We start from the raw sequence: 115,343 nt of genomic DNA, 5'->3' as shown, positions 1-115,343 counted from the left end.
GATACATGGCGCGAGCCCCTTGGTTGGTCATTCGGCGAAGCGCAAAGTGTAGCGCCCGCCGCCGCACGGATTCGCGCGCGCCGGACAATACTGAATTTCGCTTTCGGGAAACGCGCCGGCCGCGCTTCCCGGCGTCGTCAAATGGTCGTCAAACGTCCGTAATACAATGGCCGGCTTACCCATTACCAGTCGCCTCGGGCGCACACGCGATGCTGGCGGAACAACGTCATCAATACATCCTGTCGGAGCTCGGACGGTCGGGCGCGCTGTCGGTCGCGGAACTCGTGCGTTCGCTCGACGTGTCGCGAGAAACCGTGCGGCGCGACCTGAACGCGCTGGCCGCGCGCGGGCTGCTCGTGATGACGCACGGCGGCGCGCTGGCCGCGGATCGCCGCGAGCCGAGCCTGTCCGAGCGCGAGGCCGCGAACGCCGACGCGAAGCGCACGATCGGGCGGCGCGCGGCCGAATTCGTGCCCGACGATGCATCGGTGCTGATCGATTCGGGCAGCACGCCGCATGCGGTCGCGCTGGCGCTGGCCGACCGGCACCGGCTGTCGATCTACACGAACGACTGGCGTACCGCGTTCGTGCTCGCGCGGCGCAACGGCAACCGCGTGACGCTGCTCGGCGGCGAGCTGTCCGACGACGAGGACGCCACCTTCGGGCTCGACACGATCCACCAGCTCGCGCAATACCACGTCGATTTCGCGTTCGTCGGCGCCGGCGGCATCACGCCCGACGGCGAATGCACCGATTACTCGCGGCTCGCGGCCGAAGTGCGCAGCCGGATGATCGCGGCGGCGGGCACGGCGATCATCGTCGCCGACCATTCGAAATTCGGCCGCGTCACGCCGGTGCGGATCAACGGCGCGGCCGCCGCCCGCTATCTGGTGACCGAGCGCGCGCCCGACAAGGCCGTGCGCCGCGCGTTGACGGCGCGCGGGATCGAGCTGCTCGTGTGCGACTGACGCGCGTCCGACATACAAGGTTCATCGAACGGTCATCGCGCGGGAAGAACCGCCATCGAGACTGACTCATTCACCTCGACCGGCCGTCAGGCCAGGGAGCAACGAATGACCGTCAGCGTGCGCAGCTATCTTTCCCCCACCCTGGTCCTGCTGGCTTTCGACTGGCCCGATGCGGCGTCGCGGTCCGATTTCCTCGGCTTCGCGATCCGGCGCACGCCGGGCTTCTGGTCGGTCGACGGCAAGACGCGTGCGCCGGACAGCTGGCTGCCCAACCGCCTGACGTTCGACGGCCCGGCCGCCGACACGCAGGGCGATGCGCCGACCGATCAGGCGCCGATCCAGAAATTCATGTGGTGGGATGCACGCATCGATCCGCAGGACCGCGACGCGTCGTTCCGCTACGACGTCTATCCGGTCGTCGGCACGCCGGCGAACCTGCAGGTGCTCGACGCGCAAGCCGGCGTGTGCGACGTCGTGCTGCCCGCGCATATCGAGGACGGCATCGGCACGTGGTTCAACCGCGCGGTGGTCAGCTCGCAGGCGTTCGCGAAGCAGGTTGCTGCGCTGGGGCTCGCGCCGAACGAGGCGCCGAGCGCCGCGCAGGCGCTGAAACTGCGCACGTGGCTCGCGAACGACATGGAGCAGGTGTTCGCGCAGATGCTCGATCCGGCGTCGCGCGCGGTGTCGGCCGTCTATCACCTGACCGACTCGCTGTGGGCGCTGCCCGCGTTCGACGCGTTCGGCCGCCGGCACGGCGCAGCGTCGCTCGCGATCGTCTACGACGCGCACACGACGGCGCGCAAGGGCAAGCCGCCGCTGCCGTCGCCGAACCAGCCGGCCGTCGATGCGCTGCAGGGCCTCGCGACGCTCGCGCCGCGCGACCGGACGCACATCATGCACGACAAGTTCATCGTGACCGATGCACCGTCGAACCCGGCGCCCGCGCGCGTGCTGACCGGTTCCGCGAACTTCACGACCGAAGGGCTGACCGAGCAGGCCAACGTGCTGCACGCGTTCGACTCGCCTGCGCTCGCCGCGCTGTACAACGAGCGCGCCCACGCGCTGGCCGGGAATCCGTCGATCGCGGAGACCGCGCGACTGTCGCCGGGCTGGTCGGCGCCGATGACGATCGGCAGCGCGCAGGTGCGCGTCGCATACTCGCCGGAGCCGGCGGGGCAGCGTACCGAGATCGATACGATCGTCGCCGCGATCGCGGCCGCGAAGCATTCGGTGTCGTTCTGCCTGTTCATGCCGACCGACGCGGCGCTGCGCGATGCGTGCTTCGCGGCCGGCGATCGCGGACTGATGATGTTCGGCCTCGTGAACCGGATCAACGCGGCCAGCGCAACGAAGGCCGACGCTGCGCAGCAGGCCGGCCAGTCGCTCGATGCGGCCACGCTCGCGAACCTCGAGCTGTACCACCGCAGCCGCGACAACCACGACGTGATCGATGCGTCGTATTTCTCGCCGGCTACCGTGCCGCAAGGTTTCGAGCCGGAGTTGCGGCTTTTCCCGGGCGAACCGGCGCCGGCCTTTCCGCCCGTGGTGATCCATCACAAGTTCATCGTGATCGATGCGGAAGGCGCGAATCCGGTCGTCTATACGGGCTCGGCGAACATGAGCCGCAATTCCGAGCAGTACAACGACGAGAACCTGCTCGAGATCCGCGACAAGCGGATCGCGGCGATCTATCTCGCGGAATTCCTGCGGCTTTACGAGCACTACCGCGCCCGCGCGCTGGCGATCCACGCGAAGCAGCAGCACGGTACGGGCGCGGGTACGCATGCGCGGCTCGCGCTTGCGCCCGATTCGAGCTGGGCGAAGAAGTATTACGTGGCGGGCAGCCCGGAACAGAAGGCGCGGATCGCGCTGGCGTCGACCGCGCCGACGGACTGATGGGCTGATGCGCCGAAATGCAAAGGGCGCGAACGAGTCGCGCCCCGGCCGGCTGCTGGCGCCGCTTACGCGGCGACGTAGCGGAGCACCGCGTCGGCGATCGTGTCGCGATGGCGCGCGCGCAGGCGCGGCGCCGACGGATCGCGGCCGAACGCGGCGCCGAACGTGTAGCGGTTCGACACGCGATGGAAGCAGAACGAGCTGATCAGCAGGTGCAGGTCGAACGCGTCGATGTCCTTGCGGAACGCGCCGCTGGCCGCGCCGCGCTCGACCAGTTCCTCGAGCGTCTTGATGATGCTGACGTTGCGGTTCTTGAACGACTTGAGCTGTTCGAGATATTTCGCGCCGTGGATGTTCTCGATCGACACGAGGCGCACGAAATCGCGATGCTTGTCGTGGTAGTCGAACGTGAATTCGACGAGACGGCGCATGCCTTCGCGCGGCTCCATGTCGCCGACGTGCAGTTCCTGCTCGAGCGCGCGGATGTCGCCGTACACCTTCTCCAGCACGGCCTCGTACAGGCCTTCCTTGCTGTCGAAGTAGTAATAGAGCATCCGCTTCGTCGTGTTGGTGCGCTCGGCGATCGCGTCGACGCGCGCGCCGGCGAGGCCCATCGCAGAGAATTCCTGCGTGGCGACATCGAGGATGTTGCGCTTGGTTTGCTCGGGATCGTATTTACGCCGCGCATCGGACGCAAGCGCGCGGGTGTCGGACGTGGCGGCCTTGCTTCCTGCTTTCATGTGACTTTATTGTGGTTCGCGGCGGCTTGGAAAAGGCATTCTAGCATGCGGGAAATGGCCGCCCGGCCGACCTTCCGCTCTAATCGGCAAGGCCGCCGGCGCGGTGGTTCCGGCCGTCGCGGGCGCTCAGCGGCGGCAGGACGCGAGCGCGTCGCGGGCCTGGTACGCCGTATACGCGAGCTGCGCGGCGGCGAGTCCGGCCAGCCCGAACGTGCGCGTGAGCCCGAACGCGGCGAAGCCGTCCGGCACCGGCCGGCCTTCGGCCAGCGCGGCGGCGAGCGTCTCGCCGGCCACCGTGGTCGGCGCCATCCCGTGGCCGCCGAAAGCGATCGCGTGCCACACGCCGTCCGCGTCGCGGCCAATCTGCGGCATCTTGTGCCGCGCGTAGCTCATCAGCCCGCCCCACGCGTAGTCGACCTTCACGCCTTCCAGTTGCGGATACACGCGCAGCAGGTCGCGCCGCAGCAGGCGCGCGATCGCGTCGGGGCCGCGGTCGAGCACCGAGATCCGGCCGCCCCACAGGATCCGCGTGTCCTTCAGCGGACGGTAGTAGTCGAACGCGAAGCGCGTGTCGTAGATTGCGTACGGCGCGTCGATCGCGTCCGGCAGGCGCGCGCCGAGCGGTTCGGTCGCGATCACGTAGGTCGCGATCGGCAGCACCGCGCGCTCGATGCGCGGCGACACGCCGCGCGCGTAGCCGCCGCCGGCGAACACGACGTCCTTCGCGCGCACCGCGCCCTGCGCCGTGCGCACGACGTACCCGGCGCCGTCGCGGGCGATGTTCAGCGCGGCCGAGCGCTCGTACACGCGTGCGCCGCCGCGCGAGGCGGCCGCCGCGACGCCGAGCACGTACTTGAGCGGATGGAAGTGGAACGCGTTCGGCTCGAACAGGCCGCCGTAATAGCGCTGCGTCTTCAGCCGCTCGCGCAGCGCGCCGGTCGCGACGGGCTCCCATTCGACGCCGAGTTCGTTCTTCATCAGCGTGCGCACACCGTCGAGCCGCGACGGATCGTCGAACCAGTTCGCGAGCATCACGCCCTCGTCGACGATGTCGCAGTCGATCCCGTAGCGGGCGATCCGCGCGCGGATCAGGTCGACCGCGTCGACGGTGAGCCGGTACAGCCGGCGCCCTTCGTCGCGGCCGAGCGTGCGCAGCAGGTCGGCGTTGTCGAGGCTGTAGCCGCCGAACACGAAGCCGCCGTTGCGGCCCGACGCGCCGAAGCCGACCCGTTCGCTGTCGAGCACGACGACGTCGTGCACGCCGCGTTCGACGAGGCCGAGCGCCGTGCACAGGCCGGCGAGGCCGCCGCCGACGATGCAGACCTGCGTATCGATCGTGCCGGTCAGTTGCGGATAGGGCTGGCGGGTAACGGTGGCTTCGTAGAAGTTCTGCATGCGTTTTCGGTGATTCGTGACGGCGGAAAAGCGGACGGCGCGCGTCGATCTTGCCTGAACGCGCGCGCCGCGTCGAATGGGGTTTTCAGCGCAGCGGCCGCCGCGTAGGAGCGGCGGCCGGCGCGTGACCGGGCGTCAGGCGCCCGGCGTCGGGTTGGCCGGACGGGTGACGTAGGCCGGATAGCCGGTATCGGCCTTTTCGGTCGCTTCACGTGTCGTGTTGCGTTCGATCCACGGCGCGATTTCCATGTCCTCGTAGCGCACCAGCCGGCATTTGCGCACGAGCGCGTAGCCGAGCCAGATCGCGAGGAAGAACGGCAGGCCGATGTAGGTCGCGGCGACGCCGGTCCAGTCGATCTGGTCGGCGAGGAACGCCTGGTAGTCCTGGCCGAGCGCGATCACGAGGCACAGCACGAACGCGAACAGCGGGCCGAACGGGAACCACTTCGACTGGTACGGCAACTGGTCGAGCGCATACCCCTGCTTCACGTAGCCCTTGCGGAACCGGTAGTGGCTGATCGCGATGCCGAGCCACGTGATGAAGCCGGCCATGCCCGACGTGTTCAGCAGCCACAGGTAGACGGTCTTGTCGCCGTACAGCGACGTGAGGAAACACAGCGCGCCGACGGCGGTGGTCGCATAGAGCGCGTTGCGCGGCACGCCGCCGGGCGACAGCTTCGCGAACAGCTTCGGCGCGCGGCCTTCGACCGCGAGGTTGTAGAGCATGCGCGTCGATGCGTACATGCCCGAGTTGCCGGCCGACAGCACGGCCGTCAGGATCACCGCGTTCATCACGCCGGCCGCGAACGCGAGGCCCGCGTGGCGGAACACCAGCGTGAACGGGCTCACGCCGATGTCGGTCACGTCGCTCTTCAGCAGGCTCGGATCGGTGTACGGAATCAGCACGCCGATCACGACGATCGCGAACACGTAGAACAGCAGGATGCGCCAGAAGATCTGGCTCACCGCGCGCGGAATCGTCGTACGCGGATTTTCCGATTCGCCGGCCGCGACGCCGATCATTTCGGTGCCCTGGAACGAGAAGCCCGCGATCATCGCGACGCCGAGCATCGTCGCCCAGCCGCCGACGAACGGCGCGTCGCCGATCGTGAAGTTGCCCCAGCCGGCGCTCGGGCCGCCCTGCATGATCCCGAAGATCATCAGCAGGCCGACGCCGACGAACGCGAGCACGGTCAGCACCTTGATCAGCGCGAACCAGTATTCGGCTTCGCCGAAGCCGCGCACCGACAGTGCGTTGAGCGCGAAGATCAGCGTGAGGAACAGTGCGCTCCACCACACGCCCGGCACGTGCGGAAACCAGTAGTGCATCACGAGCTGCGCGGCGACGAGCTCCACCGCCAGCGTCACGGCCCAGCTGTACCAGTAGTTCCAGCCGAGCGCGAAGCCGAAGCCTTCGTCGACGAACTTCGCGCCATAGGTCGCGAACGAGCCCGATACCGGCATGAACGCGGCCATTTCGCCGAGGCTCGTCATCAGGAAATAGACCATCAGGCCGATCACCATGTACGCAACCATTGCGCCGCCGGGGCCGGCCTGCGAGATCGATGCGCCGGATGCGACGAACAGGCCCGTGCCGATCGAGCCGCCGATCGCGATCATCCGTAGATGGCGGGCCTGCAACGCGCGGTGAAGGGACGGCTTCGCGGGCGGCGAGCCGGACGGGCGGGACGAATCGGGGCGGGCATCTGAATGCATGGCGGGCGCTGGGCGCTGTCTCCGGGATTGTTTTTTCGGTGACGAAGCGCGACGCGTCGCCGGCTCGCGGGCCGGGCAGCGGTGATGCGATGCGAAACCGGCCCGCTGAGCCGGGCCGTGGTGCGTGTCGCCTTCGTCGGTCGTCCGGCTGCCGTGGTGGCGGCCGGCGGCGCGCCGGGTGCGTTGCACCTCGACGTCGCACCGATTGTGTGGGCCCGGTGCACCGGCGGCAAACGATATTTCCGAACAGGGTGATGCGGGATGGTCATCAACTTGGGCCGCGCAGCGATGCGTCCGGGCGGCCTGTTACGGGCTTGGGAAACGTCCCATATCGGCATCGAAACAGCCGCGGCTGGCCAGCGCACTTCTTGCGTTTTGGGAATGAAGTCGTGAGTTAATATCAATAGCGGCCCGACTTGTGGCCATCGACAATGTGTTCATGGATCGTGCCTCGCGAGGCTGGGGCGCGCCGTCCGGCCGGGCTTCCGGCGGCGGCGCAGCGCGATGCGCCGGATGGCGCACCGGCCCGCCGCGCGGCGCATCCGCTTGCACGAGGCGCTCGAACGCGCTCCAATCGAATCACGCGGGCGGCGCTGCCGCCGCATCGATCAATCTGTCCCTGAAGAGGAAGTGATGCAATTCAACGACATTCTTGCCGCGCTCGACATCGATCTCGCCCAGTGGAAAGGCAACGCGCTGACCGCGCGTTCGCCGCTCGACGGCGCGACGCTCGCGACGCTGGCCGTCGACACGCCCGCCGACGCCGAGCGCAAGATCGACGCCGCGCACGACGCGTTCCTCAAGTGGCGCACGGTGCCGGCGCCGGTGCGCGGCGAACTCGTGCGCGTGTTCGGCAACGTGCTGCGCGAGCACAAGGCCGAGCTGGGCCGCCTCGTCACGCTCGAAGCCGGCAAGATCACGTCGGAAGGCCTCGGCGAAGTGCAGGAAATGATCGACATCTGCGATTTCGCGGTCGGCCTGTCGCGCCAGCTTTACGGCCTCACGATCGCGTCCGAGCGCCCGGGCCACCGGATGATGGAAACGTGGCACCCGATCGGCGTGTGCGGCGTGATTTCGGCGTTCAACTTCCCGGTCGCGGTGTGGGCGTGGAATGCGGCGCTCGCGTTCGTGTGCGGCGATTCGGTCGTGTGGAAGCCGTCCGAGAAGACGCCGCTCACCGCGATCGCGTGCCACGTGCTGCTCCAGAAGGCGCTGCGCGAGTTCGACAAGACGCATCCGGGCGTCGCGCCGGCGGAACTGAGCCAGCTGGTGCTCGGCATGCGCGACGTCGGCGAGGTGCTGACGGCGTCGAAGAAGGTGCCGGTCGTCAGCGCGACGGGCAGCGTGCGGATGGGCCAGGAAGTCGCGAAGGTGCTGAGCCAGCGCCTCGCGCGCGGCATCCTCGAACTCGGCGGCAACAACGGGATGATCGTCGCGCCGAGCGCGGATCTCGACCTCGTCGTGCGCGCGGTCACGTTCGCGGCGGTCGGCACGGCCGGCCAGCGCTGCACGACGCTGCGCCGCCTGATCGTGCATCGCAGCCTCGTCGAGCAACTGCTGCCGCGCATCGAGAAGGCCTATGCGTCGGTGAAGGTCGGCAATCCGCTCGAGGAAGGCACGCTGGTCGGCCCGCTGGTCGATCGTGCGTCGTTCGACGCGATGCAGAAGGCGCTGGCCGATGCGCGCGAGCAGGGCGGCGAAGTGAAGGGCGGCGAGCGCGTCGACGTCGGCCACGCGGATGCGTACTACGTGCGTCCGGCCATCGTGCGGATGCCGAAGCAATCGGCGGTGGTCGAGCGCGAGACGTTCGCGCCGATCCTGTACGTGATGGTCTACGACAACTTCGACGACGCGATCGACGTGCACAACGCGGTCCCGCAAGGCCTGTCGTCGGCGATCTTCACGAACGACATGCGTGAAGCCGAGCAGTTCATGTCGGCGGCCGGCAGCGATTGCGGGATCGTCAACGTGAACATCGGCACGAGCGGCGCGGAAATCGGCGGCGCGTTCGGCGGCGAGAAGGAAACGGGCGGCGGCCGCGAGTCGGGTTCGGATGCATGGAAGGCGTATATGCGCCGGGCGACGAACACGATCAACTACAGCCGCCAGCTGCCGCTGGCGCAGGGGGTGAAGTTCGACGTATAAGTGCGGGCGCCCGGCTTGGGCGCTTCGACGTCGAATGAACAGGGCCGGTTGCCGTGGAAGCGGTAACCGGCCCTGGTCGTTTATTGCGATGCGTGCGCCGCGCCGATCGATCGTGAGCGGACCCGCTCGATGGCTCGCCTACGATTCGTGCCGCGTGGTGCCATCGTTCGCCGGCATGTTCTGCACGACCAGCATCTGCGGGCTCGACAGCGTGATCCCCGCCGCGCGCAACTGCTTGAGGATCTCGAACAGCAGATCGCTCTTCGTCGAACTCGCGATCCGCGGGCTCGACACGTAGCCCGTCACGCTCAGCGTGATCCCGTCCGGCGCGAGCTGGCTGAACGTCACCGACGGCGCCGGTTTCTCGAGAATCGCCTGATGCGCGCGATACGCATCGAGCAGCAGGTCGCGCACCTGCTCGGGATCGGTGTTCAGCGGGAACGTCAGCACCAGCGTCGCGACGCCCTGCGTGCTGTTGCCCATCGTCACGTTGCGCACGTTCTGCGAGATCAGTTGCGAGTTCGGCACGATCACGGTCGAGCGGTCGCTCAGCTGGATTTCGGTCGCGCGCACGTTGATGCGGCGGATGTCGCCTTCGACGCCCGCGATGCTGACCATGTCGCCCACCTTCACCGGGCGCTCGGTCAGCAGGATCAGCCCCGACACGAAGTTCTTCACGATTTCCTGCAGGCCGAAGCCGATACCGACCGACAACGCGCTGACGATCCACGCGAGATTGTTCCATCTGACGCCGAGCAGCCCGAGCGTCATCAGGACGAGCAGCACGTAGCCGACATTGGTGAACAGCGTGATCAGCGACACGCGCATGCCCGTGTCCATGCCGAGCGCGGGCATGAACTCGCCGTCGAGCCAGCGGCGCAGCGAGCGCAGCAGGTAGAAGCCGATCGCGAAGCCGATCACGGCATTCATGATCCGGTCGGGCATGATGTTCAGACTCTGCAGCCGCTGGCTGCCGATCATCGCGACCGCGCTGTCGAGCAGGTCGCCCGGCGTCGTGCCGAAGCCGCCGGTCACCAGCGCGATCGCCGCGATCAGCATCAGCAGGCTCGTGCCGAAGCCGGACAGGACCGTGCGCGCCTGGTCGAGGTGGCGGTCTTCGAGCGCGAACAGGTGCTTGATCTGCTGGCCCGTCGACAGGCTCGACGAGAACAGGCTTTCGCTCGCGTCGCGCGTCAACTGGATCAGGATGTAGGTCGCGCACAGCACGATCTCGAACCATACGAGCTCGTACGTGATGAAGCGCGCGACCGTGATGTAACCGATCAGGAGGGCGATCAACGACGCGACGATCGCGAGCGTGACGCCGGCGTGGATCAGGCCCGCGAGCGTCGAGCGCTGCTCGGGTGCCTCGCCTGCCGCCGCGAGCGCGGCGCGCGCACGGTTCGCGCGCAACAGCGACGCGCCGACCGTCAGCGCGACGACGAGCGACACGATGCCGCGACCGAACAGCGTGACCGACAGGCTGGTGTCGACGATCCGGTTGATCGATTCGAGCGTGCCCGACACCAGCAGCAGCGCAGCCAGGATCGCGGGGAACGGCTTCATCGCGAGCGCGACCGGATCGGCGAGCGCGGGCAGTCGCCACGACGGATGTTTCGTGCAGAGCAGTGCGCGCCCGAGCCCGGCGATCAGTGCGCAGGTTGCGGCGAGCTTCGCGAACTGGTCCCACAGATCGGTCAGCGACGGCGTGAGCTCGTAATGACGCGCGACGGCGAGGTAGAGGATCTGGATCGCAATGGCCGTCGCGAGGAAGGTCGACAGCGCGGTCGACAGCGCCAGTGCACTGCGGCGCAAGCGGGTGGGCGGCAGGCGGTTCAGCGCGATCCAGGCGAGCCCGCGCTCGATGAGGCGGCGCCCGCCGAGCCATGCCGCGAACGCGGCGATCAGCAGCACCGCGGTGATGGCCCGCTGCCCCGGCACCCACGACGAGCGCAGCATGTCGAACAGTTCGTCGTCGAAATCCTGGAGCCGCTGGCGATCGTCCGGCGACAGGTGGAACAGCGGCAGCCAGAACTGCGCGCTGAAGATGCTGCCCGAACGGAACGCGAGCTGGTTCTTCAGCAGGCTGCGGTGCAGCTTCGCGAACTGCTCGGTCAGGTTCGCGAGGCTCGTCTTCTGGTCGGCGGCCTGCTTCAGCGCGGCGTCGATCTGCGTCTTGCGCGCGTCCAGCGAGGCCCGCTGCTTCGCGACGGCTGGCGTTTCCGGCGCGGCGCCCTCGGCCGGCGGCGGGCCGAGCACGTCGAGTTGCGCCTGGACCTGCGCGCGTTGCGGCGTGAGATCGCTCTGCAGTTTCGCGACATCGGTGCTCAGTTCCTGCGCCGAATCGTCGAGCGCATCCAGCTCCTTGCTGTTGGATGCGGTGGAGGTCTGCTGCTTGATGCGGTCCAGCTCGGCCTGCATCTGCTTGAGCTGCGCGACGGCGTCGGGCAGCGAGATGGCCGGCGCGGTGGCGCCGACGCCGCTCGCGACGGGCGCGGAAGCGGCCGCCGGAAACGCCGACGCGGTCGCGATCGCCGCGAACTGCAGCAGCGCGATCAGCGCGATCCGGCGGGCGTACGTGGAGAGTCGTTGTATGGACATGGAATGCTTACGATTTGCCGACAATGCCGATTGCCGAAAGGCAGCCGGAAGCCGGTAGTTGGCCCGCTAGCATGTTACCGGGGCGCGGAACGCGTGGTTGTCCCGATTGCGTGTTGCGATTCGCGGCGATTCCGGCGGCGCGTGCGTGGGTGAAGCAGCGCGGGAGGCCCGTCATCACCCGCCTGCGCGGCCTGCGCGCGAGGCCGGTGGTAGCGGAACGCCACGCGAACGCGCAGTCGGTGCCGACACACGGTTACGCAAGTTACACATTTTCAGGCGCGAAAACGGGGCATCGAATGGCTTCGGTGCCCGCACTGCGTCCGGCCTGCCGGCTTGCCCGTGCGTCGAACGGGGCTGCCGGTACAATGCAGCGATTCGCCCGGCGGCGGTTCGGCGGTCCGCCGGACGACAACGCACAACACGACACGATCAGGAGACGCGCCCAAGATGGCCTCAACGGACAGCCTTTCCCAGGCACCTGCCCAATCCCCTTCCATCGACCCCGGCGCCATCTCGGCCCGCCTCGACCGCCTGCCGCCGACGCGCAGCGTCTGGAAGCTGGTCGTGCTGCTGAGCCTCGGCTTCTTCTTCGAACTCTACGACCTGCTCTACAGCGGTTACGTCGCGCCGGGCCTCGTGAAAAGCGGCATCCTGTCCGCGACGACGCACGGCCTGTTCGGCACCACGGGCGTCGCGAGCTTCATCGCCGCGCTGTTTTCCGGGCTCTTCATCGGCACGATCGCGTGCGGCTTCCTCGCCGACCGCTTCGGTCGCCGCGCGATCTTCACGTGGTCGCTGCTGTGGTACACGGCCGCCAATGTCGTGATGGCGTTCCAGGACACCGCGGCCGGGCTGAACTTCTGGCGCTTCGTCGTCGGTCTCGGCCTCGGCGTCGAGATGGTGACGATCGGCACGTACATCTCCGAACTCGTGCCGAAGCAGATCCGTGGCCGCGCGTTCGCGTGCGAGCAGGCGGTGGGGTTCGTCGCGGTGCCGGTGGTCGCGTTTCTCGCCTACCTGCTGGTGCCGCACGCACCGCTCGGCCTCGACGGCTGGCGCTGGGTCGTGCTGATCGGCGCGCACGGCGCGCTGTTCGTGTGGTGGATTCGCCGCGAATTGCCGGAAAGCCCGCGCTGGCTCGCGCAGCAGGGCCGCGTCGACGAGGCCGACCGCATCATGCGTGCGCTCGAGGCGAAGGTCGAAGCCGAATACGGGCGGCCGCTGCCGCCGCCCGCGCCCGCCGAGCCCGTGCCGCCGCGCGGCAGCTTCCGCGACATGTGGGTGCCGCCGTATCGCAGCCGCACGATCATGATGACGATCTTCAACGTGTTCCAGACGGTCGGCTTCTACGGTTTCGCGAACTGGGTGCCGACGCTGCTGATCAAGCAGGGCATCACGATCACGTCGAGCCTGATGTATTCGAGCGTGATCGCACTCGCCGCGCCGATCGGTCCGCTGATCGGCCTCGTGATCGCCGACCGCTTCGAGCGCAAGTCGGTGATCGTCGCGATGGCGGCGGCGATCGTCGTCTGCGGGCTGCTGTTCAGCCAGACGACGGTGGGCGCGTTCCTGATCGTGCTCGGCATCGGCCTCACGCTCGCGAGCAACATCATGTCGTACAGCTTCCACGCGTACCAGGCCGAGTTGTTCCCGACGTCGATCCGCGCGCGGGCCGTCGGTTTCGTCTATTCGTGGAGCCGCTTCTCGGCGATCTTCTCGTCGTTCGTGATCGCGGCCGTGCTGCGCGGCTTCGGCACGTTCGGCGTGTTCGCGTTCATCGCGGGCGCGATGGTGATCGTGATGGCCGCGATCGGGCTGATGGGGCCGCGCACGAAGGGCATCGCGCTCGAAACCATCTCGAAGTGATCGGCGGGTGCGCACGCATGTCGCACGGTTCGCTGCGGCATGCGTGCGATGCGGTCCGGGGTTTCCGCTTCCGGACCGGCCCGTTGACAAAATACTTCGTCATGCGAATCAACCGGGAGACGCGCTCGAACCGGATCCATCGCGTCAGCACTCGGCCGCGTGCCGAAAGCATCGAACACGCAAGCGTGCCACGCCACGAATACGCACGCGGCAACGAGTTGAAACAAAGCGTGACGAAGCGCAATCCCCCGTAAAAGCGTGCTTCCGGCCGCGGCCGATTCGCGCATGGACGAGTAAAATAGGGGGCCTGACGACTCATTAGCCGCCATCGGAGTGCCCGCGTTGCATCAGCGAATGGCTCCGCCGTGAAGAGGCGTCGGCGCCGGGCGCACGCGATGTGCCGGGCGTGTCGATGGCTTGCGCGGAAGATGCGCCGCTCGCAGCAGCACCATGCGGCGGCCGGATCGGCCGATGGCTTCGAACCTATGATTCTTGCCCACTTGACGCGGCGCTTCGCGCAGCCGCGTTGCCTCAACCGCGCAGTCGCCGCATCCGTGTGGCTTGCTGCCGCGGTGTCGATTTCCGTTGTCGCACAACGACCTGCCTTTGCCGCGTCCGGCGCTCCGTCGTCTGCTGTGCAATCCTCATCCGTCGCGTCGCCTGCTTCGGCAGCCTCCCGTCCGCATCCGGCTTCGTCCGCGCATGCGGCGTCGGACGCATCGGCCGCAGCGCCGACATCCGCCGCGTCACAGGCGAATCGCGCGGAATCCGCAAGCGCGGCATCCGGTGCGTCGGCCGCTTCCGCGGCATCGGCGGCATCGGCCGGCGCACCTGCATCGGCCGCCTCCGGCACGCCCGCCAGCGAGGCCGAACCGCCTCCGCCCACGCCGCCGCGTCGGCATCCGCCGCTGTCGGCCGAGGACGCGCAAAACGCGACGACACGCGCGCTCGACATGCGCAAGCGTTTCATGCAGGAAGTCACGCGCCGCCTGAACGTGCCCGCGAGCGAGCAGCGCGCGTACGGCGAGCGGCTCCAGAAAGCGCTCGCCGATGCGGATCTCGGCGATCTCGCCGGCGAATACGTCGCGATGGTGGACCGCGCGCCGAACGTGCAGGCGCTGTTCATCTACTTTCGCGCGACACCGGCCAATGCGTGGCTGATGATCGGCGCATCGCCGGTCGGCACCGGACTGCCGGGCCAGTACGACCATTTCCTGACGCCGCTCGGCGTGTTTCATCACTCGCCCGACACGATGGATTTCCGCGCGGAAGGCACGACGAACGAGAACGGCATTCGCGGCTACGGTCACCGCGACATGCGCATCTACGATTTCGGCTGGGTGGACGGCGAGCGCGGCTGGGGCAAGGGCGGCGTGTCGCCGATGCGTTTCCAGATGCATGCGACCGACCCCGACCGGCTCGAAGCGTTGCTCGGTATCCGGCACTCGAAGGGCTGCGTGCGGATTCCCGCGTCGCTGAACACGTTCCTCGACCGGCACGGGCTGCTCGACGACGACTATCAGGCCCGCGTCGAGGCCGGCAAGTCGCTGTGGGTGCTGCGTCGCGATCGCGACATCACGCCGATCGCGGGCCGCTACCTGGTCGTGATCGACAGCGCCCGCAAGACCCGCCCGGCGTGGTCGCCGCTGCCAGGGCGCGGCGCATGGTCGAAGCTGCCGAAGGGCGGCGATACGGCGGACTGAGCGCCGCTTCGCCGGGTGCGGGCGGTGCGAGGATGAGAATAAATCCGTTTTATTGAGATATAAGGAAAGCAAACTTTTATTATCCGATCCGGGTTCGTATAGTCGAGTCCAGTTTCGCGGAACCCTGCCGCGCCTGGACCACCACCGACCACACGACCCGCATGAAAACTCTCTACAAGCTCGCTCCGCTCGCGATGCTCGGCGCCTTCGCGACCCATGCCTGTGCGCAAAGCAGCATCACGCTGTACGGTCTGATCTCGGCCGGTGTCGGGTTCGCGACGAACCAGGGCGGCAAGAATGCATGGCAGGCGCTGTCCGGCACGAACCAGAACCCGCGCTGGGGGCTGAAGGGCAAGGAGGATCTCGGGCAGGGGCTGTCCGCGGTGTTCCAGCTCGAGAACGGCTTCAACGTGATGACGGGCACGGCCGCGCAGAACGGCCGCGAGTTCGGGCGCATGGCGTACGTCGGCCTGGCCGATCGCACCTACGGCTCGCTGACGTTCGGTCGCCAGTACGACGCGATCCACGACTACATCGGGCCCGTGATCATCGCGAGCAACGGCGTGAACATCGGCGACAACGACAACGGCTACAACGACATCCGCGTGCAGCACTCGGTGAAGTACGTGAGCCCCGTCTACTACGGGCTGAAGTTCACCGCGCTGTACGGCTTCAGCAATGCGACCGGTTTCGCGAACAACAGCGCGTACAGCTTCGGGCTCGGCTATGAGCGTGGCCCGCTGCGCTGGAGCGCGGTCTATGCGCAGTACAACCATCCTTACAGCGCGACGAACCAGGACGGCGCGATCGCGAACGACTACGCGTCGCCGCTGCTGATCTTCAGCAAGAGCGCGATGACGCCGGCCGCGTATGCGAGCCGGCAGCGGATCGCGGGCACGGGCGGCTTCTACACGATCGGCCGCGCGCAGTTCGCCGCGATGTTCACCGACGTGCGCTACGATTACCTCGACAATTCGCATCTGCACCTGCAGAACCTGGGCGTGAACGTCGTCTACACGATGACGCCGCAGCTCTTTCTCGGCGCGGCGTATGCATTCACGAACGGCAAGTACGACGTGATCGACAAGCGTCCGAAATGGCATCAGGTGAACCTGCAGGCCGATTACTTCCTGTCCAAACGCACCGACGTCGCGCTGACGGTGATCGCGCAGCAGGCGGCCGGCGACGCGGATCATGCGCAGATCTTCGCGTATGCGCGTTCGACCGGCACGCGCCAGATGATGGCGACGCTCGGCGTCCGGCATGTCTTCTGAGCACCGACCATGACCCATCCGATCGCATCCCGCCGCACCTTCCTGAAACTGTCGGCCGCGCTGGCCGGCACCGCGCTGCTGCCCGAAACGGGCGCGTTCGCGGCCGGCGGCGACGCCGCGCGCCGCACGGTGATCATCGATACCGATCCGGGGCAGGACGACGCCATCGCGATCCTGTTCGCGCTCGGCGCGCAGGACCGACTCGACGTGCGCGCGCTGACGGCCGTGGCGGGCAACGTGCCGCTCGACCTCACCGAACGCAATGCACGGATCATCCGCGACTGGGCCGGCCGCACGAAGACGCTGCCGGTGTACGCGGGCTGCCCGCGCCCGCTCGTGCGCGACCTCGTGACGGCCGCGAACGTGCATGGCAAGACGGGGCTCGAAGGCGTCGAACTGCACGCGCCGCGCGCGCCGCTCGCCGCCGGTCACGCGGTGTCGTACCTCGTCGATACGCTGAGCCGCGCGGCGCCGAACAGCGTGACGCTGTGCGCGCTCGGCCCGCTGACCAACATCGCGACCGCGCTGGTCGAGGCGCCGCAGGTTCGCGCCGCGCTGCGCGACATCGTGCTGATGGGCGGCGCGTTCTTCGAGCGCGGCAACATCACGCCGGCCGCCGAGTTCAACATCTACGTCGATCCGCAGGCGGCCGACGTCGTGTTCGGCAGCGGCGTGCCGATCGTCGTGCTGCCGCGCGACGTCGCGGTGAAGGCGCCGATCACGCCGGCGCGGGTCGCGCCGTTCCGCGCGCTCGGCAACCGCTGCGGCGCGATCGTCGCGGACATCATGGAAGCGGAACTGGCCTACAACAAGAAGCGGCGCGGGATCGACGACGCGCCGATGTACGACCCGACGGCCGTCGGCTATCTCGTCGACCCGACGCTGTTCGGCGGACGCAAGGTGAACGTGGTGGTCGAGACGACCGGGCAGTGGACGCTCGGCGAGACGATCGTCGACTGGAACGGGCGCAGCGGCCGTGCGGCGAACGCGACGTGGATCAACGAGGTCGACGCGGACCGCTTCTACGCGACGCTCGTCGAGCGCATCGCGAAGCTGCCCTGAACGCGCGCGGCAAATGCGGCAAGCGCGGCGGACGCGGCATCAGATGTGCTTCGCAATCCACTCGCGGCACGCGCGCACGTGCGGGCCGCGATCGTCGGCGGCGAGCGAGATCAGCGAGATCGCACGTGTGACGCGCGGTTTGTCGACACGCAGCGCGACGAGCTCGGGATCGTGCAGATGCATCGTGTAGAGGCTCGGCAGCACGGCGGTCGCGAGACCGTTGCGCGCGAGCGCGTAGAGCGGCTCGGTGTATTCCATCCGGTACGTGACGTTCAGGCGCAGCTTCCCGGCGCCGCCGGTGCGATGCAGCGATTCGCTGACGCTGCCGCGCACGAACACCGCGAGTTCGCGATCGACGAGCTTCGCCCACGTGACGCTCTTCGCGCGGGCGAGCGGATCGTCGTGCCGCACGACGATCACGATCTCGTCCTCGAACAGTTGCTGGTAGCGCAGCGTGCCGTCGTCGCTATCGGGTTCGCGCACGCCGATGCCGAGATCCGCGACGCCGTCGCGCACCGCTTCGACGAGCGCGCTGTTCGGCAAATCGGTCAGCGTGAAGCGCAGCGTCGGGTGCGTGCCGCGCAGTGCGTTGAGCGCGGGCAGCAGGCGGCCCGCGACCGACGGAATGAACGCGATGCGCACGGTCTGGATGCGTTCGCCGATGAGCCGCGTCATGTCGTCGAAGGTGCCGCGCGCCTGGTTGAGCAGGCGTTCGGCGAGCGGCAGCACGGCTTCGCCCGCGGTGGTGAGCGTGAGGCGATGCGCGGTGCGGGCGAACAGGCGGCCGCCGAGCAGGAATTCGATCTGGCGGATCGACGCGGTGAGCGCGGGCTGCGTGAGCGACAGCGCCTGCGCGGCCTGCGTGAAGCTGCGTGCGTGCGCAAGGACTACGAAGTGCTGGACTTGCCGCAGCGTGAGCGCGGGCAGCAGCGACGAGCGGTCGGACATCGGGCAATGACGGTCGGGAAGCGGTACGCGGCAGTATAAGACCGCGCCGCACGAACCGACACAGGACAATATTCGGAATCACAGGAGAACCACCATGTCAGCGACTGACACGATGCCGGCACGTGCGCCGGCCAACTGGCTCGAACGCCGCTTCGCGCTCGCCGCGCGCGGCACGAGCGTGCGCACCGAGACGATCGCGGGCGTCACGTCGTTCCTCGCGGCCGCGTACCTGCTCGTCGTGATCCCGTCGCTGCTCGCGACGGGCGGAATGGAGCGCGGCGCGGCGACCACCGCGACGATCGTCGTGTTCGTGCTGTTCACCACGCTGATGGGGCTCTACGCGAACCTGCCGTTCCTCGTCGGCCCCGGTATCGGCGGCTCGGTGATCATCGGCGTGACGCTCGCGACGACCGAGCACGTCGGCTGGCAGACGGGCCTCGGCATCGCGTGCGTGTCGGGCGTGCTGTTCTTGCTGCTGACGGTCCTCGGCGCGCGCGGCGTCGTGGTGCGGCTGATTCCGGTGCAGATCAAGCTCGGGCTCGGCGCGTCGATCGGGCTGTTCGTCACGATGCTCGGGCTGCGCAATGCGGGGATGGTCGTCGCGAACGCGAAGACCAACGCGTTCGCGCTCGGCGACTTCTCGCGGCCGGGCACGCTGGTCGCGCTGATCGGCCTCGCGGTGGCGATCGTGCTGCAGGCGCGCAAGGTGCCCGGCGCGATCCTGATCGCGATCCTCGTCGCGGCCGCGGCCGGCGTGCCGCTCGGCGTCACGCACCTGCCGGCGTCGTTCGTGTCGCTGCCGCACAGCATCGCGCCGATCGCGTTCAAGCTCGATATCGGCAGCGCGTTGAGCCTGGCCGCCGCGCCGTACCTGTTCGCGTTCTTCGCGGCGGAATTCTTCTCGACGCTCGGCACCGCGCTCGCGGTCGGCGCGAAGGCGAACCTGCTCGACGAACAGGGCAACCTGCCGGACATCAACCGGCCGTTCCTCGTCGATTCGCTCGCCGCGACGCTCGGGCCCGTGTTCGGCATTCCGGCGCTGACCGCGCTGATCGAATCGGCGGCGGGCGTCGAAGCCGGCGGCCGCAGCGGGTTGTCGTCGCTGGCTGCCGCCGTGCTGTTCGCCGCGATGCTGCTGTTCGTGCCGGTCGCGCTCGCGATCCCGAAGGAGGCGACCGCGCCGGCGCTGATCCTGATCGGGCTGTCGATGTTCGCGACGATCCGCCATACGCATTTCGACGACTTCACCGATGCGCTGCCCGTGATGTCGATGGTGCTGCTCACGCTGATGTCGAACAGCTTCGGCACCGGCATTGCAGGCGGGCTGCTGTGCTACGTGCTCGTCAAGCTGCTGGCCGGCCGCTGGCGCGACGTGTCGTGGGGGCTCGTCGTGCTTGCGATTCCGCTCGGCTATTACTTCTGGACCGTCGTGAAGCCGCACTGAGAGACGGCTTCGCCACGCATCGCACTACCGAAAAAGAGACTGAGATGAAGGGAACACCAGGCAACGTCCCGGCCGCGCGCACGGGCATCGACATCACGCCGGCCCATCGGGCCTTCTTCCACGCGCTGCCGAAGGTCGAGCTGCATTGCCATCTGCTCGGCGCGGTGCGGCACGACACGTTCGTCGCGCTGGCCGAACGCAGCGGCGCACCGATCGAGCGGACGGAGATCGACGCGTTCTACGCGCGCGGCGAGAAGCCGGTCGGCGTGCTGCACGTGCTGCGTGCGCTCGACAAGTACCTGCTGACGCAACCCGACGACCTGCGCCGAATCGCATACGAGTATCTGGAAGACGCGGCCGCGCACAACGTGCGGCATGCGGAATTCTTCTGGAATCCGACGGGAACGGTGCGCGTGTCGGGCATCGCGTATGCGGACGCGCAGGCCGCGATCGTGACGGCGATCCGCGATGCCGCGCGCGATTTCGGGATCGGCGCGCGCCTGATTCCGAGCATCGATCGCGAGCAGGACCCCGACGAAGCGGTTGAGATCGTCGAGTGGATGAAGGCGAATCGGGCGGAGGAAGTCGCGGGGCTCGGCATCGACTATCGCGAGAACGACCGGCCGCCCGAACTGTTCTGGAAGGCGTACCGCAATGCACGCGCGGCCGGCTTTCGCACGACCGCGCATGCGGGCGAGTTCGGGATGCCGTGGCGCAACGTCGAGACGGCCGTCGATCTGTTGCAGGTCGACCGCGTCGATCACGGCTATACGGTCGTCGACAACCCCGAGCTGTGCGCGCGCTACGCGGAGCGCGGGATCGTGTTTACCGTCGTGCCGACCAATTCGTACTACCTGCGCACGCTGCCGCCGGAGCAATGGGCCGAGCTGCATCCGATGCGCAAGATGCCGGGCCTCGGATTGAAGATTCATCCGAATACCGACGATCCGACGTTGCACAAGGTCAATCCGGCCGAGGCGTGGGAACTGATGTTCAGTCATTTCGGCTTTACCGTCGCCGACCTGAAGCAGTTCATGCTGAACGGGATCGACGGCGCGTGGGTCGACGACGCGACGAAGGCGGCGTGGCGTGCCGCGTGGGCGCCGGAGTTCGATGCGCTTGCTGCATCGCTCGCGGCGGGCTGAGCCAGACTGGCACACGCCGCTTGTGTTCGCTATATTGGCGTCCGGCAGCACCCTGTCGTGGCGCCGCCGCCGTGCGCGCCCGCGCCGGCATTCCAATAGCAATTCGAACCTGAGAGGCTCCACCGTGCGTATTCCCGCTTTCTGTCTGATGTTGTTCGTCTCGCTGTCCGCGCGAGCCGGCACCGCCTGCGATGCGTTACTCGGCGATTACGCGCCGGCCGCCGGCAAGCCCGCGACGATGCGGGTCGAGAAGGTGGGGAGCGACATCGTGCTGCGCGCGCGTGAAGCCGGGCGCTGGAGCGTCGATACGGCGCCGGTGCACGTGGCTGAACTCGATATGGACGGTCCGGAGAAGCCGCCTGCCGACGCATGCGTGCTGGAGGTGCCGGGCGGCCAGATCATCAGGATGCCGATCGGGACACCGTACCAGGTCACGTCCATCACGGGCAACGGCTTCACGACGAAGCGTTCGACCACCGGCGTCCTGCTGCTGATGACGCAAGGCTTCCAGGTCGACGGCATCGAGCTGTATCGGGTCGCGCGCAGCGGCGCTTCGCCGTCGGCGCCGTGAAGGCCGTTGCCGCGCGCGGACGGCACCGTGCTGCACCCGCCGCATTACACGCGGCTCGGCGACGCTGCGCTGTTCGATGACGATCGCGACGGCGTGCCCGTGTGGCTGTACGCGGACTGACACATGATGACGACGCCTCGGTAGCCCGGCGCGCAGCCACCCCGATCAGCGAAAGAACCTCAACCAGTCGAACAGGCCCGAATGCGGCTGCGCGCGCCGCCTCGGCGCCGGTGCGCTGCGCGGCCGGAAGTCGGGCGAGAACTGCACGTGCGGATCGATCGCCTGCGCGCGCAACGCCGCATCGTAGAACGACCCGACGATCGGCAGCGCGCTGTGCGCGCCCGCGCCCCAGTAGTCGCTGCGCAGCGTCACGCTGCCGTCGTCGAAGCCGACCCACGCGCCGGCCACGAGTTGCGGATGCATCAGGATGAACCAGCCGTCGGTGTTGTCCTGCGTCGTGCCGGTCTTGCCCGCGACGTCGATGCGAATCCCGTAGCGCGAGCGGATGTCCGCGCCGGTCCCGTAGTCGACGACGCCGCGCATCGCGTCGACGAGCGTCTGCGCGGCGGCCTCCGGCAACGCGCGCTCCGGCGGCGCGCTGCCGAACGCGGCGAGCACCTTGCCGTCGCGATCCTCGATGCGCGTGATCGTCTGCGGTGCGACGTACACGCCGCGGTTCGCGATCGTGCCGTACGCGGACACCATCTCTTTCAGCGTGACCGGGCTCGTGCCGAGCGCGAGTGACGGCACCGCGTCGAGCGGGCTGTCGCGCACCCCCATCGCGCGGGCGAGCTGCGCGACCTTCGCGGCGCCTTCGCGCTGCATGACCTGCGCGGTGATGCGGTTGCGCGACAGCGCCAGCCCGTCGCGCAGGGTCATCGGCTCGCCGGTCGGCGGTTCCGCATCGGTCGGCCGCCACACGGCGCGGCCGTCGATCGGGATCGCGACGGGGCGGTCGACGAACGTGTCGCCCGGCCGCATCCCGTCCGCGAACGCGGCGCCATAGACGAACGGCTTGAACGTCGAACCCGGCTGGCGCCGCGCCTGCGCGACGTGATCGAACGGCGCGCTGCCGAAATCGGGGCTGCCGACCCACGCGCGGATCGCGCCGTTGCGCGGATCGATCGCGACGAAGCCGGCTTGCACCTGCGTCTTGCGCTCGCACAGCGCCCGCATGAATTCGCGATTCGCGCCGAGCTGCTTCAGCGCAACCACGTCGGCGAGCCCCGTGTCGCGCGCCTGACGATACTCGGGCGTCTGGCGCATGAAGCCGCGGAACAGGTCGTTGCGCAGCCCGCAGCCGGACGGCCCGCGCCAGGCGCCGTCGGCGATCGCCTGCAGCCGTTCGGTCTGCCGCGTCAGCGCCTGCGTGGCCATGTCCTGCAGCCGCGCATCGAGCGTCGTGCGCACGACGAGGCCGTCCGCGTAGAGATCGTAGTTGTTGCGGTCGGCCCACGCGATCAGCCACTTGCGCAGTTGCACCGCGAAATGCGGCGCGAGGCCCGGCTGCGCCGTCTGCGGTTCGAAATCGACGCGCAGCGGCTGGCGCTGCAGCTTCGCGAGCTGCCGCGGCGACAGCATGCCCATCTGCGCCATCCGGCCGAGCACGATGTTGCGCCGCTGGACCGAGCGTTCCGGGTTCAGCACCGGGTTGTAATAGCTGTTGCCCTTCAGCATCCCGACGAGCGTCGCGCTCTCCGCGATGTCGAGCTGGTTCGCCGACTTGCCGAAGTAGGTGCGTGCGGCCATTTCGACGCCGTACGCGTTGTACAGGAACGGCACGGTATTCAGATAGGTTTCGAGGATCTCGTCCTTGCTGTACACCGCTTCGATCTTGAACGCGGTGATCAGCTCCTTCACCTTGCGCGTGAGCGTCGGCGCGCGGCCGATTTCGTCCGGATACAGGTTGCGCGCGAGCTGTTGGGTGATCGTCGAGCCGCCCTGGCGGCTGCCCGAGAACGTATGCAGGCCGGCCGCGAGCGTGCGGCGCAAGTCGATGCCGTGATGTGAATAGAAGCGGTGATCCTCGGTCGCGATCAGCGCGTCGACCATGTGCGGCGAGATCTGCCTGAGCGGCACCCATTCGCGGTTCACGGGCCGGAACTCGGCGATCAGCTGGCCGTCGGCCGACAGCACGCGCGCGGGGCGGTCGATGCGCGCCTTGCGGATGTCGCCGATGCTCGGCGTGAACGGAACGAACGCGAGCAGGACCAGCAGGCCCAGCACCGGGATCGCGGCGAACGTCAGCGCCACGCCGCGCCGGGTCGGATGGCGCAGGCGATGCAGCGCGCCGGCGCCCAGCGCACCGAGGCGCGTGCGGCAGGCGGCGGCGAATGGCGCGACACGGGCGCGGCAACGGAGCCACGCGTCGCGGAGCAACGGCACGAAACGATTCAAGGCGGCAGGGGCGCGGAAGGAAGACGCGCGATCCTAGCAAACGGAACCCGCGCGCCGGCGGCCGAAACGGCCGTTTGCTTGCAGGATTTACAGACGATTACGTTTGTTGCCCGCCGACAACCTTTTACCGCCCGTGGGGCCGCGATTCCACCGACGAAACCACGTCCGCGAGCCGTTGCGCGGCCGCTTCCATCTGCGCGCGGCCGAATCCGCCGAAGCCGAGCACGAGCCCGGGGCGCGCGGTGCCGGGCGCGAACATCGGCGACACCGCGCGCACCGCGACACCGGCCCGGGCGGCGCGCGCGACCACGTCGAGATCGTCGATGCCGGCCGCGAGCCACAGCACGACGTGCATTCCCTGGTCGCCCGGCTGCACCCACGCGCGCTCGCGCGGCAGTCGCGCGCCGAGCGTGTCGATCAGCAGCGCGCGCTGTTCCGCATAGACGCCGCGCACGCGGCGGATGTGGCGGTCGAGATGGCCGTCGGCGATGAACGCGGCGAGTACGTGTTGATCGGCGGTCGGCGCGTGGCGGTCCATCAGTACGCGCGCGCCGCAGAACGCCGGCACGAGATCGTCGGGCGCGATCACGTAGCCGAGCCGCAGCGATGGAAACAGGATCTTGCTGAAGGTGCCGAGATAGATCACGCGATCGGGCGCGAGGCCTTGCAGCGACGGGAACGGATAGCCTTCGTAGCGCAATTCGCTGTCGTAGTCGTCCTCGACGACCCATGCGCGGTGCGCGCGCGCCCATGCGAGCAGCGCATTGCGGCGCGCCATGCTCAACGGCATGCCGAGCGGGTACTGGTGCGACGGCGTGACGAACGCGGCGCGCGCATCGGGTGCGAGCCGGATGCCGGCGTCGACGTCGAGGCCGTCGGCGTCGACCGGCACGCGCACCATCGCGTCGCGCCGCCCGGTGCTTTCGAGCAGCGCGGTGATGCCGCGGTAGGCCGGATTCTCGACCCACGCGCGGTCGGTGTCGCCGAGCAGCACCTGGCTCGCGAGATGCAGCCCCTGCTGCGTGCCGCTCGTGATCACGACCTGGCCGGCATCGCAGCGCACCGAGCGCGATCGGCGCACGTAGTCGGCGATCGCTTCGCGCAGCGGCAGCGCGCCTTGCGGATCGGCATAGCCGGACGGCGCGCCGGCGCCGCGGGCGCGCAGGCGATTGCCGAGCCGGCGCCAGATGTCGTCGGGCGCGGTGAGGCCGAGCGGCACCGAGATCGCGAACGGCATCGCCGGCAGCGGGTTGAATTCGTTGGCAAGCCGCGCGAAGGCGGCGGCGGGTTCGGGCAGGGCGTCGCGTACCGGGCGTTGATGGCGGGTGGGTGGTTCGGGTTCGTCGACGGGGGGCGGCTCCGCGAGCGCGTGCGCGACCCGCGTGCCCGCACCGCCGCGCGATTCGAGAAAACCTTCGGCGATGAGCTGTGCATACGCGTCGACGACGGTGCCGCGCGCCACCTGCAGCGACGCCGCCAGCAGCCGCGTGGACGGCAGCGTGTCGCCGGGCCGGACGTCGCCGCGGCGCACCGCATCGCGCAGCGCCTGCGCGAGCTGGCGGCTCAGGTCGCCGGCCGCGCGATCGAGCGCGCCGAGCGACGGGATTTCGACGATCCGGGCCGTTCTTGCCATGATTCTGGTCTGCTGAAATTGTTTCAAACCGGCTCTACAGGATAAACCAGTTTAAGGCCACAATCGACGCATGACGGGCCTGCGCCCGCGCCCCTTTCCCACCCCGTACGACCGTGGAGCCGACATGTACATCCCCGCCGATTACAACGAACCCAATCCGGACGCGCTGCGCGAGCTGATCGTGCAGCACCCGTTCGGCAGCCTGATCACGCACGGCAAGAGCGGGCTCGATGCGATCCACCTCCCGTTCGCGCCGATGCCGGGCGATGGCGGGCTCGGCGAGCTGCATGCACACGTCGCCCGCGCGAATCCGGTCTGGCAGGACGTCGCGGACGGCGACGAGGTGCTCGTGATCTTCCGTGCGGGCGACGCGTACATCTCGCCGACCTGGTATCCGAGCAAGCAGGCGACGCACCGGGAGGTGCCGACCTGGAACTACCGGGTCGTGCATGCGCACGGCCGCATCACGGTGCGCGACGACGAGAAGTTCGTGCGAGGCGTGGTCGCGCGGCTGACGCGCACGCACGAAGCGTCGCAGCCGGTGCCGTGGAAGATGGGCGACGCGCCGCAGGACTACATGGACGCGATGCTGCAAGCGATCGTCGGGCTGCAGATCGAGATCACGCAGCTCGTCGGCAAGCGCAAGCTCGGGCAGAACAAGCCCGCGGCCGATATTCGCGGCGCGGGCGAAGCGCTGGTCGCGGACGGCCAGCTCGCGATCGGCGAGGCGATGCTGGCGGAGGCCGACGCGAAGCGCGGATGAGCGCATGACCGCCGCGCGCGGGCGCGTGGCGAGCCCGCGCGCGGCCCCGGTCACGGCGTGCGCGTCGCACCCTTCGTCCCGTCCCCCGCCTGCGCGAGCGCGCCGCGAATCGCGGCTTCCGTCTTGTCGTACCCGCCTTCGCCATAACGCGTATAGACGATCTTGCCGTTCGCATCGATCAGGTACAGCGCGGGCCAGTACTGGTTGCCGTATGCGCGCCACGTGTCGTAGCGGTTGTCCTGCGCGACCGGATACCGGATGTCGAAGCGCCTGATCGCATCGGCCACGTTCTTCGCGTCGCGTTCGAACGGATATTCCGGCGTATGCACGCCGACCACGACGAGCCCCTGGTCGCGATACTTCCGATACCAGTCGTTCACGTACGGGATCGTATGAATGCAGTTGATGCACGAATACGTCCAGAAATCGACGAGCACGACCTTGCCGCGCAACTGGTCGAGCGTCAGCGGCGCGCTGTTGTGCCAGCGGTCGATGCCGGTGAAACCGGGCGCCGCCATGCCGGCCGGCGCTGCCTGCACGCCCGCGTCGTCGCGGGTGCCGGCGAAGGCGGCGAGCCCGGCCGTGGCGGCGAGGGCGATGACGAGGGCGGCGGTCTTGAAGCGGGGCAGCATGGCGTTCTCCTGATCTTTGGGGCCGCGGCGGGAGGGCGGCGGCCGGACGGTTTCGACAGGCCCCATTAGGCGGCGCCGACGTATCCGCGATGTGTCCGGCCAGCCGCGCGTGTGCAATGTTGTGTGTCGTCGCGGCGCCGCGATACATTGCGATACAAACGCGTGCCCGCCGTGCGGTATAAAAGCGGACATCGCCCCGCCCGAACCCCGACACCGATACCGGCAACGACTCATGGACAAGCTCGACCACGTGCTGATCGTCGACGACGATCGCGCGATCCGCGAACTGATCGCGGACTACCTGGAGAAGAACGGCATGCGCGTGTCGCTGGCCGCGAACGGCCGCGAGATGCGCAACGCGCTGGACGACGGCGCGCCCGACCTGATCGTGCTCGACCTGATGCTGCCCGGCGAGGATGGCCTGACGCTGTGCCGCGACCTGCGCGCCGGCAAGTTCCGCACGGTACCGGTGCTGATGCTGACCGCACGCGGCGAGGAAACCGACCGCATCATCGGCCTCGAGATGGGCGCCGACGACTACCTGGCCAAGCCGTTCGCGGTGCGTGAGCTGCTGGCGCGGATTCGCTCGGTGCTGCGCCGCGCGCGCATGCTGCCGCCCGGCATGCAGGTCACGGAAACGGCCGCGCTGCTCGCGTTCGGCGAATGGCAGCTCGACACGACCGGGCGCCATCTGCTCGACGCCGACGGCACGCTCGTCGCGCTGAGCGGCGCCGAATACCGGCTGCTGCGCGTGTTCCTCGACAACCCGCAGCGCGTGCTGACGCGCGACCAGTTGCTCAATCTCACGCAAGGACGCCAGTCCGACCCGTTCGACCGCTCGATCGACCTGCTGGTGAGCCGGCTGCGCCAGCGGCTGCGCGACGGCGCGCGCGAGCCGCGCTACATCAAGACGCTGCGCAACGAGGGCTACGTGTTCTCGTCGGCCGTGACCGCCGTCGACGGTACGCCATGAGCGCGCGCACGCTGTGGCGCTGGCCGCGTTCGCTGTTCGCGCGGCTCGCGCTGATCCTGTGCGTGGGCCTGGCGCTCGCGCAGACGCTGTCGTTCTGGCTCACCGTGACCGAGCGCGACCAGGCGACCACGAACCTGATGATGGGCTACATCGAGCGCGAGGTCGCGAGCTCGGTCGCGTTGCTCGACCATCTGCCGCCCGCCGAGCGCACCGCGTGGCTGCCGCGCCTCGCACGGCGCAGCTATGCATTCATCCTCGGGCCCGGCGAAACCGGCACGCCGCCGGAGGCGCGGCTGTCGGCGCGCGTCGAGCGCTCGATCTCGGACGGCATCGGCGGCGACTATCCGCTGACCGCGAATTCGATCCCCGGCGACCGCGAACATCTGCAGGTGCATCTGCGGCTGACCGACGGCTCGCCGCTGACGATCGACATTCATCCGATGTCGACGGTGCCGCTGTCGGGCTGGCTGCCGGCCGTGCTCGTGGTGCAGCTCGCGGTGCTGGCCGCGTGCTGCTGGCTCGCGGTGCGGCTCGCGACGCGGCCGCTCAAGCAGCTCGCGCAGGCCGCCGACGCACTCGGCCCCGACCTGAAGGGCGAGCGGCTGAGCGAAGACGGGCCGTCGGAAGTCGCGCGCGCGGCACGGGCCTTCAACGCGATGCAGGACCGCATCGCGCAGTACATGGCCGAGCGCATGCAGATCCTCGCGTCGATCTCGCACGATCTGCAGACGCCGATCACGCGGATGCGGCTGCGCGTCGACGTGATGGACGACGACACGCAGGGCGCGAAGCTGCGCCAGGACCTGCTGGAGATGGAGCATCTGGTGAAGGAGGGCGTCGCGTACGCGCGGACGCTGCACGGCACCGAGGAAGCCGCACGCCGCATCGACGTCGACGCGCTGCTCGACAGCATCGTGTGCGACTACACGGATGCGGGGCAGGACGTCGCGCTGCACAGCCGCGCGCCGCTCGCGCTCGTCACGCGGCCGAAGGCGCTGCGCCGCATCGTCGGCAACCTGGTCGACAACGCGCTGAAGTTCGCGGGCGCGGCCGAGATCGACGTGCGGGCGGCGCCGGACGGCGGCGCGGTGATCGCGGTGCTCGACCGCGGGCCCGGCATTCCGGACGACCAGCTCGACGCGGTGTTCGAGCCGTTCCGGCGCGTGGAGACGTCGCGCAATCGCGATACCGGCGGCACGGGGCTCGGCCTCGCGATCGCGCGGCAACTGGCGCTGGCGATGGGCGGCACGCTCACGCTGAGCAACCGGCCCGACGGCGGCGGGCTCGAAGCGACGTTGACGCTGAGGAACGCGGGCTGATGCGACGCGGCGCGCGAGCGTCGCGGTGTCGGGCGCGTGCCGGCGCATGCGACGGGGGCGACGTCACGCGCGGTGCAGATGCTGGTCGACGAGCGGCGCGAGCGCTTGCGCATGCACGGCCGCGAGATCGTGCCGGCCGCCCGGTACGACGTGCAACCGCGCATCGGGCAGCCGTTCGAGCAGACGCCGGCCGGCCGCGACCGGGCTGATCGGATCGTCGTCGCCCCACAGCAGCAGCGTCGGCTGCGCGATACGGCCGATGTCCTGAGACAGGTCCGCACGCAACGTCATGAACCAGTCCGGCAACCGCGGGTTCGCCTCGGCGAAACCGGCGCGCCAGTCCTGCGCGCCGAGTCCGGCCATGTCGAGGCCGCCGGACGTGACCGTCAGCACGAGATGCGTGACGAGATCCGGCTTGTCGAGCGCCGCGCGCATCGCGATTACGCCGCCCATCGATTGCGCGATCACGGCGGTCGGCCGGTCGACGCTTGCGAGCACATGACGCACGAGACCGTCGAAATCGTCGACGGCGGGATCGCGCGGCGTGTCGCCGAAGCCCGGATACGCGACGATCCGCCGCTCGGCCGGATGCGTGAGCCTGCCGGCCAGCGGTTGCCAGAACGCGGTGCTGCCCGATGCGCCGGGCAGGAAGAGCAATTGCGATGGAGCGGGCATGGCGTGTTGGTGTTCCGGTAGTCGAAGCGAAGCGGGACGACGAGCGGCGCGAGCGCGTCAGCAGCGGCCGGTGCGCAGCGCGACGGTCCAGTCGTCGCGCCCGCGCGCGGCCGCGGTGGCGGCGGCCGTGTGCCAGTCGTATTCGACCGCATGGAATTCGACGTTCCAGCCGGCCGCCGTGCGCGACACCATCGCGTAGCGCGCGTGCGGCGAGCCCGTCTCGATCCGGTGCGGATGCGGCAGGTCGTCTTCATATGCCTGCAGCCCGACGCTGCCCGGATTGACGATCAGCCTGCCGTCGTCGAGCCGTGCTGCACGCGGCACGTGCGTGTGGCCGCACAGAATCAGCGACGCCGCCGTGTCGCCCGCGCGCTGCGCGACTTCATCGGGCGTGGCCGCGCGGCAGCCGTCGGGCGTGACCGTTTCGAGGAAATAGACGAGATCGCTGGCCGGCGTGCCGTGCACCATCAGCACGTCGCCGTCGAGCGTCAGGCGTTCGGGCAGCGCGGCGAGCCAGTCGAACTGGTCGGCGCGCAGCGTGTCGTGCGCCCAGCGATCCGACAGCCGCATCGCGTCGCGCTCGCCGGTGAGCAACTGCCGTTCGTGATTACCCTTGACGGTCGGCAGGTCGAGCGCGATCAGGCGGTCGGCCGTTTCGGCCGGATGGAGCGCGCCGGACACGATGTCGCCGAGATTGACGATCACGTCGGCGCCGCGGCGGCGGACGTCGTCGAGCACCGCGTCGAGCGCGGCGAGGTTGCCGTGGATGTCGGACAGCGCGGCGATTTTCATGGCGGCAAGTCGATGTGGGGAATGGCGATTGTCGCCAATTCGGCGCGGGCCGTGCAATCGGGTCGTGCAATCGCTTCACGGCATCGGCACGCGATGCCGCGGCGGGCACGTCAGTCGGTCGCGAGGCGTGCGTACATCGCGAAATCGCCCGGCGTGCCGCGCACCATCTTGTAGGCGCGCAGCAACCCTTCGTAGCGGTAGCCGCACTTCTGCAGCACGCGCGCGGAGCCTGCGTTGCTGGTCAGCACGACCGCCTGCATGCGCATGAAGCCGCCGTGCGTGAACGCCCACGCGGTGACGGCTTCGCATACCGCGCTCGCGATGCCGCGCCCCCAGTGCGACGGCGCGAGGTCGTACGCAATTTCCGCCGAGCGGTTCACGGTCGACACCGTATGCAGCCCGATCGTCCCGGCGAGCGCGCCCGACGCGGTGTCGACGATCGCGAGACGCCGGATCGAATCCGGATCGGTCGATTCGATGTTGTCGAACAGCGGCAGCAGATCGTCGGGCGAGCGCAGGTTCCAGCTCGTGTGGCGGAAAACGTCGGGATTCGACAGGTAGGCGTACCACGCATCGAGATCCGCGCGTTCGAGTTGCCTGAGCGACAGCCCGGGGTAACCGGCGCGCGGCGGCGTGGCGATTTTCATCGAGCCCGGCGCCTACGCGGCATGGCGCCGGTACAGCGCCAGCGAACCGGCGAGTGCGAGCAGCATCGCGCCGCACGTGCGCTCGAGCCACAGCGCGCCCGCGCGTTTCAACAGCCGCACCGCGCGTGCGCCGAGCAGCGCGTAGCCGAACATCACGACGCCGTCGAGCAGCGCGAACGTGACCGCGAGCGCGACGTACTGCGGCGCGAGCGGCGCGGATGGATCGAGGAACTGCGGCAGGAACGCGGAGAAGAACAGATAACCCTTCGGGTTCGTCACCGCGGTCAGGAAGCTTTTCGCGAAGATCGATGCGTTGCGCTCGGTTGCCGTGCCGTGTTGCGCGGCCGCGACGTCGAGCGCTCCCTTCGACGTCAGCAGCCGGATGCCGACATAGGCGAGGTAGGCGGCGCCGAGCCACTTCACGACCGAGAACCAGAACGCCGACGCCATCAGCAGCGCGCCGAGCCCGAGCGCGACCGCGACGATCAGCACGAAGTCGGACAGCATCGCGCCCGCGAAACCGTAGGCCGCGCGGCGCACGCCGTAGCGCGAGCCGTTGGTCAGCGCGAGCAGCACGGTCGGGCCGGGTGTCGCGATGCCGACGAATGCGACGGCGGCGAAGATCAGCAGGGTCGTTTCATGCATGTTTGAACTCCCGATGGAGGGCGCGCGTTCGATTATCGGGGGCGTCGGCCCTCGCTGTACAGGCGCGGCAGTGAGCGGCGACGGCCACGCCCGAACTATCTCAATTTCGACAAGAAACTGTTGTCATTATTCCGCTTTGGAACGAAACCGGTTCCAACTACCATACCGGCCGCAGCGGGCATGCCCGCCGCGTCGTCGCGCGTGGACGTCGCCGGTCTCGCACCGCCGGCGGATGTCGGCGCCCGCGCGCGCCACTCGCAAACAGCCAGCCAGAACAACGGGCTCACCGCCCGGAGACATACAACATGAACAAGCAACTGATCGCAGCGCCGCTGTTGCTCTCGCTCGCGGGTATCGCCGCCGCGCAAAGCTCCGTCACGCTGTACGGCATCGTCGACGCGGGCGTGACCTATCGCAGCAACGAGCGGGTCGGCTCGGCGGGCGCGTACACCGGGCACTCGAGCGTCGGCCTCACGACCGGCAACCTGTCCGGCAGCCGCTGGGGCATCAAGGGTTCCGAGGATCTCGGCGGCGGGATGCGCGCGCTGTTCGTCCTCGAGAACGGCTTCGACATCTCCAACGGTACGTCCGGCCAGGGCGGCCGCCAGTTCGGCCGGCAGGCGTTCGTCGGGCTCGGCAGCAACCGCTACGGCACGATCACGCTCGGTCGCCAGTACACGTCGCTCGACGATTTCGTGAGCCCGGTGGGCCCATCGTCGTTCATCGGCGGCTTCGGCGCGCACCCGGGCGACATCGACGATCTCGACCAGACCGCGCGCGTCGACAGCGCGATCAAATATACGAGCGCGAACTACTCGGGCTTCACGTTCGGCGCGCTGTACGGCTTCGGCGGCCAACCGGGCAGCATGAAGCAGCGCAACACGTGGAGCGTCGGCGCCGCGTATGCGGCGGGGCCGCTGCGCGTGGGTGTCGGCTACGAGCGCTCGGACAACAGCAAGACGGGCGCGACCGATCCGACGGCGGGCAAGTGGCAGAGCACCGATGACGGCCTGTTCAATTCGTCGATCAACGAAGGCTATGCGAGCGCGCAGTCGCAACAGGTGATCGCGACGGGCGCGACGTACGACTTCGGCCCGGCCGTCGTCGGCGTGAACTACAGCAACGTGCAGTACCGCAGCGGCGCGCAATCGCTGTTTTCCGGCCATGCGACGTTCAACGTCGCCGGCGTGTTCACGCGCTGGAACGTGCAGCCGCAGACGCAGCTGTTCGCCGGCTACAGCTACACGCGCGGCAGCGACGTCGACGGCATCGACAACCGCGCGCAGTATCACAACGTCACGCTCGGCGCGGTCTACGACCTGTCGAAGCGCACCAGCGTGTACCTGCTCGGCGCGTACCAGCATGCGTCCGGCACGACGCTCGACGCGCTCGGCCGGCCGGTGGCCGCGACCGCGTCGGTGTCCGACAAGGCGAACGGTCACTCGTCCGATTCGCGCTCGCAGGCGATCGTGAGCCTCGGGCTGCGCCAGAAGTTCTGACGCGGCGGTCGTTGCGCGTGCAACGGGGCCCGCGGCCGATGCGGGTCACGTTGCATGCATGCTTCTATACTGTCGCCTCGCTTTTCGAGGAGACGACATGACCCGAACGCTTTCCGCGCGCTGCCTGTGTGGCGCCGTGACCGTCACGCTGCGCGGCGAGCCGGCCGCGCGTGCGAACTGTCATTGCGCGACCTGCCGCGATTTCTACGGCACGCCGATGCTGTCCGCGACCGCATGGCCGCCGGAGCAGGTGACGATCGACGGCGGCCACGCGACGTTTCCGCATCCGTCGAAGTCGATGGCGCGTACGTGGTGCGCAGCGTGCGGCGAGATCGTGTTCGGGACGAACCGGCTCGGCATGCGCGTCGTGCCGAACAGCCTGACCGCGCGGGCGCACGGCGGGCCATTGCCCGGCCACCTGCAGCCGACGATGCATCTGTTCTACCGGCAACGCGTGCTCGACGTCGTCGATGCGCTGCCGAAATACGTCGACGGCTGGGATGGCCCGACGCTCGATCCGGCGAACTGAACGATCGCCGCCGCGTGCCGGTACGGCCGGCGCGCGGCTTTCCCCGCTGCATTCCGCTTTCCTTCCTGTTTTCCCTTCCTTGCACGAAATCGCAAACGCCGGGCTCGCCGGATAATATTTTTTCCCTTTCATTTTAATTTCTATTTGTAATAATCAAAACGATCGCCGGGGAATGAAAAAAGCAATGCGCTCATATCAGAAAAAATGACGCATTGGCATTGGATGACCCGGAAGAAAATGCCGGGGAATGCGCCGCGACCGCGTGGCTGGCAGGCCGTCGTGGCGCGGGTTCGCAGATTTTTCGATCATTGACGAAAAAGCGCCGGACGGCAAAAGGCGTGCAGTGAATAATTCGGGGTAACGGCGAATGCGCATTTGCCTGAATCACCAATATTTCATGCGCCGCGATTTACAGTGTCGACCATGGTTCGTCTGGGAGCATTATTCATGTCAATGAAACAAATCCGCGCGGTGTTGCTGGGAATGTGCATGGCGATGCTGGCGCCGGCGAGCCACGCGCAGGCGCAATACTCGACCGACTGGCTCGCGAACACCTACGGCACGCTCGCCTCGCACGTCGGCAACGGCGCGCGCTCGATGTGGGTCGCGCCCGAGGGCGTGATCTACACGGCGTCGCGCTGGGACGAGAACGCGGGCGGCGTCGCGATCTACCAGAACGGCCAGCCGCTCGGCACGATCGGCATCCACGACGAATTCCAGGGCGGCGCGATCACCGGCAATTCGACGTCGCTGTTCGTCGCGCTCGGCTACAACCGCACGTTCGGCAGCGGCTCGGTGGGCCGCTACAACCGCAGCACCAACCAGCGCGACCTGCGCATTCCGGTCAGCACGTGGACGGGCATCCAGTATGCGGACGTCATCACGGGCCTCGCGACGGGCGGCAACCTGCTGTACGTGAGCGACTTCTACGGCAACCGCGTGCGCGTCTATACGACCGATGGCGTGTGGCAGCGCGACATCGGCGTCACGGGGCCCGGCGCGCTGGCGCTCGATGCGGCCGGCAACCTGTGGGTCGCGCGCAAGAGTGCGGGCGTCGTCGCGCAGTTCAGTCCGACCGGGACGGCGATGAACACGCTGCAGATGGCGGCCGGCGCGCGGCCGGCGTCGCTGTACTTCGATGCGTCGATGGGCCGCCTGATGGTGGGCGACGAAGGGCCCGACATGAACATCAAGGTGTACGGCGGGCTGCCCGGGCGGCCGGTGCAGGTCGGCACGTTCGGCGTGCAGGGCGGCTATCTCGACACGACGACGGGCATCAAGGGGCAGGTCGGCGACAAGCGCTTCACGCGCGTCGCGGCGCTCGGCAAGGATGCGGCCGGCAACCTGTACGTGCTGAACAACGCCTGGGGCGGCGGCTGGGATCTCGGCCGCAACGGCAGCACCGATCTGCATTCGTACAGCCCGGTCGGCACGCTGCAATGGAAGCTGCAGGCGCTGAACTTCGAGGGGATCGCCGCGCCCGATCCCGCGACGGACGGCACGTTGTTCTTCAGCGGCAACAACGTGTATACGGGCACCGCGGGCGGCACGTTCGTCGCGAACACGGTCGATCCGTTCACCTATCCGAAGGACCCGCGCCTCGACATGAACGACTATCAGCGTGGCCAGCACTTCGGCCAGCTCGTGACGGTCGGCGGCAATCGGATCCTCGTTGCGTCGGGCCAGAACCCCGGCAACTTCAACTTCTATTACTTCAACACCGCGAGCGGCTACATCGCGATTCCGGCCGGCTCGCTGCCCGGCAAGCCGTTCAACACGACGCTGCAGGTGACGGCCGGTTTCGACATCGACGGCAACGGCGACGTGTGGGCCGGACTGAACGGCGCCAACGCGATCACGCGCTACCCGATGACGGGCTTCGACCCGACGACCGGCAAGCCGTCATGGGGCAAGCCGGTGACGACCGCCGTGCCAGGCAGCGTGGCGCCCGTGACGCGCATCATCTACCAGGCCGACAGCGACACGATGATTCTTGCGCAGGGCCTCGCGGGCAACTGGGACTGGACCGCGATGAACGGGCACATCGAGGTCTATCACGGCTGGAAGAACGGCAACACGAGCACGCCGAACCCGGTGATCAACCTGACGAGCGCGAACCCGAAATCGATCGCGGCCGCCGGCCACTACCTGTTCGTCGGCTACGTGCACACGGTGCCGAACATCGACATATTCGACCTGAACACCGGTGCGTTCGTCACGACGCTGACGAACTCGAACCCGTCGGCGATGGACGTCGGCAACGACGTCGATTCGATGTACGGCGTGCGCGCATACCTGCGCTCGACCGGCGAGTACGTGATCACGAAGGACAACTACAACGGGTCGAGCATCGTCGTGTATCGCTGGCGTCCGTGACCGCGCCGGCCGCGCGGGCCGTATCGACCGGCGCGGCCTGATCGTCAGGGCGCGCCGAGCACGCGCCCGTTCACGCTGCGCCCATACATCGAGTCGGGTGAATCGTGGAACTTCGCGCGCGTGTCCTGCACGGAACCCGTGAAGCGCGGGTCCTGCGGGCGTTCGTGGCTGTCCATGAAGGTTGCCACGTCCCACGCTTCCTGATCGGTCAGCGTGCCGCCGAGCCCGAGCGGCATGTTGGCCTTGATGAAGCCGGCCGCGTTGCGGATGTCGCCCATCCCCGCGCCCCAGTTGAACGAGCGCGCGCCCCACAGCGCCGGGAACACCGGTTTGCCGCCGCTCGACTGGCCCTGGCCGTCCGCGCCGTGGCACAGCGCGCAGTGCTGCGTGTAGACGGCCGCGCCGCGTGCGTAGTCGGCCTTCTGCGCCGGCGGTGGCAGTTTCGGGAACCCCTGGCCCGGCAGCTTCGTGCCGACCGGCGCACCCTTCGCGAGCCAGTACGAATAGGTTTCGAGCGCGACCAGGATCGGATCGCCGGCCGGCGGCGCCTTGCCGTTCATGCTGTAGCGGAAGCAGCCCTGCAGGCGCTCGGCGAACGTGTTCACGTGGCCGTTCTTGGCGCGGTACGCCGGATACAGCAGGTAAGCGGCCCACATCGGGCTCGAATCGGGCCGGCGGCCCGCATCGAGATGGCAGCTCGCGCAGGTCAGCTTGTTGCCGACGTACTTGCCCGCGAACTCGGGCGTGTGCAGGAAGATCTGCTCGCCGAGCCTGACGGTCTTGCCGAAGTCGTCGGCGGGGATCGCGGATTCGGGCGGCGGCGTGAACGGTTTCGCCGCCGGCGCGGCGGCGGCGGCGGGCGCGGGCGGGGGGGCGGAAGCGGCGGCCGGTGCGTCCTGCGGTGTCGCCCCGAACGCGAGCGCGGGCAGCCACGCCGCGCCGAGCAGCGCCGTGCGGGTGCGGCGGATCAGCGTCGTGCGATCGGTCATCGCTTGTCTCCTTGCGCGGCGCCGCCGCGTGCATAGTAGGCGGCCACCGCGTCGATGTCGGCGTCGGACAGCTTGCCGGCGATCATCGGCATCAATCCCATCGGCCCGGGCGGCCGCGTGCCGTGTTGCCAGCCGTGCAACTGGCCGGCGAGATACGCGGCCGGCTGCCCTGCGAGCGGCGGAAACGCGGTGCCGACGCCGAGGCCGCCGGGGCCGTGGCATTGCGCGCACGCGGGCAGGCCCTGCGACCAGCGCCCGCGCGTCGCGAGCCACGCGCCGGTGTTCGCCGGATCGATCGACGCGTCGTCGGGGGTGAAGACGCCGGCCGGCGCGGGCAGGCTTGCGAAGTACGCGGAGACCGCGTCGCGCTCGCGCGGCGACAGCAGTTTCGAGAGCGGCTGCATGACCGGATTCTGGCGGCTGCCGTCCGCGAACGCGGCGAGCTGCGCGGACAGGTACGCGGCGTTCGCGCCCGCAAGGCGCGGGAAGCCGGCCGCCGCGTTGCCTTCGCCCTGGCTGCCGTGGCAGCCGATGCAGGCGGCGACGCCCGTCGCCGTGCCTTGTGTCGCGATCGTCTTGCCGGACGCCGCGTCGTCCGCATGCGCGTGGCCGGCCAGCAGCGCGGCCGCGGCGAGCAGCAGCGGTGCGAACCGGCGTCGCGATGGTTCTCGCCGTCTAGCGACCCTGTCGTTCACGTGTCCCCTCCTTGTTGTGTATGTGGCGCGCGCGCCGTGCAGCGGCCGGACCGTCAGCTTGCGGCAGGCACGTCCTGCGCCGGCGCGAGATGCGGCGTCGGCTGGTTCGCATCATATCGGCCGAAGCCGTAGCGCCGGAAAATCCCGAACGCTTCGGGCGACCGGATGAACGCGAGCCATGCACGCGCCGCTTCCGGGTGCGGCGCGTCCTTCACCATCGCGCCCGCGTAGATCGCCGTCGTATTCTGCTCGGCCGGAATGTCGACGTGCATCAGCGGATGCCCGACCTGTTCCTGGAACGCCGCTTCGGACTGCCACAGCACACCCGCGTCCGCGCGGCCCTGCATCAGGAACAGCGCGGTTTCCCGATGGTGGATATGCGTGAGCTCGGCCGTGCCGGCGCGCACCTTGTCGTCGTAGACGGCGCGTGCGAGCGCGTCGCCGCCGGCTTTCACGAGCGACGCGCGGATCTGCCGCGCGACGCCTTCGAAGGCCGGGTTCGGCATCGCGAGCGTCACGTCGGGCCGCGCGAGATCGCCGAGCGTCGCGATGCGTTTCGGATTGCCGGCGCGCACCATGATCGTCAGCTGGTTCGTCACGTACGGCACGGCCGGGCCCGCGAGCGTGCCGTCCGCGATCAGGTCGTTGATCTTGCCGAGCCCCGCGAAATACGCGTCGGGCTTGACCGTCCACGTCATGTTGCCGACGGTGATCGTGCCGCCCGCGTGGATCTGCTTGACGAGCAGGCCGGGCGGAATCGTTTCCCAGTAGATGCGGCCGCGATACTCGGGATGGTCTGCCTCGAACTTCGCGACGAGCGGTGCCATCGCGAAGAAGTAATTGCCGCCGACGTACAGCACGAGCTTCGGCGCGGTGAGGTCGCCGTGGAAATCGGCGAGCACGTCGACTTGCGGCACCGTGAATTCGAGGCCGCGATGGATCGCGTCGTTGTTGCGGCCGTCCTGCCACGGCGGAAAGAGGCGTGCATCGGTGTCGGCGGGGGCGGCGAGCGCAAGCGCCGAGGCGCAGCACAGCCACGCGGCCAGCACGGCGCGCGGCGTGCGCGGGCGGCGGCGCGCCGTGGGCGATTGCCGGGGCGGTTCCATCTGGATCGAGGTCATCGCGGTGCTCATTTCGCGTACGTGAAACCGGCCTGCTGCAACTCGGGCAGCGTGCCGACCGCGCCCGGCGTGACGATCGCGGACGGAATCACGTGGTTGGTCAGGTCGGCCGCGAGTGCGTCGAGCGGCAGCTTGTCCGGGTTCGCATTCGCGCCGTCGAGCCGTTCCGCGAGTTCCCAGATCGCGTTGTGGCACGACAGGAACACGACGCCACGCTGCTGCAGCGCGGCGATGCCGTTGTCATGCGACGAGAATGCGCCGTCCGGTAGTTCGTGGCCCTGTGCGCCTTTCGCTTGCGCCGGTTTGGCGTCGAGCAGCGTGTTGGTCGGGAACGCGGCGCCGGCGAATTTCGCGAGGCCGTATTTGTCCCACGCGATCCGATCGAACAGCGCGAGATGCGCGCTGCCGTGAGTGGCCGACACGACGAGGAAATCCGGATGGCCGTACGACCAGATCTGCGCGTTCAGCGAATTGCGCATCAGGTTCAGCCACGGGCCGCCGAGCTCGGTGTTGTCCCACACCTGCTTCGGGCCGCCGCGATAGCCGATGACTTCGGTGAGCGCCGCGTGGTCCCACTGGTCGGGGCGCTCGAGGATCATCGGCACCGTCTTGAAGTCGCGCCGTCGCGGGGTTGCCGCGAGGCGGCGCGTGAGGTCGGCGAGGCGCGCGGCGCCGCCGGGCAGCAGCGTGCCGGTGTCGGGCGCCGCGGCGTGCGCGGGGCGTGTCGCCGCGAGCAGGGCGGTGCCGGCCGCGAGGCCGAGTGTCTTGAGTGCGTCACGGCGCGCATGCCGGTCGGACATCGAGCTCTCCCAGATCGTTTTTGTGGGGGCGAGCTGCATCGCCGTGCCGCAGCGCTGCGTCGCCATCGCGTAGCCAGTCTAGGGGCGCGCGATCGATACCGGAAATCGCGATATCGGATGGGAGCTATTCGAGGGCCCGATGATTGACCGCGAGGCAGGCGCCGCCGCGTTGCGCGGCGACGTGAAGGCGGCAGGCGTTGCGCGACCGACGGCTGCTGCGCCGGCGTCGGCCGCGCGCGGACGTCAGAACGATACCGTCGTCGTCAGCGTGACGAGCCGCGGCTCGCCGACCGCGACGATCAGGTTGTTGTTGCTCGACGGATAGTAGGTCTTGTCGAGCAGGTTCTTCACGTTGAGCTGGAAGCGGGTCGGGAATTTGCCGATCGTCGTTTCGTACGCCGCGAACGCGTCGACGCTCACGTAGCCGGGCAGCGTGAAGCTGTTCGCGGTGTCGCCGGAGCGGGCGCCGACGAGACGCGCGCCGCCGCCGACGCGCCAGCGCCCGGGCAGGTTCGCGATGGCCGTGTCGTACACCGCGAACAGGCTCCCCGTGTGGCGCGCGACGTTGACGAGCGGCGTGTTGCTGTCGCGATCGTTCGCGTTCGTGTACGCGTAGCTGCCGATCACGCTCAGGTGGCGCGTGATCTGCCCGGCGACGTCGAGCTCGATCCCGCGCGAGCGGGCGGTGCCGATCGTCGACGTGATGTCGTCGACCGTGACCGCGACGTTGCGCTTGTCGATCTGGTACACGGCGAGCGTGCCCGTGATCGCGGGCTTCAGGCTGAACTTCAGCCCGGCCTCGAGCACGCGGCCGTATTCCGGCGCGAGCGGCGCCGCGACGTTCGACGCGACGTTCGGCTTGAACGAGCGGCTCACGTTCGCATAGGCGGTGAGCGCCGGCGTGAGCGCATACGCAAGCCCGAACTGCGGCAGCCAGACGCTGCCGCGCGAGCGGTCGGCGAACACGAACGGCCGGCCCATCCCCGATTCCTGCTGCCAGTTCTCCCAGCGCAGCCCGCCTACCGCGGTGAGGCGGTCGGTGATCTTCACCGAGTCCTGCACGATCGTCGAATACGCATGCACGACCGAGCGCGAATCGCTCTGCTTCGGGTTCGGCACGCCGCCCGGCGCGAGCAGCCCGTACACGGGATCGTAGAGATTGAAGCCCGTCGTGGCCTTGCCGCGGATCGTGTCGCCGCGGAAGCTGCGCTGCCGCTCGTATTCGCCGCCGACGTAGATCGCGTGCTGCATGCCCGCGAGCGTCACGTTGCCGAGCAGGCCGAGCGTCGCGATCTGGTCGGAATCGTTGCGCCCGAGGTTCGCATCCGACGAGCGCGTCAGCGCGCCGGTCCTGCTGTTGAACGCGGTGGCGCGGGTGATGAATTGATCGTAGCGGTCCCGGCCCCAGCCGTAAGTGGCGCGCACGCGCCATGCATCCGAGAAGCGGTGCTCGATGCGGGTACGCAGCGTTTCCTGGATGCCGCTGCTTTGCGACCACGCCTCCTCGTAGCGGCGATAGCGCAGCGCATCGTCCGGCCGGCCGTTCACGAGCACGGTGCCGCGGTCGAACGGCATCGTGTAGTCGACGTACTGATAGCTGACGTCGATCGACGTGTTCGCGTCGTGCCACGACAGCGCGGGCGCGATCAACGCGTTGCGTTCGCGGCCGAAGCTGCGCCAGTAGCGGCTCGTGTCGTATTCGCCGGTCAGCCGGAAGGCGAGCGTGCCGCCCGCGACCTGGCCCGGGCGGCCGAGCGGCCCCGTGAGATCGAACTGCGCGTTGCTGCCGCCGTGGCTCGTGCGCGACGCGGAGATCGAGCCGCCGAACGTGTCTTCCGGCTTGCGCGTGACGAGGTTGATCACGCCGCCCGGGTCCTGCATGCCGTACAGCAGCGAAGCCGGGCCCTTCAGCACTTCGACGCGATCGATCGTCGCGAGATAGCTGTGCAGCACCGGCGTGCGCACGCCGTCGACCAGCACCGAGCCGTCGTTGTTCGAGCCGAAGCCACGCTTGATGAATGCGTCGCGCGTGCCGCCGAGCGTGTTCGTCTGCGTGACGCCGCTGATGTTGCCGAGCACGTCGTCGAGCGAACGCGCCTGCTGGTCCTGCATCACACTGCTGCTGACCACCGCGACCGACTGCGGAATTTCCTTCAGCGCGCGGTCGTCGCCGCCCGCGATGCTCGTCGTGCGCGGCTGATAGCCGACGGTTGGATCGACGGCGGCCGACGCGCTGACGTTGATCGCCGGGAGCGCGTGTTCGGCGGCCGGCGCGGCGTCGGGCGCGGGCGCAACGGGTTCGGCGCCGGCCGCATGCGCGCCGCTCGCGACGCACAGGGTGAGCAGGGCAGGCAGGCGCGTGCGCCACGGACGTGTGGTCCGGGCGCGGCAGGGCGTTCGACGGGATGGCATGAATCGATGCAGGAAGAGGAATGCTAAGGATCGTGTTGCGGGCCGCGGCATTGCGTGGCGACCAGGGTGCGCATGATATATGTAATGAGAATCATTTGCAATTGTAATGGGATGGCCGGCCACGTGCGGCGCTCGGTTGCCGGCCCGTCGGCCGTCTGCTACCGTAGCGGCCAAAATCAGACGCAGTGAAATTCAACGAGAGAGCCGGGGGCCGCACCATGTCATCTTCCTGTCACGTCGCGTTTCGCGCGACGCCACGCACCGCGCGCGAGCGTGCGGGCGATGAAGTGATCGCAGCCGTGTACCGCCATTCGAACGATTAAAGCAACGGAAGCGAATTCAACCGGCGTTGCGCCGGGCTTCGATGACTTCAACCACCACGCTAGACGGGAGACCACCCTTGAAGAAGATTTCCGCGCCGGTCGCGGCGGCCGCGCTCGCGGCCTGCACGCTACTGGCGGCCGTCCACCCGGCCGCTTGCGCGGCCTCGGCCGCCGAACCCGCGATCGACGCGCATTACGGCGCCGTGATCGAGGCCTACACGCAGGACATGGCCGCCGCGAAGACGAAGTACGACGGCAAGCGCCTCGCGTTCGTCGGCGCCGTGATCCGGATGGGCGGCGACCCGGGCGGCACGTACTTCGGCGCGCTGACGGCCGACGGCGAGCAGTTCGACACGCATTTCGACGTGGCCGACCAGGACGCGTTGAAGCCGAAATTTCCCGGCGGCGAGATCAAGCCGTTCGTCACGTCGGCGGCGTTCCGCTTCAGTTGCGTGAACGAAGGCTATATCGATGCGCCGGTGCTGCCGGGGCTGAAGCTGTCGCATTGCCGGCTCGCCGATTGAGTCGAGCGATGGGCGGGGGCCGGCGTGCGAGGGTCGAGCCCGCTCGGGCTGCAGCAGCAACCGCTCGATCACGCGCCGGGCGCGATCTTTTGATTGATGGCCGGGCAGGATGGGCCATCGATCGTTTCCAGTATGGTGATTGGCCGCCGCGTGCCGGGCGGCCCGCCCGCGGATCTACAGATCGAGTACCAGCAGGTCGGTTCGCGATCGCGAGCAGCACGGCATGAACTGGTCGCCGGCTGCTTTTTCCTCGTCGGTCAGATACGCGTCGCGATGATCGGGTTCGCCTTCGAGCACGCGGGTCACGCACGTGCCGCACACGCCTTGCTCGCACGACGTCAGCACGTCGACGCCGTGCGCCGCCAGCGCCGCGATCACCGTGCATTCGGCCGGCACGTCGATCACCTTGCCGCTGCTCGCGATCCGCACCTGGAATGCGCGATCGGCGCCGGACGACACGACCGCGCCGCCGAAGAACTCGTAGTGCAGCCGCGTTTCTCCCCAGCCGCGCTCGCGTGCGGCGTTCAGCACCGCATCCATGAAGCCGCGCGGGCCGCATACGTACAGATGCGTGCCGTCGGGCGCACCCGCCAGCACGGCAGCGAGATCGAAGCGTTGCGCGGGATCGCCGTCGTCGACGTGGAAGCGGACGCGATCGCGAAACCCGGCCGCGTTGATCCGCTCGACGAAGGCCATGCGATCGGCCGAACGCGCGCAGTAGTGCATGTCGAACGGGATGCCGGCCGAGCACAGCCGTTCGGCCATGCTCAGAATTGGCGTGACGCCGATCCCGCCGGCGAGCAACAGATGGTGCGGCGCATCGGACGCGAGCGGGAATTGATTGCGCGGCATGCCGATTCGCACGGTATCGCCTTGCCGGACTTCGTCGTGAATCGCGCGCGACCCGCCGCGGCCGTCGGCCTCGCGCAGCACCGCGATCTGATAGCGATCGCGTTGCTCCGGATGGTTGCACAGCGAGTACTGGCGCACGAGCCCGCCCGGCAGATGCACGTCGATATGCGCGCCGGCGTCGAAGCGCGGCAACGGCGAGCCGTCATCGCTGACCAGTTCGAAGCCGCAGATGTCGCGCGCTTCGTGCCACTTGCGGGCGACCCGGACCGCCAATGTCGCGTCGCTCATGACGCCTCCCGGGCGTGCGCGACCGGAATCACGGGCCGCTGCGGGCGCGCCGCGTTTTCTTCCGCGAGCAGCCGGTCGATCACCTTGCGCGACAGCACGCCGCCGGCGTCGATGTTGAGCTTGAGGAGCGTGCGTTCGGGCCACTGTTCGAGATTGCGCTGCTGCCGCTCGAGCATCTCGAGATCCTCCGCAAAGATCTTGCCCTGGCCTTCGCGGATCTCGGCGGTCAGCGCGCGATCGTCGGGCCGGAAGTTGCGCGCCATCCCCCAGAAGTACCAGATCGACGTGTCGGTCTCGGGCGTGATGAAGTCGACCACGATCGACGACGCCTTCTTGTCCGCCGGCGCATCGTAGCCGCCGTGGCCGGCATGCGCGACGCCCACTTCGATCATCACGTGGCTCGGCGGCGTGAAGCGGCAGATCTGCCAGCGGTCGACCGGCACGTCGTCGGCGAGCCCGTTGCCGCGCAGCGCCATCCGCCAGAACGGCGGCGGCATCACGTTCTCCATGAAGCGGCTCGTGACGACTTCGTCGCCGTGGCTCGTCGTCTTCGGCGGCGCTTCGTCGATTTCCTTCTGGCCGATGCTCGACGCATGCACATAGGTCTCGTGCGTAAGGTCCATCAGGTTGTCGATCATCAGCCGGTAGTCGCAGCGGATGTGATACAGGCCGCCGCCGTGCGCCCAGGCCGGATCCTCGGCCCAGGCCAGCGCCGGCAGTTTGGCGGGATCGGCTTCGGACGCATCGCCCGGCCAGACCCACACGAAGCCGTACCGCTCGACCGCCGGGAAGCTGCGAATCGACGGAAACCCGCCGACCCGCTGGCCCGGCATGCCGGCCGTCTTGCCGTTGCAGCCCATTTCGAGCCCGTGATAGCCGCACACGAGCACGCCGTCGCGCACGACGCCGAGCGACAGCGGCGCGCCGCGGTGCGGGCAGAAATCCTCGAGCGCCGCGACCTGGCCGTCCGTCGCGCGGTAAAGCACCATCGATTCGTTGCAGATCTTGCGGCCCAGCGGCTTGCCGTCGATCTCGTCAGGCGTGCACGCCACGTACCACGCGTTCTTGAGAAACATGTTCCTTGTCTCCTTCGGGACGGTGCCGCCGGGGATGCGGCCCGATCTTAATTCCGTGTACTGAATGAGATTCAGTGTACTCATTGAGATTGGCGGAAACAAGGCGAGCGGTATACTGGTTTTCCCGCGAAATGGCGCGAGGCAGCGCCATGCCGACGGCGCGCGCAACCGGCGCGCACCGCCTATGTCATCGACTCATTCATGGAAAAAACGACTCCCGCCGACCTGCCGGCTTTCCCGATCGACCTGTACGACGAACCCGGGCACCTGATCCGGCGCGCGCACCAGATCGCGGTCGCGATGTTCTACGAGAAGCTGGGCCGGGACGTGACGCCCGTGCAGTACGCGGTGCTGCGGATGCTGTACGAGAATCCGGGGCTCGATCAGGTGACGCTCGCGCAGCGGGTGGCGCTCGACACGTCGACCACGGCCGATCTCGCGGTGCGGCTCGAAGCGAAGGGATTGATCGTGCGCGAAGTGCTGCCGCGGCGTCAGCGGCGCCTGCTGTTGACGCCGGCGGGCGTCGAGCTGCTCACCCACCTGATTCCGTCGGTGACGGAGTTGCGGGCCGGGCTGTTCGACGGGATGGGCGACGACGATTCGCAGGAACTGATGCGCCTGCTACGCAAGTTCGTGCATTTGAACAACGAGCAGAGCCGCGCGCCGCTGCGGGTCAGCGAGGATTCGTAGCGGCTGCACACCGGTGCTCCGCCCGACCGCAGAGAAGCCGCGGCGGGGCAGCGGGCGTGCCGCCCACCGGCGTCACCCGCGTGACGCTTGCCCTTCCAGCCGCCGCACGGCTTCGGCCACTTCGTTCCTGAAGCGCACGAGCGCCGCCTGTTCCGGCGCCGGCGGCTGCACGGCGGCCCACAGCATGTCGATCAGCTGCGTGGCCGTCGTTTCCGTATCGAGCTTGCGGTGCCCGAGGATCGCATCCCACAGCACGTGCTCCATCGGCCCGAACACCATCGAGCGCAACAGGCTCAGCGGCAGATCCGCGCGAACTTGCCCGGCCGCCTGGCCGCGTGCGAGCACGTCCATCAGCGGCGCCGTGTAGCGGCGCTGCAGCGCGGTAAGCTCGTCGCTCAGTGCGTGCTGTTTCGCGCGGCCTTCCGACAGCACCAGCGCGCACAGCCCCGTGCCGTTCACGAGCATCAGCCGCAGGTGGGTGCGCACGATGAACGCGAACTGCTGCTGCACCGATGCCTCCCGTGGCATCCCGTGTTCGAACGCGGCGATGATTTCGTCGTACCAGTCCGCGATCACGCGCGCGCACAGCTCGCGCTTGCCGCGGAAATAGCTGAACACCGTCGCCTCCGACACCCCCACGCGCTGCGCGATTTCGGCGGCAGTCGCATGCTCGTAACCTTTTTCGGCGAACACGTCACGGCCGGCGCGCAGGATGTCCTGCACGCGCTGCTGGGATTTGCGCCCGGCGGGTGCGCGCGGCGCATCGGCGCGGTCGGCTTTGGCGGTGGCGGTCATGGTGTCGGCGGGAGCGGCTGTCATGCTCGCATCATATCTGAGTATCACTCAAAAAACTATTGACGCCGAGCCCGGCGAAGCGCGAAACTGTGCAAAATATCCGCTGTATTGGTCAATGAATCGGCGTATTCATTCGATTTGAGCGAAACTCAGAAATCGGTGAGTGCGACACACTTTCTGGAGACGGAGGAGACATGATCAACCTGCCCGGCGTGCAATTCATGCTCGGTGAAGACATCGAGATGCTGCGCGACGCCGTCGCGACGTTTGCGGCGAAGGAAATCACGCCGCGCGCGGCGGAGGTCGACCGCACCGACCAGTTTCCGATGGATCTGTGGAAGAAGTTCGGCGATCTCGGCGTGCTCGGCATGACCGTCTCCGAGGAATACGGCGGCGCGAACATGGGCTACACCGCGCACATGGTCGCGATGGAAGAGATCTCGCGCGCGTCGGCGTCGATCGGCCTGTCGTACGGCGCGCATTCGAACCTGTGCGTGAACCAGATCCATCGCAACGGCACCGAAGCGCAGAAGCAGAAATACCTGCCGAAGCTCGTGTCGGGCGAACACATCGGCGCGCTCGCGATGAGCGAGCCGAACGCCGGCTCCGACGTCGTCAGCATGAAGCTGCGGGCGGACAAGCGCGGCGACCGCTACGTGCTGAACGGCACGAAGATGTGGATCACCAACGGCCCCGATTGCGACACGCTGGTCGTCTACGCGAAGACCGATATCGAAGCCGGCCCGCGCGGCATCACCGCATTCATCGTCGAGAAGGGGATGAAGGGCTTCTCGGTCGCGCAGAAGCTCGACAAGCTCGGCATGCGCGGCTCGCACACGGGCGAGCTGGTGTTCCAGGACGTCGAAGTGCCGGAAGAGAACATCCTCGGCCAGCTCAACGGCGGCGTGAAGGTGCTGATGAGCGGCCTCGACTACGAGCGTGCGGTGCTGTCGGGCGGCCCGACGGGCATCATGGCCGCGTGCCTCGACGCCGTGGTGCCGTATATCCACGACCGCAAGCAGTTCGGCCAGGCGATCGGCGAATTCCAGCTGATCCAGGGCAAGGTCGCCGACATGTACACCACGTTCCAGGCGTGCCGCGCATACCTGTATGCAGTGGGCCGCCACCTCGACTCGGCGGGCAGCGACCACATTCGCCAGGTGCGCAAGGACTGCGCGGGCGTGATCCTCTACACGGCCGAGAAGGCGACGTGGATGGCCGGCGAGGCGATCCAGATCCTCGGCGGCAACGGCTACATCAACGAATATCCGGTCGGCCGCCTGTGGCGCGATGCGAAGCTGTACGAGATCGGCGCCGGCACGAGCGAGATCCGCCGGATGCTGATCGGCCGCGAGCTGTTCGCGGAAACGATGTAACGCCCCACGTCACGCGAACGGAGCCTTGTCGATGCCGATCATCGAATCGAAACTGAACCCGCGTTCGGAAGACTTCCGCGCGAATGCCGCCGCGCTCGAGGCGGTCGTCGCCGACCTGCGCGCGAAGATCGAACAGCTCGCGCAGGGCGGCGGCCAGGCCGCACGCGACAAGCACCTGTCGCGCGGCAAGCTGCTGCCGCGCGACCGCATCGCGCAACTGCTCGATCCGGGTGCGCCGTTCCTCGAGTTCTCGCAGCTCGCCGCGAACGGCATGTACAACGACGACGCGCCGGGCGCGGGCGTGATCACCGGGATCGGCCGCATCGCCGGCCGCGAATGCGTGATCGTGTGCAACGACGCGACGGTCAAGGGCGGCACCTACTACCCGATCACCGTGAAGAAGCACGTGCGCGCGCAGGAGATCGCCGCGGAAAACCGGCTGCCGTGCGTGTATCTCGTCGATTCGGGCGGCGCGAACCTGCCCAACCAGGACGACGTGTTTCCCGATCGCGATCACTTCGGGCGCATCTTCTTCAACCAGGCGACGATGTCGGCCGCGGGGATCGCGCAGATCGCCGTCGTGATGGGCTCGTGCACGGCCGGCGGCGCCTACGTGCCGGCGATGAGCGACGAATCGATCATCGTGAAGGACCAGGGCACGATTTTCCTCGGCGGGCCGCCGCTCGTGAAGGCCGCGACCGGCGAGGAAGTGAGCGCCGAGGATCTCGGCGGCGGCGACGTGCATACGCGCCTGTCGGGCGTGGCCGACCATCTCGCGCAGAACGACGCGCATGCGCTGTCGATCGCGCGCAACATCGTCAGTCACCTCGCGCCGAAGATCGCGCCGCCGGTCGCGCTGCGCGAGCCGAAGCCGCCGCGTTACGACGCGAAGAGCCTGTACGGCGTGATTCCGGTCGATACGCGCAAGCCGTTCGACGTGCGCGAGGTGATCGCGCGCATCGTCGACGATTCGGAGTTCGACGAATTCAAGGCGCGCTACGGCACGACGCTCGTCACCGGTTTCGCGCACATCTGGGGCCATCCGGTCGGGATCGTTGCGAACAACGGCATCCTGTTCTCCGAATCGGCCGTGAAGGGCGCGCATTTCATCGAGCTGTGCTGCCAGCGCAAGATTCCGCTCGTGTTCCTGCAGAACATCACGGGCTTCATGGTCGGGCGCAAGTACGAGAACGAAGGCATCGCGCGGCATGGCGCGAAGATGGTGACCGCCGTGTCGAACGCGAAGGTGCCGAAGTTCACGGTGATCATCGGCGGCTCGTTCGGCGCCGGCAACTACGGGATGTGCGGTCGCGCGTTCGGCCCGCGTTTCCTGTGGATGTGGCCGAACGCGCGCATCTCCGTGATGGGCGGCGAGCAGGCCGCGTCGGTGCTCGCGACCGTGCGCCGCGACGGCATCGAGGCGAAGGGCGGCGCATGGTCGCCGGAAGAAGAGGAAGCATTCAAGCAGCCGATCCGCGACCAGTACGAACGCCAGGGCCATCCGTATTACGCGAGCGCGCGGCTGTGGGACGACGGCGTGATCGACCCCGCGCAGACGCGCGACGTGCTCGGGCTCGGCCTCGCCGCGTCGATGAACGCGCCGATCGACGACACGCGCTTCGGCGTGTTCCGCATGTAACGCCCGGGAGGACTGACCGATGCGATACGAAACGATCAAGGTAAGCGAAGCCGGCCGCGTGGCGACCGTCACGCTCGCGCGTCCCGACGTGCGCAATGCGTTCAACGAGACGACGATCGCCGAGCTGACCACCGCGTTCGAATGGCTCGACGCGCACGAAGGCGTGCGCGCGGTCGTGCTCGCCGCGGAAGGTGCGGCATTCTGCGCGGGCGCGGACCTGAACTGGATGAAGAAGATGGCCGGTTACTCGGACGACGAGAACCGCGCCGATGCGCGCAAGCTCGCGCGGATGCTCGAAGCGATCCATCGCTGCGGCAAGCCGGTGATCGCGCGCGTGCATGGCGATGCGTATGCGGGCGGCGTGGGCCTCGTCGCGGCGGCCGACATCGCGATCGCCGCCGACGGCGTGAAATTCTGCCTGTCGGAAGCGCGGCTCGGGCTGATTCCCGCGACGATCGCGCCGTACGTCGTGCGTGCGATGGGCGAGCGCGCGGCGCGCCGCTATTTCACGACGGCCGAAGTGTTCGACAGCGCGCGTGCGGCGTCGCTCGGCTTCATTCACGACGCGGTGCCGGCCGACGCGCTCGACGAAACGGTCGCGAAGCTGGCGGCGACGCTGGTCGCGAACGGCCCCGACGCGGTGAAGGCGTGCAAGCGGCTCGTCGCCGACGTGGCCGGCCGCGCGCTCGATGCGACGCTGATCGAGCAGACCGCCGACTGGATCGCGAAGACCCGCGCCGGCGCGGAAGCGCGCGAAGGGATCGCGTCCTTCCTCGAAAAGCGTACGCCGTCGTGGCGTGAATGATCGCGTGACCTCAACCTTCCGGACGACATCGAAGCCATGTTCGACAAGATTCTGATCGCCAACCGCGGCGAAATCGCGTGCCGCGTCGCCGCGACGTGCAAACGTCTCGGGATCGCGAGCGTCGCCGTCTATTCCGACGCGGATGCGAACGCGAAACACGTGGCCGCATGCGACGAGGCCGTGCACATCGGCGGTTCGGCCGCGGCAGACAGCTACCTGCGCATCGAGCGCATCATCGACGCCGCGCGTGCGACCGGCGCGCAGGCGATTCACCCCGGCTACGGCTTTCTGTCGGAGAACGAGGATTTCGCGCACGCATGCGAAGCGGCCGGCATCGTGTTCATCGGGCCGCCGGTCGACGCGATCGCGGCGATGGGCTCGAAGGCCGCCGCGAAGGCGCTGATGCACGCGGCCGCCGTGCCGCTCGTGCCCGGCTATCACGGCGACGACCAGGATGCGGCCAACCTGCATCGCGAAGCCGACGAGATCGGCTACCCGGTGCTGCTGAAGGCGAGCGCGGGCGGTGGCGGCAAGGGGATGCGCGTCGTCGAGCGCTCCGAGGACTTTCCCGCGGCGCTCGCATCGTGCCAGCGCGAAGCGGCAAGCAGCTTCGGCAACGATCGTGTGCTGATCGAGAAATACCTGACGCGCCCGCGCCACGTGGAAGTGCAGGTGTTCGGCGACACGCTCGGCAATACCGTGTACCTGTTCGATCGCGACTGCTCGGTGCAGCGCCGTCACCAGAAGGTGCTCGAGGAAGCGCCGGCGCCGGGCCTGCATGAGGACGTGCGCCAGGCGATGGGCGAAGCGGCCGTCGCGGCCGCGCGCGCGGTCGGCTATGTCGGCGCGGGCACCGTCGAATTCATCATGACGGGCGATGCGTTCTACTTCATGGAAATGAACACGCGCCTGCAGGTCGAGCATCCGGTGACCGAGATGGTCACGGGGCTCGATCTCGTCGAATGGCAACTGCGCGTCGCGTCCGGCGAGCCGCTGCCGCTGAAGCAGGAGGAACTGCGCGTGCGGGGCCATGCGCTCGAGGCGCGCCTTTACGCGGAGAATCCGGCGCGCGGCTTCCTGCCGTCGACGGGTACGCTGAAGCATCTGCGGCTGCCGGCCGGCGTCGAGTTCGACATCGGCGCGGCGGTGCGCGTCGACAGCGGCGTGCGCGAAGGCGATGCGATCACGCCGTTCTACGATCCGATGATCGCGAAGCTGATCGTCCACGGCGCGGACCGCGCGGAAGCGCTGGGGTTGATGCTGCGTGCGCTGCGCGCGTGCGAAGTGGTCGGCCTGCATACGAACGCGGCATTCCTGCAGCGGATCGTCGCGTGCGAGCCGTTCGCGACGGCCGATCTCGACACCGGCCTGATCGAGCGCAACCACGATGCGCTGTTCGCGCCGCGACAGCCGCCGCGCGCGACGCTCGCGCTCGCTTGCGCGGCGCTGCTGGCACGCGAACGCGCTGCGGCGCCGGCCGCATCGCCGTGGGCCGCGCTGCCCGACTGGCGGCTGAACGGCGGCTATCGCCGCACGCTCGAGTGGCATGCAATCGATCGCGAAGCGGACGTGACGGTCACGTACGAGGACGACGGCGCCGGCGCGCGCATCGCGATCGGCGACGCGGCCGCGCAACCGTTCGCGTGGACGCGCGGCGCCACGCCGCTCGATTTCGACGTGACGCTTGGCGACGTGCGCAGCAGCGGCCGCGTGTATGCGGACGGCGACACGTTCCATGTGTTCACGCAGGGCGCGGCCGAAACGTTCGAATGGCGCAACCTGCTCGCGCATGCGGGCGACGCGGAGCAGGGCGGCGGCCGCCTGACCGCGCCGATGCCCGGCAAGGTGATCGCGGTGCTGGTCGAGCCGGGCCAGAAGGTCGAAGCGGGCACGCCGCTGATCGTGATGGAAGCGATGAAGATGGAGCACACGATCGGCGCGCCGAGCGCGGGCGTCGTCGCGGAAGTGTTGTACGGCGTCGGCGACCAGGTCGCGGACGGCGCGCAGTTGCTGATGATGGCGGAAGGCTGATCGGCAGCGTTGCTGCCATACGCGGGCCGGTTGCAGCGGCGGCCGGCCCGCAAGAAAGCGCGTCGCGATTCGCCGTGTGTTCGTCGTCGCGGCAGCACGGCTGCGGTATCGAGCACACGCGAAGCAGTACGCGTGGCCAACGAAAATCTTTCGAACGACTTACGGTCTTCGTCGTTCCTGCCATCTCTCTTCGTGCCGCGCGCGGCACGCCCCTCGATCTTCCCGCCACTCGACACCGTCGTGTAACAAGTCGAACATAGCATCTCGGCGTCGATATGACCGGCGCGGGGTTCGCGTCCGCGTCACGTCATCATCCTCACGGAGAACCGTTATGCGAACGTCGGCCCTACGGCCTTTCGCAGTCGTCGGCCTGATCGCGCTGACCGCGCTGCTCGGCGCCTGCAACGACGACCTGACCGCACCCGCCGCGCCCGTCGCGCAGCAGAAGGCCGCGTGCGGCGGCGCCGTGGTCGCCACCGCGCAGATGCGCTGCCCGCCGGGCTTCACCGCGCCTGCTTCGTCGCCCGCTTCCTGATACCGGCCGTTTCCACCAGAAAACCCATCAAGAGCAACCAGCATGGCCACTCATTCGCGACGCGATTTTCTGAAGTTCTCGGCCGGCCTCGCCGGCGCGACCGCCGCCACCGCACTGCTGCCGGAATCGATCCGCAAGGCGCTGGCGATCGAGCCGAACACCGTGACGGGCACGATCCAGGACGTGCAGCACATCGTCGTGTTCATGCAGGAGAACCGCTCGTTCGACCACTACCTCGGCCACCTGAGCGGCGTGCGCGGCTACAACGACCGCTTCCCGGTCACGCTGCCGAACGGCAAGCCGGTGTGGTTCCAGCCGCGCCAGGAAGACAAGTCGAGCGTGATCGCACCGTTTCGCTACGACACGACCAACCCGGGCGTCAACGCGCAATGCATCGGCGGCCTGCCGCACACGTGGGCGACGACGCACGGCGCGATCGACAACGGTCGCGCGGATCAGTGGGCCGTGCAGAAGTCGAACATGACGATGGGCTATCACGTTCGCGACGACATCCCGTTCCATTACGCGCTCGCGGATGCGTTCACGGTGTGCGACAACTACTTCTGCTCGATTCCGGGCAACACGCACCCGAACCGCATGTACCTGATGACGGGCATGGTCGATCCGCTCGGCACCGGCGGCGGCCCGCTGCTCGACAACACCGACTACATCGACAACCAGTTCGACAAGATCCAGTTGCCGCCCTTCAGCTGGACGACCTACCCGGAACGCCTCGAAAAAGCCGGCATCTCGTGGCAGATCTATCAGCAGGGCACCGGGTTCGACAACTTCACCGGCAACTACGGCACGAACATGCTGGCGTGCTTCAACAACTTCGTGAATGCGCCGGCCGGTTCGTCGCTGCAGACGCGCGGGATGAGCACGCGTCCGATCACGCAGCTGAAGGCCGACGTGCAGGCGAATGCGCTGCCGCAGGTGTCGTGGCTGCTGCCGCCCGCCGCGTATTCGGAGCATCCGAAGTTCACGCCGCTGTATGGCGCGTACTACCTGTCGACGATCCTCGATGCGCTGACGTCCAACCCGGACGTGTGGAGCAAGACCGTCCTGCTGATCATGTACGACGAAAACGACGGCTTCTTCGACCACGTCGTGCCGCCGTCGGCGCCGACGCTGCCGGGCTCGGGCATGAGCACCGTGGACGTGTCGCTCGAGCGGCACAACGTCGTGACCGCCACGCAAGCCGGCACCTATTCGGCCGACAATCTGCCGTACGGGCTCGGTCCGCGCGTGCCGATGTTCGTCGTGTCGCCGTGGTCGAAGGGCGGCTTCGTCTGCTCGCAGGTGTTCGATCACACGTCGGTGCTGCAATTCATCGAGAAGCGCTTCGGCGTGGTGGAGACCAACATCTCGCCGTGGCGCCGCGCGATCTGCGGCGACCTGACGTCGGCGCTCGACTTCTCGAAATCGGATGCGACGCTGCCGACCCTGCCGAACACGCAGGCATATGTCGCGCAGGCCGACCTGCAATGCTCGCGCGCGTCGTCGCAGACCGCGCCGGCCAGCACCGCGCAGCAGGTCGTGACCGCGCAGGAACCGGGCACGCGGCCGGCGCGCGCGCTGCCGTACGAGTTGCATGTCACCGGCCAACTCCAGGCACAAGGGTATGCGCTGACGTTCGCGAATACCGGCACGCAGGGCGCGCACTTCTGGGTCTATACGGGCGACCCCACCGCGATGCCGCGCCGCTATACGGTCGAAGCGGGCAAGCAACTGACCGATACGTGGGCGCTCGATGCGAACGGCAACTACCTGGTGAGCGTGTGGGGGCCGAACGGTTATTTCCGGCGCTTCGCGGGTTCGGCGGCGGCGGATGCCGCGGCCAAGCCTGAAATCACACCGTGCTACGACACCGCGAACGGCGACGTGTACGTGACGATCGCCAATGCGGGCACGAGCCCGCTCACGGTCACGGCGACCGATGTCGCGTACGGCGGCGCGGCGCGCACGCTGACGGTTCCGGCCGGGCAGCGTATCGAAGCGCACTGGGACCTGTCGTGCAGCAGCCACTGGTACGACCTGCAGTTCGCGGTGGCGGGCAATGCCGGCTGGACGCGCCGCATCGCGGGGCACGTCGAGACCGGCAAGGCCAGCATCACCGACCCGGCGGCCGTCGCGCCGACGATCACGGCGATCTGACGACGGTAACCGATGCGACGACGGGCCGGCCGGTTGTAACCGGCCGGCCCGTCGCGTTTGCCAATCGATGATGTCGCGGCGGAAGCGTCAGGGCAGCAGCCCGTCGTCGTGCGCCATCATCAGCGCCCGCATCGCGGACCACATGCCGTAGTAATGCACGACGTAGCTGTCCGCACGGCGAAACAGCCAGGGTGTGTTGAGGCTCACGAGATCGGCCACGCCTTCGCCGTGCAACTGCCCGTCGCGCTCCATCGCGCGAATGAAATGCAGCTGGTCGCCGTCGCTCGCATAGACGCTCGAGCGGTCGTGCAGCGCGGCGATCGCCGTCATCAGGTCGCGCAGCATCGCGTCGTTGCGTTCGGTACGGCGAAACGCCATCACGCCCGAATTGAACGCCCACTGGCCGATATCCTGCGCGAGCAGCCAGTCGCGCCCTTCGAGCAGCGGTTCCAGCGGTTGCTGCTGGTTCGCGATCAGCACGTCGGCATCGAGCCACACGACCCATTCATGGTGCTGCAGGTACGCGTGCAGCAACCACGGCTTGAACCAGTTGCCGGTCGCGTTCAGCCCGATCTCGGCGGGAATGTCGCGATGCACGTAGAGCGTGTAGCCGTGCGCATCGCAGTAGCGCCGGAAATTCCGTTCGGCGACGCGTGCATAGCTGCCGATGTTCGGCGTGTACAGCATCATCAACGCGATCGGGCGGCCGGGGTGGTACGTGGTGCGCTCGGCGCGTTCGTCCGGCGTGACCGCCGCATCGTGATCGAACGAGAACATCGGCCGGCCGGCGGCGCGGCAGCGATTGACGTAGGCGACGAGCGTGTCGCGAAAGCGCGGCGTCGCGCCTTTGCGTTCGGGATCGCGCGGCGTGTCGTCGATGCTGATCGCGAACGTCGGGGCGCGGCTCCACATCGGATCGAGGTCGGGGCCGGACGGCATGACCGCGTACAGCCCGTCGATCGGCGTCATGTAGCCGTGCGTATCGATATCCGCGAACAGCGCGGCTTCCGACGTCAGCCTCGGCTCGCTGCCGAGCTTGCAGCGCTGCACGAGCCGCATCACGATCGCCCGCACGTCCGGGGTGTTGCGCCAGATCTGCACGTCGACTTGCGGCAGCGGCGACGCGAACGCGTCGACGAACAGCGTATCGCGCCCCGCCATCAGGCGATCGAGCGCGACGGGTTGGATGATCGCCGCGTCTTCGCTGAGCAGCAGCACGAGTTCGCCGGGTTGCGCGCCGCGCAGCACGTGAAGCAGCGATTCGTAGCGATGCAGCGGTCGCAACGGCAGCGCCTGCGGCATGCCGCAGGCGTCGACGATCTCGTGGCGATAGCCGTGCACCTGCGCGTACCAGCGGTGATTCTCGAGACTCGCGGGCGCGGGCTGGCTGAAATGACTGACGACGATCATCGTGCGCTCCGGACGCCGGGACGCATGCACACGATCCGCGCGGTGCGCTTCAGCGCGGCACCCGATCCGGATACGGGTTGCGGCGAGCGCCGCCCCGGTTCGTCGTGGATGGTCTGGAAGACTGGCGCGGCATCGTATTCCATTCGGTGTGCCCTGTTCTGATCGTGGTGCGGCGAGGTCGTGCGGCGCCCGCTCGAATGTCCCGGGCAAACCGGCCGCCGGGCGGCACGAGTATCGCATAACGGTCGAACGGATTGGCACGGCGGGAGCGGGCGCTGACCATCCCTGACAGTGTGCGGCCGGCGCTCCGCTAGAATGCCGGGTTGCCGCCGCTTGACGCGGGCGGCGCTTCGCGCGCTACACTGCGCCATTCCCCGTTCAACCTTCCATCCCGCCGACGATGACGTCTCCTGTCCTGACCGGCCTGCGCATCGGTATCACGATCGGATTGCGTGCCCCCGACGAAAGCCTGTGGATCAACGGCATCAAGCAGAACGCGCTGTTCCTCGCGAAACTGCTGATGGCGTCGCCGCACGGCTACCGCGTGACGCTGGTCAACACGACCGACGTGCCGCTCACCGATGCGCTGCCATGGGACCGCAGCGCGTACGACACGCGCGCGTTCGCCGACATGAAGGACGCGCTCGACGTGGTGATCGAGCTGGGCGGGCAGATCGACGGCGAGCAGACGGCCTACCTGAAGGCCCGCGGCGTGAAGCTGGTCAGCTATTGCTGCGGCGTCGAGTACATCAACGCGATGGAGTCGATGCTGTTCGGCCGCCGGCTGTGGGATTCGCTGTTCATCAACCGCGGCTACGACGAGGTGTGGGCGATTCCGCAGATCGCACCGTCGTCGCTGCCGTTCCTGCAGTCGCTGCGGCGCTGCCCGGGGCGCGTGGTGCCGTTCGTGTGGGATCCGATGTTCCTGACCGAACGCGCGCGGTCGCTGCCCGAGCACGGCGAATACCGGCCGCGCAGCGAGCCGGGCAAGCGGCTCACGGTGATGGAGCCGAACCACAACGTCGTGAAGTTCTGCGTGTATCCGATGCTGATCATCGACGAAGCGTATCGCCGCGACCCCGACACGATCTGCTTCACGCACGTGACGAACGCCGATCGCCTCGCGCACGACAGCCCCGAGTTCGTGATGCTGATGAACTACCTGGACATCGTGCGCGCGGGCAAGGCGAGCTTCGTCGGGCGTTTCGATACGCCGCTGTTCCTGGCCGACCTGACCGATATCGTCGTGTCGCACCAATGGTCGAACCCGCTGAACTATTTCTATTTCGACGTGTGCTGGCAGGGCTATCCGCTCGTGCACAACGCGAGCCTCGCGCCCGATCTCGGCTACTACTATCCGGACAACGACGTGCAGCAGGGCGCCGACGCGCTGCTGCGCGCGCTGCATACGCACGACGACGACTGGCAAGCGTATACGCTGCGTCAGCGCGAGATCCTCGGCCGTTACACGTCGGCGAATCCGGCGCTCGTCGCCGAGTACGACGCGCTGCTCGCGAACCTGATCGGCGCGCCGGCTGCCTGACGCCGATTTTCCGCGGCGCACGTTCGAGGCGCCGCCTTCCGTCGGGTTTGTCCCGCCCTCATGTCTGACGAAATCCTGCCGTTAAAAAAGAAACCGCCGAACCCGATGAGTTCGACGGTTTTCGAAGGCACGAAATTGACGGCTCCGAGGGAAGTCCGTCAAAAAAGAGTTTATAGGTTAACAAGTCTTCAAGATTGTTAAAGATGTTTCAATTGATAATCTTCATATAATTGAAGTTGGTATTATTGATTGACCGGCACTTGATTCCGTTTCGAAACTTAATAATATCGTTTGAAACATGAAAATTGAATGCTGCGATGATCGAATGGCCCGCCGCAGCGGGTTTTCTGCGGGGCGCGGCATGGGCGGACGCCGGTGTTTCGACTCGGCATATCAAGCACGGTCGGCACCTCGAGGCACGGTATTTATCTGATCAATTGGCGGCACCCCGATTCGCGCGACGAGCAAATTCGGGTAAAGCCGATTCGGATAAAACTGTTTAGGCAAAAAAAGATAAACGATCCGGATTTTGGGATTTTGTAATTCGCGTTGTGTAACCTGTCGCACTGTCGGCATCGCGCACGCGTGGTGTATTTCAAGTAATCGAATATCGTAAAAATATCGAATTTGACGGCGCGCCGAAGCGAACAGTACGCTCCCCGGAAAAAATCGACATGACAGGATGGGCCGGGTAGGCGGCGGAGTGCGTCGAGGTTGGCTCGTTCCGCGTATGTGTTGAGGTCGAGCCGTGATCGGCGGCTCGCCATTTGCCGGAGCGCCGGATGAATGCGGTCGAAGCTCGCCAGGAGGCGAATCGGAAAGCGAATCGCGATGAAATCGATCTCGTGTTCGGCGCGCCCGACGATCATCCCGACCTTGCGTCGGTACGCAGTTTCGTCGAAAGCCGGCTCGGCTTCGCGCACGAACCCGTGTGCCGCGCCGACCTGTCGGGCGGCGTGCTGTACCGGGAATGCCTGGCGCGGCTGCGGTGGGGCGAGCGCGATGCGTTGCCGCCGCTCGCCTTCCTGCCGCGCCTCGAAGCGCTCGGGCTGATGCGCTGGTTCGACCGGTTGGTGGTCGGCCGCACGATCGACGCGCTGCGCGCCGATCCGGGAGCCGTGTACGGTTGCAACGTCGCGGCGGCGAGCGCGGTGGTCGACGACGCGTGGCTGGCGATTTTCAGGCGGCTCGAGCGCGAGCCGTCGGTGGCGGCGCGGCTGGTGATCGAGATCACGGAGACGGGGCCGCTGAACCCCGTCGCCGGCCGGTCGTTCGTGAACCGCTTCCGGCAGGCCGGCTGCCGGATCGCGATCGACGATTTCGGCGTCGGGTTCAGCGCGTTGAACAACCTGGTGGTCGGCAATCCCGACATCGTGAAACTGGACCGGTCGGTCCTGTCGTTGATCAAGCGCAACGCGATCGGGCGCTACCAGTTCCGCCGGCTGATCGCGTTCGCGCATGAAGGGGCGCGGCACGTCGTCGTGGAAGGCGTGGAAAGCGAAATCGACCGGCAGATCATCATGGATGCCGGCGTCGCGTGGGCGCAGGGCATCCGCTTTTCATGGCGGTCGCCGGCCGCCGCGTGATCGCGGCAACGGGCAGGGCGGCGTGCGCGGGATGCGTGTCGGCGGTGGGGACGAATCGCAAAGGGGCGTGGGCATGGCGGGAACGAAAGCCGGAGGCGGAACGGGCACGCAGGCGACCGACGTGCGCGACCTGGTCGCGCTCGCCGAACTGGCGGACATGCTGTGGCAACTGGGCGCCGAATCGACCGATGCGCCGATCGACGTCGCACCCTATCTCGACGGCCTGACGATCGTCGCGCGCCGCATTCAGCGGATGAGCCCGCTCGACGCGGGCGGCCGCGAGCTGGCGGCCCGGCACTACTACGCGGGCGTCATCGCCGGCGCGTGCGGCGACGAGTCGGCGATCGCGCGCGGCGTATCCGACAGCCTCGTCCGGCAATCGGGCGGTGCAGGCCGGCCGGCAGCCCGTTGTTTCGCGCTGCTCGCGCGCATGGGGTGGCGGCATGGCCGCGCATTCGCCGCGCAAAGCGGCGACCGGGTGCTGGTGTAATGCAACCGGCGCGCGAGCGAGCCCGGTGCTGCGGCCCGCTCGTGCGGCCCGTCGAACCTCAATCCTTCCCGAAACCGCCAAGCACCAGCGCCATCGCGCGGTCGATCGCATCGTCCCATCGACCGACGTGCGCGGCGCGCACGATCCGGATGCCGGGGTAGAGCGCGGTGCGCGAGCCGGTTTCCCAGCGTGCGTCCGCTTTCGGGCTGAGCAGCAGCACGGCCGGCACGCCGAGTGCGCCGGCGAGATGGATGTGCGCGGTGCAGGTCGTCACCACCGCGTCCATCGCGAGCATCAGCGCGGCCAGATCGCTGAAGTCGCCGATGGCCCGATGCGGGAAGGTGACCGGCAGGTCCGATTGTTCGGATTGCGCGGACAGGTCGCGATTGAGACAGTACGCGGCGTAGCCGCGCATTCGCGCGAACGGCGCGAAATCGCGCAGGCTGGCCGCGCGATGGAAGCGTGCATCGCTTTCGTCGCGACCGCGCCAGTTCAGCCCGATGCGGCGCGTGCCGGGCGCATGGCCGTCGTGCGACACACGCTCGCGCCACGTGGCCGCATGCGCGGGCGGGCACGTCAGGTAGGGCGCCGGCACGCCTTCCGGCGCCGGCGCGTAACCGAACTGCGCGGCGAGCACCAGGAACGAACACCAGTAGTCGTGGGCGAGATGCGACGTGTCGACCCACGCGCCGTGCGCGCCGACGAATTCGATGCGCGGGAACGTCTGGCGCAGCAGGCCCGTCAGCGCGTCGGGGACGACCACGGTCACGCCGGCGCAGCCGAACGCGTCGAGCGCATGCAGATAGCGCGCGTACTGAAGCTGATCGCCGACACCGCCGTAGCTGAGGACGAGCAGCCGCTTGCCGTGCAGCGGCTGGCCCTGGTAAAGCCGCTCCGTCGCCAACCCGAATTGCGCGGCCGTCAATACGTTTTCGCTGTCGATGGTGGCGCGTGCGGCCTCGTCGCGTCGGCCGGCACGCAGCAGCAGCGCCGAGCGCGCCAGCTGGATGCGCCCGCGCGCCGCGTCGGGCAGCGCGGCCGGATCGCCGAACGGGTCGAGCGCCGCAAGCCCGGCTTCGGGCATGCCGGCAAAGCCATAGCATGACGCGAGCTGCAGCGCGATCGCCTCGTCGTCGAGCCCGCGGCCGCGTGCGCGCCGCCAGCGGTCGATCGCATGCCCCCACTCACCGCGCGATTCATGCTCGAGCGCGCGGTTCCAGTCCGTTTCGGGCGCGTCGGCATCGGCGACCGCGGCCGTCGCTGGCGCCGCGCCGTGTTCGGCCGTCGCGCCGACGGCGAGCGGTTCGCCCGTGATGAACAGGCGCTGCCGGTCCCAGCGCGGGTTCGGCACGCACAGCAGGTTCAGCCCGTCGATCCGGTAGAACGTGTAGTCGAGACCGGCGAACGTGTCGATGATCGGCGCCTCGCCGACTTTCCAGTATTCGATCCAGCACCACGGCAGATGCGCCTCGATCAACTGCCGTGCGCCGCGCAGCGCATCGATCTCCATTCCTTCGATGTCGAGTTTCAGGAAATCCAGCCGCGGCAGGCCGAGCGAATCGAGCCGGACGACCGGCGTCGGCGTGCCGCCCGACGCTTGCGCGTCGACGAGCGAGACCTGTCCGAAGTCGGCAGCCTGCCCGTAGTCGACATCGGGCACCTTCATCGTGCCGTTGGCGGCGGCCAGCCCCATGTTCAGCAGATGGAGATTGCCGAGCTGGTTGAGCGCGACGGTGCCGCCGAGTGCGTGAAACAGCGTGCGCTGCGGCTCGAACGCATAGACGCGGCCGCCGCGCTCGCGCAGCCGGTGCGCGACGGGCACGCAGACGAGCCCCGCGTTCGCGCCGCCGTCCACGGCGATGGCGCCGTCGGGCAACTGATCGATCACGTGCAGGATCGTGTCGAGTTCGCCCTGGATATGCGGCCGGCCGGTCTTGATCAGCGCCTCGGCCTGCAATGCGCAGTGCCGGTTGATGACGAACGGGCCGTGGATCGAATCGATCACGACGAAATTGCGGACGGTCTGATTCATGGGCAGGGGCGCGGGCGAAGGAAATCAGCCGAGCGGGCGGCCGGCGAACAGATGCTGGATCTGCGTGGAATAGGCGCGGACGTTGTGCTCGGCGAGCGTGTCGACCTGATGCAGGCAGCGACGGGCGGCCGCCGCGTAATCGTCGATCCGTGCATCGTGCGTCTGCGCGGCGGTCGCGATCGCACGCGCCGCATCGAAGATCTCGAAGTCCGGATAGTAGTAGCCGACGTCGCGCAGGAACGGCGAGTTGTGCACGAGCGGGTAGTTGCCGTACAGCGCGTCGTACAGCAGATAGTTCAGGCCGTTTTCCCAGTGGTGCGACACGACGATGTCGGTGTGATGCGCGGCCCACGCGACGAACGGCGCGCGCACGTCGGCGGTGGCCTTGCCGTCGCGCACCATTTCGAGCCCGAGCGCGAGATGCTTGAAGGCGACGTTTTCCTTCTTGTCGAACGTGTTGGTCATGTACACGTGCTCGATGAGCTCCGGATGCTCGACGTAGCACGCGTTCGCGGCGAGCATCGGCACGATCGCGCTCTTCACGACGTTCAGGTTCGGCTCGAAGAACGCGATGCGCTTGGCCGGGCCGTGGTTGCGATAGCCGAAGCGCGCCTTCAGTTCGGGATCGGCGTCGAGGCTGCGCTCGATGAAATACGGCGACCAGATATGCGGCAGCTCGATCACCGGCGCACGGTACACGGCCTGGAAATACGCGGCGCACGTGTGCATGTGCTGCGGATTGGTCCAGATCTCGTCGAACTGCACGCGGTGCGGGTTCGGCCGCCAGTCGTTCTTCTCGAAGTTGATCGTCTCGACCGCGATCACGTAGTCGTTGCCGAAGCGATACGACACGCACTTGCCGCCGCGCTGGCGCACGACGTCCGTGTGCGACGGGTCGACGAACGCGTTCATCTCGATCAGCAGGTCGGTCTGGTGAACGACGGCCGACAGCGGCCGCAGCGCGTCGCCGAACGCGTCCATCATCAGCGCCTGTGGATACTCGGTGATGCCGTTGTCGTGCGCGAGCCAGACCTCGCCGATCAACGGCGACTGCTTCAGCAGCATGTACAGGTACACGCAGTGCTGGTTCGCGCCGTTGTACCAGATCGACTGCGTCGCGTCGCGCTGCACGTTCATCGTTATCGCGACATTGAGTTTCATCGGATCGGCTCCGTGGGGCGGGCAGTGCGCGGCTTACTGCGCGGCGTTTTGCGTCTGACGCGGCACGTAGCCCGTCAGGTGCCAGCGGCCGTCGGTTTCGAGGCGAAAGCTCAGCTTTTCGAACATCGTGGCGCCGCTCGCCACCGTCGTCGCGTAATCGACGTTCGCATAGAGCCCGTCGGGCATCCCGGCCGTTCGCTCGTAGCGGATGCGCGTGACCTGCGCCCAGCCGCGATGGCTGACCGTGCCGACCGACTGGCGGGCCTGCTGCATCTGCGCCGCGAACTGGTCCTGCTTGAAGCGCGCCTTGACGAACGGTGCAGCGTCGGTCCATACCGCGCCGTACTGGCCGGCGTCGAGCTGCTTGAACACCGCATCGGAGTCGCGCAGCAGCGTGTCGGCCGATTCGCCGGCGGCTTGCGCATGCGCGCCGATCGCGATCGATGCGGCGGCGCAGCCAAGCAGCCATTTTGCGCGGGTGAGGGTCGGGCGTGCGTTCATGGGCGGGGTCCGGAAAGGGCGGCGCGTCACGCGTCGCGATAGAGGGTGGCGATCGCGTCCGTATAGGCCGCGACGTTCTCGGGGTTGTAGATGCTGACCGAGTCGAGCACGTGCTTCGACTGCTCGCGATACGCGTCGAGATTCGCGTCGTGCTCGGCGAACGCCTGCAGCAGCGCGCGGCCGCCCGCCTGGCAGTCGAAGTCCGGATAGAAATACCCGGCCTTGCCGAGGAACGGCGAGTTGTGGATCAGCGGATAGTCGCCGTACAGCAGCTCGTAGTACAGGTAGTTCTGCGCGTTCTCCCACGTGTGCGACACCACCGCATCGCCGTACGCGGCCATGAACTCGTACACCGCATAGCGGCTTTCGAACGTCGTGATGCCGTGGTTCACGATGTCGAGGCTCTTCGCGAAGTGCACGAACGTCGGATGTTCCTTCAGGTGAATCGTGTTGCACACGCGCACGAACTCGAGGAACTCGGGCTTCGCGCGATACGCTTCCTCGGTCACGAGCATCGGAATGATGCTCGTCTTCACCATGCAGATGTTCGGCTCGAACATCGTCACGCGCCAGCGCGGCTTGCCGGGCTGATAGCCGAACGACAAACCGGCGCCGAGCGTCGCGCGCGCCTTGTCGAACAGCATCGGATGCCAGATGTGCGGAACGATCGTGACCGGCGCGCGCAGGCCCGTCTGGTAGTAGTGCAGGCACGAGCGCTCGAACTCGGGGATCGTCCACACCGCGTCGTACGGCGCGCCCGAGAACAGGAAGCCCGACGGCTTGTCGAACATCGCGCGTTCGATGTCGATCACGTAGTCGTTGCCGACCCGCATCGTGACGACCTTGCCGCCGCGCTCGCGGAACGCGCGCAGGTAGTCCGCGCCGAACTGTGCGCTCATCTCGATCAGCACGTCGCAGCGCTCGAGCGCTTCGTCCATCGACAGCAGCGGCACGTTCCACTCGCCGAGCATCATCTGCGGATCGGCGACTTGTTCGCCGCCGTTCACCATCACGGCATCCGCGACGAGCGGTGACTGGCGCAGCAGCAGGATCAGCAGCAGGCAGTTCTGGAAAATGCCGTTTTCCCACAGCGACTGGCCGGCGCCGCGCACGAACAGCGACACGCCGACGACGAGACGCTTGCCCTCGCCGGGCGCTTGACGGGCATTGGAGTCCGACATGCGTATGCTCCGGTTCAGGCGACCAGACGCGAGACGAACGCGTCGAGGTTCGCGGGGTTGTCGATCGAGACCGACTGCAGCAGCCGGCCGGCCTTCGCGCGGTAGTCGTCGAGGCGTTCGTCGTGATGCAGCCACGCTTCGAGCAGCGCGCGGCCGCCCGCGGCCGAGTCGAAGTCCGGGTAGTAGTAGCCGGCGTCGCCGATCAGCGTCGAGTTGTGGATCAGCGGATAACCGCCGTACAGCACGTCGTAATACAGATAGTTCTGCCCGTTTTCCCAGTGATGCGACACGACCGCATCCGCATGGCGCGCCATGAAGCCCGGCAGGTCGAGGCGCGGTTCGAAGGTCGCCTTGTGCTGGCGCACGAGATCGAGGCTGTTCGCGAAGTGCACGAAGGTCGGATGTTCCTTCATGTGCATCGCGTTGACGACGAACATGTGCTGCACCGCGTCCGGCCGCGCGCGGTAGAACGCGTCGCACGCCAGCATCGGGTAGTGGCAGGACTTCGCGACCGAGATGTTCGGTTCGAGCATCGCGAGGCGCCACGGGCGGGCGCCGGGCTGATAGCCGAACGTCGCCCCTTCGCCGGCGATCACGGCGACGCGGCGCTCGAGGAAGTACGGCGACCAGATGTGCGGCATCAGATGGACGGGCGCGCGCAGGATCGTCTGCAGCATCGGCGCGGCGGTCTTGTCGTATTGCGGCAGCAGCCACACTTCGTCGAACGGTGCGCCGTTGAACACGTGCCCCGACGGTTTCCCGAAGATCGGCGTTTCGCACAGACCCGCATACACGTGCCCGCAGAAGAACGCGGCGATCTTCTTGCCGAGCGCCTTCATGTGCCGCAGCCACTCGACCGGCAATTGCGCGCCCATTTCGATCACGACGTCGAGTTCGTGCGTGACGTCGGCGGGTTTCACCAGCGGGATGTCGAGGCCGTCGAGTTCGAGGCCGGCCGGCAGCGCGTTGGCGTCGCCGCCGTTCAGGAAATAGACGGGGCCGACGCGATCCGAGCGCTTGAGCATCATCGCGAGGAACGCGATGTTCTGGTGAATGCCGTTTTCCCAGATCGCCTGGCCGTCGCGCGCAAACAGCGAGATGCCGACCGCCGGCCGTTGCTTGCGGGTGCCGCCCGCGGCGGCTTCATTGATGTCCGTCACCGGTTGGTTTCCTCTGCGGCGTCATGCGTCCGGGCATCGCGTCGAGCGTATGGCCGGCAGCGGCGCGCCGTGGATCGTCATGGTTGGATTCGCGCCGGTGCGCCGCGGTGCACGAATCGGGCGACGAGATTCGCGCGGGCGGCAGCCGGATTCCGGCGTGTCGCCGGGCACGCCTGGCACGGCGCGCGTCGGGCAGGCTGCCCCGGCGACTGTCTGCGGCGATTGTGGCATGGAAACCGCCGGTTTTGGCAGGACGTGACGAACTTTGACATAGCCGCCGGCCAACGGAAACGGGCGCAGGCGTTGCGGCGCCCGGTGGTCCGGCGGCGTGCCGGCGCGGCGCGGACGGCACGCCGGATCGCGCGGCCGCACGGGCGGCCGCAGGCGGCTCAGTGCTGCAGCCGGATTTCGACGCGGCGGTTGCTGGCGCGGCCTTCCGGCGTCGCGTTGGATGCGACCGGATCGGCCTTGCCGCGGCCCGAGACCGTCATCGAGTCGGTCTTGAGCCCGTGCGCCTTCAGATAGGCGGCGACCGATTCGGCCCGGCGCTTCGACAGCGCGAGGTTGTAGTCGTCGCTGCCCACCGAATCGGTGAAGCCGGTGACCGTCACTTGCGAGTACGTGCGGTCGGCGCGCTCGCTCAGCAGCCGGTCCAGCGATTCGCGCGCGGTCGGCGCGAGCGTCGCGTGGTCGGTGGCGAACAGCGCGTCGCCCGACAGGTTCACGCGTTCGACCACGGCGGCGGCCGGCTCGGCGGCCGAGGCCGCTTCGGCCGGTGCGGCGCCGCACTGGAAGACCAGCGTGGCCGGATCGGATTTGTCGCGCAGCGCGCGGGCCGAGTCCACGGCGCGCACGGGCTCGTCGGCGCAGATCTTGCGGGCGGCCTTCATGCAGGTCTGCGGGCCCGACAGCAGGCCGTGGCAGTCCACCTGGAAGGTGCGCACGCCGTCGCGCGGCTGCAGTTCGGAGGCGCTGAAGGTCGGGCCGGATGCGGTCGAGCACGCGGCGAGGGCCGTTGCGGAAAGCGCGAGCGCAAGAGCGAGTTTGTTCACGGTGACGTCCTTAAAGCTTGGGTTGACCGAGGCCCGCCGCGCGGTGCGCGGCGGGCTCGTCCTGCCGTCGGAGCCGCGGGCCGCCCGGCTGGCGAGCCGGACGGCCGGGCGGCGCGACGCATTACTTCCACTGGTACAGCATGCCGGCGCCGATCACCTTCTGACCGCCGCTGAAGCCGCCGTTGATCGAGGCCTTCAGGTTCTCCGTGATGCGCGCCTGCATGTTGACCGCCATCGCCTTCTGGCCGAGGAAGGTCGACGTGCCCACTCCCATCCCGAAGTTGGCGTCGCGATCGAGCTGCGGGATCGACGCCATCGCGCCGACGGCCGCGATACCCTGCTTCGCCATCTGGTCGGTCTGCTGCAGTTGCGAACCCAGCGAGTTGATCTGCGCCTGCTGGCCCGACAGTGCCGTCGACAGCGTCGTCTGCACCTGCGTCAGCTGGTTCACGTTCACCGCGTCGGTGCCTTGCGTACCCGGCGCGACGTTCGTGATCTGGCGCTGCTGCTGGTCGCTACCGACCGACACCACGTTCGAGCGACCGCCGTCGTTCGAACCCGCGCCGATCGCCACTGAGTTCGAGCCGGCGGTGACGACCGGGACGTCGGTGCCCTTGCCGTTCATGTCGGCCGCGATGCCGTTGTTGTTGGCTGCACGCGTCGTGTTGTTGTTGATCGACGTCGACAACTGGTTCAACTGGTTGTTGATGTTCGTCACGCCGGTCGACAGCGATGCCACGTTGCTGTTCGTCGTGCTCAGGCCGGTGGACAGCGAACCGATGCCGGTCGAAGTCGACGTCGACAGCGAGTTGACGTTGCTGTTCGTCGTGCTGAGGCCCGTCGACAGCGAGTTGATCGCGGTCGAGGTCGACGTGGACAGCGAGGCCACGTTGCTGTTCGTCGTGCTCAGGCCGGTCGACAGCGAGTTGATGCCGGTCGACAGGGATGCGACGTTCGACGCGGTGGACGTCGACAGCGTGTTGATCGCGTTGTTCGTCGCGTTCAGCTGGCTGCCGTTGATCGCGTCCGTGCTCGTGGCCGAGATCCGACCCGCGGCGACGTTCGTGATCTGGCGTTCCTGGCCCGGTGCGCCGACGCTCACCACGCCGACCGGCGAGCCGCCCGCGAACGGGTACGTGACGCCGCCGATCGTGGCGCTCGAGGTGCCAACCGCCGCGGCCGTGACCGAGTTCGCGCCGAGTGCGATCGAGTTCGCGACGTTCGCTTGCGCGTTCGTGCCGAAGGCGAGCGCGTCGGCGGCCGTGGCCTTGGCGGCCGAGCCGTAGGCCTGTGCGCCGGTGGCGCTGGCCGTGGCCTGGCTGCCCAGCGCGATCGTGTTGTCCGCGGTGGCCTGGTTCGAGCTGCCGAGGGCGAGCGCGCTGGCGCCGGTTGCCGTGTTCTGGTTGCCGAGGGACACCGCGCCGTCGCCGGTCGCCGTATTGTTCGCACCCATCGCCACGGCGCCGGTACCCGTCGCCACGTTCGGATCGCCGATCGCGACCGCGCCATCGCCGGATGCCGTGTTGCCGGAGCCGATCGATACCGCCTTGCCGCCCGTTGCCGATGCGTTCTGGCCGATCGCGACCGCGCCTGCCGTCTGCGCGTTCGAGCCGTCGCCGACTGCCACGCTGCTCGCGCCCGCCGCGCTGGCGTTCACGCCGGCGGCGAGGGCATTGGTGCCGGTTGCACCGGTGTTGTCGTAGTTGGCTTGCTGCACGCCGTTGTCGTTGACGCTGTAGTAGTGCGTCTTCGCGGCGTTGATCGCGGTCGAGGTCGAGGTCGACAGCGACGACACCGAGCTGTTCGTGCTGCTCAGGCCGGTGGACAGCGAGCCGATGCCGGTCGACGTCGAGGTGGACAGCGACAGGATCGTGCTGTCCGTGCTGCTCAGGCCGGTGGACAGCGAGCTGATGCCGGTCGAGGTCGAAGTCGACAGGGACGTGATCGAGCTGGTGGCCGACGACAGACCCGTCGAGGTGGAGGTCGACAGGGAGCTGATCGAGCTGTTGGCCGAGGACAGGCCGGTCGACGTCGAGGTCGACAGGGACGACACCGAGCTGTTGGTCGAGCTCAGGCCAGTGGACAGCGAGCTGATGCCGGTCGAAGTCGAAGTCGACAGGGACGTGATCGAGCTGTTGGCGGACGACAGGCCGGTCGAGGTGGAGGTCGACAGGGACGACACCGAGCTGTTGGTCGAGCTCAGGCCAGTGGACAGTGAGCTGATACCGGTCGAAGTCGAGGTCGAGAGCGACGTGATCGAGCTGTTGGCCGACGACAGACCGGTCGAAGTCGAGGTCGACAGCGAGGTGATCGAGCTGTTAGCCGACGACAGCCCCGTCGAAGTCGAAGTCGAGAGCGACGTGATCGAGCTGTTTGCCGACGAGAGGCCGGTCGACGTCGAAGTCGACAGCGACGTGATGGAGCTGTTTGCCGACGAGAGGCCGGTCGAAGTCGAGGTCGAGAGCGACGTGATCGAGCTGTTCGCGGACGAAAGACCCGTCGAAGTCGAAGTCGACAACGACGTGATCGAGCTGTTAGCCGACGACAGACCGGTCGAGGTCGAAGTCGACAGCGAGGTGATCGAGCTGTTAGCCGACGACAGACCGGTCGAGGTCGAAGTCGACAGGGACGTGATCGAACTGTTAGCCGAGGACAGACCCGTCGAGGTCGAAGTCGACAGCGAGGTGATCGAGCTGTTAGCCGACGACAGACCGGTCGAGGTCGAAGTCGACAGGGACGTGATCGAACTGTTAGCCGAGGACAGACCCGTCGAGGTCGAAGTCGACAGCGAGGTGATCGAGCTGTTCGCGGACGACAAGCCGGTCGAAGTCGAAGTCGACAGCGAGGTGATCGAGCTGTTAGCTGACGACAGCCCCGTCGAGGTCGAGGTCGAGAGCGAAGTGATCGAGCTATTAGCCGACGAGAGGCCGGTCGAAGTCGAGGTCGACAGCGAGGTGATCGAGCTATTAGCTGAAGACAACCCCGTCGAAGTCGAAGTCGACAGCGACGTGATCGAGCTGTTAGCCGACGAGAGGCCGGTCGAGGTCGAAGTCGAGAGCGACGTGATCGAGCTGTTAGCCGACGAGAGGCCGGTCGAGGTCGAGGTCGACAGCGACGTGATGGAGCTATTGGCCGACGACAGACCCGTCGAGGTCGAGGTCGAGAGCGACGTGATCGAGCTATTGGCCGACGACAGACCGGTCGAGGTCGAAGTCGAGAGCGAGGTGATCGAGCTATTCGCGGACGACAAGCCCGTCGAAGTCGAAGTCGAGAGCGAGGTGATCGAGCTATTGGCCGACGAAAGACCGGTCGAGGTCGAGGTCGACAGCGAGGTGATCGAGCTGTTCGCGGACGAAAGGCCAGTCGAGGTCGAAGTCGAGAGTGACGTGATCGAGCTGTTAGCCGACGACAGGCCCGTCGAGGTCGAAGTCGAGAGCGACGTGATCGAGCTGTTGGCCGACGACAGACCGGTCGAAGTCGAGGTCGACAGCGACGTGATGGAGCTATTGGCCGACGACAGGCCGGTCGAGGTCGAGGTCGAGAGTGACGTGATCGAGCTGTTAGCCGACGACAGGCCCGTCGAGGTCGAGGTCGACAGCGAAGTGATCGAGCTGTTAGCCGAGGACAGACCCGTCGAAGTCGAGGTCGACAGCGACGTGATGGAGCTGTTAGCCGACGACAGGCCCGTCGAGGTCGAGGTCGAGAGCGACGTGATCGAGCTGTTAGCCGAGGACAGACCCGTCGAAGTCGAGGTCGACAGCGACGTGATGGAGCTGTTAGCCGACGACAGACCGGTCGAGGTCGAAGTCGACAGGGACGTGATCGAACTGTTAGCCGAGGACAGACCCGTCGAGGTCGAAGTCGACAGCGAGGTGATCGAGCTGTTCGCGGACGACAAGCCGGTCGAAGTCGAAGTCGACAGCGAGGTGATCGAGCTGTTAGCTGACGACAGCCCCGTCGAGGTCGAGGTCGAGAGCGAAGTGATCGAGCTATTAGCCGACGAGAGGCCGGTCGAAGTCGAGGTCGACAGCGAGGTGATCGAGCTATTAGCTGAAGACAACCCCGTCGAAGTCGAAGTCGACAGCGACGTGATCGAGCTGTTAGCCGACGAGAGGCCGGTCGAGGTCGAAGTCGAGAGCGACGTGATCGAGCTGTTAGCCGACGAGAGGCCGGTCGAGGTCGAAGTCGAGAGCGACGTGATGGAGCTATTGGCCGACGACAGACCCGTCGAGGTCGAGGTCGAGAGCGACGTGATCGAGCTATTCGCGGACGACAGGCCCGTCGAGGTCGAGGTCGACAGCGACGTGATGGAGCTATTGGCCGAAGAAAGACCCGTCGAGGTCGAGGTCGAGAGCGACGTGATCGAGCTATTGGCCGACGACAGACCGGTCGAGGTCGAGGTCGACAGCGAGGTGATCGAGCTATTCGCGGACGACAGGCCCGTCGAAGTCGAAGTCGAGAGCGACGTGATCGAGCTATTTGCGGACGACAGGCCGGTCGAGGTCGAAGTCGACAGCGACGTGATCGAGCTGTTGGCCGACGACAGGCCGGTCGAGGTCGAAGTCGACAGCGAGGTGATCGAGCTGTTGGCCGACGACAGACCCGTCGAGGTCGAGGTCGAGAGCGACGTGATCGAGCTGTTAGCCGACGACAGGCCGGTCGACGTCGAGGTCGACAGCGAAGTGATCGAGCTGTTGGCCGACGACAAACCGGTCGAAGTCGAGGTCGACAGAGACGTGATCGAGCTGTTGGCCGACGACAGGCCGGTCGAGGTCGAGGTCGAGAGCGACGTGATCGAGCTGTTAGCCGACGACAGACCGGTCGAGGTCGAAGTGGACAGCGACGAAATGGCGCTGGTCGCAGTACCGACTTGCTGGGCGACCGAATACAGTTGGCTGCCGTTGATCGCGTCGGTACTGGTGGAGGTCACTTGACCCGCGGCGACATTGGTGACTTGTCGTTCCTTGCCGGCATCACCCACGCTGACGACGCCGACTGGCTTGGCGCCAGCGAATCCGCTGAACGTCACGCCGTTGACGGTCGCGCTGCTCGTGGGCGTTGCCGCGACGGTCTTCGAGTCGGCGCCAAGTGCGACGGAGTCGTCTGTGCTGGCGACCGCCCCGAGGCCGATGGCGACGGAGTTGATCGTGCTGGCGACGGCGCCCGAGCCAATGGCGACAGCGTCGGTGCCCGTTGCGGTGCTGTCGGCGCCGGTCGAGTTCGCGTGGAAGTACTTGATGCCCTGGCTGTTGATGTTGTTGATCGCCGAGCCGACGCTGTTGGCGGTCGACGTCGTGCCGTTCGCGTTGTATGTGGTGTACGACGGGGCCGAAACCTTGCCTGTCGTCGGGTCGTACGTCGAACCGCCGCCAAGTGCCGAGGCGGTGCTGCTGCCGAGGTTGTCCGTCTTCGTCGAGACCGTGCTCAGGCCGGTGGACAGCGAGTTGATGCCGGTCGAGGTCGAAGTCGACAGCGACGAGATCGAGCTGTTAGCTGACGAGAGGCCGGTCGACGTGGAAGTCGAAAGCGACGTAACCGAGCTGTTTGCCGAGCTGAGGCCGGTGGACAGCGAGTTGATGCCGGTCGAGGTCGACGTGGACAGCGACGAGATCGAGCTGTTAGCCGACGAGAGGCCGGTCGACGTGGAAGTCGAAAGCGACGTAACGGAGCTGTTAGCCGAGCTGAGGCCGGTGGACAGCGAGTTGATGCCAGTCGAGGTCGACGTGGACAGCGACGAGATCGAGCTGTTAGCCGACGAGAGACCGGTCGACGCGGAGGTCGAAAGCGACGTAACGGAGCTGTTTGCCGAGCTGAGGCCGGTGGACAGCGAGTTGATGCCGGTCGAGGTCGACGTGGACAGCGACGAGATCGAGCTGTTAGCCGACGAGAGGCCGGTCGACGTGGAAGTCGAAAGCGACGTAACGGAGCTGTTAGCCGAGCTGAGGCCGGTGGACAGCGAGTTGATGCCAGTCGAGGTCGACGTGGACAGCGACGAGATCGAGCTGTTAGCCGACGAGAGACCGGTCGACGCGGAGGTCGAAAGCGACGTAACGGAGCTGTTTGCCGAGCTGAGGCCGGTGGACAGCGAGTTGATGCCAGTCGAGGTCGACGTGGACAGCGACGAGATCGAGCTGTTAGCCGACGAGAGGCCGGTCGACGTGGAAGTCGAAAGCGACGTAACGGAGCTGTTTGCCGAGCTGAGGCCGGTGGACAGCGAGTTGATGCCGGTCGAGGTCGACGTGGACAGCGACGAGATCGAGCTGTTGGCCGACGAGAGGCCGGTCGACGTGGAAGTCGAAAGCGACGTGACCGAGCTGTTAGCCGAGCTGAGGCCGGTGGACAGCGAATTGATGCCGGTCGAGGTCGACGTGGACAGCGACGAGATCGAGCTGTTAGCCGACGAGAGGCCGGTCGACGTGGAAGACGACAACGACGTAACCGAGCTGTTAGCCGAGCTGAGGCCGGTGGACAGCGAGTTGATGCCGGTCGAGGTCGACGTGGACAGCGACGAGATCGAGCTGTTAGCCGACGAGAGGCCGGTCGACGTGGAAGACGACAACGACGTAACGGAGCTGTTAGCCGAGCTGAGGCCGGTGGACAGCGAATTGATGCCGGTCGAGGTCGACGTGGACAGCGACGAAATCGAGCTATTAGCCGACGACAGACCCGTCGAAGCCGACGTCGACAGACTCGTGATGCTCGACGTCGTCGTGCTCGCAACCGAATAGAGCTGGCTGCCGTTGATCGCGTCGGTGCTGGTGGCCGTGACGAGGCCCGCCGCGACGTTCTGGATACGGCGTTCCGAGCCCGACTGCCCGACGCTGACGACACCGCCCGCCGAATTGGCGCCGGCGAAGTTGCCGAACGTCTGACCGCCGATCGTGGCGCTGCTGACCGTGGTGGTGCCGCCGGACGTCGCCGTTGCCGCACTGGTCGTCAGCGCGTTGTAGCCGAGGGCGACCGAGTTTGCGACGCTCGCGGTCGAATTCGAACCGAGTGCCGTGCCGTAGCTTCCGGACGCCACGGCTGCCGCGCCGACGGCGACCGCGCCGGCGCTGCCGCTGGCCGTCGAGCCGTTACCGAGCGCGAGTGCGTCCGTGCCGGTAGCCAGCGACTTGGCGGCGAAGCTGCCGGCGTTACCGAGCGCGATCGCGCCGGTGCCGTTCGCGGTCGCGGCGTTGCCGATGGCGATCGCGCCGTTGGTGCCCGTTGCCGACGCCGAGCTGCCGATTGCGACGGAGCTGTTGGTTGCCGTGCTGCTGTTGCCGAGCGCGACGGAACCCGTGCCGCTCGCCGAGTTGCTGTTGCCGAGCGCGATGGCGCCGGAGCCGTTCGACGTGTCATTTGCGCCGATTGCCAGCGCACCCGTGCCGGTGGCGCTGTTCGGATCGCCGATCGCAACGGCGCCGTCGCCGGTCGCGACCTGGCCTCGGCCGATCGCGACCGCGCCGCCGGCGGCCGTGGCGCCGTTCGCGGTGGTACCGGACGAGCCGATCGCCACGTTCCGGCCCGTTGCGCCGGAGACGACGCCGTCGCCTTGCGCGATGCCGTACGCACCATTGACGGTCGCACCGCGACCGACTGCGATCCCCGACGTGGCGGTCGACGCGACGGACGATTGCCCGCCGATCGCGATACCGTCCGAGGCGGCCGATTGAGCGCCCTTCGTTGCGTTGCTGCCGATGGCGATCGAACCCGCACCCGAGGCGAGCGTCGAGTTGGCCTGCGACAGCGGCGTCGTACCGTCGCCGCCCGCGCCGCCGATCGCGACCGAGTTCAGCGCGCTGGCCGTCGAACCGAAGCCGAGGGCGGTTGCGGCGGCGCCGCTGGCGGTGGTTTCGAGACCGGCCGCGACACCCCAGAGGCCGGCCGACGATTGCATGCCGGTGGCGACGGCGCCGTTGCCGGTCGCCTGCGCGAACGAGCCGTATACCGTGACACCGGTCCAGCCATTGCCGTTGGAGTTACACCCGGCTACGACCGAATACGTTCCGGAGCCATCGGCGGCCTGGTTTTGCGTGCCACCCGGGTTGACGCGGCCGACCGCGCCGTTGCTGCCCGTGAAGCAGGTCTGCTGTGTGTTGAGCGTGTTGGCCTCGGCCAAGCCGGGCAGGCTGATCGCCAGCGCCGCGACTGCTGCCACCACGACGGCCGACTTGTTCGGCTTGCCCCGTGCCGAATCGATTTCCGATGCCGCGACCCAGGCGCCAAGCGCTTCGTTCCAGATCGAGCGGTATGTGCGGTTCATGTCCTGCTACCTCCAAATGTGCACGCCACACACCGGTCTCTTTGGTTAGAGGATTACTCCGTGCGCTCGCGCGAATCTCAAAATTGATGGGCGGAGTTTATTGGAGGAGGATTTTAGAGATTGACAAACAGTGATAAATGAAACGTTCGGAAAGTTAAAGAATGGTTAATGCATCGCTTTTTGATGTATTGGGGAAGAATGTATTTGAAAGATGCAAGAATGTGTCTTGTAGGGTTTGAATTTTTCTGGCGAGGAGCATGATTTCATATAAAAATCAACGACTTATAGAAGTTGTGTGCGATGGGTAACAGATCGCATCGCCTCAAAAGTAAGACAAATGAAATAGCAAACGTTTGCGCAGCCCTGCATTCTTTCATTTCCGTAAGGATTGTTTGGCTATGATGAGATAATATCTTTGCCTAATTATTAACTTGTTAAATGTTTTGTGTGAATTGAATTGGTTTTTGTATTTAGAGATTATTTTATAATCGAATTTACCTGGCATGACGCGCATTGGGTTGTGCCGATCTGCGCATCCCGCCCGGCGCGGGGGCCCGTGCGACGGGCGTTCCGGGCCGCCCGGCCCATCGAAGTTGTAAAAAATTGCTACAGGGCAACAAATGAAACAATTCGCGTCAATTTATCGGATTTGTCCTATTGACGAGCGCGTTGTAATCGGTGTTAAGGCGGAATCGGTACGCACGCCGGAAGTCGGGCAGGCAGGGGGAGCGGCTGTTTCGCGGGGTGTGTCGACAGGTCGTCAAAGACCGCAGGTCGGCGTCGGGTCGGCGGCGGCCGAAATGTCAGATGGAGGGTGCGGCAATTTGTCCGTCATGCCGTCGGCGGCTCGACGTGTCGAAGAAAAATAGGGATTGATCGAATGTGTCGCGCACGCCACATTCGGTCCACGGGCGTGGACCCAACCGGGGGCTTGCCGCATGACCGGCGGCAAGCCTTCGACTTCACTTCTTCAGAAACCGCAGCGCGAACCGCGCCATCCGCGGCACGAACATCGGGCGCAGCAGGCGCTTGTCGTATCCGGCCATCCGCCGGTCGTTCTCCGCGAGACACAGCTCGATCAGCTCGCGCGGGTTCAGCGCATCGCCGATGTCGGCGGTGCCGGTAGCCGGGAAATTCGCGTCACGCGCGGCGCCGTCGGCATCGATGCCGCGCGCGATGCTCATGCGGTCGCGGATCAGTTGCACCCACACGGCCGCCACGCGGGCGAAGAACCACGGCCGGCGCCACCACGGCATCGTGCGCCAGTACCACGCGTACCAGTTCACGAAGAACAGGATGTGGCGGCCTTCTTCCTGGATCACGGGCTCGAAGGTTTCGACCAGTTCGGGCGGGAAATAGCCGGAGCGCTGCGCGGAGCGGAACAGGCCGAACGCGAAAAAGCTGTCGATGCATTCGCTGAAGCCCGTCATCATCCACGACCATTCGGGGTCCTTCGGTGCCGGATAGGGCGGCTCGGGCGCCAACTGGATGCCGTACGCCTCGACGAGCTTCGACAGCACGACCTTGTGGCGGGCTTCCTCGCCGCCGTCCATCTCGAGCGCGCGGCGCAGCAGCGGATCGTCGACCGTCGCGGCGTAGGTCGCCACGCGGATCGACGCGCGGCCTTCGGTTTGCACCGCGATGTCCCAGATCGGCAGCGACGTGAGCCGCCTGAGTTCGGCCGGCTGGAGTGCCGGCCAGTCGATCACGGCCGGCTTGTACGGGTTGTGTGTGTCGAGCAGCATCCGACAGAACATCTGCTTGTGCGCATCGGAACCGATCCGGACCGAACCTTGCCTCTCGAAGGTCCAGTTGCGCATCGCGTGATCTGCGGCTGCATGCTCTTCCTGCAGCGTGTCAGTCATGGCTATTGTTATGCGATTACGGATCGAAAGATTCTTGCACAGCTTCCGTCATCGCGTATTTTCGAGCGGCCATGGGCACGCCGGCCCCGCGGATGTCACGCGTTCGTGTCGACCCAGAGGCGGCCCCAGCGCGACGCGTAGGCGAGGGCGTGTTCTTCCTCGAAGAAGAAATCGATGGCGTCGAACGACACGGAGCGCGGCGACGGCCCGCCGCTCGCGCGTTCGATGGTCAGGTTGGCGGCGAACAGCCCGTTCGGCAACCGGGCGGCAGCGGGAGCGACTTCATAGCCCTTGTAGCGGATCGTACGGTTCATGGCGTGCGCGGAAAAAGTTCGGACTTTCAGCGTACGAAAACCTGCCGGCGGCGTGAACCAATCTTTCGGCCAATGCAAATCACGCGGCGGGCTGAATCGTTATCGGGGTGGTACGCGGAAACGGTATGTGCGAGGGGCGAAGACGGCGCGTCCGGCACATCGCCATGCGCGGGAAGACGCGCCGCGCGGCCCCGTCGAATCTTGTCGATCAGGGCCGCGCGGCGGAATGCGGAGGTTACTGGTTGGCGACCTTCAGTACGGGCGCGAGCGCATCGACCGAGGCCGCGTGCGAGGCCGCACGATGCGACGCGAACGCGAGCGCGAATTCGGCCGCTTGCGCGCCGACCGTCTCGAGCTGTGCCACCACCTTCGGATCCGAGCAGCTGTCGGCGCTTTCGAAGCGCGTTTCCAGCGTGTTGACGGTTGCGCCGAACGGCGTCGGCCAGCCGCGCAGCGCATGAACGATCGAGCGCAGCGACGTCAGCACGGTGCCGGCCGCCTGCCAGCCGTACGCGGTGACGATCAGGCCGACCGCGCGGCCGTCGAGATACGGGCGTTCGTCCGCGCGCAGTTCCTCGAGCGTGTCGAGCGCGTTCTTCACGAGACCGGACACGCCGCCGTGATAGCCGGGCGTCGCGATGATGATCGCGTCGGCCTGGCGCACGGCGTCGATCAGCTCGCGCTGCGCGTCGGTCAGCGTTTTGTGTTCGGGGGCGTAGTGCGGCAGCGTATGCAGGAACGGGCCGTCGAACAGGCGCGTGCGTGCGCCGGCGGCCTGCGCGCCGCGCAGTGCGAACGACAGTGCGCGTTCGGTGGACGATGCGGCTCGGGTGGTCCCGCCGATGCCGACGACGAACGGGCGGCGGTGTTGATCGAATGCAGTCAAGGGGCGCTCCTGGGATTGGCTTGCCCGGCTAAGCACAGGCTTAAAACCAGATGGTAACGACCCCGTCGCCACTCTGAAAACGACTTTTCGTTCTATCGATATGCCGCGTGGCGGGGGCAATCGTGTGCGCGGCCGCGCAGATCGATAGCAGAAATGCTTGGTTGGGACGGTGCGCCACGGTCGATAAGATGGACTCGTCTCCTCCATGATGTCTCTACTGACATGGGTTGGCCCCGCCGCGCGGATGCAGGCGGGGCTTTTTTTCGTCCTCGACCGGAAAACGGGGTGCGATGCGCGGCGGCGCGGCCCGTTACTCGAACACCGGCCGGAAGAAGCTGCGCTCGTAGCTGACGATGCAGCGCGTTTCCTCCGCGTAGCGGAACGCGGCCTGGCAGGCCGGATCGTCCTTCGAGCGTTCGCGGTAACGCTCGTATTCGGCGAGGCTCGGGAACGAGAACATCGCGAGCGCGATGTTGCTCGCGCCTTCGGACGGCAGGAAGTAACCGTGATGCGTGCCGCCGAACTGCTCGACGAGCGGAATCCACATCTTGCCGTAGGTTTCGAATTCGACGAGTTTGTACGGATCGACGACGTAGCGAAGGAAGCAGGTGATCATGGGCGCTCGCGATGCGGTGACGGAGCAGCGAGTCTGGAGTGTGGGATGGCACGTGTCAACGGCGTGCGCGCCGGGGACGGGCCTCGCCGCGCGACTTCATGGCGTGCTCGGTTGCTTGCGCGAACAACGACCGGTGCTTCGATGCGTTCGCCAAGACGCGCACGCTGCATCGGAACGCACCGTCTCCACCACGTCCTCCGCCACCCGCGCTACCCCGGGATTTTTACGACATTTTTTCTTGCGACGGCTGCCGGCGCGCTCCTAGACTTCGTGCATCTTCACCACGGAGCCTGGCCATGTCGATACCCTGGAACGCGATCGCCGAACGCACCCCTGCCGCACCGCCTTTGGTGTGTGCCGATCGGGTGATCGTCCGGCGTTTCGATCCGGCAGTCGACAGCTATGCACAACTCACGCCGATGCTGCACCGCGCGTTCGCGCGGCTCGGTGCGATGGGGCTCAACTGTACGTGCGTCGATCAGGACGAAGACGTCACGCGCCGCCGCGCGGAAGCGGGCGAATGCTATGTCGCCGTGTGCGGCGGGCGTGTCGTCGGCACGGCCACGCTGTATGCGACCGATCCGTCGTCGGCCTGCTCGTTGTACCGGCGCGAAGGCGTCGCGAGCGTGCGTCAGGTGGCGGTGGACCCGGCTTGCCAGAGCCGCGGGATCGGCGCGTTGCTGCTGTCGTTCGCCGAGCAGTGGGCCGCGTTGCGCGGCTATGCGCTGCTCGCGCTGGATACGCCGCATCCCGCTGCGCACCTGCTGGCGTTCTATGGCGCGCAGGGTTTCGAGGTGGTCGACGTGATGCGTTTCTCCGGCAAGTGCTACGACAGCGCGATCCTGTGCAAACGGCCCGTTGCACGTGCGGCACGCCGCGTGTTGCCGGCAGCGCGGCTGGCTGCGCGCGTGGCGGCGGTGCGGCGTGTCATGCAGGCGTGGGCGCCGCGCATCGTCGCGATGGCCCGGCGCGAGTCGGGCTGGCGTCGCGCCGGACGTTTCGCGGCGCGCCGAGCGGCCGGTGCGGCCAGTCGTCGGTCGTCGCCGTGGCGGCCGCGTCAGCACGGCCGCTTCGTGGCGCGATAGCGGCGGGCAGGGCGCCTGCTCGTGCCGCAGGCGCGTCGCGTGGCCTTCCCGCGAAGACGGGGCGCGGATCGCTCGATGAACCGGTGTGGTCACGCGCCGCGATGGCCGAAGGAACGAACCTGCTCGATGAACGCCGCGTCGAGCGGCACGCAAACGCGTGTCGGCGTCATTCGTCGCGGTCGCGCGTCTCGCCGCCGCCTTTCGCGAGGCGCCATGCGATCGCGCCGAGCACGCCGACCGCAATCACCAGTGCGCCCCACAGCACGTAGCGGCGCCCGGCATCCGCATCGGCGGCTGCCGCCGGCGCGACCGCGGACACTGGCAGCGCCGCGCCGACGCGGGCGGGCCGCACTTCCGGCGCCATGCCGACCAGCAGTGCGTCGCGGCTCACGGCCGACGACACGAGCGACGCATCGCCGACGCCGAGCGTAAACGGCGGCGTGCCGCGCGCGACGAAGGTCAGCGCGGCCGGATGCCAGCCGATCGCGACGGCCGGCTGGCCGCCGCCGAGCCCGCCGTTGCGCATGTCGACGACGATTCGCCACGCGCGATCCGTATTCGCGACGAACTCGAACGGTGGATTGCGCTGCTCGCCGCCCTTGCCCTGCAGCCGGAACAGCACGGCGGACGCGACGTCGCGCCACGGCGACTGCGCATCGGCGCGGCTTTGCAGCGTCGCGCGCGCGACGGTGTTCGGCTGCGGCAGGTCGATGCGCACGCGGTCGACCGGATACGCGCCGTCGGTGTCGAACAGATACTCGCCGGGCGCACCGCCGGCGCGTATCCGCACGGCATCGCGCCACTGGCGCGGCACGGACGCCGTGTCGGTGCCGCGCGCGTCGCGCGGATGCGTCTCGACGTCGATCGACGCGATCGCGGGCGCGCCGTCGAGCCAGTCGAGCCGCAGGTAGCGCGGCGCCGCGCCTTCGAGCGCGATGCGCTCCTGCACCAGCATGTCGTTGCCGCGGCCGACCTTCAGCAACTGCGTGCTGCCGAGCGCTCGCCAACTGCGCAGGTCGTCGCTGGCTTCGACGGACACGCGCCCCTGGTAGCTGTCGTCGTCCACGTGCACGAGCAGTGCATCGATGCTGCCGTCGGCATGCGACAGGTCGACGAGATCCGCGCCGTGCCTGCCGTGCGAAGGCGTCGCGACGGCCGCGCGCAGCGCGCCGTCCGGGCCGACCGTCACGCCGAGCGGCGCATTGCCGTGTTCGGCGTGGACGGGCGGCAGCGGGAACCAGTGCACCGGCGTGCGGGACGGCGGCACGCCGGATGCGGCCGCGGCGGGTGCATCGAGCGAGTACGGCACCGGCTCGCCCGCGCCGTTGAAGACGCGCACGTCGCCGAGGTCGTCGCGCCGGCTCGCCGCATACACGGGCTGCGGCACGGTGAGCTGGTAATACGCGGCGCTGCCGTCGAGGTCGAGCGCGAAGCGCTGCGTGACGCGGCCGGCGTTCGGCGCGCCGTCGGCTGCCGCGAACGACGCGAGCAGGCTCAGCCCGAACAGGGCGGCGAGTCGTTTCATGGCTGGCCGTCCTGTTGCGCGGCGGCCTTCGGCGGCAGCGGCGAGAAATAGCCGATCAACAGCAGCAGCACGCCGATACCGATGAACGACACGATGCGCTCGATGCCGGTGACGTGCGACAGGTCGAACAGGAACAGCTTGATGACCGTGAGCGCGAGCAGCGCGGCGCCGACGAACCACAGCGGTCGCAGCCCGCGGCGCGTGGCCCAGATCGTGATCGCGAGCGCGCAGACCGTCCAGTACACGGACACCGACGCCTGCACGAGCGTCGACTCCGCCATCGCGCCGAATTCGTACGGCACGCCGGCCCAGTGATGCAGCGTGCGCAGCAGGATCGCGTTCAGCCACAGGAACCCGGTCGCGCCGCCCGCACCCAGCAACTCGACGCGATACGCGTCGAACGACCAGCCGAGCCTGCGCGCACGCACGAACCACGACGCGGCGAGCGCATAGACGACCGCGAGCACGAGATCGAGCGGGTTGAACAGCGGCACGCGCGCCCAGCTTCCGCCGTCCTGCGTGAAGTTCGCGTAGAAGGTCCACGCCCACATCACGACGATCAGCGGCAGCGACGCGAACGCACAGAGGCGGGCGATGCCGTCGCGGCGCGTGAGCCACATTCCGGCGAATGCGAACAGGCTCCAGCCGACCATGAACACCTGCTGGATGCCGAACGACGACAGCACGGTGTCGATGTCGTAGCCCAGGTGGAAGCGGTGATGCAGCGTGCGCAGCAGCAGCGCGTTGAACCACAGGAATACGGTCGCGATCGCCATATAGTCGACGACGCGCGGATGCCACGCGAGGCCGAGCGATTTCAGGCGACGCAGCCACGCGACGAACGCGACGAACACGAGACCCTGCGCGACGTCGAGCGGATTGAGCAGCGGCAGCCAGAAGAGCGGAGCGGCGTCGCCGTCGCTCGCCGTGCTGGCGATGCTCCAGAGCCACAGCAGCGCGGCGAGCGGCGCGGCTCCCCACACCTGATACGCACGCGGGAACGCGGCGACCGGCCAGCGCAGGCGCGAGCCGGGGCCCGATACGAGCAGGAGCAGCGCGCCGAAGCCGTACGCCCATGCGCTCCAGCTCCACGCGCCTTCCGGGACGAACGTGCGCAGGCGCCAGAAACCCTCGAGCGAGAACAGTCCGCACAGGGTCCAGAACGTCAGCGTATGCAGCGGCGCGAGAATGCCTGCTGCAACGGCGGACGCCGTGCCGTTCGCGGCGGCGGCGCCGGTCGTGCTGCGCGACTGGCGCCACAGCAGCGCGAGCCCCGCGCCGACGGCGATCGGCCACGCGAACGCGCCCATGCCCGACAGCGGCGCTTCGTGCGCGTCGAACGCGCGCAGCGCGAGCAGCGCCAGCACCGGCGTGAGCGCGAGCGCGGGCCATTCGGCGAGCGGCCATGCGAGCCGGCGGCGCGCGACGTGCGCGAGCCATGCGGTGCCGGCCGCGAACAGCGCGGTCGTATCGACGACGAAGCGGTCGGCATGCAGGTCGACATGGCGGCTCGCATGGACGAGGATCTCGTGCAGCCCGCCGCTGACCCACCACAGCAGCCCCCACGCGGCGGCCGCGACACCGATCTCCGGCATCCATGCGTGCCACGCGCGCGCTTCGCCTCGCCCGTGCAGCCACCAGCCGGTGAACAGGCCGGCGAGCGCGATCAGCAGCATCGCGATATACGGGCTGTTGAGCACCGGCAGCGCGGCCGTGTCGGCCGGGCCCAGCAGGCTCGTGAAGAACGCGCCGGCCGCGGCGACCTGCATCAGCAGCCCGAAGCCGAACGCGAGCAGGCGCTTCTGGCGCACGCCGAGCCACACGACGGCCGCGCCTTCGATGGCCCACGCGGCGCTGGTCGTCGGCCCCGAGAACGCGAGCGGCACCGCGAGCGTCGCGAAGATCACCGCGAGCGCGAGCATCGATTCGAACAGCAGGCCGAGGCGGTCGCGGCGGCGCGCGAGCCATGCGGCGACCGCGACGTAGAACGCCGACAGCGCGACCGCGCTCCACGCGAGCCCGAACGGCATGCCTTTGACGAGCGACGCCTGCAGCGCGGTCGCGACGATCGGCGTGCCGAACACGAGCGTGCCGTCCACGTAGTGTCGCAGCGCGAGTTCGCGTTTCACCGCATACAGCAGCGCGATGCCGACATACATCAGGAAGAACAGGATGAGGAACGGCTCGGTGCTCGCGAACAGCGCGGGACGATAGGCGGTCACGCCCCACGCGGAGCCGATCGTGAACGTGAACACGAAGCCGAGCAGGTTCAGCGGGCGCCACGCCTTGAACCACGCGATCGCGAAGATCCCTGCGTTCAGCAGTGCGTAGTAGCTGAACAGCGCGACATGGTTGCCCTGGCCGGTCGACAGCAGGATCGGCGCGAGGAAGCCGCCCGCGCTGCCCATGAATGCGAGCGGCAGCGCGTCCTGCCGCACCGCGAGGAACGCGCTCAGCGCGCAGACCGCGACCATCAGCGGGAACGCGGCGCCGACGGGCAGCAATGCATACAGCTTGGTCGCGGCGAAGATCGTCAGGTACAGGATGCCGACGCCGCCGCCTTGCAGCACGAGGCCGTACGCGGCGCGACGCGCCCGCACGCGCCAGCCGATCGCGAGCAGCGCGGCCGCGGCGAGCGCCGTGCCCGCGAGGCGGAACTCGATCGGCAGCATGTCGTTGTCGGCCGCGTACTTGAGCAGGAACGCGACACCGAAGAACAGCACGATGATCCCGACGCGCACGACCGTGTTGCCGCCGAGCAGCCAGTCGCGCGCGGCGCCGAATGCGCGTTCGGCGATGCCGGGTTCACGGGGTGCGGGCGGGACAGCGCGGGCCGGTGCGGCCGGGGGGATCGTCGTGGTGTCGACGGGGGCAGGCGCGGATGCGGCCGGGCGCGCGGCGGTTGCCGGCGCGAGCGTCGAGGCGGGCGCCGGTGCCGAGGTGGAGGCCGATGTACCTGCCCGTGCGACAGCAGGTTGCGCGGGTGGTACGGGCGGTGTCGGGGAGTGCGCCGGCAGCGGGGCGGATGTGGCGCTCGCCGAAGCCGTGTGCGCGATGCCGCCGGAAGTCGCCGCGCCGGCCGTCGCGCCCGCGAGTTGCGCACGCAGCGCGTCGAGTTCGCGCGTGAGCGTGTCGACGGTGGCTTCGAGGCGCGCGACGCGATCGGCGAGCGGTAACGGGGGCGGCGGCGTCGCGGAGACCGCGAACGCGTCGGGCGTGGCGCGCGGGTTCTGCTGCTTGCGTTGCCGCAGCGCGTGCCCGACGCAGAATCCGACGGCGGCCCCGAGCAGCGAGCCGCTCCCGGCCGAGAAATCCCCGATCAAGGCAGCGATGCCGCCCACGATGAAACCGATTACGGCGAATGCCCAGTTCAACGCCTTGCTCCCTCTCACTATCGTTATCGTCCTTCGATCGCGGATCGCACCGGATCGAGGCGGTTTCAGCACGGCCGGCAGGCGAACCGGCATGCGCGCGCCGTGCGGCTCGGCCCTCGTGCGAAAGGCCCGCGGCATCGTCGCGATCGGCGTGTTTGCGGGGAATGTATCACAGCGTGCCCGCGCCGAATTCCGGGGGTGACGCGGTATCGCGGCATGCGCCGTTCGGTGTCGCCATCCGGCTTTTTGCACGGTCATGCTTTTTACTGGCGAATGGATGCGCGCTTTCGTCTGAGCAGATCGACGCCGGAACGGACGTCGATTTGTCGCAAAACGACGCGTGCCCGATGCGACCTGACGCAAAACCTCATGTGCCGTTCGCCGCGCTGCTGCGCACAAGTCCGGCGGGTGATGCCCGTCGTTGCTGGCCGGGCGCGTATTGCGCCGCCGCAATCGGCGGCGCGGCCCGCCGGACGGGGCCGGAGGCTGTGTCGTATTTGCGCAAGCGTTTGTCGTAATTCGTCGGCAGGCCGGGGTTTTTTCTGGCAACTATGTAGGCACGCTATGACAAGCGCGAGTCCCCGCTACACGAGGAGAAGGTTTCGATGGATGCCCCCAAGGTTGTGGTCGAAGGTCTGTGCAAGGTGTTTGGAAGCAATCCGCAGCAGGCGCTCGACATGCTCGCCGCCGGCGCGACGAAGGACGATGTGCTCAAGCGCACCGGTCAGGTCGTCGGCGTGCACAACGTCTCCTTCGATGTGCAGGAAGGCGAAATTTTCGTGCTGATGGGCCTGTCCGGCTCCGGCAAGTCCACGCTGATCCGCCTCGTGAACCGGCTGGTCGATCCGAGCGCCGGCAAGGTGCTGATCGACGGGCTCGACGTCGCGTCGGCGCGCCGCTCGGCGCTGACCGCGCTGCGCCGCAAGGACATGAGCATGGTGTTCCAGTCGTTCGCGCTGATGCCGCATCGCACCGTCGTGTCGAATGCCGCGTTCGGGCTCGAAGTCGCGGGCATGGGCAAGAAGGAGCGCGAGCGCCGCGCGATGGAAGTGCTCGAGCAGGTCGGCCTCGCGCCGTTTTCGCACAAGCTGCCGTCCGAGCTGTCGGGCGGCATGCAGCAGCGCGTCGGCCTCGCCCGCGCGCTGGCCGTGAACCCGTCGCTGATGATCATGGACGAGGCGTTTTCCGCACTCGATCCGCTCAAGCGCCGCGAAATGCAGGACGTGCTGCTGCAACTGCAGAAGGAACAGCGTCGCACGATCATGTTCGTGTCGCACGATCTGGAGGAAGCGCTGCGCATCGGCAACCGCATCGCGATCATGGAAGGCGGCCGCCTCGTGCAGGTCGGCACGCCGCAGGACATCATCGCGAACCCGGCCGACGATTACGTGCGCGCGTTCTTCGACGGCATCGACACCAGCCGCTATCTCACGGCCGGCGACCTGATGCAGACGGGCGCCGTGCCGCTCGTGTCGAAGTGCGATGCCGCGAACGTCGCGGCGTCGCTGAACGGCAGCGCCGAATACGCGTTCGTGCTCGATGCCCAGCGCAAGATCCGCGGCTTCGTCACGCGCGACGCGATCGGCCAGGACACGCCGTCCGTGCGGCCGATCGAAAGCATCCGGCGCGATGCGTCGCTCGACCATGTCGTCGCGCGCGTGGTCGCGAGCCCGAATGCACTGCCGGTCGTCGACGACGACGGCTGCTACTGCGGCTCGGTCGATCGCGCGCTCATCCTGAAGGCCATCACGCGTTCGCGAGGCTCCCATGTCTGAAATGATTCCGCTCGGTAGCTGGGTCGACCAGTCCGTTCACTACCTGCTCGACCACGACGCGAAGACGTTCGACGCGATCGGTCAGGCGATCGAAGGGCTCGCCGCATTCGTCGAGCATGGCCTGCAGGCGATCCCGATGTGGCTGATGATGGCGATCTTCATCGGCGTCGGGCTGTGGCGGGTGGGCTGGCGCTTCGCGCTGTTCACCACCGCGTCGCTGCTGCTGATCTTCGCGACCGGCTTCTGGGACCAGACGGTCATCACGCTCGGGCTCACGCTGTCGTCGACGATCATCAGCCTCGTGCTCGGCATTCCGCTCGGCATCTGGGCCGCGAAGAGCAAGTGGGTCGCCGCGATCGTGCGCCCGATCCTCGACCTGATGCAGACGATGCCGGCCTTCGTCTACCTGATTCCGGCCGCGATGCTGTTCGGTCTCGGCCGCGTGCCGGGGATCCTGTCGACGGTGATCTTCGCGATGCCGCCCGCGGTGCGCCTCACGAGCCTCGGCATCCGCCACGTGAACCGCGAGATCGTCGAAGCCGGCCAGGCGTTCGGCTGCACGCCGTGGCAACTGCTGTACAAGGTGCAGTTCCCGAACGCGCTGCCGTCGATCATGCAGGGCGTGAACCAGACGATCATGATGGCGCTGTCGATGGTGATCATCGCGTCGATGGTCGGCGCGGGCGGCCTCGGCAACGACGTGCTAGCGAGTATCCAGCGCCTCGACATCGGTCTCGGCTTCGAAAGCGGTCTGTCGGTCGTGCTGCTCGCGATCATTCTGGACCGCATCACCGAGAGCTTCGGCCGCGCACCGGGCACCGTGAAGGCGCCGCTGTTCTCCGGCCTCAAGCAGCTGTTTCGCGTGAAGGCCGCGCCCGCACAGGCCTGATCTTCGGCGGCCAGGAGCGACCTGGCCGCACACCCTGAATAGATAACGGTTCCCGCGGCTTCGGCCGCGGGGCTGGCCCCCTGCAACCTCCTCGCCAGGAGACCGATGTGACGTCCGCCGTCGCTGTCGCGCCCGCCGCCTGCGTTTCACCGGTTTCGTCCCTCGCCCATTTCGGCTTCCTGACGCTGCCGAACTTCTCGATGATCGCGTTCTCGAGCGCGGTCGAAGTGCTTCGGATGGCGAACTACGTCGGGCGGGCGGAACACTACAAGTGGTCGATCTACTCGCTCGACGGCGCGCCCGTGCATGCCAGTAACGGCATCGCGGTGCGGCCCACGCAGGCGCTCGACTACGACAACCTGCCCGACGTGATGATCGTGTGCGGCGGCATCCGCATCCGCGACGTGGTCGACGAGGGCGCGCGCGATACGCTCGCGGCGCTCGCCGAACGCGGGCTGCCGCTCGGCGGCATCTGCACGGGCGCCTATGCGCTGATGTCGAGCGGGTTGCTCGACGGCTATCGCTGCACCGTGCACTGGGAAAACCTGTCCGCGCTGCATTCCGAATTTCCGCGGGTGGGCTTTGCCGACGAGTTGTTCGTCGTCGATCGCGACCGGCTCACCTGCACCGGCGGCACCGCGCCGCTCGACCTGATGCTGAACCTCGTCGGCATGCGCTTCGGCCAGCAACTGGCCGCGCAGGTATCCGAGCAGTTCATCCTCGAGCGCATCCGCAGTTCGACCGATACGCAGCCGATTCCGGTCGATGCGCGGGTGGGCTTCTCGCGCGCGGAGCTGATCGAGGTCGTGCGGCTGATGGAGGCGAACATCGAGGAGCCGCTGTCGCTCGAGGAACTCGCGCGGCTCGTGCGGCTGTCGCAGCGGCATCTGCAGCGCATGTTCAAGGTGTACCTGAACGTTTCGCCGACCCACTATTACCTGACGCTGCGCCTGAAGCGCGCACGCGACCTGCTGCGCACGACCGATGCATCGATCGCGCGCGTGACGACGGTCTGCGGGTTTCATTCGCCGTGCCATTTCAGCAAGGCATACCGCGCGCAGTTCGGCCATGCGCCGAGCTACGAGCGCCGGCTGCCGGGGCGCTGAACGGGCGGTCATTCGGTCCGCGACGTCGCCGGGATCGCGGCGCGCGGCTTCAATAAACGATCCCGCATTCAAGCAAACGACATCACTTTGAGGAGAAGCAAGATGAAGCGCCTATTGATCGCAGCGGTGTGCGGGATCGGGATGACCGCGCCGATGTCGGCCGTTTATGCGGCCGATCCGCCCGTATGCAAGAACGTGCGCTTCGCCGATGTCGGCTGGTCCGACATCGCGGCGACCACGGGCCTCGCGTCGACGATGCTGCAGGGGCTCGGCTACAACCCGACGAAGACGATCGCGTCGGTGCCGATCACGTTCGCCGGGATCAAGAGCAAGCAGATCGACGTGTTCCTCGGCTACTGGTCGCCGACGATGGACCCGATCATCCAGCCGTTCACGAAGGCCGGTACGATCAAGGTGCTCGCGACGCCCAACCTGACCGGCGCGAAATACACGCTCGCGGTGCCCGACTACGTGTACCAGGGCGGCCTGAAGTCGTTCGCGGACATCCAGAAGTACGCCGACAAGCTCAACGGCAAGATCTACGGGATCGAGCCGGGCAACGACGGCAATGCGCTGATCAAGAAGATGATCGACGGCAACCAGTTCGGCCTCGGCAAGTTCAAGCTGGTCGAGTCGAGCGAGGCCGGGATGCTGGTCGAGGTGAATCGCGCGATCCGCGACAAGCAGTGGATCGTGTTCCTCGGCTGGGAACCGCATCCGATGAACGTGCAGATGAAGATCGACTACCTGACCGGCGGCGACGACGTGTTCGGCCCGAACTACGGCGAGGCGAAGGTGCTGACGGCGACGCCGCCCGACTACTCGCAGCGCTGCCCGAACGTCGCGAAGTTCGTGTCGAACCTGCAGTTCACGACGTCGATCGAGAACCACGTGATGGTGCCGATCATGAACAAGCAGGATCCGAACAAGGCCGCCGCCGAATGGCTGAAGGCGAATCCGCAAGCCCTCGACAAGTGGCTCGCGGGCGTGACGACGCTCGACGGCAAGCCGGGCCTGCCGGCGGTGAAGGCGTACCTCGGCGTGCACTGACGGTGACCTGTCGGGCTTGGCGGTTGCGACCCAAAACCTGACGTGCATGATGAGCCGGCGCAAGCAGGGTGCCCTGCTTGCGCCGGTTTTTTGCTGCCCGCTTCGCACTTGGCCCGACCGCTGGCCGGCGATGCGCTAGACTGCTCGATCCCGATCGAGGAGACGGCAATGACCCGCAGCACGCTCGATACATCCGGATGGCAATCGGCAGCCGCCACGCGACCGAATGGCGCGACCGCTTCGGTCGATGCTGGCTGCAACCGGGCGATCCCGCACCGCGGCCGTTCATTCGCATGAAGCGCATCGAGCAAGTCGTGCTCGCCGCCGATCTCGCGGGCACGGCGGTGTTCGCGATCGAGGGCGCCAATGCGGCGATCGGCGCCGGACTCGACCTGTTCGGGGTGATGGTGCTGTCGCTCGTCGTCGCGCTTGGCGGCGGCGTGATTCGCGACCTGCTGATCGGCGCCCGCCCGCCGAGCGCCGTGAGCGACTGGCGTTATCCGGCGCTCGCGTTCGCCGCCGGGCTGTTCGCGTTCGTGTTTCATGCGCGGGTCGCGTCGTTCCCGCCGTCGCTGCTGACGGCGCTCGATGCGGCCGGCCTCGCGCTGTTCGCGGTCGCGGGCGCGGTGAAGGCGCTGGAATTTCGCGTCCACCCGTTCATCGCCACGCTGATGGGCGCCGTGACCGGCTGCGGGGGCGGCGTGGTGCGCGATCTGCTGCTCGCACGGATACCGGTCGTGCTGGTCACCGACATCTACGCGAGCGCGGCGCTGCTCGGTGCGGTCGTCGTCGTGTCGTGCCGGCGACTCGGTTGCCCGCCCGTCGTCGCGGCCGTGCTGGGCGGCGTCGCGTGCTTTGCGCTGCGAATGGCGGCGGTGCGCTTCGGCTGGCAGTTGCCGAAAATTGCCGCGGGGGCGTAAGCGCCCGACTCACGATCCCTTCGTCGCCGCCGGCACGTCGAACACGCGATCGAACGCCCACTGGAACACGAACGCGTAGCAGAAGAAGAACGCGAACAGCCCGATGTCGACGACGAACGCGTCGAACCACGAGATGTCGAGCCACCCCGACACGACCGGCACGAGGATGAAGATCAGTCCGCCCTCGAATCCGGTGGCGTGCAGGATGCGCCGCCCGAGCGTACGCGCCGGCTGTCGGCGCGACGCTTCCCAGCGCTCGAACAGTGCGTTGAAGATCAGGTTCCACAGCATCGCGATCGCCGACATCGTCGCCGACAGCGCACCCGAGTAGACGAGGTCCTGCTTGAAGATCGCCGCGATCACGGGCGAGATGCAGGAAATGGCGATCGCTTCGTAGAGCACCGCCTGCGTGATCCTGCGCGGTAGGCCTTGCACGGGTTCCTCCGGTTCGACGGCGGCGTCATGCCGCAACGTCCCGCAAGGCTAGCCGCGTTGCGCACCCGCTTCAATTCACCTAATCTCACCCGGATTGAATCCAATTCAACCCGGCCGCATCCGGCCCGCGAGGCTCCGTGTTCTCGAAAATTCCCCTGACCGCATTACGTGTATTCGAAGCGTCGGCACGGCTCGGCACGTTCAAGGCTGCCGCGGACGAGTTGTCCGTGACGCCGGCGGCCGTGTCGCACCAGATCAAGGCGCTCGAGAGCCGCGTCGGCGTGCTGCTGTTCGAGCGCGGCGCGGGCGGCGTGCGGCTGACCGAAGAAGGCGAGCGGCTGTTTCGCGCGAGTCACGATGCGTTGCTGGCGTTGAGTCGCGGGCTCGACGCGGTGCGTCCGGAGGCGGCCGACGAGCGCACGCTCGTGCTGACCACGACGCCGGCCTTTGCGGCGATGTGGCTGATTCCGCGTCTCGGTGCGTTTCGCCGCGTCGATCCGCATCTGCACATCAAGGTCGAAACCGGAAACGCGCTCGTCGATCTCGAACGCGATGCACGGATCGATCTCGCGATTCGCGCGACGTCGCGCCAGTTTCCCGCGCTGCACGAGATTGCGTTGATCGACGAGTACTTCGGCGCGTATGCGGCCGCCGGGTTCGATGCGCATCGCACGGACGCGCCGCTCGATCTGATCGAGACCGTGTGGGACACGCCGCTGCCCGTGTCGGTCGACTGGGCGTCGTGGTGCCGTGCGGCGGGCCGGGAAGCGTGGCTCGAACGCGCGGTGTTTCGCCATTACGACGACGAGCATTACGCGTTGCAGGCCGTGCTGCACGGGCAGGGTGTCGCGCTGCTCAGCTCCGTGCTGGCCGCCGAGCATGTCGAGCGCGGCGCATTGATGCCGATCGATCCCGCGGTGCGGCTCGACGGCGCGCGCTTCGTCGCGCTGTGCCGGCCGGGGCGGGAGCGCGAGCCGCAGGTCAGGCGGTTTCTCGACTGGCTCGAAGCGGAAATCGCCCGGACCCGCGACGCGGTGGCGCGGATCGCGCCCGATGAGCGCCGCGCCGCTACCCGAAGCTGACGCAATAGACCGGCGGCAAGTGCGCCGATATCTGTTGCCAGTGCTCGCCGCCATCGGCGGACGTCCATAATCCGCCCGTCGTCGACGCCATCGCGAGGCGTCTGCCGGAATCGTCCACCGCGAGCCCGTGCCGGTACACGAGGTCGTACGCCGGCGCGGCCGGCAACCCGTTCGACAGACTCTCGAAACTGCGGCCGCCGTCGCGCGTGCGCGTGACGACGAACCGGCCGTTCACCGGGATCCGGCACGCGTCCTTCACGGCCGGCACGAACCACGCGGTATCCGGTTCGTGCGGATGCACGGCCACCGCGAAACCGAAGCTCGACGGCTCTGCCTCGATGCGCCGCCAGTGTTCCCCGCCGTCGGTCGAGCGGAAGATCGCGCAGTGATGCTGGGTCCACAGCACGTCCGGGTTGGCCGCGCACTGCACGACGCGGTGCGGATCCTGCATGTTCGGCTCGCCGCGCCGCTCGGGCGGCATGTAGTCGGCTTCCATGCCTTCCGCCGTGACGCGCCAGGTCGCGCCGCCGTCGACGGTCTGCCAGACGCCGCCGCACGAGACGCCGACGGTGACGTGCCGGCTGTCGCGCGGATCGACCATCACCGAATGGATGCCCGGCGCGTCGTACCCGCCGCCGCCCCATTCGGCGCGTTCGGGGCGATCCCACAGCGCGCGGTTGAGGACCCACGAGTCGCCGTGGTCGTCGGAGCGGAACAGGCCGCCAGGAATCGTGCCGGCCCACAGCACGCCGGGTTCGTCCGCGCCGCCGGCTTCGAGCGACCAGATTTGCTGCAGCGTCCACGGCGGTTGCGGCGATCCGGCAGGCTCGTCGTCGGTGTCGCCGCTGTCTGCGCGCGTGTCGGCACGGGCAGGCGACACATCGGCTGGCTGCGGCGGATAAACCGGAACTGCGCATTCCTCCCAGTCGGTGGCGCCTGCGCGCAGCCGATGCAGCTTCACGCCGAAATGACCGAGATTGAGCGCCGCGTACAGCGTGCCGTCGCGCGGATCGGCGAGCGCCATGCTGACGGGCTCGCCGATGAAATGCGGTTCGCCGGGCGTCCAGCCGCCGTTGCCGTCCGGTTGCAGGACGAACAGGCCCTTGCGGGTGGCGACGAGCAGTCGATCGTTCATGTGCGATGTCTCCGGATGGTTCGCCTTGGTACGGCGGCACTTGGTATGGGGATGCGCCCGTGCATCGGTCCCTTTATCCGCCGGTCAGCGCCTGCACGACATACACGCGGCTGGTGGTCCCGAGCGTATCGGACAGGCGCTGCCGGTCGCGGATCGGCTGGCCGTCGATGAACACCGACAGGTGCTTTCGCAGCGCGCCCTGGTCGTCGACGATGTAGCCGCGCAACCGTGGCTGCTCGCTGAAAATGGTGTCGAATGCTTCGCCGACCGTGTGCGCGTCGATGTCGCGCTCGGGCGTTTCGACATGCCGCTGGATCGACGCGGCGAAGAAGAGGTGCGCCATGGCGGTAGCTGGCAGGAGCCGCACGAAGGGACGGCTTGTAGTGTAGGCGATCCGGCGCGCGCCGAAAGGTGCATTGAAGGCGCCGTGCAGGGTGGCGGCGGCTACACCGGAATCGACCGCCCCCGGATCCGGATCCCCAGCCGCACGACGCCGATCACCGCATTCGACAGCCAAGTGAGCCAGCGCGGCATCCCGCGACGGCGGATATCGAGCAGCAGCACGATCCGCACCGCGTCGCTGTCGTTCCACACCTCGTGCGTGAACGTGTCGTCCCACAGCAGGAAGCGGCCTTCGTCGAGCCGGTATTCGTGCCCGTCGACCTTCAGCACGGCGGCTGGCGTACCGTCCGCGCGCGTCGGCATCGACAGCACGAGATACCCGCGCAGGATGCCGCGAAACGGCCCGCGATGCGGCGGGATGTGCTTGCCGGGCGCGAGGAACGACAGCGACGCGGACAGCACGTCCGGCGACGCCGCGACGAGCGACGCGACGGTCGGGCAGCGCGACAGGTTGCGCGGAAACGGCTGCCCGTACGCCTGCATGATGAACATGCGCCAGTCGCGTGCGTCGTTGGCCGAGATGTCGTACTGCTCGCGCATGATTTCGTGAAAGCGCGGAATGCGCGGCATGTCGCGTGCTACCGCCAGCGCCTCCGCGCGGATCGCGGGCCACGCGCGCACGAAACGCTCGGCATCCGGGAATGCGGCCGCGTCGAGCACCGCACCGCTGTCGATATGGCGGTCGTACAGCGTGCGCAGCAGGGCGGCTGCATGGTCGTAGGCGGCGGACATGGGCGATCGATGGGCGGTCCGGATGAAGTGCTGGTCAGTCTGCCCGAAGCGCGACGGGCATTGCGTTACGTCAGGTTACGCCGGCTGACGAATGAATGACAGTTGAATGTCCGGCCGGCGCGCATGGCAAGCCGGGAATAAACACGACCCCTCCGTCGTCATACGGGTGTAGCACGTCGTCTCGTTGATCGATGAAGGAGTGGAACATGAATACGCACTGGCTGGTGGCCGCCACGGTGGCGGCAATGTCTCTCGCAGGTGTCGCGACGCAAGCGTCGGCACAGGCGCTCACGCGCGAGCAGGTCCGGCAGGAACTGATCGATGCCGAAAACAACGGGTTGCGCTTCGTGACCGATACGTCGTATCCGGACGTGAGCCCGCTGTTTCAGCATCAAGCCGAGCGGATGCCGCAGCGGCAGGCCAGCACGGCGGTCGGCAGCGATCCGGCCTTGTCGTCCGAAGCGGGCAAGCCGGCGGCGATGTCGCCGCGTCCGGGCACCGCCGCATGCGTCGGCCCCGCGAGCTTCTGCACGATCTATTTCGGCAGCTGATCCACCCGCCTGCATGCGCAGCTCACGCCTGTCCCATGGTTGATCGGTACATCACGTTGAAGGAGTTCATGATGAAAATATATGTCGCACTACTGATGATGATCGGTGCGCTCGCCGGTCAGTCGGCGTTCGCGCAAGCGGCCGCCCCGCTGACGCGTGCGCAGGTCCGCGACGAACTGATGCGTCTCGAAGCGGCCGGGTACGACCCGGCGAAGGGCGACGACGGCGAGTATCCGGCCGACATCCAGGCTGCGGAAGCGAAGCTCGCCGAGCAGGATCGGGCGCGCATGGCGGCGTCGGCGACGCCGGCGGCCGAACCCGGCATGCCGGCGCAGGTCGGCAACTAGGGGCCGACATGTCCCCGTGTGGCGAGAGACCGCCGGCATCGCGACAGAGCGAGGCGCGCGCGCTGCGGGTCGCGCGGATACGAATCGTGTGGAGCGGGGGGGCGGTGTCGTCCCGGCGCCGATGCGTGCTTCATGCCGGCGCTCGCGCTCGACGCGAAGCGTCCGGGTAGGCCGGCACGCGGGCGGGACGCGACGCGCGTCGTGGCGCGTCGGAAAGTCCGGCCGGGCCGCGTCGAGGCGGCCCGGCGCAAATCAGCGCCGTTCGTCCGCGATATGGCTGCGGATCACGTCCGCGAACGACGTGTCGCCCTTCAGCCCGAGCGCTTCCGCGCGCGACGTATCCCAGCGGCCCGGCCAGCTGCCGACGATCTTCTCGACGCGTTCGTCGGGCGCATGACGGATCAGCTTGACGACCTCGTCGCCCGCGACGTCGCGCAGCGCCGCGATCATCTCGTCGACCGACACCGACAGCCCCGGCAGGTTGATCACGCGCTTGTTGCCGAGCTTCGCGCTGTCGAGTTCACAGCCGGCGACGAGCGCTTCGATCGCGCCGCGCGGCGACAGCAGCCACAGCCGCGTCGAGCCGGGCACCGGGCACACGCTTTCCTCGCCGTTCAGCGGCTCGCGGATGATGCCGCTCGCGAACGACGACGCGGCCGCGTTCGGGCGGCCGGGCCGCACGCTGATGGTCGGCAGCCGCAGCACGCGGCCGTCGACGAAGCCGCGCCGCGCGTAATCGCACAGCAGCAGTTCGGCGATCGCCTTCTCGGCGCCGTACGACGATTGCGGGTTCAGCGCGGTGTCGTCCTGCACGACGTCGGGCAGCGCGCCGCCGTACACCGCGACGGAGCTCGTGAACACGACACGCGGCTGGTGGCCGCGCGCGCGGCACACTTCGAGCAGCGTGCGCGATGCGTCGAGATTGATCCGCATGCCGAGATCGAAATCGGCTTCGGCTTGCCCGCTGACGATCGCCGCGAGGTGGAAGATCGCACCCGTCTGCGTGTCGATCGCGCTGTCGAGCACCGCGCGATCGGCGATGTCGCCGACGATCGACGTCACGCGCGCATCGCCGAAATCGCTGCCCTTGACGACGTCGAGCAGCACCAGCTCGTCGATCTTCTCGCTGCGACCGTCCGGGCCGGTCAATTCGCCGCGCTCGAGCAGCTTGCGCGCAAGACGCTGGCCGAGAAAGCCGGCGCCGCCGGTGATCAGTACTTTCATGTTGGTTGCCCTCTGAGGAATGCTTGAATTACAGGTACGGCTTGAGCCAGCCGAGGCCTTCCGACGTGCCGGCCTTCGGCCGATACTCGCAGCCGATCCAGCCGTCGTAGCCGAGTGCGTCGATCAGCGCGAACAGGTACGGGTAGTTGAGTTCGCCGACATCCGGCTCGTGGCGTTCAGGCACGCCCGCGATCTGGATATGGCCGATGCCCGCGAAATCGCGCTTGAGCTTCATCGCGAGATCGCCTTCGACGATCTGGCAGTGGTAGCAGTCGAACTGCACCTTCAGGTTCGGTGCACCGATTTCCGTGCGGATCGCCTGCGCGTCGTCCTGGCGGCTCAGGAAATAGCCGGGCATGTCGCGCTGGTTGATCGGCTCGATCAGGATCGTGATGCCGTGCGCGGCCGCCGCCTGCGCCGCATGACGCAGGTTCGCCAGGTAGGTGTCGCGATGGCGCGCGCGGTCGGCGCTCGGCGCGACCATGCCGGCCATCACGTGCAGCTTCCTGTTGCCGATCACGCGCGCATAGTCGAGCGCCTGGTCGATGCCGCGGCGGAATTCGTCCTCGCGGCCCGGCAGCGAGGCAATGCCGCGTTCGCCCGCGGCCCAGTCGCCCGGCGGCGCGTTGAACAGCGCCTGTTCGAGGCCGTGCGCGTCGAGGCGCGCGCGGATGTCCTCGGCCGCGAAGTCGTACGGGAACAGGTACTCGACGGCCTTGAAACCGTCATGGGCGGCAGCGGCGAAGCGTTCGAGGAACGCATGCTCGGTATACATCATCGAGAGGTTGGCGGCGAAGCGGGGCATGGCAGCGGGTCCTGTGAATGAAGGGAGCGGGGCGCTATGCGCCCCGCGTCGAATGATGAATCGGCCGGCGGCGGATCAGCGGTTCACGAGCTTGGGCGGCGTGAGCCATACCGCGATCGCGCCGAGCACGAGCATCGCCGCGAGCACGTACATGCCGGACGACGTGCTGTGCGTGACGTCCTTCAGGTAGCCGATCACGTACGGGCTCGCGAAACCGGCGAGGTTGCCGACCGAGTTGATGATCGCGATCCCGGCCGCGGCCGCGGAGCCGGCGAGGAACGCGGTCGGCAGCGACCAGAACAGCGGCGCGCAGGTCAGCACGCCGCCTGCCGCGAGCGACAGGAACACGATCGACACCGCCGTATTGTGCGAGTACGACGCGGCGACCGCAAACCCGATCGCGCCCATCAGCGCCGGCACGATCAGGTGCCAGCGGCGTTCGCGGCGCTTGTCCGCGCTGTGGCCGAACAGGTTCATCACGACGATCGCGACGACGAACGGAATCGCCGACAGCAGGCCGATCTGCAGCGTATCGGTGATGCCGGTCGATTTCACGAGCGTCGGCATCCAGAACGTGAGCCCGTACTGGCCGGTGACGAACGCGAAGTAGATCAGCGACATCCACCACATGCGCGGGTCCGAGAACACGGCCTTCAGCGAATGGCCGTGCTTCTGCTGTTCCTGCGGCTGCGCGGCGATTTCGTCTTCGAGCAACTGCTTCTCGCGCTCGTCGAGCCATTTCGCGCTGCGAATGCTGTTGTCGAGATACAGGATCGTCGCGATGCCGACGAGCACGGCCGGCACGGCTTCGATCATGAACATCCATTGCCAGCCGTGGAAGCCCGAGCCGCCGTGGAAGCGCTCCATGATCCAGCCCGACAGCGGGTTGCCGAAGATGCCCGACACCGGAATCGCGGACATGAACACCGCGATGATCTTCGCGCGGCGGTGTGACGGGAACCAGTACGTGAGGTACAGGATCACGCCCGGGTAGAAGCCGGCTTCCGCGAGGCCGAGCAGGAAGCGCAGCACGTAGAACTGCGTGGGCGTCTTCACGAACGCGAACAGCGCGGACAGCAGCCCCCACGTGATCATGATCCGCGCGATCCAGATGCGCGCGCCGATGCGGTGCATCAGCATGTTGCTCGGCAGTTCGAACAGGAAGTAGCCGAGGAAGAAAATCCCGGCGCCGAGCCCGAACACGGTTTCGCTGAATGCGAGATCCTGCGACATCTGCAGCTTGGCGAAGCCGACGTTCACGCGGTCGAGATACGCGACCACGTAGCAGAGCATCAGGAACGGCACGATGCGCCAGAACACTTTCTTGTAGGTGCGGTCGAGTTCGCCCGATTGGGCGGCCGCGGCGGGCGAGCGGCTTGCGGCCGCGTCGAGAGCAGTCATCGTCGTCTCCTGGACTATCGTGTACCGGCGGCGCGTACGCCGCCGGATCGTGTGTGTGCTGACGGAAGGGCCCGCGCACACGGCGGGCATGGGAAGCGGTGCGTGACCAGGACGGCGACGCGTTACCAGCGCGCGCCGAAGGTCTGGCGCAGTTCGTCGAGCGCGGCGTCGGACAGCGGTTCCGGCTTCGGCTGCGTCATCAGCCACAGCCGCGCGGTTTCCTCGAGCTCCTCGAGCGCATACGACGCGTGCGATACCGACGGCCCCCACATCACGGGGCCGAGGCGATCGAGCAGCACGCCGCGCACCTGGTCGGCCAGCGCCGCGACTTCGGCCGCGACGGCCGGGTCGCCGGGGCGGCGGTAACGGATCAGCGGAATGTGGCCGACCTTCATCACGTAGTACGGCGTGATCGGCGGCAGCACGTCGGTGTCGCGCCACACGCCCGCGAGCGTCAATGCGACGAGGTGCGTCGAATGCGTGTGGACGACGCCGTTTGCTGCGGCGTTGCGCGCATAGATGCCGCGATGCAGCGCGAGCGTCTTCGACGGCTTGCCGCCCGAGACGGGCTGCCCGTCGGCGCCGACTTTCGCGATGTCGTTCGGGTCGAGCCGGCCGAGGCAGGCGTCGGTTGGCGTGATCAGCCAGCCGTCATGCAGGCGCGCGCTGATGTTGCCGGCGCTGCCGACCGCATGGCCGCGCGCGTACAGGCTCGCGCCGACCACGCAGATCTCTTCGCGCAGTTTGGCTTCGTCGCTCATCGTGCGGCTCCGTCCAGCGCGCGCAGCGCCTTGTCGAAAAAGTCGGTCGTGCCGAAGTTGCCGGATTTCAGCGCGAGGCCAAGCGGCTGCGCGTCGACGGTGGCCGTGGCCGGCACGCCCGGATCGATCTGCGCGCCGATCTGCAGCGACTTCACGTCGAGCGCCTGCACGACCGCGCCGGACGTTTCGCCGCCCGCGACGACGAACTTGCGCACGCCGAGTTCGCGCAGCCCGCGGGCGATCGCCGCGAGCGTGCTTTCGACGAGATGGCCGGCCGCGTCGACGCCGAGCGCCTGCTGCACGGCTTTCACCTCGTCGGGCGTGGCCGTTGCGTAGATCAGCACGGGCTGCGGCAGGTGCGCGCGCGCAAACGCGAGCGCCTGCTCGACGACGGGCTCGCCGCGCGAGGCCGCGAGCGGATCGATGCGGAAGCTCGGCCGCGTCGCACGCCACGCGGCGACCTGTGCGTTGGTGGCTTTCGACGCGCTGCCGGCGAGCACCGCCGACAGGCCGTCGATGCGCGGCAGCGACGCCGCGTTGTCGCGCTCGGGCAGTTGCTCCGCGCGGCGGAAATTCGCGGGCAGGCCGAGCGCGATGCCCGAGCCGCCGGTGACGAGCGGCAGGCCTGCGCACGCTTCGCCGAGTACGTAGAGATCGCGGTCCGACAGCGCGTCGGCGATCGCGAAACGGACGCCTTCCGCGCGCAGCTGGTCGATCCGCGCGCGCACGGCGGCCGCGCCGAGCGCGATCGTGTCGTAGCGGATCAGGCCGACCGGCGACTGCGTCTGCCGTTGCAGCACGCGCACGAGGTTCGCGTCCTTCATCGGCGTGAGCGGATGATTCTCCATCCCCGATTCGTTCAGCAGCACGTCGCCGACGAACAGGTGGCCGCGATAGATCGTGCGGCCGTTCTCGGGGAATGCCGGGCACGCGACCGTGAAGTCGCCGCCGGCCGCGTCGAGCAGCGCGTCGGCCACCGGCCCGATGTTGCCCGCGTCGGTCGAATCGAACGTCGAGCAGTACTTGAAGAAGAACTGGCGGCACCCTTGCGCGCGCAACCATTCGTACGCGGCGAGCGATTGCGCGACGGCGTCGGCGGCGGGAATCGTGCGCGACTTCAGCGCGACGACGATCGCGTCGGCGTCGACGATCGTGTCGGCAGCGGCGCCGTCGGCGGGCACGCCGATCGTCTGCACGGTGCGCATGCCGCTCTTGACGAGCATGTTCGCGAGATCGGTCGCGCCGGTGAAATCGTCGGCGATGCAGCCGAGCAGGGGACGGGAAGCGGAAGCGGTCATGGCAAAAGCGTCGTTCGAATCAGCGGGCGGGCGGCAGCGTGATGCCGGGGAAAGTCTTGATCACGGCGGAATCGTCCTCGCCGCCGTGGCCGGCGCTCGACGCGCTCATGAACATCTGGTGCGCGGTGGCCGACAGCGGCAGCGGGAATTTGCTGCGGCGCGCGGTATCGAGCACGAGGCCGAGATCCTTCACGAAGATGTCGACGGCCGACAGCGGCGTGTAGTCGCCGTTCAGGATGTGCGGCACACGGTTCTCGAACATCCACGAATTGCCGGCGCTGTGCGTGATCACGTCGTACAGCGCGTCGGCATCGACACCTTCGCGCAGGCCCAGCGCCATCGCCTCGGCGGCCGCCGCGATATGCACGCCGGCCAGCAACTGGTTGATGATCTTCACTTTCGAGCCGATGCCGTGCGCGTCGCCCAGGCGGTACACCTTGCCGGCGATCGCGGCGAGCACGTCCTCGCAGCCGGCATACGCGGCGGCCGGGCCCGACGTCATCATCGTCATCTCGCCGGAGGCCGCGCGCGCCGCGCCGCCCGACACGGGCGCGTCGAGCATCTGCAGGCCCGCAGCCTCGATGCGTGCGCCGAGCGCGACCGCGAATTCGGGTGCGACGGTCGCGCTCGCGATCACGACGCCGCCCGGCTTCATCGCCGCGACCGCGCCGTGTTCGCCGAACAGCACCGTTTCCGTTTGCGCGGCATTGACGACGAGCGTGACGACGACGTCGCATTGCGCGCCGAGTTCGGCCGGCGTCGCGCACGCGATGCCGCCTTCGGCGGCGAACGCCTGCAGCACGGTGTCGCGCACGTCGCATGCGTGCACGCGCAGCCCGGCGCGCAGCAGCGAGCGTGCGACGCCGAGGCCCATCGCGCCGAGGCCGATGACTCCAACATTTCGTGACATGGTCAACCTTGATCGATTCGGGGAGGTTCGTGACGGCGGCGCTGCCGGGAACGGCCGCGCCGCCGGCTTTCAGCAGATGCCGGCTTCCGCGAGACGGCGGGCGGCGTTGTACATGTGCGTGCGCGCCGCGTTGCGGGCGGCCATCGGGTCGCGCGCGCGGATCGCGTCGGCGATCGCCGCGTGTTCGTCGCGCACCTGGCGCGAGAAGTCCTCGCGCGTCGCTTCGTTGCGCCGCGTGACCTTCACGCCGGCTTCGAGGTACTGGTTCAGGAACTGCAGCGTCTTCAGGAAATACGGGTTGCCGGTGACGGCCGCGATCGTGCGGTGGAACGCGACGTCTTCCGCGACGCCGTCGCGCCCTTCGGCCACCGCTTCGTCGATCTTGCGCAGCGCGTCGTCGATGTCGGCCATGTCGTCGGCGGTGTGGTGCAGCGCGGCTTCGGCCGCGACTTCAGCCTCGATCGCGCGGCGTACCGCGAGCAGATGCGGCAGCGAGCTCGCCTCGACGGCTTCCGCGTAGTCGATCCGCAGCGGCCGGATCGCGCCGTGCTGGTTTACGAACACGCCGCTGCCCTGGCGCGGCTCGACCACGCCTTCGTTCTTCAGCCGCGAGATCGCCTCGCGGATCACGGTGCGGCTCACGCCGAATTCCTGCGCGAGCACGGCCTCGGTCGGCAGCTTGCCGGTGGCCGAGAAGCTGCCCACTTCGATCTGCTTGAGCAGTTGCTGCGCGACATGGTCGCTCATCGCCCGGGCGGGAATTTTCTCGAACATGATGCTCAGGTTTGTAAGGTGATGTGGTCATCATACAAATTTGAGCGGGCATCAGCATCCGGGATAACCCTCGTTTTACGGCGGCGAACGTCGGCCAAGTTGACTGGAACCGGTTCCAAAAGCGGCGAAACCGATGTGAACGTGTGTCGATCCGCAATCGACGGGGGAGGCGGATGCGCGCCCGGGGGCGTTCAGTCGGCGATGTCCTCGACCGGATCGGCCGACCCGTCGGGCGTCGCGGCGACTTCAGCCACGTCGCCGCCGCGCTCGCGATACGTCGCCGGCGGCACGCCGAACTGCTTGCGGAATTCGCGCCCGAGGTGCGACGCATCGGCGAATCCGCAGCTCGACGCGATATCGGCGACCGTGCGGTCCGAACTCGTCAGCAGCCACGCGGCGGTACGCAGCCGCACCTGTTTCGCGAAGGCCTGCGGACTCTTGCCGGTCTCCGCCTTGAACAGCCGTTCGAGCTGCCGCGTCGACAGGTCGAGCTTGCACGCGAGTTCCTCGAGCGGCAGCGCCCGCCCGACGTGCTGTTCCATCAGAAGAATCGCGCGCTTGACCTTCGGATGCGTCGCCGGTTCGAGGCCCGGCGGATGCGGCTGCGGCGCATTGCCTTTCTGCATCTCGCCGACCAGCAGGATGCGCAGCGCCTTCTGCACGGTCGCGTGATCGAAATGGCGCAGCAGGATCGCGGCGGCGACGTCGATCGACGCGCGGCCGCCCGAGCACGTGATCCGGCGCCGGTCGATCACGAACAGCCGGTCGGCGATCAGCAGGTCGGGGTCGGCGGACGGAAAGCGCTCGATGAAATCCCAGTAATGGAACCAGCTCACGCAGGTGCGGCAGCCGTCGAGCACGCCGGCGCGCATCAACGTGAACACGCCGGTGCAGATGCCGACGACCGTCGCGCCGTCCGCCGCCGCGCGGCGGACGAAATCGAGCGTTTCAGGGCCGGCCTGCGGCCCCGAATGCAGCAGCCCGCCGACCACCACCACATAGTCGAACGGCTCGGCCGCGTCGAACGTCTCCCACGGCGTGATCTGGATCCCGCAACTCGCGCGCACCGGCGCGAGCGTCTCGCCGATCACGCTCCACGCGCAGCGCACCGGCTTGCTGTAGTCGCCGTCGTCGGCCGACAGCCGCAGCATGTCGACGAAGCCGGAGAAGGCCGTCAGCGTGAAGTTCGGCAGCAGCACGATGCCGAAGCGGATGCGCCGCGGCGCGGGTTCTGCGAGGGGGGAAGCGGGTACGTCGGGGGTCATCGCGGCCAATCTCGTCACGCCGGGCAGGCGGTCTCACTCGTTTCACTCGGTTTGCGGGTTACGGCTGCCGGGGCGGCGCGGATGCAGCCAGCGTCGCCGATCGGCCGCGGCCGGACTTGTGGTTTTTCGTCGCGAACCATCGCCAAAACGCACTTTCGGGCCGGCCGGGGCGGCGCTTGGCGGCGCTATCCCACGCCGATGCCGTTTTTGTTCTATCGGCCGATTTTACGCTTTGATGTACTGGGGCCCAACGACATTTCACGCATGCAACCCAAAGGAAGCCAGATGAACGTCAGCGCGTTCGACCTGTTCAAGATCGGCATCGGCCCGTCCAGTTCGCATACGGTCGGCCCGATGATCGCCGCGTGCCGCTTCGCGTCGCACGTCGAGGACGCGAACCTGCTCGGCTTCGTGCGCCGCGTGCGGGTCGAGCTGTACGGCTCGCTCGGTGCGACCGGCAAGGGCCACGGCACCGACAAGGCCGTGTTGCTCGGCCTCGAGGGCCACCTGCCCGACACGATCGATCCGGACCTGATCGAGCCGCGGCTCGCCGCGATCCGCGCGGAGAAGACGCTGTCGCTGCTCGGCAAGCAGACGGTGCGCTTCGACGAGAAGGAACACATCGGCTTCTATCGCAAGCTGATGAGCGGCACGAGCATCGTGCACCCGAACGGGATGCGCTTCCAGGCATTCGACGAACACGGCCAGTTGCTCGTCGAGAAGGAGTATTACTCGGTCGGCGGCGGCTTCGTCGTGAACCGCGACGGCGATCGCGTGAACGGCGTGCGGGCGGCGGTCGACGTGCCGTATCCGTTCCGCACCGGCGACGACCTGATGCGCCAGTGCCGCGAACACGGGCTGTCGATCGCCGAACTGATGCTGCGCAACGAATGCGCGCTGCGCCCCGCCGACGAAGTGCGCGCCGGGTTGCTCGCGATCTGGCGCACGATGGCCGCCTGCGTCGAGCGCGGCTGCAAGGTCGAGGGAGACCTGCCGGGCCCGATGCGCGTGAAGCGTCGCGCGGCCGAGTTGAATGGCCGCCTGCGCGCGCGTTCGGAAGAGTTGCTGCGCGATCCGCTGTCGATGCTCGACTGGGTCAACCTGTATGCGATGGCCGTGAACGAAGAGAACGCGGCCGGCGGCCGGGTCGTCACCGCGCCGACCAACGGCGCGGCCGGCGTGATCCCCGCGGTGCTGCACTACTACGTGAAGTTCGTCCCGGGCTCGAACGAAGCCGGCATCGTCGAATTCCTGCTGACGGCCGCGGCGATCGGGATCATCTACAAGGAAACCGCGTCGATCTCCGGCGCGGAAGTCGGCTGCCAGGGCGAAGTGGGCGTCGCGTGCTCGATGGCCGCCGCCGCGCTCGCCGCCGTGATGGGCGGCACGCCCGACCAGGTCGAGAACGCGGCCGAGATCGGCATGGAGCACAACCTCGGGATGACCTGCGACCCGGTCGGCGGGCTCGTGCAGATTCCGTGCATCGAGCGCAACGCGATGGGCGCGATCAAGGCGCTGAACGCGTCGCGCATGGCGCTCAAGGGCAACGGCCAGCACTACGTATCGCTCGATTCCGTGATCAAGACGATGCGCGAAACCGGCGCCGACATGAAGACGAAATACAAGGAAACGTCGCGCGGCGGCCTCGCCGTGAACGTCATCGAATGCTAACGAAGGATCCAAACATGAGCCGCTACTCGATATTCAGCCTGTTCCGCAACGGCCTCTCGTATCACGAGAACTGGGAGAAGCAGTGGAAGAGCCCGGAGCCGAAGAAGGAATACGACGTCGTGATCGTCGGCGGCGGCGGCCACGGCCTCGCGACCGCGTACTACCTCGCGAAGGAACACGGGATCACGAACGTCGCGATCCTCGAGAAGGGCTGGATCGGCGGCGGCAACACCGCGCGCAACACGACGATCGTGCGCTCGAACTATCTGTGGGACGAATCGGCCGCGCTGTACGAGAAGGCGATGAAGCTGTGGGAAGGGCTGTCGCAGGACCTGAACTACAACGTGATGTTCAGCCAGCGCGGCGTGATGAACCTCGCCCACACGCTGCAGGACGTGCGCGACACCGAGCGCCGCGTGAACGCGAACCGGCTGAACGGTGTCGATGCCGAATTCCTGACGCCCGCGCAGATCAAGGAAATCGAGCCGACCATCAACCTGAACAGCCGCTACCCGGTGCTCGGCGCATCGATCCAGCGCCGTGCGGGTGTCGCACGCCACGATGCGGTGGCCTGGGGCTTCGCACGCGGCGCGGACCGCGCCGGCGTGGACATCATCCAGAACTGCCAGGTCACGGGCATTCGCCGCGAAGGCGGCGCGGTGGTCGGCGTCGATACGGTGAAGGGCTTCATCAAGGCGAAGAAGGTCGCGGTGGTCGCCGCCGGCAACACGACGACGCTCGCCGACATGGCCGGCGTGCGTCTGCCGATCGAAAGCCATCCGCTGCAGGCGCTGGTGTCGGAGCCGATCAAGCCGGTCGTCAACTCGGTGATCATGTCGAACGCGGTGCACGCGTACATCAGCCAGTCCGACAAGGGCGACCTCGTGATCGGCGCGGGTATCGACCAGTACACGGGCTTCGGCCAGCGCGGCAGCTTCCACATCATCGAAAGCACGCTGCAGGCGATCGTCGAGATGTTCCCGGTGTTCTCGCGCGTGCGGATGAACCGCCAGTGGGGCGGCATCGTCGACGTGTCGCCGGACGCGTGCCCGATCATCACCAAGACCGACGTGAAGGGCCTCTATTTCAACTGCGGCTGGGGCACCGGCGGCTTCAAGGCGACGCCCGGCTCGGGCTGGGTGTTCGCGCACACGATCGCCCGCGACGAACCGCATCCGCTGAACGCACCGTTCGCGCTCGACCGCTTCTACACGGGCCATCTGATCGACGAGCACGGCGCCGCTGCCGTCGCGCACTAACCGCACTGAGGAGAAAGAAACATGTTGCTGATCGAATGTCCGTGGTGCGGGCCGCGCGCCGAATCCGAGTTCACGTGCGGCGGTGAAGCCGACATCGTGCGCCCGGTGGCGAACGAGACCATGACCGACCGCGAATGGGGCGAATACGTGTTCATGCGCGAGAACAAGCGCGGGCTCCACAAGGAGCAATGGCTGCACACGCAGGGCTGCCGCCGCTGGTTCAAGGTCACGCGCGACACGGTGACCTACGATATCAAGGGCTACGAAAAGTTCGGTGGAGCTGCCAACAGTAGCGCAGCTGCCGGCAACGCACACGAAGAGGGCACGAGCAAATGAGCCAGAAAGACCGCCTCGGCACCGGTGGCCGCATCAATCGCGCGATTCCGTTGACGTTCACGTTCAACGGCCGCACGTACCAGGGCTTCCAGGGCGACACGCTCGCGTCCGCGCTGCTCGCGAACGGCGTGCATTTCGTCGCGCGCAGTTTCAAGTACCACCGTCCGCGCGGGATCGTGACGGCGGACGTCGCGGAACCGAATGCCGTCGTGCAGCTCGAAACCGGCCCGTATACGGTGCCGAACGCGCGCGCGACCGAGATCGAGCTGTACCAGGGGCTCGTCGCGACCAGCGTGAACGCGGAGCCGACGCTCGAGAACGACAAGTACGCGATCAACCAGAAGTTCTCGCGCTTCATGCCGGCCGGGTTCTACTACAAGACCTTCATGTGGCCGCGCAACATGTGGCCGAAGTACGAAGAGAAGATCCGCGAAGCGGCTGGCCTCGGCAAGGCGCCCGAAGTGCTCGACGCCGATCGCTACGACAAATGCTACGCGCACTGCGACGTGCTCGTGGTCGGCGGTGGCCCGTCGGGCCTCGCCGCCGCGCATGCGGCCGCCACGGCCGGCGCGCGCGTGATTCTCGTCGACGACCAGCGCGAACTCGGCGGCAGCCTGCTGTCGTGCCGCGCGGAGATCGACGCGAAGCCCGCGCTGCAATGGGTCGAGAAGATCGAGGCCGAACTGCGCAAGCTGCCCGACGTGACGATCCTGTCGCGCAGCACCGCGTTCGGCTATCAGGACCACAACCTCGTGACGGTCACGCAACGCCTCACCGATCACCTGCCGGTGTCGATGCGCAAGGGTACGCGCGAATTGCTGTGGAAGGTCCGCGCGAAACGCGTGATCCTCGCGACCGGCGCGCACGAGCGGCCGATCGTGTTCGGCAACAACGACCTGCCGGGCGTGATGCTGGCGGGCGCGGTGTCGACCTACGTGCATCGCTTCGGCGTGCTGCCGGGCCGCAACGTGGTCGTGTTCACGAACAACGACCGCGCCTATCAGACCGCGCTCGACCTGAAGGCGTGCGGCGCGAAGGTGACGGTCGTCGATTCCCGCGCGTCGTCGAACGGCGCGCTGCCGGCCGCCGCGAAGCGGCAGGGCGTGACGGTGATGAGCGGCGCGGTCGTCACGGCCGCTTCGGGCAAGTGGCGCGTATCGTCGGTCGACGTCGCGTCCTACTCGAACGGCCAGACCGGCGGCAAGCTGCAGACGCTGCCGTGCGACCTCGTCGCGATGTCGGGCGGCTTCAGCCCGGTGCTGCACCTGTTCGCGCAATCGGGCGGCAAGGCGTGCTGGAACGACGAGAAGGCGTGCTTCCTGCCGGGCAAGCCCGTGCAGGCGGAGGCGAGCATCGGCGCGGCGGCCGGCGAATTCGGGCTCGCCCGTGCGCTGCGGCTCGCGGTGGATGCGGGCGTCGAAGCGGCGAAGGCCGCGGGCTTCACGGCCGCGCAGCGTCCGGCCGCACCGCAGGTCGCGGAAACCGTCGAAGGCGCGCTGCAGCCGTTGTGGCTCGTCGGCAGCCGCGAGGCGGCCGCGCGCGGGCCGAAGCAGTTCGTCGACTTCCAGAACGACGTTGCCGCCGCCGACATCCTGCTCGCCGCGCGCGAAGGCTTCGAATCGGTCGAGCACGTGAAGCGCTACACGGCGATGGGCTTCGGCACCGACCAGGGCAAGCTCGGCAACATCAACGGGATGGCGATCCTCGCGGGCGCGCTCGGCAAGACGATTCCGGAAACGGGCACGACGACGTTCCGCCCGAACTACACGCCCGTGTCGTTCGGCACGTTCGCGGGCCGCGAGACGGGCGACTTCCTCGACCCGATCCGCAAGACGGCCGTGCACGAATGGCACGTCGAGCACGGCGCGATGTTCGAGGACGTCGGCAACTGGAAGCGGCCGTGGTATTTCCCGAAGAACGGCGAGGATCTCCATGCGGCCGTGAAGCGCGAATGCCTCGCGGTGCGCAACGGCGTCGGCATTCTCGATGCGTCGACGCTCGGCAAGATCGACATCCAGGGCCCGGACGCGGTGAAGCTGCTGAACTGGATGTACACGAACCCGTGGAACAAGCTCGAGATCGGCAAGTGCCGCTACGGGCTGATGCTCGACGAAAACGGGATGGTGTTCGACGACGGCGTGACCGTGCGCCTCGCCGACCAGCATTTCATGATGACGACCACCACCGGCGGCGCGGCGCGCGTGCTGACGTGGCTCGAGCGCTGGCTGCAGACCGAATGGCCCGACATGAAGGTGCGGCTCGCGTCCGTCACCGATCACTGGGCGACGTTCGCGGTGGTCGGCCCGAAGAGCCGCAAGGTCGTGCAGAAGGTGTGCCAGGACATCGACTTCGGCAATGAGGCGTTCCCGTTCATGAGCTACCGCAACGGCACGGTTGCCGGCGCGAAGGCGCGCGTGATGCGGATCAGCTTCTCGGGCGAACTCGCCTACGAAGTGAACGTGCCGGCGAATGCGGGCCGCGCGGTGTGGGAAGCGCTGATGGCGGCCGGCGCCGAGTTCGACATCACGCCGTACGGCACGGAAACGATGCACGTGCTGCGCGCGGAGAAGGGCTACATCATCGTCGGCCAGGACACCGACGGCTCGATCACGCCGTACGACCTCGGGATGGGCGGGCTCGTCGCGAAGTCGAAGGACTTCCTCGGCAAGCGTTCGCTGTCGCGTTCGGATACCGCGAAGGAAGGCCGCAAGCAGTTCGTCGGCCTGCTGACCGAAGACGAACAGTTCGTGCTGCCGGAAGGCGCGCAGATCGTCGCGAAGGACACGCAGGTGTCGGCGGTCGATCCGACGCCGATGATCGGCCACGTGACGTCCAGCTACTACAGCCCGATCCTGAAGCGCTCGATCGCGCTCGCGGTGGTGAGGGGCGGCCTGAACAAGATGGGCGAGAGCGTCGTGATTCCGCTGGCCAATGGCAAGCGCATCACCGCGAAGATTTCGAGCCCGGTTTTCTACGATACCGAAGGGGTGCGTCAGCATGTGGAATGAAACGAGAAACCAGACGCAGGTGGCGGGTGCGGGCGGCGTGACGCTTGAATCGCCGTTCGTCGGCGCGGCCGACGTGCTGAAGGCGCACCAGGCGCGCGCATCGAAGAAGTTCACGCTGCGCGAGCGGCCGTTCCTCGATCTCGTCAACGTGCGCGGCGAGTTGAACGATCCGGCATTCGTCGCCGCGTTCGAGCGCGTGGTCGGCTGCCGGCCGCCCGCGCAGCCGAACACGGTGGCGCGCGGCGCCGAGTACGACGTGCTGTGGCTCGGCCCCGACGAATGGCTCGTGCGGTCGAACGGGCCGGTTCAGGCCGGCGTGCTCGAGGCGAAGCTGGCGGAGGCCGTGCAGGGCTCGTACGCGGCGGCCGTCGACGTCGGCAGCGGCTATACGGTCGTCGAGATCAGCGGCGAACGCGTGCGCGACGTGATCGCGCGCGGCTGCCCGCTCGACCTGCATCCGCGCGTGTTCAAGCCGGGCCAGTGCGCGCAGTCGCACTACTTCAAGTCGCCGATCACGCTGATCCCGACCGGCGACGACACGTTCGAGATCGTCCTGCGTCGCAGCTTCGCCGACTATTTCGTGCGCATCATGCTCGACGCCGCGGCGCCGCTCGTCTCATGAAGCCGTTCGACGAACCGTTCGTGGCGATCGACGCGCCGCGCCTGCGCGGGCGCGGCTGGAGCGTGTTCGTCGACGAACTGAAGGTGCCCGCGCGGATCGGCATTCACGCGCACGAGCACGAGGCGCCGCAGCCGATCGTGATCGATGCGCGGCTCGGGTATCGCTGCGAGCCGAGCGAGCAGGGCGAGTGGATCGATTACGACGGGTACTGCGCGCGCGTTGCGTCGTTCCTGTCGCACAAGCCGCATACGCGGCTGCTGGAGACGCTCGTCGCGGATGTCGCGGTGCTGTCGTTCCGCGAATGGCCGGCGCTGGAATCGCTGACGCTGTCGATGTACAAGCCGAAGATCCGGCCGGGGACGAAGCGCGTCGGCGTGTCGCTCGACTGGACGCGCGGCGATTACCTGCGGTGGACGGGGACGGCGGGGCAGCTTTGATCAGAGGGGGCCGGATCAAGGCACGAGGGAGGTGATCCGGCGATTCCATGGGGCGGCGGCGCGAATGCGCCGCCGCACTCGTTTACGTTCCTGCATGCACTTACTTCGCGTTGCGGTTCGCGGCGGGCGCCGCTGACGGATCGCTGACCGGCACCATGTGTGCCTTCGCGTTGTTCGCATCGCTCCCGGTATTCGCGCTTTTCGCATCGTCCTCGGGTTCGAGCACGAACCGGAACGCATCGACGCGCTGCATCACTTTCGCCGCATACGCACTCGATCCGCCGCTGTAGCTCTTCAACCCGGCCTGCACGTTGCCGCCGGCCGCCTTCACGTAGCCCGACAGAATGCGCGAGCCGACCTCGACGTTCGCATTCGGCTCGGTGAGATCCTTCACGTTGCGCAGCATGCCGCGGTGCGCGGACGGTACGACTTGCATCAACCCGGTCGCGCCATGCTGGCCGCGTGCCTTTTCCTGGAAGCGCGATTCGATCGAAATAATCGCGTAAACGAGTGCCGGCGGCAGCGAATATTTCGTCGCAGTGACGCTCACGATATCGGCGAGCTTCGCGGCGCGTTCCTTCGCGACGCCGAATTTCTTCGTCAGGTAGGACGTGATGCGGCGGTTTGCTTCGTTAGGCTGATCGTTGGCGAGCGGTGCGGATGCGTCGCCTGGCGCGGATGCGGCTGCTTCGGGCGCAGAGGCAGGCAAGGCGGGCGCCTGCTGCGCCGCGGCGTGCTGCGCAATGCCGAGCGAAAGCACGATCAGCCAGAAGAACCGTCGTCGCATGGTCGAGTGCGGGGAAATGGGAGGCGCATAGTATATCGACCAATCGCGGCCGGTGGTCGAGGGCCGGTTCGAGTGAAAGCGACGTGTAGGCTTGTCACGTTCGCGATGATCGACGTGCCGATCGTTGCACGGACACGCATCGGAGTCCGGATGAACCGGGCGCTTCCGTCCTTTCCTGCGATTCGCCCCGCGGTATCGCGGCAATGTCGTCGGCTTCCGTGTCCCATGCCGGCGGCAGTTCGGGCCCGATTTGCGAATCGGCGCGAACGAAACGCTAGTTGATGATCTCGCCCATACCGGTTTCGATGCGGGCTCTGAGCTGCTGGATGAACTCGGGATCGTACGGTTCCCAGCGATCGAGTTCGCCGACGATCTTCAAAGGCGACGTGCTTCGATACGAGCGCGTCGGATTGCCGGGGAATTTCTTGTCCGTGACGTTCGGGTCGTTTTCGAATTCGCCGGTGGGCTCGACGATATAGACCCGCGGCCGGCCGTCGCCCTTGGCCATTTCCGCGGCCAGGCCGGCGCCTTTGGGCAGGGCCGTGAAATAAATGTGATTCATCACGACGTCGTCCCGATAATTCGATCGGAAGCCTGCCGTCAGCAAGTCGCCGATCCGCAAATCCGCTTTCGTGCCATGAAAAAACGGGCCGGTGTCGAGGACGGACATGGTTGCTCCTTCGGAAAATTGCGCAACGGCTGCTAGGCGCGCCGCGCGCTCGCTACCCGCGCAATCGCGCCGATCGCATCGCTGACGAGCACCGCAAGCAAGCCGACGATCACGCCGCCTTGCAGCACGAACGCGGTGTTCGATGTCTGCAGGCCCGCGATGATCACGTCGCCGAGCCCGCGCGCGGCGACCGTCGAGCCGATCGTCGCGGTGCCGAGATTGATCACGACCGCGAGGCGGATGCCGTTGACGATCACCGGGAACGCGAGCGGCAGCTCGACGGACACCAGTTGCTGCCACCCGCTCATCCCCATCCCGCGTGCGGCGTCGACGACGTCGCGCGGCACGTCCTCGAGCCCCGCGATCGTGCTTTCGAAAACCGGCAGGAGCCCGTACAACACGAGCGCGATCAGCACGGGTTTCAATCCGAAGCCGACTGCCGGCACCGCGAGCGCGAGCACGGCGACCGGCGGGAAGGTCTGGCCGATATCGACGACGCTGCGCGCGACCGGCAGGAAATCGGCGCCGAACGGACGCGTGACCGCGATGCCCGCCGAGACCGCGACGATCGTGCCGATCAGGCTCGACAGCGCGACCGTGCCGAGATGCGCGAGCGTGAGATCGAGCAGGCTCGCGCGATCGTAGATCACCGGCGCGCCGTTGTCCGCGAACGGCGCGAACAGGCCCTGCAGCCAGGCCGGGCGCAACAACAGCACGAGCAGCAGCGCGAGCGCGGCCGCGCGGGCGACGTACGCGGGAAGCGACGGCCGCTTGGGCCCCACGCTGCTGCGCGTCGTCATGCGGGCTGCCTCGCGTGCGAGCGGATCGCGTCGAGCGTGATGCGACGGGGGCCGTGTGCGTGGTGGTCGCCGGCGGCGGTATCGTCGACGGGCAGCGCGTCGACACCGCGCCACAACAATTCGGACACCGCATCGCGCAGTGTGCGCGTCGCGGCGATCGGTTCGCCGTCGGCGTGGCCGGCTTCGGCCACGGCGTCGATCGGCGTGAGCGCGAGCAGGCGCAGCGGCCGGTCGACGCCCGCGACGAGCTGTTCGACCACCCCCGCTGCCGGCCGGCCGAGAATCTCGGCGGGCGACGCGACCTGCAGCAGCCGGCCGCCGTCCATCACCGCGATCGTGTCGCCGAGCTTCAGCGCTTCCTCGATATCGTGCGTGACGATCACGACGGTGATGCCGAGGCGGCGCTGCAGCGCGAACAGGTCGTCCTGCGCCTTGCTGCGGATGATCGGATCCAGCGCGCCGAACGGTTCGTCCATCAGCAGCATCGCGGGCTCGGCGGCGAGGGCGCGCGCCACGCCGACGCGCTGCTGCTGGCCGCCCGACAGTTCGTGCGGCAGCTTGCCGGCGAATTCGGCCGGCGCGAGGTGGAACAGGTCGAGCAGTTCGTTCACGCGCGCGGCGATGCGCTCGGCCGGCCAGCCGAGCAGGCGCGGCACGGTCGCGATGTTGCGCGCGACGCTCCAGTGCGGAAACAGCCCGTGCCCCTGGATCGCATAGCCGATGCCGCGGCGAAGTTGCTCGGGTGCGACCGTCGCGGTATCGACGCCGTCGATGCTGATCGTGCCGCTGGTCGGCGCGATCAGCCGGTTGATCATGCGCAGCAGCGTCGACTTGCCGCTGCCCGATGCGCCGACGAGCGCGGTGATCGTGCCGCGCTGCATCGTCAGCGATACGTCGTCGACGGCGACCACGTCGCCGAAGCGTTTGCCGACTCGTTCGATCTCGATCATCCTGCACGTCCCTTCGCGAGCGACGTCGCGGCTTCGAACACGACGGCGGCCGCCAGTGCGAGCGCGATCGTCGGGATCGCGCCGAGCAGCACGAGATCGGCGGCCGATTGACCGATCCCCTGGAAGATGAAGGTGCCGAATCCGCCGCCGCCGATCAGCGCGGCAACCGCGGTCAGCCCGATGTTCTGCACGAGCACGATGCGCACGCCGCTCAGGATCACCGGTAGCGCGAGCACGAGGTCGACGCGCAGCAGCCGCTGCACGCGCGTCATGCCCATCGCGCGGGCCGCTTCGGTCACGTGCGGCGGCACCTGTTCGAGCCCGACCACGACGCTCGACGCGATCGGCAGCAGCGAGTAGAGGAACAACGCGAGCACGGCCGGCGCGACGCCGATCCCGCGGATGCCGAGCGCGGCCGCGAGCGGCACGTGCGCGGCGAGCAGGCCGAGC

At 67.8% G+C, this 115,343-nt stretch carries 94 protein-coding genes and 1 pseudogene (2 of these 95 cut by a window edge); 43 read left to right on the top strand and 52 right to left on the bottom strand.

The features are described from left to right. On the bottom strand, positions 1-7 hold the 5' portion of the coding sequence (locus KU887_RS24145; protein WP_006480515.1) for a hypothetical protein. The gene continues 179 nt to the left of window position 1, outside the view; only the first 7 of its 186 coding nucleotides appear in the window; the start codon lies at positions 5-7; its stop codon lies off the left edge, out of view. 202 nt (positions 8-209) lie between these two features. Here KU887_RS24145 and KU887_RS24140 point away from each other — a divergent pair, with 202 nt between their 5' ends. Together KU887_RS24140 and KU887_RS24135 are read left to right on the top strand one after the other, a co-directional pair. After that, complete coding sequence (locus KU887_RS24140) at positions 210-968, top strand: DeoR/GlpR family DNA-binding transcription regulator (protein WP_006491117.1); 759 nt, start codon at positions 210-212, stop codon at positions 966-968. Positions 969-1,073: 105 nt separating this feature from the next. Next, positions 1,074-2,864 (top strand): phospholipase D-like domain-containing protein, encoded by a 1,791-nt coding sequence (locus KU887_RS24135; protein WP_006495126.1) that lies wholly within the window; start codon positions 1,074-1,076, stop codon positions 2,862-2,864. A 65-nt stretch (positions 2,865-2,929) separates the two neighbouring features. Here KU887_RS24135 and KU887_RS24130 read toward each other — a convergent pair whose 3' ends face one another. The 3 genes from KU887_RS24130 to KU887_RS24120 all read right to left on the bottom strand — a co-directional run bounded on the left by KU887_RS24130 (position 2,930) and on the right by KU887_RS24120 (position 6,715). Continuing rightward, a complete protein-coding gene (locus tag KU887_RS24130) occupies positions 2,930-3,604 on the bottom strand; it encodes a TetR family transcriptional regulator (RefSeq protein WP_006491110.1) in 675 nt (224 codons plus the stop codon). 126 nt (positions 3,605-3,730) lie between these two features. Then, on the bottom strand, positions 3,731-4,999 hold the full coding sequence (locus KU887_RS24125; RefSeq protein WP_034203275.1) for an FAD-binding oxidoreductase: 1,269 nt from the start codon (positions 4,997-4,999) through the stop codon (positions 3,731-3,733). 135 nt (positions 5,000-5,134) lie between these two features. Continuing rightward, a complete protein-coding gene (locus KU887_RS24120; RefSeq protein WP_258255641.1) occupies positions 5,135-6,715 on the bottom strand; it encodes an amino acid permease in 1,581 nt (526 codons plus the stop codon). Positions 6,716-7,348: 633 nt separating this feature from the next. Between KU887_RS24120 and KU887_RS24115 the strand changes: the two genes are divergently transcribed. After that, a complete protein-coding gene (locus tag KU887_RS24115; protein WP_034175147.1) occupies positions 7,349-8,860 on the top strand; it encodes an aldehyde dehydrogenase family protein in 1,512 nt (503 codons plus the stop codon). Positions 8,861-8,998: 138 nt separating this feature from the next. Here KU887_RS24115 and KU887_RS24110 read toward each other — a convergent pair whose 3' ends face one another. Beyond that, complete coding sequence (locus tag KU887_RS24110) at positions 8,999-11,461, bottom strand: DUF3772 domain-containing protein (protein WP_196433620.1); 2,463 nt, start codon at positions 11,459-11,461, stop codon at positions 8,999-9,001. Between the two features lie 447 nt (positions 11,462-11,908). Between KU887_RS24110 and KU887_RS24105 the strand changes: the two genes are divergently transcribed. The 4 genes from KU887_RS24105 to KU887_RS24090 all read left to right on the top strand — a co-directional run bounded on the left by KU887_RS24105 (position 11,909) and on the right by KU887_RS24090 (position 17,366). Continuing rightward, complete coding sequence (locus tag KU887_RS24105) at positions 11,909-13,327, top strand: MFS transporter (RefSeq protein WP_006495132.1); 1,419 nt, start codon at positions 11,909-11,911, stop codon at positions 13,325-13,327. A gap of 395 nt (positions 13,328-13,722) precedes the next feature. Next, positions 13,723-15,030, top strand: coding sequence for a hypothetical protein (locus KU887_RS24100; RefSeq protein WP_258258447.1), 1,308 nt, complete (start codon positions 13,723-13,725; stop codon positions 15,028-15,030). Between the two features lie 161 nt (positions 15,031-15,191). Continuing rightward, positions 15,192-16,304, top strand: a complete 1,113-nt coding sequence (locus KU887_RS24095) for a porin (protein ID WP_006491111.1) — start codon at positions 15,192-15,194, stop codon at positions 16,302-16,304. 9 nt (positions 16,305-16,313) lie between these two features. Then, positions 16,314-17,366, top strand: a complete 1,053-nt coding sequence (locus KU887_RS24090) for a nucleoside hydrolase (RefSeq protein ID WP_060210949.1) — start codon at positions 16,314-16,316, stop codon at positions 17,364-17,366. Positions 17,367-17,405: 39 nt separating this feature from the next. Here KU887_RS24090 and KU887_RS24085 read toward each other — a convergent pair whose 3' ends face one another. After that, positions 17,406-18,314, bottom strand: coding sequence for a LysR family transcriptional regulator (locus tag KU887_RS24085; RefSeq protein ID WP_006495136.1), 909 nt, complete (start codon positions 18,312-18,314; stop codon positions 17,406-17,408). A 94-nt stretch (positions 18,315-18,408) separates the two neighbouring features. On the opposite strand from KU887_RS24085, the gene KU887_RS24080 reads away from it, so the two are divergent. The 3 genes from KU887_RS24080 to KU887_RS24070 are packed head-to-tail and all read left to right on the top strand — an operon-like array spanning position 18,409 to position 21,474. Then, positions 18,409-19,758 carry an NCS2 family permease gene (locus KU887_RS24080; protein ID WP_258255639.1) on the top strand — a complete coding sequence of 450 codons (1,350 nt, stop codon included), beginning with the start codon at positions 18,409-18,411 and terminating at the stop codon, positions 19,756-19,758. Between the two features lie 44 nt (positions 19,759-19,802). Further along, positions 19,803-20,903, top strand: coding sequence for an adenosine deaminase (gene add / locus KU887_RS24075; RefSeq protein WP_258255638.1), 1,101 nt, complete (start codon positions 19,803-19,805; stop codon positions 20,901-20,903). Then, entirely contained in the window at positions 20,872-21,474 is a 603-nt protein-coding gene (locus KU887_RS24070; RefSeq protein ID WP_230205717.1) for a hypothetical protein, read from the top strand. Before add ends, KU887_RS24070 begins: the two co-directional genes overlap by 32 nt. Before the next feature lie 165 nt (positions 21,475-21,639). Here KU887_RS24070 and KU887_RS24065 read toward each other — a convergent pair whose 3' ends face one another. Next, a complete protein-coding gene (locus KU887_RS24065; protein ID WP_258255636.1) occupies positions 21,640-23,871 on the bottom strand; it encodes a penicillin-binding protein 1A in 2,232 nt (743 codons plus the stop codon). Between the two features lie 124 nt (positions 23,872-23,995). After that, complete coding sequence (locus KU887_RS24060; RefSeq protein ID WP_060264420.1) at positions 23,996-25,504, bottom strand: PLP-dependent aminotransferase family protein; 1,509 nt, start codon at positions 25,502-25,504, stop codon at positions 23,996-23,998. Between the two features lie 124 nt (positions 25,505-25,628). Here KU887_RS24060 and KU887_RS24055 point away from each other — a divergent pair, with 124 nt between their 5' ends. Continuing rightward, positions 25,629-26,267 (top strand): FMN-binding negative transcriptional regulator, encoded by a 639-nt coding sequence (locus tag KU887_RS24055; RefSeq protein WP_058903525.1) that lies wholly within the window; start codon positions 25,629-25,631, stop codon positions 26,265-26,267. 50 nt (positions 26,268-26,317) lie between these two features. Here KU887_RS24055 and KU887_RS24050 read toward each other — a convergent pair whose 3' ends face one another. Continuing rightward, complete coding sequence (locus KU887_RS24050) at positions 26,318-26,899, bottom strand: thioredoxin family protein (protein ID WP_006490070.1); 582 nt, start codon at positions 26,897-26,899, stop codon at positions 26,318-26,320. Positions 26,900-27,131: 232 nt separating this feature from the next. Between KU887_RS24050 and KU887_RS24045 the strand changes: the two genes are divergently transcribed. Together KU887_RS24045 and KU887_RS24040 are read left to right on the top strand one after the other, a co-directional pair. Beyond that, on the top strand, positions 27,132-27,872 hold the full coding sequence (locus KU887_RS24045) for a response regulator (RefSeq protein WP_258255634.1): 741 nt from the start codon (positions 27,132-27,134) through the stop codon (positions 27,870-27,872). Then, positions 27,869-29,191: an ATP-binding protein gene (locus KU887_RS24040; RefSeq protein ID WP_006490055.1), complete on the top strand. Its 1,323-nt coding sequence runs from the start codon at positions 27,869-27,871 to the stop codon at positions 29,189-29,191. The genes KU887_RS24045 and KU887_RS24040 overlap by 4 nt, the downstream gene beginning before the upstream one ends. A gap of 63 nt (positions 29,192-29,254) precedes the next feature. On the opposite strand, the gene KU887_RS24035 is transcribed toward KU887_RS24040, so the two are convergent. The 4 genes from KU887_RS24035 to KU887_RS24020 form a co-directional block, all read right to left on the bottom strand. Beyond that, a complete protein-coding gene (locus KU887_RS24035; RefSeq protein WP_006490057.1) occupies positions 29,255-29,866 on the bottom strand; it encodes an alpha/beta fold hydrolase in 612 nt (203 codons plus the stop codon). A 57-nt stretch (positions 29,867-29,923) separates the two neighbouring features. Continuing rightward, positions 29,924-30,658, bottom strand: a complete 735-nt coding sequence (locus KU887_RS24030; protein ID WP_006490078.1) for a metallophosphoesterase — start codon at positions 30,656-30,658, stop codon at positions 29,924-29,926. 110 nt (positions 30,659-30,768) lie between these two features. After that, positions 30,769-31,305: a GNAT family N-acetyltransferase gene (locus KU887_RS24025; protein ID WP_006495146.1), complete on the bottom strand. Its 537-nt coding sequence runs from the start codon at positions 31,303-31,305 to the stop codon at positions 30,769-30,771. Between the two features lie 12 nt (positions 31,306-31,317). Continuing rightward, a complete protein-coding gene (locus KU887_RS24020) occupies positions 31,318-31,950 on the bottom strand; it encodes a LysE family translocator (RefSeq protein ID WP_006490064.1) in 633 nt (210 codons plus the stop codon). Positions 31,951-32,255: 305 nt separating this feature from the next. On the opposite strand from KU887_RS24020, the gene KU887_RS24015 reads away from it, so the two are divergent. The 3 genes from KU887_RS24015 (at position 32,256) to KU887_RS24005 (ending at position 36,354) form a co-directional block, all read left to right on the top strand. Then, positions 32,256-33,449: a porin gene (locus KU887_RS24015; RefSeq protein WP_006495147.1), complete on the top strand. Its 1,194-nt coding sequence runs from the start codon at positions 32,256-32,258 to the stop codon at positions 33,447-33,449. A gap of 97 nt (positions 33,450-33,546) precedes the next feature. Then, positions 33,547-33,978, top strand: a complete 432-nt coding sequence (locus KU887_RS24010) for a GFA family protein (protein WP_059720886.1) — start codon at positions 33,547-33,549, stop codon at positions 33,976-33,978. A 447-nt stretch (positions 33,979-34,425) separates the two neighbouring features. Then, on the top strand, positions 34,426-36,354 hold the full coding sequence (locus KU887_RS24005) for an SMP-30/gluconolaconase/LRE-like region family protein (protein ID WP_258255632.1): 1,929 nt from the start codon (positions 34,426-34,428) through the stop codon (positions 36,352-36,354). A gap of 44 nt (positions 36,355-36,398) precedes the next feature. Here KU887_RS24005 and KU887_RS24000 read toward each other — a convergent pair whose 3' ends face one another. The 5 genes from KU887_RS24000 to KU887_RS23980 all read right to left on the bottom strand — a co-directional run bounded on the left by KU887_RS24000 (position 36,399) and on the right by KU887_RS23980 (position 42,371). Further along, entirely contained in the window at positions 36,399-37,343 is a 945-nt protein-coding gene (locus tag KU887_RS24000; RefSeq protein ID WP_062910312.1) for a c-type cytochrome, read from the bottom strand. Then, positions 37,340-38,038 carry a c-type cytochrome gene (locus KU887_RS23995; protein ID WP_058903519.1) on the bottom strand — a complete coding sequence of 233 codons (699 nt, stop codon included), beginning with the start codon at positions 38,036-38,038 and terminating at the stop codon, positions 37,340-37,342. The genes KU887_RS24000 and KU887_RS23995 overlap by 4 nt, the downstream gene beginning before the upstream one ends. Before the next feature lie 53 nt (positions 38,039-38,091). Then, positions 38,092-39,159, bottom strand: a complete 1,068-nt coding sequence (locus tag KU887_RS23990; protein WP_062911391.1) for a substrate-binding domain-containing protein — start codon at positions 39,157-39,159, stop codon at positions 38,092-38,094. A gap of 8 nt (positions 39,160-39,167) precedes the next feature. Beyond that, positions 39,168-39,959 carry a transcriptional initiation protein Tat gene (locus tag KU887_RS23985; protein WP_258255631.1) on the bottom strand — a complete coding sequence of 264 codons (792 nt, stop codon included), beginning with the start codon at positions 39,957-39,959 and terminating at the stop codon, positions 39,168-39,170. Between the two features lie 243 nt (positions 39,960-40,202). After that, a complete protein-coding gene (locus KU887_RS23980) occupies positions 40,203-42,371 on the bottom strand; it encodes a TonB-dependent siderophore receptor (protein WP_084751820.1) in 2,169 nt (722 codons plus the stop codon). Between the two features lie 400 nt (positions 42,372-42,771). Between KU887_RS23980 and KU887_RS23975 the strand changes: the two genes are divergently transcribed. Next, complete coding sequence (locus KU887_RS23975; RefSeq protein ID WP_258255629.1) at positions 42,772-43,218, top strand: hypothetical protein; 447 nt, start codon at positions 42,772-42,774, stop codon at positions 43,216-43,218. A gap of 174 nt (positions 43,219-43,392) precedes the next feature. Here KU887_RS23975 and KU887_RS23970 read toward each other — a convergent pair whose 3' ends face one another. Both KU887_RS23970 and KU887_RS23965 read right to left on the bottom strand, forming a co-directional pair. Further along, entirely contained in the window at positions 43,393-44,358 is a 966-nt protein-coding gene (locus tag KU887_RS23970; protein WP_258255627.1) for a PDR/VanB family oxidoreductase, read from the bottom strand. Beyond that, entirely contained in the window at positions 44,355-45,434 is a 1,080-nt protein-coding gene (locus tag KU887_RS23965) for an aromatic ring-hydroxylating dioxygenase subunit alpha (protein ID WP_258255626.1), read from the bottom strand. Before KU887_RS23965 ends, KU887_RS23970 begins: the two co-directional genes overlap by 4 nt. A 201-nt stretch (positions 45,435-45,635) precedes the next feature. On the opposite strand from KU887_RS23965, the gene KU887_RS23960 reads away from it, so the two are divergent. Next, complete coding sequence (locus KU887_RS23960) at positions 45,636-46,124, top strand: MarR family winged helix-turn-helix transcriptional regulator (protein ID WP_006483226.1); 489 nt, start codon at positions 45,636-45,638, stop codon at positions 46,122-46,124. A gap of 72 nt (positions 46,125-46,196) precedes the next feature. On the opposite strand, the gene KU887_RS23955 is transcribed toward KU887_RS23960, so the two are convergent. Next, positions 46,197-46,943, bottom strand: coding sequence for a TetR/AcrR family transcriptional regulator (locus KU887_RS23955; protein ID WP_006493419.1), 747 nt, complete (start codon positions 46,941-46,943; stop codon positions 46,197-46,199). Positions 46,944-47,113: 170 nt separating this feature from the next. On the opposite strand from KU887_RS23955, the gene KU887_RS23950 reads away from it, so the two are divergent. From KU887_RS23950 to KU887_RS23925, 6 genes are all read left to right on the top strand, one after another. Further along, positions 47,114-48,295 carry an isovaleryl-CoA dehydrogenase gene (locus KU887_RS23950; RefSeq protein ID WP_006480547.1) on the top strand — a complete coding sequence of 394 codons (1,182 nt, stop codon included), beginning with the start codon at positions 47,114-47,116 and terminating at the stop codon, positions 48,293-48,295. Between the two features lie 31 nt (positions 48,296-48,326). After that, entirely contained in the window at positions 48,327-49,934 is a 1,608-nt protein-coding gene (locus KU887_RS23945) for a carboxyl transferase domain-containing protein (protein ID WP_048987838.1), read from the top strand. A gap of 19 nt (positions 49,935-49,953) precedes the next feature. Next, positions 49,954-50,739, top strand: coding sequence for an enoyl-CoA hydratase/isomerase family protein (locus KU887_RS23940; RefSeq protein WP_006483238.1), 786 nt, complete (start codon positions 49,954-49,956; stop codon positions 50,737-50,739). A 36-nt stretch (positions 50,740-50,775) separates the two neighbouring features. Then, entirely contained in the window at positions 50,776-52,770 is a 1,995-nt protein-coding gene (locus tag KU887_RS23935; protein ID WP_006483240.1) for an acetyl/propionyl/methylcrotonyl-CoA carboxylase subunit alpha, read from the top strand. A 331-nt stretch (positions 52,771-53,101) separates the two neighbouring features. Next, positions 53,102-53,305 (top strand): hypothetical protein, encoded by a 204-nt coding sequence (locus KU887_RS23930; RefSeq protein ID WP_006483229.1) that lies wholly within the window; start codon positions 53,102-53,104, stop codon positions 53,303-53,305. A gap of 42 nt (positions 53,306-53,347) precedes the next feature. Continuing rightward, entirely contained in the window at positions 53,348-55,462 is a 2,115-nt protein-coding gene (locus KU887_RS23925) for a phosphocholine-specific phospholipase C (RefSeq protein ID WP_060210938.1), read from the top strand. 87 nt (positions 55,463-55,549) lie between these two features. Here the strand turns inward: KU887_RS23925 and KU887_RS23920 are convergent, their stop codons facing one another. Further along, a complete protein-coding gene (locus KU887_RS23920) occupies positions 55,550-56,872 on the bottom strand; it encodes a galactosyl transferase GMA12/MNN10 domain protein (RefSeq protein ID WP_258255623.1) in 1,323 nt (440 codons plus the stop codon). A gap of 400 nt (positions 56,873-57,272) precedes the next feature. Between KU887_RS23920 and KU887_RS23915 the strand changes: the two genes are divergently transcribed. The 3 genes from KU887_RS23915 (at position 57,273) to KU887_RS23905 (ending at position 60,491) form a co-directional block, all read left to right on the top strand. Continuing rightward, on the top strand, positions 57,273-58,415 hold the full coding sequence (locus KU887_RS23915; protein ID WP_062910316.1) for a DUF2827 domain-containing protein: 1,143 nt from the start codon (positions 57,273-57,275) through the stop codon (positions 58,413-58,415). A 782-nt stretch (positions 58,416-59,197) separates the two neighbouring features. Beyond that, entirely contained in the window at positions 59,198-60,001 is an 804-nt protein-coding gene (locus KU887_RS23910) for an EAL domain-containing protein (protein WP_058903511.1), read from the top strand. Positions 60,002-60,074: 73 nt separating this feature from the next. Then, on the top strand, positions 60,075-60,491 hold the full coding sequence (locus KU887_RS23905) for a hypothetical protein (RefSeq protein WP_058903510.1): 417 nt from the start codon (positions 60,075-60,077) through the stop codon (positions 60,489-60,491). A gap of 58 nt (positions 60,492-60,549) precedes the next feature. On the opposite strand, the gene KU887_RS23900 is transcribed toward KU887_RS23905, so the two are convergent. From KU887_RS23900 to KU887_RS23835, 11 genes are all read right to left on the bottom strand, one after another. Next, positions 60,550-62,523 (bottom strand): FkbM family methyltransferase, encoded by a 1,974-nt coding sequence (locus tag KU887_RS23900; protein ID WP_196433488.1) that lies wholly within the window; start codon positions 62,521-62,523, stop codon positions 60,550-60,552. 24 nt (positions 62,524-62,547) lie between these two features. Beyond that, positions 62,548-63,684, bottom strand: a complete 1,137-nt coding sequence (locus tag KU887_RS23895) for a DUF2827 family protein (RefSeq protein ID WP_060264401.1) — start codon at positions 63,682-63,684, stop codon at positions 62,548-62,550. Between the two features lie 33 nt (positions 63,685-63,717). Beyond that, positions 63,718-64,185, bottom strand: a complete 468-nt coding sequence (locus KU887_RS23890) for a DUF4019 domain-containing protein (protein WP_006482018.1) — start codon at positions 64,183-64,185, stop codon at positions 63,718-63,720. Between the two features lie 26 nt (positions 64,186-64,211). Further along, the gene (locus KU887_RS23885; protein WP_006495165.1) at positions 64,212-65,366 is read right to left on the bottom strand and encodes a DUF2827 domain-containing protein; all 1,155 of its coding nucleotides are present in this window, start codon (positions 65,364-65,366) and stop codon (positions 64,212-64,214) included. 14 nt (positions 65,367-65,380) lie between these two features. Then, positions 65,381-66,526, bottom strand: coding sequence for a DUF2827 domain-containing protein (locus tag KU887_RS23880; RefSeq protein WP_006495166.1), 1,146 nt, complete (start codon positions 66,524-66,526; stop codon positions 65,381-65,383). Positions 66,527-66,915: 389 nt separating this feature from the next. Beyond that, the gene (locus tag KU887_RS23875; RefSeq protein ID WP_080331206.1) at positions 66,916-67,578 is read right to left on the bottom strand and encodes an OmpA family protein; all 663 of its coding nucleotides are present in this window, start codon (positions 67,576-67,578) and stop codon (positions 66,916-66,918) included. A gap of 121 nt (positions 67,579-67,699) precedes the next feature. After that, complete coding sequence (locus KU887_RS23870; protein ID WP_309138189.1) at positions 67,700-75,826, bottom strand: ESPR-type extended signal peptide-containing protein; 8,127 nt, start codon at positions 75,824-75,826, stop codon at positions 67,700-67,702. 962 nt (positions 75,827-76,788) lie between these two features. Beyond that, positions 76,789-77,691, bottom strand: a complete 903-nt coding sequence (locus KU887_RS23850) for a hypothetical protein (RefSeq protein WP_006490910.1) — start codon at positions 77,689-77,691, stop codon at positions 76,789-76,791. Between the two features lie 95 nt (positions 77,692-77,786). Beyond that, positions 77,787-78,005 (bottom strand): hypothetical protein, encoded by a 219-nt coding sequence (locus KU887_RS23845; RefSeq protein WP_006480563.1) that lies wholly within the window; start codon positions 78,003-78,005, stop codon positions 77,787-77,789. Between the two features lie 235 nt (positions 78,006-78,240). Beyond that, positions 78,241-78,891, bottom strand: coding sequence for an NADPH-dependent FMN reductase (locus tag KU887_RS23840; RefSeq protein WP_006490914.1), 651 nt, complete (start codon positions 78,889-78,891; stop codon positions 78,241-78,243). A gap of 310 nt (positions 78,892-79,201) precedes the next feature. Beyond that, positions 79,202-79,507 carry an NIPSNAP family protein gene (locus tag KU887_RS23835; protein ID WP_006490913.1) on the bottom strand — a complete coding sequence of 102 codons (306 nt, stop codon included), beginning with the start codon at positions 79,505-79,507 and terminating at the stop codon, positions 79,202-79,204. Between the two features lie 296 nt (positions 79,508-79,803). Here KU887_RS23835 and KU887_RS23830 point away from each other — a divergent pair, with 296 nt between their 5' ends. Next, positions 79,804-80,592 carry a GNAT family N-acetyltransferase gene (locus KU887_RS23830; protein ID WP_062884962.1) on the top strand — a complete coding sequence of 263 codons (789 nt, stop codon included), beginning with the start codon at positions 79,804-79,806 and terminating at the stop codon, positions 80,590-80,592. A 166-nt stretch (positions 80,593-80,758) separates the two neighbouring features. Here KU887_RS23830 and KU887_RS23825 read toward each other — a convergent pair whose 3' ends face one another. Beyond that, a complete protein-coding gene (locus KU887_RS23825) occupies positions 80,759-82,117 on the bottom strand; it encodes a DUF3999 domain-containing protein (protein WP_258255613.1) in 1,359 nt (452 codons plus the stop codon). After that, entirely contained in the window at positions 82,114-85,491 is a 3,378-nt protein-coding gene (locus KU887_RS23820; protein ID WP_258255612.1) for a DUF2339 domain-containing protein, read from the bottom strand. The genes KU887_RS23825 and KU887_RS23820 overlap by 4 nt, the downstream gene beginning before the upstream one ends. Before the next feature lie 164 nt (positions 85,492-85,655). Here KU887_RS23820 and KU887_RS23815 point away from each other — a divergent pair, with 164 nt between their 5' ends. The 6 genes and pseudogenes from KU887_RS23815 (at position 85,656) to KU887_RS23790 (ending at position 91,231) form a co-directional block, all read left to right on the top strand. Beyond that, on the top strand, positions 85,656-86,009 hold the full coding sequence (locus KU887_RS23815) for a hypothetical protein (protein WP_006489122.1): 354 nt from the start codon (positions 85,656-85,658) through the stop codon (positions 86,007-86,009). Further along, a pseudogene (locus KU887_RS23810) lies at positions 85,975-87,266 on the top strand (glycine betaine/L-proline ABC transporter ATP-binding protein); the annotation flags it as partial. The gene KU887_RS23815 and the pseudogene KU887_RS23810, both read left to right, overlap by 35 nt. Next, positions 87,259-88,155: a choline ABC transporter permease subunit gene (gene choW / locus KU887_RS23805; RefSeq protein ID WP_006491873.1), complete on the top strand. Its 897-nt coding sequence runs from the start codon at positions 87,259-87,261 to the stop codon at positions 88,153-88,155. The pseudogene KU887_RS23810 and the gene choW, both read left to right, overlap by 8 nt. A gap of 107 nt (positions 88,156-88,262) precedes the next feature. Then, positions 88,263-89,261 (top strand): GlxA family transcriptional regulator, encoded by a 999-nt coding sequence (locus KU887_RS23800; protein ID WP_006489109.1) that lies wholly within the window; start codon positions 88,263-88,265, stop codon positions 89,259-89,261. A 102-nt stretch (positions 89,262-89,363) separates the two neighbouring features. Continuing rightward, positions 89,364-90,311: a choline ABC transporter substrate-binding protein gene (locus KU887_RS23795; RefSeq protein WP_006496815.1), complete on the top strand. Its 948-nt coding sequence runs from the start codon at positions 89,364-89,366 to the stop codon at positions 90,309-90,311. Positions 90,312-90,508: 197 nt separating this feature from the next. Beyond that, on the top strand, positions 90,509-91,231 hold the full coding sequence (locus KU887_RS23790; protein ID WP_006489127.1) for a trimeric intracellular cation channel family protein: 723 nt from the start codon (positions 90,509-90,511) through the stop codon (positions 91,229-91,231). Positions 91,232-91,240: 9 nt separating this feature from the next. Here the strand turns inward: KU887_RS23790 and KU887_RS23785 are convergent, their stop codons facing one another. Continuing rightward, positions 91,241-91,666: a PACE efflux transporter gene (locus tag KU887_RS23785; protein ID WP_012493547.1), complete on the bottom strand. Its 426-nt coding sequence runs from the start codon at positions 91,664-91,666 to the stop codon at positions 91,241-91,243. A gap of 137 nt (positions 91,667-91,803) precedes the next feature. Here KU887_RS23785 and KU887_RS23780 point away from each other — a divergent pair, with 137 nt between their 5' ends. Beyond that, positions 91,804-92,748 (top strand): LysR substrate-binding domain-containing protein, encoded by a 945-nt coding sequence (locus tag KU887_RS23780; RefSeq protein ID WP_006496818.1) that lies wholly within the window; start codon positions 91,804-91,806, stop codon positions 92,746-92,748. Here the strand turns inward: KU887_RS23780 and KU887_RS23775 are convergent. The 3 genes from KU887_RS23775 to KU887_RS23765 form a co-directional block, all read right to left on the bottom strand. After that, positions 92,735-93,883: a hypothetical protein gene (locus KU887_RS23775; protein WP_058903499.1), complete on the bottom strand. Its 1,149-nt coding sequence runs from the start codon at positions 93,881-93,883 to the stop codon at positions 92,735-92,737. The two genes, KU887_RS23780 and KU887_RS23775, sit on opposite strands and share 14 nt — an antisense overlap. Positions 93,884-93,956: 73 nt before the next feature. Beyond that, positions 93,957-94,226, bottom strand: coding sequence for a MoaD/ThiS family protein (locus KU887_RS23770; protein WP_058903498.1), 270 nt, complete (start codon positions 94,224-94,226; stop codon positions 93,957-93,959). A 101-nt stretch (positions 94,227-94,327) separates the two neighbouring features. Continuing rightward, complete coding sequence (locus KU887_RS23765) at positions 94,328-95,017, bottom strand: aspartyl/asparaginyl beta-hydroxylase domain-containing protein (protein WP_006489133.1); 690 nt, start codon at positions 95,015-95,017, stop codon at positions 94,328-94,330. Between the two features lie 206 nt (positions 95,018-95,223). Between KU887_RS23765 and KU887_RS23760 the strand changes: the two genes are divergently transcribed. Both KU887_RS23760 and KU887_RS23755 read left to right on the top strand, forming a co-directional pair. Beyond that, on the top strand, positions 95,224-95,568 hold the full coding sequence (locus KU887_RS23760) for a DUF4148 domain-containing protein (protein ID WP_006496820.1): 345 nt from the start codon (positions 95,224-95,226) through the stop codon (positions 95,566-95,568). Between the two features lie 71 nt (positions 95,569-95,639). Next, complete coding sequence (locus KU887_RS23755; protein WP_058903496.1) at positions 95,640-95,915, top strand: DUF4148 domain-containing protein; 276 nt, start codon at positions 95,640-95,642, stop codon at positions 95,913-95,915. Between the two features lie 252 nt (positions 95,916-96,167). On the opposite strand, the gene denD is transcribed toward KU887_RS23755, so the two are convergent. The 8 genes from denD to KU887_RS23715 all read right to left on the bottom strand — a co-directional run bounded on the left by denD (position 96,168) and on the right by KU887_RS23715 (position 104,353). Beyond that, positions 96,168-97,139 (bottom strand): D-erythronate dehydrogenase, encoded by a 972-nt coding sequence (denD, locus tag KU887_RS23750; RefSeq protein ID WP_006496821.1) that lies wholly within the window; start codon positions 97,137-97,139, stop codon positions 96,168-96,170. 28 nt (positions 97,140-97,167) lie between these two features. After that, positions 97,168-97,944: a 2-oxo-tetronate isomerase gene (otnI, locus tag KU887_RS23745; protein ID WP_058903495.1), complete on the bottom strand. Its 777-nt coding sequence runs from the start codon at positions 97,942-97,944 to the stop codon at positions 97,168-97,170. Positions 97,945-98,019: 75 nt separating this feature from the next. Continuing rightward, positions 98,020-99,345 (bottom strand): MFS transporter, encoded by a 1,326-nt coding sequence (locus KU887_RS23740; protein WP_006489121.1) that lies wholly within the window; start codon positions 99,343-99,345, stop codon positions 98,020-98,022. A 122-nt stretch (positions 99,346-99,467) separates the two neighbouring features. Beyond that, positions 99,468-100,106, bottom strand: a complete 639-nt coding sequence (locus KU887_RS23735) for an aldolase (RefSeq protein ID WP_006489112.1) — start codon at positions 100,104-100,106, stop codon at positions 99,468-99,470. After that, the gene (gene otnK / locus KU887_RS23730) at positions 100,103-101,404 is read right to left on the bottom strand and encodes a 3-oxo-tetronate kinase (protein ID WP_205672749.1); all 1,302 of its coding nucleotides are present in this window, start codon (positions 101,402-101,404) and stop codon (positions 100,103-100,105) included. Before otnK ends, KU887_RS23735 begins: the two co-directional genes overlap by 4 nt. A 19-nt stretch (positions 101,405-101,423) precedes the next feature. Continuing rightward, positions 101,424-102,314 carry an L-threonate dehydrogenase gene (gene ltnD / locus KU887_RS23725; protein ID WP_006489132.1) on the bottom strand — a complete coding sequence of 297 codons (891 nt, stop codon included), beginning with the start codon at positions 102,312-102,314 and terminating at the stop codon, positions 101,424-101,426. A 69-nt stretch (positions 102,315-102,383) separates the two neighbouring features. Next, entirely contained in the window at positions 102,384-103,088 is a 705-nt protein-coding gene (locus tag KU887_RS23720) for a FadR/GntR family transcriptional regulator (protein WP_006489135.1), read from the bottom strand. Positions 103,089-103,279: 191 nt separating this feature from the next. Next, positions 103,280-104,353 (bottom strand): GlxA family transcriptional regulator, encoded by a 1,074-nt coding sequence (locus KU887_RS23715; RefSeq protein ID WP_048989544.1) that lies wholly within the window; start codon positions 104,351-104,353, stop codon positions 103,280-103,282. Between the two features lie 285 nt (positions 104,354-104,638). Here KU887_RS23715 and KU887_RS23710 point away from each other — a divergent pair, with 285 nt between their 5' ends. The 6 genes from KU887_RS23710 to KU887_RS23685 are packed head-to-tail and all read left to right on the top strand — an operon-like array spanning position 104,639 to position 111,686. Next, positions 104,639-106,024: an L-serine ammonia-lyase gene (locus KU887_RS23710; protein WP_258258445.1), complete on the top strand. Its 1,386-nt coding sequence runs from the start codon at positions 104,639-104,641 to the stop codon at positions 106,022-106,024. A 14-nt stretch (positions 106,025-106,038) separates the two neighbouring features. Beyond that, complete coding sequence (locus KU887_RS23705; protein WP_006480591.1) at positions 106,039-107,283, top strand: sarcosine oxidase subunit beta family protein; 1,245 nt, start codon at positions 106,039-106,041, stop codon at positions 107,281-107,283. A 21-nt stretch (positions 107,284-107,304) separates the two neighbouring features. After that, positions 107,305-107,619: a sarcosine oxidase subunit delta gene (locus KU887_RS23700; RefSeq protein WP_062884954.1), complete on the top strand. Its 315-nt coding sequence runs from the start codon at positions 107,305-107,307 to the stop codon at positions 107,617-107,619. Further along, positions 107,616-110,627 (top strand): sarcosine oxidase subunit alpha family protein, encoded by a 3,012-nt coding sequence (locus KU887_RS23695; protein WP_060267281.1) that lies wholly within the window; start codon positions 107,616-107,618, stop codon positions 110,625-110,627. The genes KU887_RS23700 and KU887_RS23695 overlap by 4 nt, the downstream gene beginning before the upstream one ends. After that, positions 110,617-111,249, top strand: coding sequence for a sarcosine oxidase subunit gamma (locus KU887_RS23690; RefSeq protein ID WP_006489116.1), 633 nt, complete (start codon positions 110,617-110,619; stop codon positions 111,247-111,249). The genes KU887_RS23695 and KU887_RS23690 overlap by 11 nt, the downstream gene beginning before the upstream one ends. Continuing rightward, on the top strand, positions 111,246-111,686 hold the full coding sequence (locus KU887_RS23685; protein WP_077056649.1) for a dihydroneopterin aldolase: 441 nt from the start codon (positions 111,246-111,248) through the stop codon (positions 111,684-111,686). The genes KU887_RS23690 and KU887_RS23685 overlap by 4 nt, the downstream gene beginning before the upstream one ends. Before the next feature lie 100 nt (positions 111,687-111,786). On the opposite strand, the gene KU887_RS23680 is transcribed toward KU887_RS23685, so the two are convergent. From KU887_RS23680 to KU887_RS23660, 5 genes are all read right to left on the bottom strand, one after another. Continuing rightward, positions 111,787-112,473, bottom strand: coding sequence for a lytic transglycosylase domain-containing protein (locus KU887_RS23680; RefSeq protein ID WP_077056648.1), 687 nt, complete (start codon positions 112,471-112,473; stop codon positions 111,787-111,789). A gap of 274 nt (positions 112,474-112,747) precedes the next feature. After that, complete coding sequence (arr, locus tag KU887_RS23675; protein WP_006496829.1) at positions 112,748-113,143, bottom strand: NAD(+)--rifampin ADP-ribosyltransferase; 396 nt, start codon at positions 113,141-113,143, stop codon at positions 112,748-112,750. Between the two features lie 32 nt (positions 113,144-113,175). Next, the gene (locus tag KU887_RS23670; RefSeq protein WP_006489111.1) at positions 113,176-113,943 is read right to left on the bottom strand and encodes an ABC transporter permease; all 768 of its coding nucleotides are present in this window, start codon (positions 113,941-113,943) and stop codon (positions 113,176-113,178) included. Next, on the bottom strand, positions 113,940-114,893 hold the full coding sequence (locus tag KU887_RS23665; RefSeq protein WP_109342794.1) for an ABC transporter ATP-binding protein: 954 nt from the start codon (positions 114,891-114,893) through the stop codon (positions 113,940-113,942). The genes KU887_RS23670 and KU887_RS23665 overlap by 4 nt, the downstream gene beginning before the upstream one ends. Next, on the bottom strand, positions 114,890-115,343 hold the end of the coding sequence (locus KU887_RS23660) for an ABC transporter permease (protein ID WP_012493541.1). The gene runs 725 nt beyond the window's last position; the window shows 454 of its 1,179 coding nt (coding positions 726-1,179); its start codon lies beyond the right edge, outside the window — the gene reads right to left on this strand; its stop codon occupies positions 114,890-114,892. The genes KU887_RS23665 and KU887_RS23660 overlap by 4 nt, the downstream gene beginning before the upstream one ends.

It is taken from the genome of Burkholderia sp. EMB26 (assembly GCF_024730645.1).
Lineage (GTDB): Bacteria > Pseudomonadota > Gammaproteobacteria > Burkholderiales > Burkholderiaceae > Burkholderia > Burkholderia cenocepacia.
This window is presented reverse-complemented; position numbering and strand designations above follow the sequence as displayed.

Bases quoted from the DNA above. Each gene is read 5' to 3' on its own strand.
- KU887_RS24140 (WP_006491117.1), top strand. From the start codon at position 210: ATGCTGGCGGAACAACGTCATCAATACATCCTGTCGGAGCTCGGACGG.
- KU887_RS24135 (WP_006495126.1), top strand. From the start codon at position 1,074: ATGACCGTCAGCGTGCGCAGCTATCTTTCCCCCACCCTGGTCCTGCTG.
- KU887_RS24130 (WP_006491110.1), bottom strand. From the start codon at position 3,604: ATGAAAGCAGGAAGCAAGGCCGCCACGTCCGACACCCGCGCGCTTGCG.
- KU887_RS24125 (WP_034203275.1), bottom strand. From the start codon at position 4,999: ATGCAGAACTTCTACGAAGCCACCGTTACCCGCCAGCCCTATCCGCAA.
- KU887_RS24120 (WP_258255641.1), bottom strand. From the start codon at position 6,715: ATGCATTCAGATGCCCGCCCCGATTCGTCCCGCCCGTCCGGCTCGCCG.
- KU887_RS24115 (WP_034175147.1), top strand. From the start codon at position 7,349: ATGCAATTCAACGACATTCTTGCCGCGCTCGACATCGATCTCGCCCAG.
- KU887_RS24110 (WP_196433620.1), bottom strand. From the start codon at position 11,461: ATGTCCATACAACGACTCTCCACGTACGCCCGCCGGATCGCGCTGATC.
- KU887_RS24105 (WP_006495132.1), top strand. From the start codon at position 11,909: ATGGCCTCAACGGACAGCCTTTCCCAGGCACCTGCCCAATCCCCTTCC.
- KU887_RS24100 (WP_258258447.1), top strand. From the start codon at position 13,723: ATGTGCCGGGCGTGTCGATGGCTTGCGCGGAAGATGCGCCGCTCGCAG.
- KU887_RS24095 (WP_006491111.1), top strand. From the start codon at position 15,192: ATGAAAACTCTCTACAAGCTCGCTCCGCTCGCGATGCTCGGCGCCTTC.
- KU887_RS24090 (WP_060210949.1), top strand. From the start codon at position 16,314: ATGACCCATCCGATCGCATCCCGCCGCACCTTCCTGAAACTGTCGGCC.
- KU887_RS24085 (WP_006495136.1), bottom strand. From the start codon at position 18,314: ATGTCCGACCGCTCGTCGCTGCTGCCCGCGCTCACGCTGCGGCAAGTC.
- KU887_RS24080 (WP_258255639.1), top strand. From the start codon at position 18,409: ATGTCAGCGACTGACACGATGCCGGCACGTGCGCCGGCCAACTGGCTC.
- add (WP_258255638.1), top strand. From the start codon at position 19,803: ATGAAGGGAACACCAGGCAACGTCCCGGCCGCGCGCACGGGCATCGAC.
- KU887_RS24070 (WP_230205717.1), top strand. From the start codon at position 20,872: ATGCGCTTGCTGCATCGCTCGCGGCGGGCTGAGCCAGACTGGCACACG.
- KU887_RS24060 (WP_060264420.1), bottom strand. From the start codon at position 25,504: ATGGCAAGAACGGCCCGGATCGTCGAAATCCCGTCGCTCGGCGCGCTC.
- KU887_RS24055 (WP_058903525.1), top strand. From the start codon at position 25,629: ATGTACATCCCCGCCGATTACAACGAACCCAATCCGGACGCGCTGCGC.
- KU887_RS24050 (WP_006490070.1), bottom strand. From the start codon at position 26,899: ATGCTGCCCCGCTTCAAGACCGCCGCCCTCGTCATCGCCCTCGCCGCC.
- KU887_RS24045 (WP_258255634.1), top strand. From the start codon at position 27,132: ATGGACAAGCTCGACCACGTGCTGATCGTCGACGACGATCGCGCGATC.
- KU887_RS24040 (WP_006490055.1), top strand. From the start codon at position 27,869: ATGAGCGCGCGCACGCTGTGGCGCTGGCCGCGTTCGCTGTTCGCGCGG.
- KU887_RS24035 (WP_006490057.1), bottom strand. From the start codon at position 29,866: ATGCCCGCTCCATCGCAATTGCTCTTCCTGCCCGGCGCATCGGGCAGC.
- KU887_RS24030 (WP_006490078.1), bottom strand. From the start codon at position 30,658: ATGAAAATCGCCGCGCTGTCCGACATCCACGGCAACCTCGCCGCGCTC.
- KU887_RS24025 (WP_006495146.1), bottom strand. From the start codon at position 31,305: ATGAAAATCGCCACGCCGCCGCGCGCCGGTTACCCCGGGCTGTCGCTC.
- KU887_RS24020 (WP_006490064.1), bottom strand. From the start codon at position 31,950: ATGCATGAAACGACCCTGCTGATCTTCGCCGCCGTCGCATTCGTCGGC.
- KU887_RS24015 (WP_006495147.1), top strand. From the start codon at position 32,256: ATGAACAAGCAACTGATCGCAGCGCCGCTGTTGCTCTCGCTCGCGGGT.
- KU887_RS24010 (WP_059720886.1), top strand. From the start codon at position 33,547: ATGACCCGAACGCTTTCCGCGCGCTGCCTGTGTGGCGCCGTGACCGTC.
- KU887_RS24005 (WP_258255632.1), top strand. From the start codon at position 34,426: ATGTCAATGAAACAAATCCGCGCGGTGTTGCTGGGAATGTGCATGGCG.
- KU887_RS24000 (WP_062910312.1), bottom strand. From the start codon at position 37,343: ATGACCGATCGCACGACGCTGATCCGCCGCACCCGCACGGCGCTGCTC.
- KU887_RS23990 (WP_062911391.1), bottom strand. From the start codon at position 39,159: ATGACCTCGATCCAGATGGAACCGCCCCGGCAATCGCCCACGGCGCGC.
- KU887_RS23985 (WP_258255631.1), bottom strand. From the start codon at position 39,959: ATGTCCGACCGGCATGCGCGCCGTGACGCACTCAAGACACTCGGCCTC.
- KU887_RS23980 (WP_084751820.1), bottom strand. From the start codon at position 42,371: ATGCCATCCCGTCGAACGCCCTGCCGCGCCCGGACCACACGTCCGTGG.
- KU887_RS23970 (WP_258255627.1), bottom strand. From the start codon at position 44,358: ATGAGCGACGCGACATTGGCGGTCCGGGTCGCCCGCAAGTGGCACGAA.
- KU887_RS23965 (WP_258255626.1), bottom strand. From the start codon at position 45,434: ATGTTTCTCAAGAACGCGTGGTACGTGGCGTGCACGCCTGACGAGATC.
- KU887_RS23960 (WP_006483226.1), top strand. From the start codon at position 45,636: ATGGAAAAAACGACTCCCGCCGACCTGCCGGCTTTCCCGATCGACCTG.
- KU887_RS23955 (WP_006493419.1), bottom strand. From the start codon at position 46,943: ATGACAGCCGCTCCCGCCGACACCATGACCGCCACCGCCAAAGCCGAC.
- KU887_RS23950 (WP_006480547.1), top strand. From the start codon at position 47,114: ATGATCAACCTGCCCGGCGTGCAATTCATGCTCGGTGAAGACATCGAG.
- KU887_RS23945 (WP_048987838.1), top strand. From the start codon at position 48,327: ATGCCGATCATCGAATCGAAACTGAACCCGCGTTCGGAAGACTTCCGC.
- KU887_RS23940 (WP_006483238.1), top strand. From the start codon at position 49,954: ATGCGATACGAAACGATCAAGGTAAGCGAAGCCGGCCGCGTGGCGACC.
- KU887_RS23935 (WP_006483240.1), top strand. From the start codon at position 50,776: ATGTTCGACAAGATTCTGATCGCCAACCGCGGCGAAATCGCGTGCCGC.
- KU887_RS23930 (WP_006483229.1), top strand. From the start codon at position 53,102: ATGCGAACGTCGGCCCTACGGCCTTTCGCAGTCGTCGGCCTGATCGCG.
- KU887_RS23925 (WP_060210938.1), top strand. From the start codon at position 53,348: ATGGCCACTCATTCGCGACGCGATTTTCTGAAGTTCTCGGCCGGCCTC.
- KU887_RS23920 (WP_258255623.1), bottom strand. From the start codon at position 56,872: ATGATCGTCGTCAGTCATTTCAGCCAGCCCGCGCCCGCGAGTCTCGAG.
- KU887_RS23915 (WP_062910316.1), top strand. From the start codon at position 57,273: ATGACGTCTCCTGTCCTGACCGGCCTGCGCATCGGTATCACGATCGGA.
- KU887_RS23910 (WP_058903511.1), top strand. From the start codon at position 59,198: ATGAATGCGGTCGAAGCTCGCCAGGAGGCGAATCGGAAAGCGAATCGC.
- KU887_RS23905 (WP_058903510.1), top strand. From the start codon at position 60,075: ATGGCGGGAACGAAAGCCGGAGGCGGAACGGGCACGCAGGCGACCGAC.
- KU887_RS23900 (WP_196433488.1), bottom strand. From the start codon at position 62,523: ATGAATCAGACCGTCCGCAATTTCGTCGTGATCGATTCGATCCACGGC.
- KU887_RS23895 (WP_060264401.1), bottom strand. From the start codon at position 63,684: ATGAAACTCAATGTCGCGATAACGATGAACGTGCAGCGCGACGCGACG.
- KU887_RS23890 (WP_006482018.1), bottom strand. From the start codon at position 64,185: ATGAACGCACGCCCGACCCTCACCCGCGCAAAATGGCTGCTTGGCTGC.
- KU887_RS23885 (WP_006495165.1), bottom strand. From the start codon at position 65,366: ATGTCGGACTCCAATGCCCGTCAAGCGCCCGGCGAGGGCAAGCGTCTC.
- KU887_RS23870 (WP_309138189.1), bottom strand. From the start codon at position 75,826: ATGAACCGCACATACCGCTCGATCTGGAACGAAGCGCTTGGCGCCTGG.
- KU887_RS23850 (WP_006490910.1), bottom strand. From the start codon at position 77,691: ATGACTGACACGCTGCAGGAAGAGCATGCAGCCGCAGATCACGCGATG.
- KU887_RS23845 (WP_006480563.1), bottom strand. From the start codon at position 78,005: ATGAACCGTACGATCCGCTACAAGGGCTATGAAGTCGCTCCCGCTGCC.
- KU887_RS23835 (WP_006490913.1), bottom strand. From the start codon at position 79,507: ATGATCACCTGCTTCCTTCGCTACGTCGTCGATCCGTACAAACTCGTC.
- KU887_RS23830 (WP_062884962.1), top strand. From the start codon at position 79,804: ATGTCGATACCCTGGAACGCGATCGCCGAACGCACCCCTGCCGCACCG.
- KU887_RS23825 (WP_258255613.1), bottom strand. From the start codon at position 82,117: ATGAAACGACTCGCCGCCCTGTTCGGGCTGAGCCTGCTCGCGTCGTTC.
- KU887_RS23815 (WP_006489122.1), top strand. From the start codon at position 85,656: ATGTATCACAGCGTGCCCGCGCCGAATTCCGGGGGTGACGCGGTATCG.
- choW (WP_006491873.1), top strand. From the start codon at position 87,259: ATGTCTGAAATGATTCCGCTCGGTAGCTGGGTCGACCAGTCCGTTCAC.
- KU887_RS23795 (WP_006496815.1), top strand. From the start codon at position 89,364: ATGAAGCGCCTATTGATCGCAGCGGTGTGCGGGATCGGGATGACCGCG.
- KU887_RS23790 (WP_006489127.1), top strand. From the start codon at position 90,509: ATGGCAATCGGCAGCCGCCACGCGACCGAATGGCGCGACCGCTTCGGT.
- KU887_RS23775 (WP_058903499.1), bottom strand. From the start codon at position 93,883: ATGAACGATCGACTGCTCGTCGCCACCCGCAAGGGCCTGTTCGTCCTG.
- KU887_RS23770 (WP_058903498.1), bottom strand. From the start codon at position 94,226: ATGGCGCACCTCTTCTTCGCCGCGTCGATCCAGCGGCATGTCGAAACG.
- KU887_RS23765 (WP_006489133.1), bottom strand. From the start codon at position 95,017: ATGTCCGCCGCCTACGACCATGCAGCCGCCCTGCTGCGCACGCTGTAC.
- KU887_RS23760 (WP_006496820.1), top strand. From the start codon at position 95,224: ATGAATACGCACTGGCTGGTGGCCGCCACGGTGGCGGCAATGTCTCTC.
- KU887_RS23755 (WP_058903496.1), top strand. From the start codon at position 95,640: ATGAAAATATATGTCGCACTACTGATGATGATCGGTGCGCTCGCCGGT.
- denD (WP_006496821.1), bottom strand. From the start codon at position 97,139: ATGAAAGTACTGATCACCGGCGGCGCCGGCTTTCTCGGCCAGCGTCTT.
- otnI (WP_058903495.1), bottom strand. From the start codon at position 97,944: ATGCCCCGCTTCGCCGCCAACCTCTCGATGATGTATACCGAGCATGCG.
- KU887_RS23740 (WP_006489121.1), bottom strand. From the start codon at position 99,345: ATGACTGCTCTCGACGCGGCCGCAAGCCGCTCGCCCGCCGCGGCCGCC.
- KU887_RS23735 (WP_006489112.1), bottom strand. From the start codon at position 100,106: ATGAGCGACGAAGCCAAACTGCGCGAAGAGATCTGCGTGGTCGGCGCG.
- otnK (WP_205672749.1), bottom strand. From the start codon at position 101,404: ATGACCGCTTCCGCTTCCCGTCCCCTGCTCGGCTGCATCGCCGACGAT.
- ltnD (WP_006489132.1), bottom strand. From the start codon at position 102,314: ATGTCACGAAATGTTGGAGTCATCGGCCTCGGCGCGATGGGCCTCGGC.
- KU887_RS23720 (WP_006489135.1), bottom strand. From the start codon at position 103,088: ATGTTCGAGAAAATTCCCGCCCGGGCGATGAGCGACCATGTCGCGCAG.
- KU887_RS23715 (WP_048989544.1), bottom strand. From the start codon at position 104,353: ATGACCCCCGACGTACCCGCTTCCCCCCTCGCAGAACCCGCGCCGCGG.
- KU887_RS23710 (WP_258258445.1), top strand. From the start codon at position 104,639: ATGAACGTCAGCGCGTTCGACCTGTTCAAGATCGGCATCGGCCCGTCC.
- KU887_RS23705 (WP_006480591.1), top strand. From the start codon at position 106,039: ATGAGCCGCTACTCGATATTCAGCCTGTTCCGCAACGGCCTCTCGTAT.
- KU887_RS23700 (WP_062884954.1), top strand. From the start codon at position 107,305: ATGTTGCTGATCGAATGTCCGTGGTGCGGGCCGCGCGCCGAATCCGAG.
- KU887_RS23695 (WP_060267281.1), top strand. From the start codon at position 107,616: ATGAGCCAGAAAGACCGCCTCGGCACCGGTGGCCGCATCAATCGCGCG.
- KU887_RS23690 (WP_006489116.1), top strand. From the start codon at position 110,617: ATGTGGAATGAAACGAGAAACCAGACGCAGGTGGCGGGTGCGGGCGGC.
- KU887_RS23685 (WP_077056649.1), top strand. From the start codon at position 111,246: ATGAAGCCGTTCGACGAACCGTTCGTGGCGATCGACGCGCCGCGCCTG.
- KU887_RS23680 (WP_077056648.1), bottom strand. From the start codon at position 112,473: ATGCGACGACGGTTCTTCTGGCTGATCGTGCTTTCGCTCGGCATTGCG.
- arr (WP_006496829.1), bottom strand. From the start codon at position 113,143: ATGTCCGTCCTCGACACCGGCCCGTTTTTTCATGGCACGAAAGCGGAT.
- KU887_RS23670 (WP_006489111.1), bottom strand. From the start codon at position 113,943: ATGACGACGCGCAGCAGCGTGGGGCCCAAGCGGCCGTCGCTTCCCGCG.
- KU887_RS23665 (WP_109342794.1), bottom strand. From the start codon at position 114,893: ATGATCGAGATCGAACGAGTCGGCAAACGCTTCGGCGACGTGGTCGCC.